This is a genomic window from Bradyrhizobium sp. ORS 278, from assembly GCF_000026145.1.
Classification (GTDB): Bacteria; Pseudomonadota; Alphaproteobacteria; order Rhizobiales; family Xanthobacteraceae; genus Bradyrhizobium.
In genome coordinates this window covers 4056846-4172188 of record NC_009445.1, presented here as the reverse complement: position 1 = coordinate 4172188, position 115343 = coordinate 4056846, and the positions used below count along the sequence as shown (strand labels likewise).

Here is a 115343-nt window from a genome sequence, read left to right as displayed (position 1 = left end):
TCGAGGGAAAGCCCCGCGCGGCCTGCCAGCGCTTCATCACGCCGCGGGTCTCGTCGTCGAACACACCGGTCATCTTGGTGTCGAAGCCGAGGCCGGTCAGGCGGCGCTGCACATCGCGGCGCTTGGTCTTGTCGAGGCCGATCTGGTCCTCGGTGACCTGGGTGCCTTCCTCGGTGTAGGTCGCGGGGTCGACGCCCTTGGCGACGTTGCGGGTCGCAGTGTTGACGGCGCCGGTCTCGATCGAGGCGATACGGGCCATTGCCAGCGACTTGAACTGGCCGTTCGGATAGGTCTTGAGATAGGCGTTGAGCTCTTCGGGCTTGTTGGAATCCTTCACCGAGCGCCAGAACTCGAGCTCGGCCTCGGCGGCGGTCGGGCTCGCGGTTGCGGCAGCCGGCGTCGCGCCGGCGGTTGCTGCCGTGGTCGCCGCGGGGGCGGCGGAGGGGTTGAGATAGACCGCGCCGATCAGGTTGGTGTGACCCCAGGGCAGCTGGCCCTTGTTGGTCTCCTCGTTGACCTGCGCGCGCACCGCGGTCATCGCCTGCTGGATCTCCACGCCGGGCTGGGCGATGTGCGAGATCAGCGCGCGGGTGAACGGGCTGTTGGCGCCGGCGTCGCCGTCGAGCGCCGTCTGGCCGGGACCGGTCGCGAACGCGATCAAGGTGCCTTCACCCGACTTCATTTCGGCCAGGCCGCTCTGCACAGCGACGCTGCGGGTCGGCGAGTTCGACTTGATCTTGGCGGCGAACGGGTTGTCGCGGCAGGCATCGAGGAACACCAGCTTGACCTTGGCGTCGCCCATGGTCTGGTCGAGCGTCACGTCGATATTGATCGCCGAGCCCAGCTTGACGTCCATCTCCGACTTCAGGTCGGCATCGACTGGCAGCAGATAGTTGGTGCCGGAGATCGCGATGCCGTGGCCGGCGTAATAGAACACCGCGATGTCGGCGCCCTGCGCCTTGCGCCCGAAGTCGAGCAGCTTCTCGGTCATCTTGTCGCGCGTGAGATTGGTGCCCTCGACGACGTCGAAGCCGACATTGCGCAAGGTCGCCGCCATGGCCTTGGCGTCCACGGGCGGGTTCGGCAGCGGCATCACGCTCTTGTAGGCGCCGTTGCCGACGACGAAGGCGACACGGCGGTCGGCCTTGGCCGCCTCGGCGGTCAGCACCATGCAGAGCAGGGACAGGGTGATGGTGAGAAAGCGCATCAGGAGATCCCCCAACGATCAAGCGAAGCGGTCACTGCCCCATTAGTCGCGGATCGCCCGGAAAAGTCTTGTTCCCAAACAAAAAATCTCGTTTTCGCCACAATGCAAATCGGGAGTGTTGCGCGAAGCCAACGCTCGCTGCACGTATACCAACGGTTGCGTGACGAGTGTCACATTCCGGGGGTAAGGGAGTCTCGCCGAGGACCGGCTCAGCCTTGCGATGACGCCTTGATAGCCACCGGTTGCGGCTGCGGGGGCCGGAGGTTCAACAGATTGCCGGCGAGAATCAGCGCGGCGCCCAGCACGGTGAAACTGTCGAGGCGCTCCGAATAGACCAGCCAGCCGACAGTCGCGGTCAAGGGCACGCGCAGGAAGTCCATCGGGATGACGATCGTGGCGTCGGCATAGAGCATCGCGCGCGCCATGCAGAAATGCGAGAAGGTGCCGCAGAGGGCGACCAGCAGGATCCAGCCCCAGGCCGCGGCCGACGGCGGCGTCCACAGCAGCAAGGTTGGAACCGCGCCGGCCACCGCTTGCACCGCCAGCATCCAGAAGATGATCGAGACGGTCGGCTCGGAGCGCGTCAGGAACTTGACCAGCGCGATCGAGATGCCGAAGCCGACGGCGGCCGCCAGCGCAATCAGCTGGCCCGGGTTGATCGCGCCCGTGTCCGGGCGCACGATCACCACGACGCCGACCAGGCCGAGAACGATCGCCGCGAGCTTGAACAAGGTGATGCGCTCGCCAAGGAACGTGGCAGCGAGCAGGGCGGTCCAGATCGGCATCGTGAACTCGATCGCGACCACCTGGCCGATCGGGATCAGGGTCAGCGCGAAGAACCAGCCGAGCTGCGCGCCGTAATGGATCAGGTTGCGGGCGGCGTGCTGCTTGAGCCGCGTCGTGCGCAGCGTGGCTATCCCGCCGCTGAGCGCGATCACCGGCGACAGCATCACCAGGCCGATGAGGCATCGCAGCTCCATCAGCTCGAAGACGTTGAGCTCGCGCATGGCCTCGCGACCGGCCACGGCCATCACCAGCATGAGGCTGAGCCAGCCGGTCATCCAGAGTGCGGCCATCAATTTTGAAGCGGGGCGATTCATGGGGCGGAAGATGCGGGGCAGGCGGAGCGGCTGTATCACCTCGCGTGCAGGGCATTGCAAATGAAATCAACGGTGCAGTGCATCAACGCGCGCTGCTTATTGGCATACGCGGGGCCTGTAAAACTGTCTGGAAAGACCTGCTTAGAAAAACATGGAGTGTGACGGCGTTTCGTCCTAAAGCGACCGCCGCGAAACAGCCAAGGGCAGCTTTGACACATGACCGAACGTGCCGCCTCAGCCGACTTCCTCACCGCCTTTGCCACGGGCTGGCCGGAGCGCGAGCCTCATCTCCTGGTGCTGTCGCTGACCACGCACAAGGGTGTGCAGGACTTCGCCATGACCCGCGAGCAGGCGCTGCTCGTTGCCAAGACCATCAAGCGGACCGCAGCCCAGCTGGCTCCGGCTCCGTCCGCAGGCCAGGGCGCCAAGCGCGCCTGAACGCCGTCACCGCGAGAGCGAGATGTTTGCTGCGCGGAACTGGCTGTCGGCTCGGATCGAGACCGACTGCTTATTGCCGCGGGTGGCCAGCGCGATGTTGGCATTGAAGCCGGCGGTGGTCGCGACCAGCTGGAAGTTGCCGCCACCGCCGCGTCCCTGCAGCACGCCACTGGCGCCGCGGCTGGTCTCGGTCCAGCTGCCCGAGATCGCCGAGCCCTCGGCAATCAGGTCGGCCTGCAGACCGAACTTGTAGGCGTCGCTGGCGCAGGTGAGGGCCAAGCTCATGCGCTGGCCCGATACGCCGTAGGTCGCGCGGCAACGGATTCGTTCAGTCGATCCGTCCTCGAGCGCCACCGTGCCGCTACCTCCCCATGTCCCGGCCATGCCGGTGAAGGGACCGGGATCGGCGCGTCCCGGCGACGCTGCCAGCAGCGTCGACATCAAAACGGCGGCTATCGAGAGCCGCCGTTTGAAGGGGTCCAGGTGAGATCTCTGGTTACAGGCGGGACGCCTGCCAGCGCCCGCTGCAGGGAATCCCCGCCGATGCGCCGTTCCATTTTCCAGAGCCGGAATTGCCGCTGAGCTGACCATTCGCATATGCGCCATTGATTGAGACCTTGACCAGGCCTTCGCGCCCAATGGATCCCGAGACGTTCGCGCCGGCCGCAGAAATCTTACCGTCTGCAACCGTCAGGGTCGAGCTGGCCGTGGGCTCGCAGCTACCGCTGCTGGTGACGATCGTAACCTGCCACTGGCCATCATAGGGCGACTGGGCGAATGCGGGGGCCGCCGAGCTGCCCACCAAAATCGACGCGGCGAATGCCATTCCAATGCGGTCGAGACGCATGAATCTTGTCCCTCGATATCTTTGATGGATCAGCTTATTTGGACAAATTGTGACGAAAATTTGCCGCATTGCCGAAATGCGATTTTATCAAGCAGTTTCAGCCTATTAACGATTAACGCGGAACCCGCTTGGCAGCCATTTGGGCGGTATTGTGAGCGAATTGCGCCTTCGCGCACAACATGAGCAGACCTGCGCCACATCCTGGCGTTGTTCGAACGGCAGTTCGTGATCGCGGCCTGGTCCGACGGTGGATCGCGGCTACGGGCGCGCAGGCTCCGGCGAGGTTTGCTCGGTCAGTGCGGCGTGAGGCTTGGGGCCTTGGTCGCGAACTGCTCGTCCTGCGGCTTGGCGGGGATCGTGCCGGTGGCCTTGGCTGATTCGACGACGTCGCCGAGCAGCTTGAGGCCAAGCGGCGCCAGCGCGCGCTCCCACAATTCGCGAGCGGTTTCGCCCTTCCTGACGAAGCACCAGTCCTGGGCGGCGATGGCGCCGGCGTCCATCCGCTCGGCCAGATGGTAGATGGTGCCGCCCGCGATCGCATCGCCCTCCTTGATGGTCCACTCCACGGCTGCGATGCCGCGGTGACGCGGCAGCAGCGACGGATGGTAGCCGATGCCGCCGAGCTTGGCGGCGGCCACCGCCTCCTGGCTGACACGGGCGTGGCTATGGGCGGTGACGATCAGGTCGGTCCCTGGCGCGATCTCGCTCGCGGGGACGACCTTGGGATCGGCCTGGACGACCACCTCGATCCCGGCCGATCGCGCTGCTGCGGCGAGCCGATCCTCGCCGTCATGCACGACCACGCGTGCGATCTCGATGCCTCTGTCGCGCAGCATATTCAGTGTGGCGACACCGAAATGTCGGGAGCCGACGAGGGTGATACGCATGGTTCGGGATCTTCCATGATGGGGGCGGGAGCGTCCAGTCGGGTCAAACCAAGCCTTGGCGCCGAGGTCAAGCGCCCGCTGCGCCTTCCTCACACCCCAGCCGTCTGGACGGTAACAGGTCAGTCGACCCGTCGGACCCGTGTTCCGAATGACGAGACCCCGTCAAGCCGGTCGATTCGTCCGGTCGCCGAGCGAGTTGGGTGAAGAGCAAGCCGGCGCGGCTCGCGGCCGGCCGTCCGTGCCGATCGCCGGTGCGGCCGGGTCCGGAATGACCTTGCGACGCGGCAAGACGTCTCGGGAACTTGAACTAATGAGCTGAACTATCAGCGTTTCGCCAGGAACGGACAATCCCGCGCTATGCGCTCGTTCAAACCGACACTGCCCGGTCTACGAACGTAGCTCGCGCAAGCCTGAGTTGAACCTAAAGAATACAGCCTTTGGTTGTGTAATTAGCTGCCTCTCTTGCGTAGTAAAATTGAGGCCTGTGCGTATGATGGAGATAATTTCTTAAACGCCCTCCCGCACACTGTCCCTGCCGCTCCGCCGCGCGGCCGGATAGCCGGGTGCCGCGCCTGTCACCGATCCCTGGGCAACAGCACCCGGTTATTTGCCGGCGGTCAGTCCGCTTCCGGCGGCGGAGGCGGGTAGGCGATGCCGAGCGCCTCGCACAGCGGTCCGAGATGCTTCTCGTAGCGGCGCCAGCTCCCGATCGAGCGCCGGTAGATCGGTTCGCGCACCTGCATCAGGCTCGCGGTCCGCACCATGCGCTCGGTCTGATGGAAATCGAGGCAGGCATCCTCCCAGTCGAGCCCGCAATGGGCGAGCACGCGGCGTGAGACGCCCTCGAGGTCGTCGACCAGATCCTCATATTGCACATCCATCAGGATGCCAGGCGGCAGCACCTTGTGCCAGTGCTCCATCACGCCCTCGTAGCCGCGGTAATAATGACCGAGCTCGGTCAGGTCGTAGGCGAAGGGCTGCGACCCCGTGAACAGCAGCTGATAGCATGACACGCAATTGTCGAGCGGGTCGCGTCGCGTATTGATGATCCGGGCGCGCGGGAATGCCGCGTGGATCAGTCCGACGAAGATGAAGTTCAGCGGCATCTTGTCAACGATCCGCTCGGCCCCGGGCGCGAGCACGCGCACGCGGGCGGTGTACTCCTGTCCGAGCCTCGTCATCTCCTCGGGCGGGAGCAGGGCGACCAGGTCGGGATAGGCTGGAATGACCTTCTGGCGACTGGCGCATTCGCCGACCAGATCCTTGAAGGTCTCGAGCTCGCCGGCACCGAACACCTTGGAATGGCTCGCCAGCACCTGCTCCATGAGCGTGGTCCCGGAGCGCGGCATGCCGACGATGAAGATGGGCGCCCAGGAGTCGTCGCCATGCCCCGCCACAGTGCGGAAGAACTCGGGCGTGAAGCGGGCGGCGACGTTTTTCATCATCGCGAGCCGCTGCTCGGAATCGTAGTCGAAGCTCTTGCGCTTGAGCGTATTGGCCTTGTGCAAGTGCGAAAAGGCGGCGTCGTAGTCCTTCAGGTCGGACAGCGCCTTGCCGAACGCGAAATGGGCCGCGATCTGCTTTTCCTGGTCGAGCTGGTCGACGCGCTCGATCAGCGCCTTCAGGGCCGGCAGCCGGCTGTCGTCCGGCTTGAACTTCGACATGTTCGCGAGATTGAGGTGGATCGGCGCGTCGTCCGGCGCCAGTTCCAAGGCCTTCTGGAACGCCGCGGTCGCCTCCTCGAAACGCCCGAGCGCCTGATAGGCGACACCCAGATTGTTGTAGGAGCCGAAGCGCTCCGGCTTGATCTTGATGGCCAGAAGGTTCTGCTCGATCGACTGCTCGAGCTGATTCAGCTCCAGGAACGCATTGCCGAGATTGCCATAGGCGTCGGCGTAGTCCGGCCTGCTTGCGATCGCGCGCTTGTAGTGCTCGATCGCGCGCTCGCGATGACCCTGGCGCAACAGGACGTTGGCGATGTTGTTGTGGGTCTCGGCATGCTCGGGACTGAAGTCGAGAACCTTGAGGTAGTGCTTCGCCGCCTCGATGTCTTTCCCCGCCGTGTAGAGCAGGTTGCCGAGCGCGAAATGCGCGTCGAGGTGCTGCGGCTTGTTGTCGATCGCCCGCCGCAGCAGCGCCGTCGACTCCTCGATCAGGCCCTGGTTCTGCCGAACCATCGCGAAGCCGTAGAGAATGCCGGGATGGCTCGGCGAGAGTGACAATGCGGTCTCATAGTGCTGGACCGCGGCCTCGTAGCGGCCTGCGGAGGCTTCGACGGCGCCGATGCTGCCATGGGCCTCGGCGGATTTGTCGTTCACCGCGACCGCGCGCTGGAAATAGTCCTTGGCCTCGTCGAGGCGGTTGGCGGTGGTGCGGATCATGCCGAGGCCGACGAGCGCATCGAAATTGGTCGGCTGGCCGGCCAGGATCAGCTTGAGGATCTGCTCGGCATCGCCGAGCTCGCCGCGCATCTGCAATTTCTTGGCGACCGCGACGACGCCGTCCGCCAGCGTCTGCAGCGATGCGAGGCGCGTCGCGTCGAACGGGCGCGAGTCCGTCGGCGGCGTGACCACCGGCGGCGCGACGTTGGCCGGCTGAGGCTGGGCCACACCGGCGATCGCCTCGGCGATGGTCGGCCTGATCGCCTCGGTGCCGAGCGCGTCGAGCAGGGGCTTCAGACGGTCGCCATACATGCGCCAGCGGCCGACGGATCCACTGAACAGCGGCTTGCGCACCTGCACAAGGCTTGCGGTGCTCACCGGCCGCTCGGTCTCGTGGAACGACAGGCAGGCATTGTCCCAGTCGAGACCGCAATGGGCGACGATCTTGCGGGCATTGGGCTCGAAGTCGCGCACCACGTCCTCGTAGGACACTTCCAGCATGACGTCCCGCGGCAGGACCGCCCGCCAGTGACTCATGAGGCTCTCATAGGCCCTGAAGTAGCGCCCGAGCTCCGCCAAGTCGTAGGCGAACGGCTGCGGCTCGGCAAACAGCTGGGTGTAGCAGGACAGGCAGGTATCGATCGGATTGCGTCGGACATGAATGATCCGGGCATTCGGCAGCGCGAGATGGATCAGACCGGCGAACAGGAAGTTCGACGGCATCTTGTCGACGATGCGCCTGGTGTCGTCCGGCAGGTCCGCGAAACGCTTGAGATAGGCGTTCGCCAACGTCCCGAAGTCCGCGTCGGACAGATTGGCGAGCATCTCAGGAAATTCGCCGCGAGCCCGATCGGTGAACAGCCCGGCCGCTGCCGCGAAATAGTTGACCTCGCCGGCGCCATGCACGGCGGGATGGCTGGCGATCATCTGCTCGACCAGGCTGGTGCCGGAGCGCGGCATGCCGATAATGAAGACCGGCGCTTGCGACGGATCTCCGTGGCCCGCCCGCGCCTGCAGCAGGTCCTTCGAGAACACCGCGCGGATGCGCTCGATCTGGCGCAACGTCTGGTTCTCATCGTAGTTGATGCGCCGCCGCTCGAGGCCGTTTCCGGCGTTGAGATGGAGCAGCGACCGCTCGCCGTCCTTAATGTCGGCATAGGCCCGGCCGAGCGTGAAGTGCAGCGCGATGCGGCCGTCCTCACTCAGCGTCTCCGGGCTCGCCGCCTGCTCGAGGAGCGGAGCCCAGCGCTGGTCGTCGACCGTGAACGGTTTGACGATGCCGTAGTTCAGGTGAACGCCGACGTTGCGGGGATTGACCGCCAGCGCCATCTGGTAGGCTTGTGCCGCCTCGTCGAGCCGGCCCAGGATCATCAGCACGCCGGCCAGATGGTTCATCGTGGTGACATCGCGCGGGTCATGGCTGAGGGCGGTGCGATAGCTCGCGATCGCCTCCTCGAAACGCTTCACGTCGCGCAGCGTGTCGCCGCGGTTGCGGTGGGCCGTCGCGTAGTCGGGACGCCTGCGCAGAGCTTCAGCGTAGTGAGCCAGCGCCTCGTCCGATCTGCCGCGCGATTGCAGCGCGTTGGCGAGATTGTTGTGCGCCTCGGGGAAGTCCGGGCGTTCGGCGATGGCGCGCTCGTAGTGGAAGATCGCGGCCGGCCAGCTGTTCATCTCCAGGTGGAGATTGCCGAGATTGTAGTGCGCCTCTGCCAGATGAGGACTCACGGCAAGCGCCTGCTGATAGGTGCGGATCGCCGCATCAGCCTGGCCGATCGCCTGCTGGCAGCCGCCGATGTTCAGCAGCACGACCGGCGCATTCGGCTGGATTGCCAGCGCCCGCTGGTAGTGGGCAATCGCCTCGGCATGCCGCCCGAGCATGCGGCAGGCGTCACCCAGGCTGCCGGCGGCGGCCGCGAAGTTTGGCCGTGCCGCGAGCGCGGCCTCGTGATGCGACAGCGCGCGCTCGAATTGGCCGAGCCGCTGCAGCGCGAAACCGAGGGCCTGATGCGCGTCGGCGTCGTTGGGGTGTGCGGCCAGCGCCAGCTCGAGATGTCGCACGGCGCCGACGGAATCACCGAGGCTCGTGAGCGCGCTGCCGAGCAGAAGCCGCGCTTCGCCGGATTGATCGTCGAGTTCGACGGCGCGTTGCAGATGCGTGCTCGCCTTGGCGAGATCGCCGAGACCTCCATAGGTCTTGCCGAGCGACAAATGCAGCTCCGCGGACTCGCCGGCTTCCTCCGCGGCCTGGTCCAGCAGCTTCCGCGCCTCATGCGTATCGCCGAGTTGCAGCCGGACCATTGCCAGGCTGCACAGCGTCCGGAAGTGCCGGGGCTGGAGCTCCAGCACCTTGCGATAAGCCTCTTCGGCGACGCGCAACGCGCGTTCGTTGATCGCGGCTGACGGCGCTTGTCCGTCATCGGCGGTCGCGGAGACGAGGCGAGGGCGGATGGCGACGGCGAGCTCGTTCATGTGCACAACTTACTGAATGTTCGACCGAAACCGTTGTCTGGGCGGAATGAAGCGAAACGGAGGCTAAGGCGAGGCCGAACGCGATCGATGGTCTAGAAACGTTCGACCGGCGCGGGTGACACGTTCGTGCTCTTCGGTCTGCTCGGGATCGCTTGCTCCCGAAAGCGACAACGCCGGCACAGATGCAATCTGTGCCGGCGGAAGCGAGAATGCGTCGCGGACGGGCTCAGCCCCACATGTGATGCATCGCGTGGTGGTGCGACATGTCCGCAGCGCCCGCCGCCGCACCCGCCGTGGCAGCCGCAGCTGCCGCCGCCGTATGATGGTCGTGGCTGTGATGGTGGTGGTGACAGTGATGCGTCGTGGTCGTCTGATTGTTGCCGGTGTTATTACCGGTGCCGGTATTGCCGCCGGTCGTACCTCCGCCGGCGGCACCGCCGCCCGTCGTGCCTCCGCCGGTGGTGCCACCGCCCGCGGCTCCGCCGCCTGCAGCACCGCCTCCTGCAGCGCCGCCGCCCGCAGCTCCGCCACCGGCCATCCCGCCGCCGCCCGGCGTGGTCGTGCTCGCAGGCGTGCCGCCGGTACCGTTGGCGATGTTCGGGTTGGCGCCTGCCGGCGCGCCCGTGCCCATCGCGATGCCGTTCACGGCGGTGGCGGTCAGGAATGACGTGGCCGAACCCACGTAGTCCACGCCGCCGATCGCGATGTTGTTGCCGCCGATGTCGCCGGCATTGCCGATGAAGTTGGCCGCTGCGGCCTTGAGCATGGCCTGGTCGGTCGCCAGCGCGGCGCCGGTATCACCGTTCATGATGCCCATCAGCGCCTTGGTCGCCATGGCGGAGTCGGACTGCAGCGCGCCCGCGGCGAGCTCGTTGTCGAAGCGGCCCTGGAACACGGCGCCTTGCGCATTGTTGAACTGCACGCCGAAGTTCTGGTAGTTCGCGATCTGTGTGATGATGTCCTGGGTCGCTGTCGCGGTGCCGTTCGCGACGGCGTTGAGCTTGGCGCCAAGAGTATTGGCTTCGGCGAGGAACGAGGCCCAGAAGTTGGTCTGAACCTGGTTGTCCTGGAAGCGGGTCACCGTGCCCGTCAGGCCGCCCGGCATTTCCGAGAAGCCGCCGCCATGCCCAGGCGTTCCCGTTCCGCCCGCGGCCTTGTTGAGGGTCGCGTCGTTCTGGAAAACGTCGATCATGTCCAGAATGTTGTCGGCGGTGCCGCGCAGGGCGGTCGGACTAGCCTGGGTCTCAGCACTGTCGTACTTGTTGAGCTGCAGGCCGATCTGGCCGGCCAGCGTCATCAGATGCAGCGTCGTGGTCTGAGCGTCGACGGCGGTCTGACCCGCCTCGAGCGCAGCGAGCTTCGCGGGATCGTTGATGATGGCCATCAGGCCCTGCTGGACCGCGGTGAAGTCGGCGGTGATCTGGCCAAGAGTGTTGGCGCTGATGCCACCGAGCGCGAGGTCGGCTGCCGCATTGAAGACCTGGCCGATGGCCGCGAGGTCACCGCCGGTGGCGGCCGCGAGATTGGCCGTGCCGTCATTGCCTGCGGGAAGCGATTGGAACGCGACGTCCATTGCGCCGGTATTGGCGAGGAACTGCACGTTGTTCAGCGCCGAGGACAGATGCGCATCGCCCTGGATCTGCTGCAGGATCATCTGCTGCACGTTGTGAATGGTCTGGTCGGCCTCGGCCAGCGTGTTGGGATTGGTCGTGTTCGGCGCAGCGTTGATCAGCGTCGTGATCTCGTTCTGCACCTGCGTCAACACGGCGGTGTCCGTGGCGTTGAGCGTGAACGCCTTGCCGCCCAGCGTCACCTGGCCCGGATTGGCCAGCATCGCGGCGATGTCGTTCTGCACGGCATGCAGATCGGTCGTGTAGCTGCCGAGGAAAGGATTGGAGTTGCCGCTGTTCTGCGGTGTGGAGAACAGGCCCGTCGAAATGCGAACGGCGTCGTTGAACACGACACCGGCCTGGACGAGGTCGGTCGAAAGGTTCAACGCCGAGGCGCGAACCAGCAGATTGGACGTGCCATTCGCCAGCGCCGTCGGGTTGAAGGTATTGGCTGCCATCACATTATCTCCCCAAGTTTCAACCCGGCGTCAGCTGCTTGGCGGATTGGGCAGCACGCGGGCGTTGATCGGGCTGCGACGCCTCGTTCACTCCTCTCGGAGCGGGCGAAATGTCGCGGCCTCAGAGCACTTGGGAATTATTTGCTCCAATGGGGCCAAAAGAAGCGTCGCCGAGTCCTCAAACGTGATGATGTTCGGGCATGCGCCTGGTGTCGCAGCCGGGGCACGGAAACCCATAGAAATGTTCTAACTCGTTGATTTCAGTCGTGGCATCCTTGCAACATATGCTGTGGGTGGAATTTCGGTACACGGTCCCGACAAGAAGTTGCCCCGATCTTGCGACCGGTTCCCGGTCTCACCCTGGAATCCCTCCAACGCGTGGCGACTCGGTTTGTGGGGTAGGGGTCGTGCATCTTTCCTGATCGCTGTGGCTCTCCCTTAACCTGCGGGCCGGCGCTCTCGGTCCGGTCCTTCCCTTTGTTCTCTTATGAGAGCGCCAGGAGGAGGACTCCTTCTGGCGCTCTCGCAACGTGACTGTCGTGAGCAGAATGACTGCCTGGACCTCAGGCCCACATGTGATGCAGCGCGTGATGTTGCGACATGTCGGGTGCGGCGGCAGCGGCAGCAGCCTGGCTCGCATGCGTGCCGTGCGTGCTGTGGTCGTGATGATGGTGGTGGCTGTGATGCGTGTTGTTGGCGGTGCCGCTCGACGTGCCGCCGGTCGATGTCCCTCCCGCACCCGTGCTGCCGCCGTTCGCGCCTCCGGCCCCGCCTGCGGTCGACGTTCCGGCAGCCGCAGTGCCGCCCGTGCCGTTGGCGATGTTCGGCGTCGCCGTGACGGGAATGGTGCCCTGCGCGGTGCCCTTGATCGACGTGGCCGTCGAAACCGTCGTGGCCGTGCCGACATAGGTGCCGCCATTGACCGGGATGTTGTTGCCCGACACGTCCATTGCGTCGGCCGCAAAACCCTGGCCGGCGGCAGCGATCATCGCCTTGTCGGCAGCGAGTGCAGCACCCGTATCTCCGTTCAGGATGCCCTGCAGGCCCTTCACGGCGGCGGCCGTATCGGCCTCGAGCGTGCCGCTGAGCAGCTCGTTGTCAAAGCGGCCCTGGAAGACGGCGCCCTGTGCGGCGTCGAAATTGGCGCCGAACTGCTGGTAGTTCTGGATCTGCGTGATCAGCGCAGCGCTCGCCTGGGCACCACCGGTCGCGATGTGCTGCAACGTCGTGTTGATGGTGTTGGCTTCGGCGAGGAAAGCCGCCCAGAAGTTCGTCTGCGCCTGGTTGTCCTGGAACTTGGTGACCGTCCCCTTGAGCCCGCCCGGATCCTCGGCGAAACCGCCGGCGTGACCCGCATTGCCGTTGCCGCCCGCCGCGATGTTCAGGTTGGTGTCACCCTGAACAATGTCGATAATGTCGAGCAGGTTGTCGGCCGTGCCGCGCAGAGCAGCCTGGTTGCCGGTGGTCGCGGCCTGATCATACTTGTTCAGTTGCAGGTTGATCTGGCCGAGCGCCGTCTGCAGATGGATGGTGGTCAGCGCAGCGGCATTGGCCGTCTCGCCAGCCTCGATCTGCGCGAGCTGGGTCTTGTTGTTGAGGATGGCCGTCAGACCGTGTGACACGGCCGTGAGGTCCGCGGTGACCTCGGCGAGATTGCCGGTGTTGATGCCGCCCGAGGCGACCTCGACAGCCTTGTTGAAGACGAGACCGACGTCCTTCAGGCTGTTGCCCGCGGTGGCCGCAGCGAGGCTCGCAGGATCGTCCGCGCCCGCGGGCGACGTCTGGAACGCAACGTCCTGCCCGCCGGTGTTGGCGAGGAAGGGGACGTTGTTCAGCGCGTTGGCGAGATGCGCGTCGTTGTGGATCTCGCCGAGGATCTCCTGCTGCAGCGCGTGGATGGTCTGGCTCGCCGTGGCCGCCGTGCTGGCGTTGGCGAACTGTCCCGCGGCCTGCAGCAGCGTACCGAGCTGCCCTTCGACATTGGTCAGCACCGCCGTGTCGGTGGCGTTCAAGGTGAAGGTCTTGCCGCCGAGCGTGACCTGACCCGGGTTGGCCAGCATCGCCGCGATATCGGTCTGCACCGCCGTAATGTCGGCCTGGTAGCTGGAGAGGAAGGTCGGCGAGTTGCCGCTGTTGGCGAGGCTGAACAGGCCGAGCGAGGCGCGAACCGCGTCGTTGAAGACGACGCCGGCCTGCACCAGGTCGGTCGAGTGCTGGATCGCGGTGGCGCGGGTCAGCAGGTTCGACGTGCCGTTGGCGAGCGCCGTCGGGTTGAAATTGACGGCAACCGGCGCCGGCGTGGTGGTGGACGAAGTCGTCCCGCCGGTGCCATTGGCGATGTTCGGCGTCGCTGTCACCGGAATGGTGCCTTGGGCGAGGCCGTGCACGGAGGTGGCGCCCGACACCGTGGTCGCCGTGCCGACATAGGTCGCGCCGCCGATCGCGATGTTGTTGCCGGACACGTCCATGGCGTCGGCCGCAAAACCCTGGCCGGCCGCTGCGAGCATCGCCTTGTCGGCCGCGAGCGCGGCACCCGTATCACCGTTGAGAATGCCCTGGAGGCCCTTCACCGCCGCCGCCGAGTCCGCCTCGAGCGTGCCGCTCAAGAGTTCGTTGTCGAAACGGCCGCGGAAGACGTTGCCCTGCGCGGCGTCGAAATTGGCGCCGAAGGCCTGGTAGTTCTGGATCTGCGTGACCAGGGCCGCACTAGCTTGCGCGCCGCCGGTGGCGATCTTCTGCAAGGTCGCGTTGATGGTGTTGGCTTCGGCCAGGAACGCGGCCCAGAAGTTGGTCTGCGCCTGATTGTCCTGGAACTTGGTGACGGTGCCGGTCAATCCGCCCGGATCTTCCGCAAAGCCGCCCGCATGGCCAGGCATGCCATTGCCGCCGGCTGCCGTGTTGAGGTTGGCGTCGCCCTGGATGATGTCGATGCTGTCGAGCAGGTTGTCCGCCGTGCCGCGCAACGCTGCCTGATTGCCGGTGGTCTCCGCCTTGGCGTACTGATTGAGCTCGAGGTTGATCTGTCCGAGCACCGTCTGCAGATGGATCGTGGTCAGCGCAGCGGCGTTGGCCGTTTCGCCGGCCTCGATCTGCGCGAGCTGGGTCTTGTTGTTGAGGATGTTGGTCAGGCCCTGCGAGATCGCAGTCAGGTCGGTCGTGACCTCCTGGAGATTGCCGGTGTGGATGCCGCCGGAGGCGAGATCGACCACCTTGTTGAAGACGAGACCGACGTCCTTCAGCGTGTTACCCGCGGTTGCCGCCGCCAGCGTCGCGGCGTCATCGGCGCCGGCCGGCGTATTCTGGAAGGCAACGTCCTGGCCGCCGGTGTTGGCGAGGAAGTTGACCTTGTTGAGCGCGCCCGACAGATGCGCATCGCCGTTGATCTCCTGCAGGATCTCCTGCTGGACGGCATGCAGCGTCTGGTCAGCCGCTGCCATGGTCGCCGCGTTGGTGGTCTGGCCCGCGGCGGTGATCAGGGTCGAGATCTGCGCCTGCACGTTGGTGAGGACGGCGGTGTCGGTGGCGTTCAGCGTGAACGTCTGGCCACCCAGCGTCACCTGGCCGGGATTGGCGAGCATGGCAGCGATATCGTTCTGCACGGCGTGCAGATCGGTGGTGTAGCTGCCGAGGAATGGATTCGAGTTGCCGCTGCCTGCCTGCGAGAACAGGCCGAGCGAGGCGCGGACCGCGTCGTTGAACACGACGCCGGCCTGGACAAGGTCCGTCGACAGATTGAGCGCGGACGCACGCACCAGCAGGTTCGACGTTCCGTTGGCCAGAGCCGTCGGGTTGAAGGTGTTATTCGCCATGGATCATCTCTCCCCAAGTTCATCCGACGCCCGGCAGGGCCTCGTACCGACACTGGCCAGTCGATGCGGAACTGCATCGGCCCTGCCGCAGGACACGCCGCGCGCGAGATGCGCCTTGCGTCCGTGCGCCGCTGTGTCGCGCGGTCCCTCGCCGCGCGCTACTTTGTCGCACGCGGCTATATGGTCGAAGCAATCGGGCCAAAAGAGGCGTCGGGGAGTCCGCAAATATGTTGTTGTTCGGGCATCGCGGAGCTGTGATCGATTTGCCGAACGCCCCGCCAAGTGATTGATTTTCAGTGGCAAGCAACGAATGCGGGTAATGGTCGTCCGAGTCGATGCACATTTTCTCGTCAAGATGCTGCCAGCATCTCGCCGATGACCGGACGCTATTGCGAATGGCTCGCAAAGTTTGTCAAGACTCGGCGGACGAATCTGCGAGTGACAATCAGTCACGTAACGCGGCTGGTGCGCCGGAGAGCGGTCATCGTGCTGACAGATTGAGTTGTCTGCGGTGATTTGCCGAGCTGCAGGCCACGTTCAGGCCGATGGCGCGACTTGGCGCTGCGCGAGCAGGGCAGCCCGGATCTTCTGGAGCAGGCTGGTGTAGAGCGCGTTCCAGCCCGGATCCTGCCCGTTCGCATCGAGCTCGCGCTTGGTCAGGCCGAGGCTGATCCGGTAGACGGTCAGGGCGCCATCGATATTGCCGAGAGGAAGGAAGGCGTCGCCAAGATTTTGGTAGGACGTTGCCAGCGCCTGCTGCAACGGCGAATCGTCGGGTGCGGCGTTGGCGAGCTGCGTGACGACGGCTGCGTTGTTGCGACGCTGCTCGAAGGCTTCGGCGTGGCGGCCCTGGGCCCCGAGCACGTCGGCCAGCAGCGCGTGGCACCAGGCGAGATCGCGGCGGAAGCTGAGATGGGCGGGATGAGCAGCCGTCAGTTTCTCGATGACAGCCAGGCTGGCGGAATAGGCCGCGTGTGCGCCCTGGAGATTGCGCTGAACGAACAGCACGGCGCCGATCCGGTTCAAGGCGACGGACAGGTTGCGCTGGAAGCCGGCATTGTCCGGATCGGCCTGCGTCAGCCGCCGGACGATATCGATGCTCTGCTTGTAGTTCTGCAGGGCACCGGGGAGATCGCTGGCCCTTGCGTTGCGGTCGCCTTCTGAAATCTGTGCGGCGGCCTGATCCAGCAAAATGCCGGCGGCCACGGTCACGCCTGAAGCGAGGCCGCCATGCGGAACCTCTCCGCGCGGCTGCGCCAGCACGGCAGCGAGTGCAATCGGCTGATCCTTGCCGGCTGCGCCCGGAAAACCCGCGGCGAGCGGCGGAGCGTTCGTCGGCTGGGTCAACTGCTGCGCCGCCGGCGGCCCGGGCGGCTTGGGGAGCAATCCCTGCCCGAAGCCCGGCACTCTGCGCAACATGCCTTCGACCTGCTTAGCCTTGATCAGGCGCGTGCATTCGAACTGCCGCGGCGTGTCCTTCCAACGCGGACACCACAGCGCGTCGGTGTGGTCGAAGCGGTGACGCGCATCATTCCAGCAGCTGTTGCAGGCGTGCCGATTGATAACGCGGTAAGGCGTCGCAAACTCGTTGATCGGATCAGTGAAGCCGCTGATCAGCACCACGGGCGTGCCCACGGCCCAGGCGAGCCAGGACAGGCCCGAGGACAGCCCGATGAAGACGTCGGCGTGCCGCAGCCAGCGCGCGCGCTCCCGCAGCGGTCGTTCGCCGGTCTGGTCCTCGGCGTCAGCGGGAATCCGGGTGCGGAAATCGCCGCGGCTGCTCTCCGCTTTCTGATCGATGCAGATCACGCGATAGCCGGTGGCCTTGAGGAAGTCCACGAGGCTGTGCCAGCCTTCAGGATTGTTCCAATGCTTGCATTGGGTCGTGGCCTGCACGGCGATGCAGACATACGGCTCCGCGATCGGTCGGCTGTTGTCATCGAGCGCAACGCGCGGCGGGCGTTCCGCCGGATCGACGCCGAGAATATGGGCTGCAGTGCGATGCAGGCCGACCTGCCGGAAGTCGCAAGGCTGATACACCTGGGCGGCGTCGTCGAAGAACAGGGCGACGGAGTAGGTGGCGTAATAGCGCTCAGCCTGAATCTGATCGTGTGTGACGAAGGCGACGTCGGGATAGGCGGCCTGGAACAGCGCGATCAGCGGCTCGCCCAGCGCGCAGGTCAGTCGGCACTTGTGCATCTCCTTGAACTTCATCGCGTAGCCGAGCCAGCCGATGATGTCGCCGATGGTGCCGATCGGAAACTGGATCAGGATGTCGCGCCCGCTGGCGTCGTAGTCGTGGCGCAGCAACAGAGTCTGCGCGGACCAGACCTCGAGCCTGAAGGGCACGAAATATCGTTTGTTGCTGTTGACGTGCCCCGAGCGAAGCTCGATGTCGAACAGGACATTCGCGGTCTCGAGATCGCTCAGCCGGACGCGCCACGCCTGTCCGGTGTCGGGCAGCATCACCCGGCAACCGTCGTTGAAATCGAACCGAAGCCCCTGGGGGCCTTCCTGAGTCGGAACGGCCGCTGGTGGCGGCAGTCGCGGCTTCGCAAGCCGCTCCGCCGTACCGGCCGAGACCATCTGTCGGCCATCCGCTGGCGGGATCGCAACTGGCGGCACCATCGTCGCGCCCGAGGCGCGGGGAAAATTTGCAATCGTCATGCTGATCGGCCGAGCCGGTCTGCGTCCCTTGCGGACGCAGCCCGTGACATGTCAGATCTTGTTACTCCACGAAGGCACGGCGCCACTGATCGAGAACGGGCTTCATCAGGTAGCTGAGCATCGTCCGGCTGCCGGTCTGGACATAGACCTCCGCCTGCATGCCCGGCTTCAGATTGACGTCGCCGAGCCGCTTCCGCTCCTCATCCGGCAGCGTGATCCTGACCGTGTAGAAGGTGGAGCCCGTGCGCTGGTCGTTGGTAATATCCGGCGAGACGAACGAGACCTGGCCGCTCAACTTCGGCGTCGTGTGCGAGTTGAAGGCATTGAAGTGCACCATCGCGTCCTGTCCGGTGTGGACGTGATCGATGTCCTTGGGCTGAACGTGCCCTTCGACCTGCAGCTCGTCCGAATCGGGCACCAGCTCCATGATGGTCTCGCCCGGCTTGATGACGCCGCCGATGGTGTGAACCGCGAGCTGGTGGATGGTGCCCGAATTCGGCGCGCGCATCTCGATGCGGTCCAGCTGGTCGCGTGCGGCCACGCCCTTTTCCACCAGGTCGCCTTCCTTGGCCTGCGACTCGCTGAGGTCCTTGACGACCTCGCTGCGGAAGTCCTGATCGATCTTGACCGTCTGCAGCTCTGCCTCGCTGATCTTGGATCGCGTTTCCGCGACGCTCGACACCAGCTGTCCGCGCTCGCCGTCGATCCGCGCGGCTTCCCGCTGCAGCGTTGTGAGCCGGGTCAGCGGGACGAGGCGCTTGTCGTAGAGATCCTGCACGCCGGCAAGCTCGCCCTTGATGAGGTCGATCTGCTTGGTCTTCGAATCGAGCTGCGCCTCCATGCCGCTGATCTCGTTGTTGAGCTGGACGATGCGTCCCTGCAGCAGCTCCTTCTGGCTCTTGCGCGTGACCGCGCGGGCCTTGAACAGCGCGTTTTCCGATGCGATGACGGCGCGAATGTTCGGATCGTCGGTATGTGAGGTCAGCGTGGCCGGGTATTCCGGCTGCTCCAGACCATCGCGCTCAGCCGACAGGCGCGCGATCTTGGCGCGCTGCTCGTTGAGCTGCTTGGTGATCGATTGCAGCTGCGCCTGGCTCTGCGTCGCATCGAGCCGGACGAGCAGGTCGCCGGCGGCGACGCGCTTGCCGTTGTCGACCTTGATCTCGGCGATGATGCCGCCGGTCGGATGCTGGATGGCCTTCACGTTGGACTGCACGACGAGATTGCCGGGAACGACGACTGCGCCGGCCAGCGGCACCAGCGTCAGCCAGCCGCCGCCGAACACGGCCGCGACCAGCAGGACGCGCAGGCCGAGACGCAATTCGTTTTCGAACATCCGGCCGACGCGCGGAACGAGCTGCTCGTCCGAATCATCGTCGAGATCGGCCGCGGTTCCCTGCGCCGCAATGAACGTCATGCCGGTCGTCAACGCGGTGCTGGCGGTTCCAACGAGGCGGCGCACGCCGGTCTGCGGCACGGCCGGCGCCTGACCAAGGCGGGCAGGGAGGTTCTGCTGCCCCAGTCGCGGCGCGTCACCGAAGCCGGCGTCGCGACGTGCCTCTCGGACGTCGAGCACAGGCATATTGTTGTTGTTCGGCATGTGCGCAGGCGCATGGCGCGGTGGCGGTGTCAGCTCCGGCTCGCGTCCGCGCGCCGGCGCGGGCCTCTGCCAGTCCATCTCGCGGATGCCCTCGCGATGACGCTCCCGCTGAGCCTGGCCGCCGAGTCCGAACAGCGAGAGCGCGCGGCCCATGGTGCTGCCCTTCTTCTTGCGCGGCTTGACGCGCGTCTGCGCCGGCGGTGGACGCCGCCGCTTCTTGCCGCCGTCGCGGCCGCCACGACGTGCCCGCGGGTCCTCGTCCGAGCCCTCGTCGAAGGCGCCCTGCAATCGCTGCAACTCGAGTATCAGCGCATCGCCCTGGGGACCGACAGCACGGGTCTTCGGTCGCACATAGTCGTCGTCATCGAAGGGCCTGAAGTCGTTGATGTGTTTCATTGATCAAGCGCTTTCTGCTGGGGCGGCGCGACGAAGCATTCTGGCGTTCGGATTTGGGGCCGCTGCCGGAGCGGCGACCCGGGGCGCAGCGGCCGCGGCATGCGTCACGGCTGGGCCAGCGGGTGGCTTGGCGCCGGCGACGCGGGCGAAGATCTCCTGGCACGGCCCGAAGGCGATCGCCTTGCCCTCATAGAGCACCAGCGCCATGTTCAATGCGTTCAGCGCGCTCGGCCGATGCGAGATGACGATGACGATGCTCTGGTTCTGCTGCCGCATGATCTGGATGGCGCGGCTGAGCGCGTTCTCGCCGTCGGTGTCCAGGTTCGCATTCGGCTCGTCGAGCACGATCAGGAACGGATCGCCATACACCGCGCGTGCAAGTCCGACGCGCTGGCGCTGGCCAGCCGACAGCGACGTGCCGCCCTGACCGATTCGCGTCGAATAACCGTCGGGCAGGCGCAGGATGATGTCGTGGACGCCGGCGATCTGCGCCGCTTTGAGGATCGCATCGGAGGTCGCATTCTCGTCGAAGCGGCAGATGTTGTCGGCGATGCTGCCGTCGAACAGCGCTACGTCCTGCGGCAGATAGCCGATATGGCGGCCGAGCTCCTCATTGCTCCACTGGTCGAGCGCAGCACCATCGAGGCGGACGCTGCCGTTCAAGGCGGGCCAGACGCCAACCAACGCCTTGGAAAGCGAGGTCTTGCCGGATGCGCTGGCGCCGAGCAGCGCGAGACCCGTGCCGGCCTGGATCGAGAACGACACGTTGTGAACGATTGGACGATCGGTTCCGGGCGCCGCGACCGTGAGCTCCTGAACCGACAGCTCGCGGCACGGACGCGGCAGCGCGACCGGAGGCGCTTCGGGCTTGGCGGTCGCCCTGCACACATCGCGGAGACGCGCAATGCCCTGGCGGGCGGCGACCAACTGCTTCCAGCTTCCCAGCGCGATCTCGATCGGGGCGAGCGCGCGCCCCATCAGGATCGACGAGGCCATCATCACGCCGCCCGAAGCTTGCTCGGAGACGACCAGCGCCGCGCCGATTCCCAGCATCCCGGACTGCAGAATGTAGCGCAGCACTTTCGCCGCCGCGCCAAGGTTGGAATAGACGTCGCTCGCGCGGATATTGTCCTTCAGATACTTCTCGTTGACCGCGTTCCAGCGCGCCGAGAAGCGGTCGAGCATGCCGAGCGCGCGAATCACTTCCGCATTTCGCTGCGTGGCATCCGCGAGCACCTGGCGGGCCGCGCTGGTGTCACTGGCAGATTTGCTCGCCTGTTTCGACAGGCGGTCGGTGATCAGCGTCATCGAGATGATGGCCGCGGTGCCGATGATGGCCGTGATGCCGATCAGCGGATGGAACAGGAACATCCCGATCAGGAAGATCGGAATCCAGGGCATGTCGAGAAAGGCGGTCGGGCCCATGCTCGACATGAAGGCGCGCAACTGATCGAGATCGCGCAGTGGCTGCTGCATCAGCATCGGCTTGGTGCCGCGCAGCGGAAGTGTGGCCAAAGCGTGATGGATCGCGTCCTGCAAGCTGGCATCGAAAACGGTGGCGACCCGGCACAGCATTCGCGAGCGTAGCGCGTCGAAATAGCCCTGAATCAAGTAGGCCGCGAGAATCATCACCGACAGGCCGATGAGTGTCGCCAGATTCTTGCTCGGAACGACGCGGTCGTTGACCTGCATCATGTAGACCGAGCCCGAGAGCATCAGGATGTTGATCACGCCACTGAATACGCCGATCCCCGCCATGCGCCGGACCGCTTGACGCAATCCACGCGTGACAGGATCGTCGCTTCCCGAGAGAAGGTCGGTTAAGGCAGCCGCGGCTTTGTTTCGGGGCCGGTCTTGAGCCAGACTCATCCAGGCGCGTCTCCCAAGGGCTAGTGCTTCAATCAGCGCTCTTGACAGTCGATGCCGACGATTTTCCGGCAACAATGAGACACGCGGCCCTTTCTGTCACACGCTGCGGGAGAAAATCTCCGGGAGGCCGCAGAGCGCGAGACTGGTTGCTGGAAAATGCGGCACACGCCGTCACTGTCGGCGTAGTTCGAAATCCATTTGTGATCTTCGATGGTTGCGGCGCGATGAGGGCTCTGGCGCACAACGCGCGTCACACATTCGTCCGCCTATCACCTTGGTTCTGCGCTCATTGGCCGTGGTCCGGGCCGAATGACGCCACGAAGGCGAATAAATCTTCCTGCGGTGCAACGCACAGGCGTTGTCATCACGAGCGTGCGGTATTCGACGGCGGTGCGGAGAGCGACCATGGCGACGGCGGCAACACATGGACACCCAGCTTTGCGCACGCACTCTCGCAACGCGGGCACAATGAGTGGCCGACAGCGTCACGGTGGTTTCGCGGTAGTGGCGCTTCGCCGCTGTGCCGCGTGCTCGCTCTGACAGCGATGATGAAACAAATCAGAGGAGGAAAGAGCGGTCAGTTTTCATGCGATCCGGGCAACCCGTCACCGGCCCGGACAGCAACGACTGACCAATTGCAGGCGTGATCCAAGGGGTCGCGTTCAATCGTAGCGTGGCAACGATCGGAATGGAGGACGGCGCGGTCGACGCCGAAGGCAGACTAAAAGTTGCCGCTTGAGAGTATCCGGGGGACGAAGAGTTGTTGGACGACATCACCATCATCGGGGCGCGTGATGCAGGAATGCATTCAGAGCGGGGGGCGCAGTTCAGGGGTGCGTGTTCGACGAGCCGAAACGGGCTCGGGCCGCTGAAACAAGAGTCGATCACCGGTTCAGCGGTGCGTCGCGCCGATTGCGTGTGCGCAAGGCGGGAGGCGCACGCATGAAAATTCGAAAGACCGACTACGGCACGATCCTGCTCCATTGGACGCTGGTCGGCGCAACCGTCATCGCGTTCCTCACGGGGCTGCGCATGGCGACGGAAGCGCCGGGCCACGCTTGGATCGCCAACAATCTCGATTGGATGCTGCCGCGGCATCGCACCTGGACATGGCACATGCCCGCAGGCGTCGTGCTCGCGAGCGTCGCGGTCGCCTACATGATCTACATCGCAAAGTCGGGGCTTGGCCGCCGCGTCGCCATCGACAAGATGCGCTTCAAGGGGCTGCTCGGCCGCCGACCGGCGCGGCTCGGCTCGATCAGCGTCATGCTGCATTGGGTGCTCTTCATCGCGATGGGCACGCTGATCATCACGGGCGGCCTGCTGTTCTTCGGCGTTGCCTCCGGCTACTCGACGATGATGATCCATTGGTACGCCACGTGGGTCATCCCTGTCTTCGTCGTGCTCCACGTCCTGGTTCATTTCAGCATCGGTGGAAAGATGCAGTTGTATCGCGTGTTCCGTCCCGCACCCCTGCCGCCGCCGCCGCCGAAGCTCGATCCGGTCGAACTTCTCACCATGCTCGTCGAGCAGTCCGAGAAGCTCGAGGAGGCCGAAGCCCCGCCCAAAAAGCCTGCGCCTGCCGCCGCACGTCAGGCGGTGCGTGAGCCGATGCCGGCGCCGCGGCGCATGGAGGAGCCGATGCGGGGACGTCCCGAGCCACGCATGCCGGCAGGCCGCATGCGTCCCCCGGCGCCCGCGAAGGGCAATTCCCGTCGCCGCAACCCGACGTTCCAGGCCAATCCGTTCATGGTCGCGACGGCCGCAGCCATCGTGATCGGTTCCGCGATGTTCGCGGCCGACTACTACGCCGAGGATACGGTGACGGTGTATCGGATTGCCACGTCAGATGCTCCGACCCTCGACGGTGATTCGTCCGATCGCGTCTGGCGCAACATCCAGCCGCACATGGTGACGACCAACCAGGGCGACAATTTCGACGGCACCGGCGAGTCGAAGGTGTGGATCAAGGCGGCGCATGACGGCACGTGGGTGTACTTCCTCGTCATCTGGGAGGATCCGACGCGCTCGCTGAAGCAATTGCCGCTGATCAAGAAGGCTGACGGCTGGCATCTGCTGCAGAACGGCTTCGACAAGGGCGATGAGAACGACTTCAACGAGGACAAGTTCTCGCTGCTGTTCACCACCCTGCCGATCACCTTGGCGGCGGACCGTACGTTCCACATGAGCTCGCAGCCGATGCCGGACAAGCCGGCGACGCTGTCGGGCCGCGGCATTCACTACACGCCGGCGCCGAATCTCTACGCCGATGCATGGCTGTGGAAGGCCACGAGCGGCGGTCCGACGGGCTGGATGGACGACGATCATTTCGGGCCTCCTGCCGAACCGACGCCGGATCAGGTGAAAGGACTGACGCCCTACAAGGGAGGGTTTGCGCCGGATCCGGGAACTGCCAACTACACGGACAACTTCGTGATCGACAGGGAGGCCGCCAGGCTGGGCAATCGGGGCGTGAGACCGAAGCGCCTGCCGAAGGACGTCGCTGCGATGACGGCGGCGATGGGCGAGATCAATCTCGATCCGAACATCGGCGAGAGCGAGGGGGCGCGCTGGTTCATGACGGAAGCGGAATCCGTGCCCTACTCCGCGGAGGCGGATGCGCAGACGCCGATCGGCACGGTCGTGCCCGGAGTCTTGATCAGCGGCGAGTTCACCGGCGACCGCGCCGACATTCGCTGTGCGGCGCGTTGGGCGGCGGGCCACTGGACGCTCGAAATTGCCCGCAAATTGGACACGAAAAGCAAGTACGACGTACCGATCAAGAACGGTGTCTTCATGCGAGTCGCGGCGTTCGACCACACCCAGATCCGACATACGAGGCAGATCCGGCCGATGCGACTTGAGGTGCAGTGATGGGTAAGATTTGCAAAATCCAGTACAACAGGGAAACGTTCTACGCGAATGTGGGCGATATCCTGCTCGACGGCGCCATCAACAGTGGCGTGGATCTGCCCCATGACTGCCGCAGTGGTATTTGTGGCTCCTGCAAGGTGACGGTTGTCGACGGCAAGCTGTTCGGCGGCATGGAAGGCGACATGGCACATGCCTGCCAGGCGCGCGTGGTGTCGGATCTGAAGATCATCACCGAGCCGGTGCCGGAGACGGTGACGATGAACTGCGAGGTCGGTGATCTCGTTCGTCTGGCGCCCGACGTGGTCGGGGTCACGATCGAGATGCCGAAGCCGCTGCGCTTCTTCCCCGGCCAGTATGCGAAGGTGCAGTATCGCGGTTTTCCGACGCGCTGCTACAGCCCGACCTATCCGATGGTTGGCGCGCCCGACAGCCATCTTCTCTATCTCCACATCCGCATCCTCAAGGACGGCCTGGTGTCGTCGGCGCTCGGCCGGGACATTCAGGTCGGCCACCGTGTCAAGCTGACCGCGCCGCTCGGCACCGCCTTCTTCCGGCAGAAGCATCGCGGCCGAATCATCCTGGTCGCGAGCGGCACGGGCTTTGCGCCGATGTGGGCGATCGCGGTCGCCGCGATCACCGAAAATCCGAAGCGCGAGATCGTCTTCATCGTCGTGTCGCGGACGCTGCAATCGTTCTACATGCACCAGGCGCTTTGCCGCCTGGCGCGCTTCCCGAATGTGAAGATCATCCCGATCGTGTCGGAGCCGCAGAACGTCTCGCCGGCGATTCGCAGCGGCCGTCCGACCGAGCACATGCCCGAGCTTACGCCGAACGACGTGGTCTACACCTGCGGTGCGCCGGCGATGACTGAAGCGGTGGCGAAGATGGCGCGCTCGGCTGGCGCGAAGTGCCATTGCGATCCGTTCGTCTCGTCGGCCCAGCCGTCGGAGTCGAGCGGCGGCGGCTTGATGGATCGGCTCGCAGGCTGGCTCGACAGCCAGCGCGGTCGTCCGGCGATGTTCCAGCCGGCAGAATGAGAACGCCGCGGCCGCGGAGCTCGCGGCCGCAACAACTTCCCGGCTAACCGGCGACGAAGGCGAGCAGGTTGCCCGTGGCCGAGGCCGGCGGCACGACGAGGCTCGATCCGCTGCGCACAGCCGCTCTATCCAAAGCCTTTTCGGTCTTGGCCAGATCATGTGAGGCCAGCACGAGGCCGGCGCCACCGCGCTCTGGCAGACCGGCAAGTGAAACGCCGGGATAGCGCGCGGCCAGTTGATCCCGGGTCAGGAAGACGAAATCGGCGCGGTCGCCGCCGGATGCGACCGCCACTGCGCCATCGGCTTCGCGAAGTCCCTCGCGATCGATCAGGCGCGACAGATGCGCCGCATCCTTGGCCGTATCCGGCGTGACGATCAGCGCCTGTTTCAATTGCTTTGCCGCGTTGGCGTGGCTCATCAGTTCCGGGATCCAGACCGTCTCACGCGTCTTGTGCTGGCAGGCAAAGATGCGCAATCCGCCGGGCGCCTCCACGACGGGCCATTGGAACACACGGAATTTTGCCGCTGACAGCGTGCCGTCCGGCAACGGTACCGGGCGCTCGAAGTCGATCGGTCCGATCGGCTCGAATCCCTTCGCGCGAATCTCCTCGGCACCTGCGGCGGAATCGATCGCCGTGAACGCGATGCGCTCGATGCCTTCGCCGCGCTGGGCGAGGAAGTTGCGGGTCGGGACATTGTGGTCCGTCTCGGCGAGAATGCCGAGCAGCTCGATGTAGTCCGGATCGAGCATGATGGTGTAATTGCCCGATCCCATCTTGGCGCTGTGCGTGCCGCGCGGCGACAGCGTGAAGCCGAGCCGCTTCCAGGTCTCGGCGGCCGCGTCGAGCTCCTTCACCACGACCACGGCGTGATCGATACCGATGACATTCTTGAGGGCCACGCGTTTGTCTCCTTGCAGCGAACTTGGCATATTGGCGGCCGAACTATGCCCAATCGACCCATGCGCCGCAACCGGCGTGGCCGGGCGAGGGATGCAAGGCAAGATCGATCTCCGTGAGGGCGATCGATCAGCAGAAACGAGCTGCCGCGATGAGCACGACCACCGATCACGTTCAATGGCCTCCGTCCCTGTGGGCGGCCCAGACCCCACCCGGACCGGCGTTGCCGGAGCTGCAGGGCAGCCGGCAGGCGGATGTCGTCATCATCGGGGGCGGCTTCACGGGCCTGTCGACGGCGCTTAATTTGCGCGAGGCTGGGATCGATGTGGCGATCGTCGAGGCGATGGAGCCGGGCTGGGGCGCCTCGGGCCGCAACAACGGTCAGGTGATCCCGACGCTGTCGCGCCCCGATCCCGAGGATCTCGTTGCCCGCCATGGCGCGGCCGGCGAGCGCTTCGTCGCCATGCTGCGCGACAGTGCGCAAACGCTGTTCGACACCGTGAGGCGCTACAGCATCGAGGCCGAACACGAGCAGGCTGGTTGGGTGCAGCCGGTCCATACGCCCGGGCGTATCAAGATCGCCGAGCGCCGGGTCAGGCAGTGGTCGAAGTTCGGCGCTCCGGTCGAGCTGTTGTCGCGCGATCAGGCGCGCGACATGCTCGGCTCCGACGCCTGGCACGGCGGTTTCTGGAACAAGACCGGCGGGCACATCAATCCGCTGGCGCTGGCGCGCGGGCTTGCGCGCACCGTGCTCGCTCTGGGCGGCCGGATCTATGCGCGCTCTCCGGTGATCGACTACGCGAGGCGTGGCGATCGCTGGGTCGTCCGCACCGCACGAGGGGAGCTGTCGGCGCGTGCGTTGGTGCTGGCGAGCAATGCCTATAGCGGCGAGTTCTCCAAGGCGCTCGCCCCCGACATCGCGCATGAGGTGATGCCGGTATTGTCGTGGCAGATGGCGACGCAGCCGCTGTCGGACAATGTGCGCAAGACCATCATCCCGTCGCGCCAGGCGATGTCGGACACCCATGGCGAGCTGTATTTCGCACGCTATGACGCGCGCAACCGGCTGGTGACCGGCGGCGCCGTGATCGGTCCCGGCAACAAGGCCGAGCGGCTGAAGGCGCGCGTCTCCGAACGCCTGCAGCGGTTGTGGCCGCAGATCGGTGACGTCAAGTTCGACTATGTCTGGAACGGCTATGTCGGCATGACCACGGACTACATGCCACGCATTCATCGGCTCGGTCCGGATGCCTATGGCTGGACCGGATGCAACGGGCGCGCGGTCGCGCTGACGATCCCGCTCGGCGCAGAACTCGCGAAGGCCGTGCAGGGTGTGCCGGCTGACGAGCTGGCGCTGCCGTTCACCGAGCCGGTCACGATCCCCGCGCACGCGCTGCTGCGGCCGTTCGCGCCGCTGATGCTGCTGCTGTATCGCTATCGCGATGCGCGCGAGATCGCCTAGTCGTCAGCCTTTGGCCTCAGCGATGGAGGTCCGGGCGAAGTCGCCGCCCGGAATGGCCGCGAGCAGGGCCTGCGTGTAGGAATGCCTGGGGCTGCCGAACACGTCGCTCGTCGCGCCGTGCTCCACGACAGCGCCGTCCTTCATCACGGCGACGAGATCGCAGATCTGCGCGGCCACACGCAGGTCATGGGTGATGAAGATGATGGACAGGCCTAGCCGGGCGCGCAGGTCGGTGAGCAGGCGTAGAACCTGCGCCTGCACGGAGACGTCGAGCGCCGAGACCGGCTCGTCCGCGACCAGCACCGTAGGTTTCAGCGCGAGTGCGCGCGCAAGGCCAATGCGCTGGCGCTGACCCCCGGAGAATTCGTGCGGGAAGCGCTCGGCGGCGGCGGGATCGAGGCCCACCAGGCCGAACAGCTCACGGGCCTCGGCGAGCGCCTGATCGCGCGGCGTGCCGTGGACGATCGGCCCCTGCGCGACGAGCTCGACGGCCTTGCGGCGAGGATTGAGCGAGGCGAACGGGTCCTGGAACACCATCTGCATCTGTTGGGTACGGCCGCGGATCTCGCTGCGCGACAGACGCGCCCAGTCCTGGCCTTCGAGCACGATCGATCCGGCATCGGGATCGAGCAGGCGGATGATGCAGCGGGCGAGCGTCGACTTGCCGGAGCCGGATTCGCCGACGATGCCGAGCGTCGCGCCCTTGGGCAGCGTCAGCGAGACATCCTTGACGGCGTGAGTGACGCGCTCGCCGCGACCGAGGAAACCCCCGGTGCGGTAGGTCTTGGTCACGCCGGACAGCGCGAGGATGGTCTCGCCGGATAGTTGCCGGGGAGGCGGCGCTGCGACGGGAGGGACAGCAGCGATCAGTTGCCGCGTATACGGGTGCTGCGGGTTGCGCAGCACGTCGCGTGCCGGGCCGTGCTCGACAACGACACCGTGCTGCATCACAACGACGCGGTCGGCCATCTCGGCCACGACACCGAAATCGTGAGTGATGAACAGCACCGCAGTCCCGCGCCGCTGCTGCAACTCGCGGATCAGCTTGAGGATCTGCGCCTGCGTGGTCACGTCGAGCGCCGTGGTCGGCTCGTCCGCGATCAACAGCTTCGGATCGAGCGCGAGCGCCATGGCGATCATCGCGCGCTGGCGCTGGCCGCCGGAGAGCTCGTGCGGATAGGCCTTGGCCGCGCGCGACGGATCGGGAATGTTGACGTCCGACAGGAGCGATGCGACGCGCGATCTGATCTCGGCCTTGGCCAGCCCGGTGTGGATCTCCAGCATCTCGCCGATCTGATCGCCGATCGTCCGCAGCGGGTTGAGCGCTGTCATCGGCTCCTGGAACACCATTGCGATCTCGGCGCCGCGAATGCCGCGCATGTCGGCGGCGGAGGCGGTGCACAGGTCGCGGCCGGCGAACAGCAGGCGTCCGCCGTCGGTGGTCACGCCGTCGGGCAGCAGCCGCATGATGGCGTTCGCCATCATCGACTTGCCGGAGCCGGATTCACCGACGATGCAGACGATCTCGTTTTCGGCAATCGACAGCGAGACCTCGGAGATCGCATGGACGCGGTCCGCGCCCTTGGGCAGGCGGACGCTCAGACGGTCGACGGTGAGAATGGGATCGGGCGAACTCATCGCTGCTTCAGCCGCGGGTTCAGCGCATCGTTGAGGCCCTGGCCGACCAGCGACACCGCGAGTACGGTGACCAGGATGGCGACGCCGGGAATGGCCGAGACGTACCATTGGACCCGCAGCACGTCGCGCCCGAGACCGATCAGGTTGCCCCAGGAGGCGACGTTGGCATCGGACAGCCGCAGGAAGGCGAGCGCGCTTTCCAACAGGATCGCGACCGCCATCACCACACCCGCATAGACGATGACGGGCGGCAAGGCATTGGGCAGGATCTCGCGCAGGATCAGTTGCGCATCGCGCATGCCGAGCGTGCGGCCGGCCTGGACGAATTCGCGGCTGCGCAGCGACAGGAACTCCGCCCGCGTCAGCCGCGCCGGCGCCGGCCAGGACACGATGCCGACGGCGATCGTCACCGTCGTCAAGGTCGAGCCGAACACGGCGACCAGCACCAGCAGCAGCACGAAGTTCGGCAAGGTCTGAAACGCCTCGGTGATGCGCATCAGGATGTTGTCGATCCAGCCGCCGTAATAGCCCGCGAGCGCCCCGACCAAGACGCCGATCGTCACCGCGATCAGCGTGGCCACGCCGCCGATCAGGAGCGAGATGCGGGCGCCGTGAAAGATCTGGGCGGCAATGTCGCGGCCCGAATTGTCGGTGCCGAGCAGGAACCGCGGATTGGCGAACGGCCAGACCAGCGGACGGCCGGCCAGCGCAAGCGGGTCGCGCGGATAGAAATAGCCCGCGCTGAGCGCCATGCCGATGACGATCAGCAGCAGCACGAGGCCGAGCACCGCGGCGGGGCTGCGGAAATAGCGCTTCACCGCATCCATGCTAGCTCTCCGCCGCGATGCGCGGATCGAGCCGCGCGTAGAGCAGGTCCGTGACGAAATTGACCGCGATCACCAGAAGCGCCGAGACGAAGACGATGCCGAGCAGCGTGTTGAGGTCGCGCTGGATCACGGACTCGTAGGCGAGGCGCCCGAGCCCGGGCAGCGAAAACACGGTCTCGACCACGACGGAGCCGCCGAGCATGGTGCCGGCCTGCAGGCCGATCAGCGTCACCATCGGCAGCAGCGCGTTACGCAGCACGTGGCGGGTGATGATGCGGGTCTCGTCCAGGCCCTTGGCGCGCGCCGTGCGGACGAAGTCGAGGTTCAGGACCTCGAGCATCGATGCGCGCATGATGCGCAGATAGATCGCAAGGAAGATCAAACCCAGCGTCAGCGACGGCAGCACCAGATGGCTCGCAATGTCGAGCATGCGCCACACGCCGCGGCCGACGGTGCCGACGTCCTCGAAGCCGCCGGCCGGCAGCCATTGCAGATAGATCGAGAAGACGACGATCGCCATCAGTCCGAACCAGAACGACGGCGTGGCGTAGAAGATCAATCCGACCGTCGAGATCAGCGTGTCCGGCCAGCGGTTGACGCCGCGCGCGGCGATGACGCCGAAGACGAGGCCGAAGAAGAACGCGAATGACAGCGCCGACGTCATCAGCAGCAAGGTCGGCGGCAGCCGCTCCAGGATGACGGTCGCGACCGGCTTGCCGTAGATCGCGGAGAAGCCAAGGTCGAGCCGCACCAGGCGCCAGAGATAGTTGGCGAGCTGCATCGGGACCGAAAGGTCGAGCCCATAGAAGCGGCGCAGTTCGCGCGCGGTCGCCGCATCGCCGCCGCCCATCTGCGCCATCATCGCGTCGACAGTATCGCCCGGTGCGAGCTGCAGCAGCAGAAACACGCCGATCAGGATCAGGAACAGGGTAGGAATCGAGGCGGCGAGCCGCCGCCCCGCAAGGCTCAAGATGCGCATGGCCTCATCCTGACGGCGTTCGGCTCAGGCGGACAGCCAGAGATCGTGCCAGCTCGACGATCCCCAGCGCGGCGTGTTGGAATGGTTGCGCGCCTTCGCGGTGATCACGGTGACGAAGATCTGCTCGATCGGCATCCATACCGGCAGCTCGGTATTGGCCTCGCGGACGAAGTCGGCATAAAGCGCCTTGCGCTTGGCCGGATCGACCTCGGTCGCGGCATCATCGATGATCTTGTCGATCTTGGCGTCGTCCCAGCCCCATTGGTTGGTCCACGGCGCGCCCTTCGGCTGGCCGGAGCGGTACCACACGGTCGTCGAGACCGCAGGATCGTTGCGGTACTGGTGCCAGCCGGTGGCGAGATCGAAGGCGTGCTCGTCATAGACCTGCTTCAGGAAGCCGCCGCCATCGTTGCGCACGATCTCGACCGCAATGCCGACCTCTCCGAGCGACTGCTGGATGAAGGTCGACCACAGCGAGATGTCCTCGCCCCATGGCGCGGGCAGGAGCTTCAGCGAGAAGCGCGCGCCGCCGGCACCCGGCTTGTAGCCGGCCTCGTCGAGCAGCGCGGCGGCCTTGGCCTTATCGTAGGGATATTGCGGCGTGTTGGCGCCGGGATAGAAGTCGGTCGACGTCGACGGGATCGGCCCGGTGCCGAGCTTGGCGAAGTCACCGAGGAAATTCTCGATGAAGAACGGCACGTTGATCGCATGCGCGATGGCGCGCCGGACCTTCACGTCCGACAGCTCCTTGCGGCGGACGTTGAATTCCAGCGTATTGGTGCGCGCGTTGCCTTCATTGCCCTTGGTCGAGACGATGAAGCGCTTGTCCTTGCCGAGACGCGCCATGTCGGAGATGGTCAGTCCGGAGAACGGGCTGTAGTGCAGCTCACCGGCCTCCATCTGGGCGGCCGCGGCCGCACGGTCGGTGATCACCTTCCAGACGATGCGATCGAGATATGGCGCGTTCGGACGCCAGTAGTCGGCGTTGCGCTCGGCGATGATGTATTGCCCGCGCTCGTACTTGACGAACTTGAAGGGACCGGTGCCGACCGGTGCGAGATTGGCCGGATTCTGCCTGATGTCCCCGGACTCGTAGATGTGCTTGGCCGAGACGTAGCCGAGATCGGGCAAAGCACGCAGCAGCAGGTTGAGCGGCATCGGGCGTTCGTAGCGGAAGATCGCGGTCTGCGGATCCGGCGTATCGACCGCCGTGAGGAACAGCTGCAGCGTCGATCCATAGTTCAGGATCTTCTTCCACATGTTCATGGCAGTGAAGGCGACGTCTTCGGACGTGAACGGCTTGCCGTCGTGCCAGCTGATCCCCTTGCGCAGCTTGAAGGTGACGGTCTTGCCGTCGGGCGTCGCCTCCCAGCTCTCGGCGAGTACGCCGACCGGCTGTCCCTGGGCATCGAGGTCGACGAGGTTCTCCTGGATCTTGCCGCCGATGATGTAGACGCCGGTCGAGGCCTGCAGGCTCGGATTCAGCTGCCGCTGCTCGGCGCCGTAATGCACATTGAACACGCCGCCCTTGCGCGGCGTCTCTTGCGCGAAAGCGCGCAGCGGATTGGCGACATTGGCGGCGATCGCGGCCGAGGTCAGAAGGGCGGTGCGGCGCGTGATCTCGAAACGGCTGGAATTCATCAAGGTCTCCCGAAGGCCGAGGCAACAGCCGGCCGATGGTGCAATGGGCGTCAAGCTTACGCGGATCGAGCCGTCGAGTCATTCCCGATTGCGCGCCGGACGTCCGGGCTGCCGCAGCCGACACCGGGGGCAGCCGGGACAAGATTGCTTGTACACGAACGATCGCCGGAATGCGCGCTTTAACGGTGGCAGGGTCGCGGAGCAGATGATCGCCGCGCCCGGGGCAGCGGCCTGGGCTAGGCCCTTGCGGCGGCATGTCGCGGCATCCACAGCCGGACGTCGCGCGATCTGCAACTTTGGCTGAATTCGCCGCTCCAGATTCTATTTGAGGTATATTTGATCCAGCGTTCAGCGTTCAGCGGCCGGCAGCCGCAGCTCGAAGCTGACCTCCGGCGCATCGGGCAGGAGGTCGATGGCTCCGCCATGGCTTGTCATGACGGCGCGCACGATCGAAAGCCCCATCCCGGTGCCGCCGCTGTCGCGGCGCGTGGTGAAGAAGGCATCGAAGATCCGCGCGCGGTTCTCCGGCGAGATCGGATGGCCGTCATTGCTGACGCTCAGGGCCAGTTGATTGCTGCGGTTGGCCGCCTCCAGCCAGATCGTGCGCGCCCCGTGGCGCATGGCGTTGTCGGCAAGATGCGTGAGCACGATCAGGAGCGTCTCGCCGGACAGAATGACGCGGTGGTTCAGGTCGCCGCGCAGCTCGATCTGGATCGCCGGAAATCGCTCGCGCAGCGCGGGGATCACATCGGCCGGACTGCTGGTCTCGCTCTGCTGCAGGGCTTCGGCGCGCGCCAGCTCACGCAGGCGTTGCGCCATCCGCTCGAGACGATCCGCGTCGCCGAGAATGTTTCCGAGAAACCGTTCCTGCTCGGCGCGCGTCAACTGCCCCGACGTGGCGTGGAGAGAATCCATGAGCAGCTCCGCGGCGCCCTTGATCGAGGTCAGCGGCGATTTCAGCTCATGGGTCAGATGGGCGGAGAAGTTCCTGACATAGCTGGAGCGCTGCGCGAGCTGCTCGGCCATGGCGAAGAAGTGCTCTGCCAGTTCGGCAAAGTCGCGCGTGCCGTAATGGGCGAGCGGCCGGAAGCCCGCGGGATCGTTGCGGCCGATCTGTCCGGCGCGGTCGACCAGCTCGCGCATCGGCCTGGTGATCGTGCGCGCCACGATGAGGCCGACCAGCAGCGTCGTGAGAATGATGGCGGATGCGGCCGCGATGAACTTGCCGCGCTCGACATAAAGGTGCTCGAAGATGTTGCGCGGCGTCCGCGACGTATAGATCACGCCGGCGACGTGGTCGTTGACGATCACCGGCATTGCGGAGAACACATGGACGCCGACGCCGCGGCTGAACGAGTAGATCGGCGGTGGCGCCTTGTCCGGAATGCGGATGCGCAGCGCGGCGCTGTATTTTCCTTTCAACGCGGCCGCGACCTCCTCGATATGCGCCAGCGATTTACCCATCTCGTCGCGTCCGGCGATCACGACGCCCTGCGGATCGAGCACGCGGAAGCCGGCCAGCGTCACCTTTTGGGTTTCGCGGATCACCGGGGTCAGCCGGGCGCCGATCGCGACATAAGCAGGGTCGGCGGGCTGGGCCGCATCGCGAGCGTCGGGACGGCGAACGAAGAGATCATTGGCCAGCAGGTCGAGCAGCGGACGGATCGGCGTCACTTCGTCGGAGCTGTCCGGGCGGGCGTCCGGTGGGATCTCGGCTCCCAGCGGAATTCCGGCGGCGAGCCGTGCGGTGACCTCCTCGGCATAGACGGCGGCCAGCACGCGGCTCTGCGCGATCAGCTCGGCCTGGGTCTGGCGGATCAGCTGATTGTCGTAGATGCGGAAGAAGAAAAGCCCGACCAGCGGCAGGGTGGCGACGAGCGCCAGCACGCCGAACACGATCTGTCCGAGCGAAGGCCGCCATTTCTTCTTCGGCTTGGGTGCGATCATGGCGCGCCGCAGCGCCCCAGCCGGAAGCCGACGCCATGCACGGTCTCGATCGCGTCGTCGCAGCCGGCCGTCGCGAGCTTGGCGCGGATGTTGCGGATGTGGCTGTCGATGGTCCGGTCGGAGACCTGGATATTGAGCTGATAAGCGGCGCTCATGATCTGCTCGCGGCTGAACACGACGGCGGGGCGCGTCAGCAGCGTGCGAACGATGCTGAACTCCAGCGCGGTGAGCGTGAGCGGCGTGTCGCCGAACCGCGCCAGATGCTGCTGCGGATCGAGCCGAAGCCGGCCGTGAACCAGCTCCTCCGCCTCGTCGGAGCGATGGCCCGTTGCGACACGGCGTAGAATGACGTTGACGCGGGCAACGAGCTCTCGGGGACTGAACGGCTTGGTGACGTAGTCGTCACCGCCGATCTCCAGACCGAGGATGCGGTCGATCTCCTCGTCACGCGCCGACAAAAACAGGATCGGCACCTGCGACGTCCTGCGGATGCGCCGGCAGACTTCGAGCCCATCGAACTCGGGCATGCCGACGTCCAGCACGATCAGGTCTGGCCGATCGTCGGCGAACCTGGCCAACGCGGCCCGTCCGTCGGCGGCCTCCGTCACGGCCATGCCGGCCTTGCTCAAGGCGACGCGCACCACCTCCCGGATATGCGGGTCGTCGTCGACAATGAGGATTCGGGGGGACACGATTTGGGCTCCGCGGCGAGACATCAGCTGGGGTTCGACGACAGAGGATGTGTATCGAGATAGCGCTGCAAGCGCCAGCCACGAAAGCTCCATGAGCGCCAGGCTTCCATCTGAATGTCCTGTTGTCGCAGGAGAAGGTCACGGCTGCTCCCCAGCCGCCGATCCGTGGGGATCAACCGCATTGCCCGATCGAGCGCCGGCAGCGCCTGTGGCCCAAGCCAGACCAGGTAATCGCTGTCGATCGACGGTCCGCTCCGGCCTGCCTCGCGGCTATGGGCGACGTTGTAGTCGGCAATCGCGGCGTCGAGATTGACGAACGTACAAGCGTAAAGTGTCACCGACAGCATCAGCAGGTTCATGCGGATCAGCCATGACACCGGCTTGGCGAGCACGATCCTGAACACGATGAGCACGAGCCCGATGGCAACAAGGACCATCCAGACCAGAGCCGCGACCCGCCAGTAAGTCAGAGCATAGGTCTCCACATACATGTGCAGCCGCTGGATCGAGGAGAGGACCAGCATCACGTTCTGCGCCAGCCAAAGATAGATCAGCGGGCGGACGAGCGGCGATCCGCTTTCGATGTTTTCGCTGCGACTTGCAACGATGACGAAAGCGGCAGCGAGCAGGGCTGTGACGATCAGGAGGTAGGCTCCCCGGTGCGCATAGGTCGCGTACGTCACGCCGCCCGGAAGCGCCGCATGTCCCCACAAATACGCGCCGTCGAGCACGGTCTGAAGCGCAAACAGCAAGTTGAACAGCACCAACGATCGGATCACGGTCGCAGGTCCGAGCACGATCGCGAGCAGGGATAGCGGCTGACCGGGCGAGGGTTCGACCGCCGGTTGCGGAGGCTCGATGCGCTGGCGCCAGCGCAGGTGAACGAAGGGCCATATCATGGTCAGCGCCAAGAGCCAGAAGATCGCGCGCATCATTGTCAGCTCCGATGCCGAGTCATCGGCGCTGAGGATCGCGAGCCACTGCGCGATGACCGGGTTCGCTGCGGCGAACAACGCCGCAAACACGGCGCCGAATGTTAGCGGGAGGCCCCATATCAGCAGTGCGCGCGTCAGCGAGTGCTCGCGCAGTATCATGATCATGTCCGGGACGAGCCGGAATGGTCCAAACAGGAGCAACTGCCGAGCCGCGCTCAGCGGCAGCCAAAATCCGCGCGCATATGAGTCGGTTGCGAACGCAACGGCCGAAAGGATCATCACAAGCATGACGGCAAACGACAGCAGGCTGAGATCCTCGATGACAGGCGCGAGGCCTGCGACGACAAGGACGCCAGCTCCGATCAGCCGGGCGCGCGACGTCATGACGACATTGACGAAGATGCTCGTCGCGGCGAGGACGCCGAGGAACAGCGGCAAGGCCAGACCGATGGGGCGGCCGTTGTAGAGCAACGCGTCGGCCAGTCCGACGAGGCCGACAGCGATCGCGAATTTAAACCATCTGGAATCAGATGCGGCTGGAGCGGCCGTCAGCTCGGCGGAGGCAGTCATGCGGTGGTCCCTTGTGGCAGCGAAGCGGCCGGCACGTGCCGGCCGATGACCACCATGGCGCGGCCACGTGCAGCCGCTGCCCACCAGCCCTGCAGCATTTCAGGATTTGTTTGCAGAATTCGTGCAGGCGCGAGCCCGCCGCTGGCGCAGGCGGATCGGCATTGTTACGCAGAGGCCGTTGTTTCCTCCGGACTCATCGGCTGCACACATGCTCGGGCGTATCAGGACGGTCGTCCTCTGGATTCTTGCTCTGCTCTTCATCGTCATCACGGTCAACAGCAACGAGCCGTATCTCGTTCGCCTGCGCGGGGGTGGTCACGCCGCCTTGTTGATCATCGCTCTGGCCGCTCCGCTTCTGCTCCTGCTCGGCGGGCGATGGCGGCACGGTCTCCCCGGGAAGATGCTTGTCCTCGCCTGGTGCATCCCGCTGATCGCGCTGACGTCGACGCAGTTCATGTTCGCCTGGCGGAAGTATGAAACGTTCCGAACGGCTCCCGACGTCGCGCAATTGCTCGGGCGGCACTTCATGGTCGGCTATACGTCGTTGGAGGACGCTGCTGCGCTCGCGCGGCAGGGTTTGATCGTCGGCGTCTATGTGACCCACCACAATGTGCGAGGGCGAACGGCGGCCCAGCTGCAGGCCGACATTGCGCGGCTACAGGCCGAGCGGATCAGCGCCGGCCTGCCGCCCTTGCTGGTCTCGGCCGACCAGGAGGGGGGCTCGGTTGCGCATTTGTCGCCGGCCGTGCCGAACATGCCCGGCCTTGCGACGCTGGCCGATCTGCCGTCAGCGCGGCGCATGCAAGAGGCGTTCGAGATGGGGAAGAGCCAGGGTCGGTCCTTGGCAGCCGCCGGCATCACCCTCAACTTGGCGCCGGTCGTCGATCTCCGCCCGCGCTGGACACACAACAGGTTTGATTTCCATACGTTGATCAATCGCCGGGCGATCTCCAGCGATCCGGCCGTCGTGGCGGACATTGCGCTCGGTTATGTCCGCGGACTCGAAGCGAGCGGCGTCCGTGCCGCCGTCAAGCACTTCCCCGGTCTCGGGCGCGTTGCGGCCGACACGCATCATTTCTCTGCCGAGCTCGATACCTCAGCGGAAATTCTGGAACAGTCGGATTGGCTGGCGTTCCGCGGTGTGCTCGACAAGTCGGATGCAGCGATGATGGTGGGGCACGTGGTGGTCGATGCGATCGATCGCGAGCGCCCGGCGTCGCATTCGAAGGCCGTGCTCGACGGCCTGATCCGCGGGCGCTGGAACTACCAGGGCATCATCATCACCGACGATCTCGTGATGGGCGCGATCTACGGCCGGAACCTCTGCGAGGCCGTGGTCGAGTCCCTCAGCGGCGGTGCCGACATCCTGCTGGTGGCTTATGACGGCACGCAAATCCATCGTGTGTTGGCTTGCGCCAAAAGGGCGTTGGTGGACGGACGCATCGATCTGGAAGCCCTGCGCAGGAGCGACGAGCGCCTGGGGCGGTGGATGCCGCGGGAGGACGGGACTGTCGCGGCGGATGCATCGAGTCCGCGCGCGCCGGCGCCAAGCAAGTAGTGCGTATGGATCGATCGGTCGATCAGAATCCGGTCACATTCGTCAGCGCGGGCCGTTGCCGGTCCAGTTGCGCCAGGCGACGTTTGAGAGGCTGCGCAAGTCGGTGGCGAGCGGACGTCGTACCTGTTTGTCGTGCTGCCCGATCACCTGTTCCGACTCCCGGATCTTGAGCTGAAGTTCAGCGACCTGTCGCTTGGTCCGCTCGATCGACCTGCAATCCGCGCTCTCGCCGACCGTGAACCGCGCCGTCTCGATCTGCTTCAATGCTGCGCGGTTCTTCTTCAGCTGAGCGCGATGCCAGGCAACCCTGCTGTCACTATCCGCAACCATCCTGCACTCCCTAGAAAGGGCGCAAAGATTAACCGAGCGGCTCTTGATTCGCGACACGCCCGTCTTCGACATGGCAGGATTCGGATACCGGTCAACGACCGATAGCTTTCCCTTAGTTCAGCCCGGCGGCGCGTCTGAACTCATCGATCAGTACGGATGCTTCGGCCTTGGTCCGCACGTCCGTCGTCGGATCTGGTCGCCCGGCCTGCTCGCTCAGGGTCTTCAAATATGACGCTTGCGCATCCGTCATCGGGTCGTCGCCTGAAGCCCAGTCTCTGGGATCCTTCTCGAGTTTTTCGGTCATGGAAGTCTCCGTTCACGTGCCGAGAACAACCCGGCGGACGGCTATTGGTTCATTATATGTTCTACGTCAGGTGTCGGTTCGCAACTCTCACCGCCACGACGGATGGTGATCATCTGATTAGCTCGAAGAGGGCGTGGTTTTCTTGGGAGTGGCCTGCGACGTCGTTCGCAACGGGCTTGTCCCGCCTGCGGCATCGTCTCTCGCAGCCGGCAACACGATATCCGGCCCAGCGGCCGCGAGTTCGTCGGCCGTGGCTTCGCACGGCTTGATCTCAAAATTGTTGTCGAGCACCTTCTCGCCGTGGGTATCGAGGGTGACCAGATCGGCCTGCTCGGCAGCCTCCCACACCTCCCGTTCGGTTCGAAACGGACGCGTCAGCCTTTCGTCATTCTCAAACAGAGCGTAGGGCACGGAACACTCCAGATCGTCAACAGAGCACGCCCGGCTTGTCCTCGGTCGGGCACCAGAAGCTGCTCGCGACGGGAAAACGGGATCGGAGCGCTGGGGTTCCATCTGCAGTCCGACTCGGTCGATCGACCAGTTGTGACAATCGGCCATCGATCGCTGCGGAACGATGGGCGCATGCGCAATGTTGCCCGCCGTCATCGACCCAAAACGAGAGCATCTGTCATGGACATCAAGGGAAAAAGGATTGCGATCCTCGCGACCAACGGTTTCGAGCAATCCGAGTTGGAAGTGCCGCGCGATCGCCTGTCGCAGGCTGGAGCGACGGTGGAGATCGTTTCGCTTGCGCCGGGCGAGATCAAAGGATGGGACCAGAAGGACTGGGGCAGGCCGGTCAAGGTCGACAAGACGCTCGACCAGGCGCAAGCGTCCGATTATGACGCCATCGTGCTCCCGGGCGGCCAGATCAATCCGGATCTGCTGCGCCTCGAGCCGAAGGCGCTGCAGTTCATCAAGGACATCTTCAATGCCAAGAAGATCGTGGCTGCGGTCTGCCATGCGCCGTGGCTGCTGATTGAGACCGGCATCGCGAAGGGGCGTAAAATGACGTCCTATAAATCCATCAAGACGGACGTCGCCAATGCCGGCGCCCAGTGGCAGGACGCGGAAGTCGTCGTCGACCAAGGCGTCATCACGTCGCGCAATCCCGGCGATCTCGAAGCGTTCAGTGCCAAGATCATCGAAGAGGTGAAGGAAGGCCGGCATCTGCAACGGAGCGCCGCTTAAGGCGATGTCTTGGACGAGGCCGGAGCCTGCCTGGCCTCGTCCAAGGACAGGCCCAGCGCCCGAGGGGTCGAACGCTGGGCCGCAGTCCACACGGAGTGTCTCCAGCGAGATGGGGGAACGCCGCCGGAGACAGATAAAAGACGCTCGCCACGGCTCGTCGTTCCTAATTTGCCGATGATCCTGCTCTCTGCCGCTTCCTTGCGGCCACTGCGCAATCTCCCGTGAGGGTCGGAACTTGCATCTCGGTCACGGGTTGGCCGGGCTTTCAGGCCGCGGAGATGGATCGTGAGTGAAAAGGCGAAGATTCAGGACTACAACGCACCTGCCGGCGGCTGGGGATCGGTGCGCGCCGTCGCGAGTATCCTCACTCAGGAGGAAGTCACGCTGCTTGGCAGCGAAATCCTCTTGAAGCAGAACAAGCCTGGCGGCTTCATGTGCGTGAGCTGCTCATGGGCGAAGCCGGCACAACCGCATCCGTTCGAATTCTGTGAGAACGGCGCGAAAGCCACCGCCTGGGAAATCACCGGCAAGACCGTCGGGCCCGAGTTTTTCGCCCGGCATACCCTGACCGAGCTGCGAACGTGGTCGGACCATCAGCTCGAGGAGCAGGGCCGGCTGACCCATCCGATGCGCTACGATGCCGCGAGCGATCGCTACCTTCCGGTGGGCTGGGACGAGGCGTTCGGCGCGATCGGAGCTGAGTTGAAGGCGCTCGATCCTCGCAAGGTGGTGATGTACACGTCGGGTCGCGCCTCGCTCGAGACGAGCTACATGTACCAGCTGTTCGGCCGAATGTATGGCACCAACAATTTCCCCGACAGCTCCAACATGTGCCATGAATCGACCTCGGTCGCCCTTCCGGAGGTGATCGGCGTCCCTGTGGGCACCGTGCTGCTGGACGATTACGACAAGGCCGACTGCATCCTCTTCTTTGGTCAGAACACCACGACCAACTCGCCTCGCATGCTGCATCCGCTGCAGCGGGCGGCGCAACGTGGTGTCCCCATCATCACGTTCAATCCGCTGCGTGAGCGTGGCTTGGAGCGGTTCACAAATCCGCAAAATCCGATCCAGATGGTGCTGACCGGCGGCACGCGCATCAGCACGCAATACCATCAGCTCAGGGTCGGCGGCGACGGCGCGGCGCTGCTCGGGCTGTGCAAGGCGGTCATCGAGGCCGATGACGCTGCGATCGCTACGAAGGGGCCGCGGGTTCTCGACGTTGCCTTCATCGAACAGCACACGTCCGGCTTCGATGACTTCGCGAGCTACTGCCGGCAGGCGGCTTGGCACGACATCGAACACGCCTCCGGGCTTGGCCGGACTGATATTCTCGAAGCTGCCAAGGTCTACGCGTCCGCGCATGCGGTGATCGCCAATTACGGCATGGGGATCACGCAGCATCGCCACGGCGTCGAGACTGCGAAGATGATCGTGAATCTCCTGCTGCTGCGCGGTAATATCGGCAGGCCTGGGGCCGGCATCTCGCCGGTCCGCGGGCATTCCAACGTGCAGGGGCAGCGCACGGTCGGGATTTCCGAGAAGACCAAGCTGGTGCCGCTCGACCGGCTGGCCGAGCTCTACAATTTCGAGCCGCCGCGCTGGGATGGTCTCAGCACGGTCGACGCCTGCGAGGCGATCATCAAAGGCGACGTGAAGGGCTTCGTCGGTCTTGGAGGAAATTTCCTGCGCGCGGTGCCGGAGACCTCGCTGATGGAGCCTGCCTGGTCGAGGCTCCGCTTGTCGGTCCAGATCGCAACCAAACTCAACCGCACGCATCTCGTCCCCGGCGAGCACACCTATCTGCTGCCGTGCCTCGGCCGGATCGAGATCGATCGGCAGGCGAGCGGGCCGCAGGCCGTGGCGATGGAAGATTCCACGACCTGCATTCACGGCTCGCGCGGCCAGCGCCAGCCGGTCGCCGAAGGATTGTTGTCCGAGCCTGCCATCGTCGCAGGACTGGCCAAGGCAACCCTGGCCCCCAATCCGAACGTGGACTGGGACAGATGGGTTGGCGACTACGCGCTGATCAGGGATGCAATCGAGCAGACCTATCCGGATCAATTCAAGGACTTCAATGTACGGCTCTTCGAGCCTGGCGGCTTTCCACGTCCACTCGGCGCACGTGAGCGCAAGTGGAAGACAAAGACCGGCAAGGCGAACTTCACGGTGCCAAAGGCTGCCTTGAATCCGCCTGAGCAGGGCAACGGCGTGTTCCAGTTGATGACCTTGCGTGCCGACGGGCAGTTCAACACCACGATCTACAATGAGGACGACCGCTTTCGCGGTGTCAGCGGCGGCCGTATGGTTGTGTTCATGAACGTGCAAGACATCGGCGAGCTCGGCTTGGCGCAAGGCGACATGATCCGCCTTTCGACCGTGGCCGACGACGGTGTGGAGCGGTCGCTCGGCGGCCTCCAGGTGGTCGCGTTCGACATTCCGCGCTACAGCGTTGCCGCCTACTATCCGGAGTGCAACGGACTGATTCCGCTATGGCACTACGCCGAGGGCAGCAAGGTGCCAGCGGCCAAATCAGTTCCGGTCAGGATCAGGCGGGACGCGGCGGGCTAGGCGGCGGCGGGGTCAACTCGCAGCGCGCCGACGGTTCTGGTCAGGCGTGGCCTTCACGAAAGCGCTGGTCATCTCCGGCGGAGATGCGCCGGGGCGAAGCGGAACGATAAGGCGGCAGATCAATCCTTCCGGACGCCAATCAAACAGCGCGCGGCCGCCGAGCTGGCTCTCGACGCTGGCCATCAGGCTGCGGGTGCCGAACCCGCGAGACGTCGGCACGTGAACCAGCGGTCCGCCGGTCTCGATCCATACAAGGTCGAGGCGATCCTCTTCGATGGTCCATTTCACCGACAGCTGGCCGGAGCGGACCGAAAGCGCACCGTATTTGGCGGAGTTGGTCACCAGCTCGTGCAGCGCCAGTGCAAGCGTCTGTGCCGTCGCAGGTTCGAGTTGCAATTCGGCGCCACTGAAGGCGACCTGTCCGCCGGTGGCATAGGGCGCCAGCTCCTCGGACACCAGCCGGCCGATCTCCGCGCCCTGCCAGCTCGACAGCGACAGAATGGTGTGAACCCGCGCGAGCGCGCTGATGCGGCCCTCGACCGCGCTGACATAGGTCCGCACGCTATCGGCCTTGGTCAGCCTCACGATCGATTGCGCCAGCGTGAGCGCATTCTTGGCGCGGTGGTCGACTTCGCGCGTCAACAGGTTCTGGCGCTCCTCGGCGCGCTTGCGCTCGGTGATGTCGACGGTGACTCCGCTGACGCGGATCACGCGGCCGGCCTTGTCCGTCGTGGCAGCCGCCGTTCCGACGCACCATCGCTCCTCTCCGCTGGGCCTGAGGATCCGGAATTCGGCCTCGTACGATGTCGCGCCCCGGCTGAATTCAGCGACGACCTGCCGCGCACGCTCGGCGTCCTCCGGATGCAGCAGGCCCATGATGTTCACGCTGTTGAGCTCGAAGCTCTGCGGCGTCACGCCGAAGATCCGGTACTGGCCCTCGTCCCACATCCAATCGCCATTTACGCCGTCCCAATCCCAGGAGCCCATCCGGCCGGCGGCGATCGCCATGCTGCGGCGCTGCTCGCTTTCGAGCAGCTGAGCCGTGGACTTCTCCAGCTCGGCAGTGCGCGCGCGCACGCGATTCTCCAGCTCGAGGTTGAGATGCTCCAGCTCGCGGGTCTTGCGATAGAGCTCGGCAAAGACCTTGATCTTCGCCCGCAGCACTTCGGGCACGACAGGCACGGGCACGTAGTCGACGGCCCCCATCTCATAGCCGCGCAGCCGGTCGAAATCGCTGACCTGAACCGCGGAGATGAAGATGATTGCGATCTTCTGGAAGCGCGGATGCTCCCGGATCATCTGCGCCAGCTCGAAGCCGTCGAGCTCCGGCATGCAGACGTCCACCAGGATGACGGCGATCTCGTTCTTGAGCAGGATCTCGAGCGCTTCGCGTCCCGAGGTGGCGACGACGAGGTTCTCTCCGAGCTCCTTCAGGATGACTTCATAGGCGAGCAGCTTTGCGGGCTGGTCGTCGACCAGGAGAATGTTGACCTTGGGATGTTCCATGGTGATCAGCCGTTCAGCGGTGCAGCCACATGCGGATGGCAAGAAGCAGCTGCTCGGTGTTGACGGGTTTGGCCAGATAGTCGGAGGCGCCGGCCTCGAGACACTTTTCGCGGTCTCCCTTCATGGCCTTCGCGGTCAACGCGATGATGGGGAGGCGGGCGAAGATCGGGGACTGCCTGATGACGCCGATCGTCTGATAGCCATCCATCTGGGGCATCATGATGTCCATCAGCACGATCGCAATCTCCGGGTTTCCCTGCACGAGGTCGATGGCCTCGCTTCCGGTCGTTGCCGTCAGCACCTTCATGCCACGTCGTTCCAGCACGCTCGACAGCGCGAAGATGTTGCGTGCGTCGTCGTCGACCAGCAGCACGGTCTTGCCGATGAGGTCCTCGTCGGAGCTGTTCAGCTTTTCCAGCATGCGCTGCTTCTCGATCGGCAGTTCCGTGATGACGCGGTGCAGGAACAGCGATGTCTCATCGAGCAGACGCTCGGGCGATTCGACGCCCTTGACCACGATGCTGCGCGCCATGGTGTGCAGCTCGGCATCTTCCTCGGCCGACAGTTCCCGGCCGGTGAAGACCACCACCGGAACGCCGGCCAGTGTCTCGTCGGTGCGCAACTGCTCGAGCACGTCGAAGCCGCTCATGTCGGGCAGCCGAAGATCGAGGACGACACAGTCACAGGGACCACTGCGGAGCGTATCGAGCGCGGCCGCACCCGTGTCCGCTCCGACGATCTCGATGTCGTCGTGCTCAAGCAGTTGGCGAATGCTCATCCGCTCGGCGTCGTTATCCTCCACGATCAGCAACCGCTTGCGTCTGGGCTTGGCATACTCCTTGATCTGCGTCAGCGCCGCACTGACGCCTTCGGTGGTGGTCGGCTTGCTGACGAAGGAGAACGCGCCGCGTGCCAGCGCGTGCTGGCGGTCCTCGTCGAGCGTGATGATCTGCACAGGGATGTGCCGGGTCAGCGGGTTGTGCTTCAGCTGACTAAGAACGGTCCAGCCGAGCATGTCCGGCAAGAACACGTCGAGGGAGATCGCCGCAGGCTGATACTGCTTGGCAAGCTCGAGCGCCTCGGCGCCCCGGCTTGCGATCAGAACCTTGAACCCCTTGTCGCGCGCAAGATCGATCAGGACGCGGGCGTAATGAGGATCATCCTCGACGACAAGAAGAATGGTGTCTCCGGGCGCGAGATCGAGCCGGTCGTCCGGGAGCGGTTCCATCACGCGCTCTGGCGCCGTGATCTGCTGCAGAGCGGGAGTTTGGAGGTAAGAGGCGGAAGCGGGCGGGCTGACGCGCGGCGCCGTGGCAGGTCCGGAATATTTCAGCGGCAGATACAGCGTGAAGGTGCTGCCCTTGCCGGGCGCGCTGCGCAGGTGGATCTCGCCGCCCAAGAGGTTGGCGAGCTCGCGGCTGATCGCCAGGCCAAGACCGGTGCCGCCATATTTGCGGCTGGTGCCGGCATCAGCCTGCTGAAAGGCCTCGAAGATCAGCTTCTGCTTGTCTTGCGGGATGCCGATGCCGGTGTCGGTGACTTCGAAGGCAATCACGGCCGGCGTGCTGTTGAGCACCGGGTGATCGGCGCTCCAGCCACCGAGCGCGGCTGATACTTTCAAGCGGACCCCGCCGTCGGCGGTGAACTTGAAGGCGTTCGAAAGCAGGTTCTTCAGAACCTGCTGCAATCGCTTGGAGTCCGTGACGATGCTGCGGGCAAGGTTCGGATCGACGTCGATGTTGAAGGAGAGCAGGCGATTCTCCGCCTCATGCCGGAACGGACGTCCAACGGTTTCCAGCAGGTTGGCGGTCAGGATCTCCTCCGCATCGACCGTAACGGTGCCGGATTCGATCTTGGAGAGATCAAGAATGTCGCTGATGAGGTTGAGCAGGTCCGTGCCGGCGCCATGGATGGTACGAGCGAACTCGACCTGCTTGACGGTGAGATTGCCGTCCGGATTTTCGGTCAACTGCTGACCGAGGATCAGGATGCTGTTCAACGGCGTGCGCAGCTCGTGCGACATGTTGGCGAGGAATTCGGACTTGTACTTCGAGGTCAGCGCGAGCTCGGTTGCCTTCTCCTCGAGCGCGCGGCGAGCCTGCTCGATCTCCTGGTTCTTGCGCTCGACCTCGACGTTGCGCTCCGCGAGTTGCTGCGCTTTCTGCTCGAGCTGCTCGTTGGTCTGCTGCAGCTCGCGCTGCTGCGCCTGCAGCTCCGCGGCGAGCTGCTGCGACTGCTTCAGCAGGCCTTCGGTCTGCATCGTGGCCTCGATCGAGTTGAGAACGATGCCGATGGAGTCCGTCAGCTGCTCGAGGAAGGTCATCTGCGACGTCGTGAACGGGCTCAGCGACGCCAGCTCGATCACGGCCTTGACCTGATTTTCGAACAGCACCGGCAGCACCACGAGGTTTTTCGGAACGGCGCGGAGCAGGGCGGAGCCTACCGGAATGACATCGGCCGGGATTTCGGCGATCAGCCGCTGCCGCTTGTCGATGGCGCACTGGCCGATCAGTCCCTCGCCGAACTGGACGAGCTGGCGATGCGGATAGACGCCGTCATTGGCGTAGGAGGCGAGCAGGCGCAGTTGCGGGGTATACTCGGTTTCGACCTGGTAGATCACGCCGCGATGCGCGTTCACCAGCGGCGTCAGCTCGGTCAGCAGCAGCCGACCCACAGTGGTGAGGTCGCGCTGACCCTGCAGCATGTTGGTGAACTTGGCGAGGTTCGTCTTGAGCCAGTCCTGCTCGGTGTTGAGGTCGGTCGTCAGCCTCAGATTGGTAATCATCGTGTTGATGTTGTCTTTGAGCTCGGCCACCTCGCCGCGCGCATCGACCTGAATGGTGCGGGTGAGGTCGCCCTTGGTCACGGCGGTCGCCACCTCGGCGATCGCGCGCACCTGCGAGGTCAGGTTGGCCGCCAGCAGGTTGACGTTGCCGGTCAGGTCCTTCCAGGTGCCGGCCGCGCCGGGCACGTTGGCTTGGCCGCCCAAACGGCCTTCAACGCCGACCTCGCGCGCAACGCTGGTGACCTGATCCGCGAAGGTCGCGAGCGTCTCGGTCATGTTGTTGATGGTTTCGGCGAGCGCGGCAACCTCACCCTTCGACTTCACGGTGAGGTTCTGCTTGAGGTCGCCATTCGCCACGGCCGTCACGACCTTGACGATGCCGCGGACCTGCTCGGTCAGGTTGGCCGCCATGAAGTTCACGGTGTCGGTGAGGTCCTTCCAGGTACCGGCGACGCCGGGCACTTGCGCCTGGCCACCGAGCTTGCCCTCGGTGCCGACCTCGCGCGCGACGCGCGTGACCTCGCCTGCGAAGGCGTTGAGCTGATCGACCATCGTGTTGATGGTGTTCTTCAGCTCGAGGATCTCGCCCTTCACGTCGACCGTGATCTTGCGCGAGAGGTCGCCGCGCGCGACGGCCGTCGTGACTTCGGCGATGTTGCGGACCTGCGTGGTCAGGTTGGCCGCGAGCAGGTTGACGTTGTCGGTGAGGTCCTTCCATGTGCCTCCGACTCCGGGCACCACGGCCTGGCCGCCGAGGCGGCCTTCGGTTCCGACCTCGCGCGCGACGCGGGTCACCTCGGCCGCAAACGAGCGCAGCTGCTCGACCATCGTGTTCAAGGTGTCCTTGAGCAGCAGGATCTCGCCGCGCACGTCGACCGTGATTTTCTTCGACAGATCGCCGCCGGCGATCGCTGTCGCCACCTCGGCGATGTTGCGCACCTGTGCCGTCAGGTTCGAGGCCATGAAGTTGACGCTGTCGGTGAGGTCCTTCCAGGTGCCCGCGACTTCCGGCACTTCGGCCTGGCCGCCGAGCTTGCCTTCGGTTCCAACCTCGCGCGCGACACGCGTCACCTCTGAGGCGAAGGCATTGAGCTGATCGACCATGGTGTTGATGGTGTTCTTGAGTTCCAGAATCTCGCCCTTCACGTCGACCGTGATCTTGCGCGACAGGTCGCCGCGCGCCACGGCCGTCGTCACCTCGGCGATGTTGCGGACCTGCGCAGTCAGATTGCCGGCCATCGAGTTGACGCTGTCGGTGAGATCCTTCCACGTGCCGGCGACGCCAGGCACGTTTGCCTGTCCGCCAAGCCGCCCCTCGGTGCCGACCTCGCGCGCGACGCGCGTCACCTCGCCCGCGAAGCGGTTGAGCTGGTCGACCATCGTGTTCAGCGTTTCCTTCAGGCTCAGGATTTCGCCGCGTACGTCGACGGTGATCTTGCGCGACAGATCGCCGCCGGCGATGGCGGTCGCGACCTCGGCGATGTTGCGCACCTGGGCCGTGAGATTGCCGGCCATCGAGTTCACGCTGTCGGTCAGGTCCTTCCACGTGCCGGCGACACCGGGCACCTCGGCCTGGCCGCCGAGCTTGCCGTCGGTGCCGACCTCGCGCGCGACGCGCGTGACCTCTCCGGCGAAGGCGTTGAGCTGATCGACCATCGTGTTCAAGGTTTCCTTCAGCTGCAGGATCTCACCCGACACGTTCACGGTGATCTTCTTCGACAGGTCGCCCTTGGCCACGGCCGTCGCCACTTCGGCGATATTGCGTACCTGGCCCGTGAGGTTCGAGGCCATCGAGTTGACACTGTCGGTGAGATCCTTCCACGTGCCGGCGACGCCGCGGACCATCGCCTGGCCGCCAAGCTTACCCTCGGTGCCGACCTCGCGCGCGACGCGTGTGACCTCGCCGGCGAAGGCGTTGAGCTGATCGACCATCGTGTTGATGGTGTCTTTCAGCTCCAGGATCTCGCCGCGCACGTCCACCGTGATTTTCTTCGACAGGTCGCCATTGGCGACCGCCGTCGTCACCTCCGCGATGTTGCGGACCTGTGCCGTCAGGTTCGAGGCCATCGAGTTGACGCTCTCAGTGAGATCCTTCCAGGTGCCGGCGACGCCGAGCACGTTGGCCTGACCGCCGAGCCGGCCGTCGGTGCCGACCTCGCGCGCCACGCGCGTCACCTCGCCGGCGAAGGCGTTGAGCTGATCGACCATCGTGTTCAGCGTCTCCTTGAGTTGAAGGATTTCGCCGGAGACGTTCACGGTGATCTTCTTCGAGAGGTCGCCGCTCGCGATTGCGGTCGCGACATCGGCGATGTTGCGGACCTGTGCTGTCAGGTTGGACGCCATGAAGTTGACGTTGTCAGTCAAGTCCTTCCACGTGCCGGCCACACCGGGCACCTGCGCCTGACCGCCGAGCTTGCCCTCGGTGCCGACCTCGCGGGCGACGCGCGTCACCTCGGAGGCGAAGGCATTGAGCTGGTCCACCATCGTATTGATGGTGTCCTTCAACTCGAGAATCTCGCCGCGCACGTCGACCGTGATCTTGCGCGACAGGTCGCCACGCGCGACGGCGGTGGTTACGTTAGCGATGTTACGGACTTGTGCGGTGAGGTTGCCGCACATGGCGTTGACGGAGTCCGTCAGGTCCTTCCAGGTGCCGGCGACGCCCGGGACGATGGCCTGGCCACCGAGCTTGCCGTCCGTGCCGACCTCGCGCGCGACGCGCGTTACCTCGGAGGCGAAAGAACGCAACTGATCGACCATCGTATTGATGGCTTCCTTCAGCTGCAGGATCTCGCCGCGGACGTCCACGGTGATCTTCTTGGACAGGTCGCCATTGGCGACAGCGATGGTCACCTCAGCGATGTTGCGAACCTGGCCAGTCAGATTGTTGGCCATGGAGTTGACGCTCTCGGTCAGGTCTTTCCAGACGCCGGTCACTTCGGGCACCTGAGCCTGACCACCGAGTTTGCCCTCGGTGCCGACCTCGCGCGCGACCCGCGTCACTTCTGAGGTGAACACGCTGAGCTGCTTGATCATCGTGTTGACGATCGTGGCTGACTGCAGGAATTCACCACCCAGCGGCCGGCCGTCGACGTCGAGCTTGACGGTCTGCAGGAGGTCGCCTTGCGCCACCGCAGCCACGGCCCGGGTGACCTCCCGCGTCGGCCACAGCAGGTCATCGATCAACGTATTGATGGAACCTTCCATGTCCGCCCAGGAGCCACTGGCAATGCCGAACCTGACACGCTGCCGCGTCTTGCCTTCGCGACCGACGACCTGCCCGACGCGCTCCAACTGCTGAGCCATGCGCTGATTGGCGGCGATGATCTCGTTGAAGGTATCGGCAATCTTCCCGTCGATGCCCAGGTAGTCGCCGCTCATGCGGACGGAGAAGTCGCCAGAGCGCATCGCCTGAAGAGCACGAAGCAGGTCCTGGCTGGCGTCCACCGCTCCCGCGCCATTGCCGTGACGGTGGGAGCCCTGCTGCATCGGCAGCGGGCTCTTTGCAGTGTCGAGATCGCTCATCAAGTTCCCCCGAGTCAGGACGACTACAAGAATCCGAGTCTCAAAAGGTCGCGGCATAGAAGCTGTGGCAACCTATCAAATCAAGCCGTGTGCACGATCTCAAAGCGAATGGAACCGCATGGAACTGGCACAAGCGGCTCAACTCCACTCGCCCGTTTTCGTTCCAAATGAGTTTTGCGTTGTCGTTGGGTGCATGAGGCGTGGAACTCAAGGGTCAAGCTGACAGCTATACGCTCGCGCCATGGAGGAATGCTCGAAGCAACAACGGCTATCAGAGTTCCAGCCCGGCAAGACCAGAGCTACGCTGAGCAGCCGCCTGGGCATGCTGATGCGACCAGTTCCGGCTGCTCGCTGCCTGCGCCATGCGGTGTGGTCGTGCAAATGGAGGGGACATTAATATCGCGTAACCCGGTTGCGGGTGCTTGGAGTGGCTCCCAACTCATCTCCATGAAACAGTCAGACATCTTCAGAGAACACGCCGACAATTGCCTCCAACTCGCAGAGCGAGCCGAGAGTGATCCGGCAAGTCGCCGCTACACGCGCATGGCTCAGGGCTGGCGTGCGCTGGCGCTCGAACAAGACTGGCTCGATGGCGAGATGACGCCGCTGTCGGGTCGGAAAGCAAGTTTGTCTCAGGACTAAGCGTCGACCAGGGAGGACGCGCGATGACTCCTCGTACTATAATGCTTGCGCTGCTGACCGCATTCAGCGTTGCCTCGGCGGCGGCGGCTTTCACCACCATCCGCCAGGTTCACACCGAGGCTTACGCTTTGCCGCAACCCGTGACGCACATCTAGTTCGCGCGACCGGTCATGGCTGCCCGGACCCTCCTGCCGCGCCGTAGACCTGGCCATTGGCATAGCTTGCATCCGCTGCGGCCAACTGGACATAGATCGACGCAAGCTCAGCCGGCTGTCCGGGACGACCGAGCGGCGTCTGACCGCCGAATTTCTGCAGCTTCTCCATCGTGGCTCCGCCCGACACCTGCAGCGGCGTCCAGATCGGACCGGGCGCGACAGCGTTGACGCGGATGCCCTTCGGACCGAGCTGCTTGGCCAGCGACTTGACATAGTTCATCGTCGCGGCTTTCGTCTGCGCGTAGTCGTAGAGATCGGGTGACGGGTCATAGGCCTGCTCGGACGAGGTGCCGATGATGGCCGAGCCGGGCTTGAGATGGGGCAGGGCAGCCTTGATGATCCAGAACGGCGCGTAGATGTTTGTCTTCATCGTCGCATCGAAATCCTCGGACGACACGTCGAGGATCGACTGGCGAGCCTGCTGGCGTCCTGCATTATTGACGATGATGTCGAGGCCTCCGAGCGCCTCGAGCGCCTGCTGTACCAGCTGCTGGCAGAAGCGCTCGTCGCGCAGGTCGCCGGGAATGGCGATCCCCCTGCGTCCTTCGTCCTTGATCAGCGCGATCACCTCCTGCGCGTCAGGCTCTTCGGTCGGATAATAGTTGATCGCGACGTCGGCGCCCTCGCGGGCGTAGGCGATCGCGGCGGCGCGACCCATGCCGGAATCGCCGCCGGTGATCAGCGCCTTTCGCCCCGCGAGGCGTCCGGAGCCCTTGTAGCTGGTCTCGCCATGATCGGGCCGGGGCGACATCTTGCCGGCCAGGCCCGGCCAGGGTTGCGATTGCTGCTCGAACGGCGGTTTCGGATATTTCTGAGTGGGGTCGACCAGCTGTTCCGGCGTCGTGGAAGCTGCGGCCATGGCGTCACGTCCTTTCGCTGCAACCGAGGTGAGGGATGCCGCTGCGAGTGTCGCCGTGCCTCCGACCATTCGGCGGCGGGAGATCGAAGCGTTGTGGTCGTCGGCCATGCGGTATCTCCTGTGAGGGTCGCAACCAACCAGCCACCGCTGTGAACGTTTCGTCAGCATTACGCGAATTCGGACTTTCTCGACCTCCTCGGCGCCAAGTCGTTGCGGCGGTTTGGCTCATGGGCCCGCCGTGGGGAACGAAAGCTACGGGCATGCGTCGTCTTCATCATGCGACGGCCGCTTGCGCCGCGCAGCGGCGTGAAGCCGCCCTGGTGACGGGCGGAGCAGAGCTGAGACAGGACAGATGCCGTTTTATCACTTTGATTTGACGAACAGCGAGACGCTGGCGGGCGAGCGCTACGTCGAGCTTCCGGGCGACGTCGAGGCGATGGACTCGGCCGACGTGATCGCACGTCAGCTGATCATGGACCATCCCGAGCTGCGGCATCAGGACTATGCGGTCCTGGTGACCAACGAAGAAGGCGACGAGATCTGTCGCGTGCCGCTCGACCTGCTGCATTGAGATCAACCGAAGGAGCGTCCGATGGATCGTGAGAGCCAGGGTATCGTGAGAACCGAGCGCGGCGAGGAACAGCCGGCTGACAAGGAACGCGCGCAGCGGGCGCACCAGACGACGGCCACCACGTCGCCGTCGCATGAGGCCACGCGGCATCCGGAGACGCCTGCGGAGAAGACATGAAGTCGCGACAAACAAGGGAGAGTTGAAATGGCCATCACGGATACGGCGATGCTCGAACAGAGCGAATATGGCAATCTGATCGGCAGCGACAAGGTCGAGGGCACGGCGGTCTATGGTGCCGACGGCGACAGGATCGGCACGATCGAGCGCGTGATGATCGACAAGCTGAGCGGCCGCGTCTCCTACGCCGTGCTTGCCTTCGGCGGCTTCCTTGGCCTCGGCAACGACCACTATCCGTTGCCCTGGCCGTCGCTGAAATACGACACGCAGCTCGGCGGCTATGTCACCGCCGTGACCCAGGACCAGCTGCGCGGCGCCCCGAAATATTCCGACGAGCGCGAATGGGACTGGGGCGATCTCGCGACCGGTCGCAAGGTTGACGACTACTATGGAGTCCAGCTGTCCTGACGCGCGGCCGACCGGTCTCGCGCCAACGATCCATGGCCGTCAGGCCGCCGGCGTCTGCACCGCGTTGTCGGTCGATGCCGCGGCCGTCATGCTGCGGCGGCTCGACAGCCAGATCGGGATCTCCCGATAGCAGATGCCTTTCTCGTTCATCTCGGCGATGGTCCACCGGCTCGGATGGCGTTCCTTGCCGACGAAGACCCAGTCGTCGGCCGCGGGCGGCGGCTCGTTCGGCCGCGTCCTCAGCCATGCCGAACGGGCTCCCTTCGGCAGACGGTCCTGCTTCATCTGATAGAGATCATACACTGGCGAACGCATGACGCTACTCGTCCTCAAGCTACCGCACGTCTCGACGTCCGGACGTCTCGACACCCCAAGCGTGTCGCGTGGTCGCGGCGAAATTGTGGGAGCCGCGCGTCCGGCCTATGTAATTTAGACTTGCGAGCCCAAGCAGGGGCGGCTGCCAGACCCGTTGCGTGACACGCACGGCGCTTCAGAGAGAGGCGACGCGCGGGGTGATGACAATGATCCCCGCGAGCCGGGAGGACGACGAGCGCGTCCGGCAATGAACAGCCTGCCGCCCTGCATCGGCAGGCGGGTTCAATCAAAAGAAGGCGTAGCTGAGATCGAGACCGTAAGTGGCATGAAGGATGAAGCCGAACGCCGTGGCGCCGGCCAGCATCAGAACGGTCCGGAGCTTCTCGGAGTCGAAGCGGGTCTCCTCGATATGGGTCGGGAGAGCCTTGGTGAGCGTTGTCATTTTGGACCTCTGTACGCGAAACGAAGACGGAGAGTGAGAGACGAAAATATACTTGACGTTGTTAGAGCCCGTTCCGGGGATGTCGTTTTCAAGTCTCCCCAGAGGAGTTCTAATTGTGAAAGAGGAACCCAGCATCGTGCAGTTTTTGGGGCGAAGATAAGGAAAGTAAATGATGAGTAAATTAAATCTGAGGTTGATATCAGTTGTGCGAAGTATTGTTGCACGTCTCGGCTGCTGATTGAAGTTACGAGCTCACCGCCAAGATGATCCTCGTAATATTAGGCTTAATTCGAGCATGAAAGCATTTCGCGACGTCGAGCGCTGCAGGCCCAGTCGTCGTGAGCACGGTCCGCTTCGACAGGCCGGCCCGGTTGCAAAAGCAACTCGAAGTATACAGCCAGTTCGCCGCGACGTCGGCCAACTTGTGGCGAGGCGTTAATGTCTGTGGCCGGTTGGCCACAAGGTCGCCGGTATCATTAGAATGATTGGTATCATGGGATTGACGGCGACGGAAGCCGGTTGCGGAAATCTCCGCGTGGATGTGGTTATCAAACAACAGCCGCATAATCCTCCAGGTTGCATCCCGCACGCGTCGCATGATGAGCCCAGCTACGGCCGAGGCACGGCACGATCGGCCGGCACGTCAGAACAAGGACAGTCGTCGGCGTTCCCGCGGCACGCTATGCCCGAGTGCTGATGACAGCGTCGCCCTCGCTCGGATACGAGGGGCAGGGAATGCCGGGTGAAGGCCTCACCCATGGCCCGCCTGCAACAAGATAAGCAGGCGGCAGTCACCACAGGCGCAGCCGGTTCGACCCGGCATCCCCTGCATGCTGGTTGGAACGGCTGCTTCGCGTTCTCCCTGGTGCGCCGGCTTTCTGGCCACCATCGGTCGGAGCGCTCGTCGAGCTCTCGACCTTGATCTCAGCGTCGGGAGATCAGGACCGCGCGACTTGACCGTGCGCGCCGGGTCGTTCGTCCGCATGACCAGCATGCTGCAACCCGCCGCGCCCACCATGTCCCGCACCCAGCGCTCGTGACGATCGCGATGCGCCCCTCTGCTGCGGGGCGGGACGACGCATTATGACCATAATTTCCGAAAAAGAGAAAGGAATTTATTTTTCGCCGGATGACTGGACAGGCCAAATCATGTTGCGCGCATTCGCGAAAACACCGTCGACGCGCACACGGGTTTCGCGCGTGACGAACCGCGTCATGGTTGCCGCAGGCGAGCATCAAGAGAGTGAGTCGCCCACTTGCGGCATAGCCTCGGCAGGCGTGGACAACGGCAACGGTGACGCGATATGCGCCCCCGTGTTGAGCCCACATGGCGCAGCGCGGGCGGCGCCTTGAACCTTCGGCGAGGCCGCGCGTTTCGTGCGGCGACACTGCGCCATGCCTTCGCAGGGCCGCGAAGCCTGGCTAGCCTGATTGCCCTCGCAAGCCGTTTGGAACGACAGACATGACCTCGATCATCAAGGCCCTTGCCGTGCTCGCCGGCGCCATGTGTTGCGCCGCAGCCGTGCAAGCGGAGCCGGTGCGCTGGACGACCTACCGCATTCCGGAGACCGGGACCTCCGTCGACATTCCCGCCTCGCTGTTCAGCGAGACGGCGGGACGTCCGGACGGCTATGGCCAGCGCTTCCAGACCGTCGACGGCCGCGCCAATCTCACGGTGCAGTCGGCGCCCAACGAGGCCGGAGAGTCGCCGGCCACGTTCCTCGCCAGGAAGAACCCGCCGCCGAACATCCAGTACAAGCGCGTCACCTCGCGGTTCTTCGCGGTGTCGAGCTACAAGGGCGACTATGTCTGGTACAACCGCTGCAATTTCGGCGGCGGCTACGTGCACTGCGTGCTGATCAACTATCCCAGGGCCTGGGAACGCGACTGGGATGGCCTCGTCACCCGCATCAGCCTGTCGCTGAACCGGAGCTGATCCGGGCGGGGCGGCAGCGGGTGCGCGATCAGCCACCCGGCGGCCAATCCCCGCGGTGCCAAGCGGCTATTGCATCGCAGTCTGGCGCTCGTCTGTGTCTACGTCGTCCTGGCCCGGGCATGACGGAGTCCATCGGCGATAGCCGTGCCGGGCCGTTTGATCCAGCTCAATGAGATCAGCGCGTCCCCTTGCATAAGCTCCGGCTCCCTTCAGCCGCCGCTTTGCAAACGGGCTCGTCTTCATGACTGCCGCGTCGTTCACCGTCCGGGCCGAAAGCGTCAGCGCGATCGCCACCATCAGGTGCCGCAGCGCGCAGGACGCGTTGCTGACCGCCAACACCTATCTGCGCCTGGGCGCCGACTCCGTCAGCATCGAGACGCCGAGCGGCCAGCACGTCAGCCCGGACCGGCTGGATGCACTGCTCAGCGATTCCGGCGGCCATGTGAGCCTGTGACGGCGGTCTAAGCCCCGTGACGGCATGAGGCAGCCGTCGGAGCCGGATCTCAGGTTGACGACGTCTCGACGCCGTCCTCGTTCAGCACCGGGCCCCACGCGGGATCGCTGATGTAGGGTCCATACAGCACGTCCTGCCGCCGCTGATAGATGGTCCCGAGAGCAATCGCGGCGATGAAAACGACCGCGGTCAATAAAGCCAATTCGAACATTTCAAAAAACTCCATCGCGCACTGAGGTGGCGAATGAAGGCGCGGGCGTCAATTGCAAGCCGTCGTTAAGCTGAAGAGGAAAGCTTAACGGGGCAGGGCGGGTCCCTGGTTGCGAGGAGCGCGGCGGCCTCGGCCGCGCTGCGGCAGGATCACTCGGCGGCCGGACGACCGGCCTCGAGCTCGGGAAACATTGCCCGGCAGCTCATGCAATAGGATTCGAAGATGAAGGTCAGCAGCGCGGTCATGGCCAACTCCCAGCGGTCAATGTGATGGGCTGAGGATGCCGCTGGTCTGTTTCAGGACGTTTTCGTCGCGGGAGGGAAATGGTTTCAGCCGGTGGGCCGAAGCGTTTCGTTCTGGAAGGTGCCGACCGTCCGCCAACGTTGTCGCGCATGGACGTCGCCGGCCGGTTTCGTCTCCCGTTACGGCAGATGATCGCAACGGCCCGACGCATCCGCCGGCGTCACGACGCCCGCGGCTCCGGGCTCCGGAACAGGAAGTTGTTGCAATAATCCTTGCGCTTCCAGAACCAATCGCCGTCGGCGCGCTGGTGGATCTCGGGATCGAAAGCCGACAGCGGCAGCAGCCGGCCCCGAGACAAAAACTCGCCGCGATAGCCGAGGCCGAGCAGAAGCGCGAAGGTCTGCTTCATCCGCTCCAGCGTCGCCAGGCGGCGGTCGCATTCCACGACGATCAGCGGCCGGAACCGCTCCAGCGTCCGCTCGGCGCCGCGCAGCACGTCGAGCTCGGCCCCCTCGACGTCGATCTTCATCGCCGACACCTGCCCGGTCGCCGGCAGATAATCGTCCAGCGCGACGGTCTGCACCGTGATCGTCCTCGACCGCTCGGCGGGTCGCAGCAGCGACGCGCCGGGCTGATGACCATCAGGCACGAACAAGGTCTTGCGGCTGGTGCAGGAATAGGCGGCACGCGGCTCGATCACCACGTTGTCGAGCGCGAACTGGCTGCACATCCGCGTCAGACCCGCAGCCAGATCGGGCTGCGGCTCGAACGCGATGACCCGCCCGGGCGCCGACCACCGCGCCAGCCAATACAGAAAGCTGCCTTTGTTGGCGCCGACGTCGCAGACGATGTCGCCCGGCCGGATGTGGCGACGCAGCTCCGCCAGCTCGGTGCGGTGGTCGCGCAGCCGCGACCGCAGGAGCCGGACCACAGACCGGGATGCTTCATGGTTGAACAAGATTGCTCCTGAAATCGCATTTGCCATGTCGTTCCACGACGGCGCGAGGCGGCTGCATGCTCATCTCATCGTTCGTGGACATATTCAGACATGAACGTGGCGCGCGGCGGCACCATGGCGCAACCATGGCAAGGTGGGGCGTCTTGGGCGACCCGGTACAAGAATGGTATGGCCGGGAGAGCTAAGGCAGCGGGTCCGGCCGCCTTCACCCTTCGTTAGCGTGGGTCGATGTTGTTAGGTCTGAGGTGTCGAACAAGCGATGGTCAGCCGACCAAAGCGACATCACGCTGGAGATCGGAGTGCGGGAGCGTTCGAAGCTCGGATTCCGCTATCGCGGTGCAGAGGACGATCCGGATTATGAGATCCGCCTTGCAGCGAAGCGGGTGAAGGGCGCGGCAAGTTCGCGCAAATACCGCGCGACTCGCAGCTCAGGCAAAAGGCGCGGCCGTCCCAGTTTGAACCTATCGCCCGAGGAGAAGCAGGCTCGCAGCAATGCTCAAGCCGCTGCTAGAATGTACGCTCTTCGGTTACGCAAAAATGCGTTACGTCACCTAATCCATATAGTGAGCGTGACGGATTTTAGCGCACCGCATGAGCCGGTTCGGAAGGCGATCAGCACCGTCAACGGCATAAGCATGAAGCTCCTGCCAGTATGGATGATGTTGGACCTGTCCGGCCGTACCGTTTCAGCAGCGGAATGATCGGAGGGCGGGACACCCGAGGCGCACCAAGCGCCGGAGGGAGGTCCCGACTGGGCGGTTGGCGGGCCAAGGCTTGCAATCCTTCGGACACTGTCCCCAATTTTCTCGAACGTTTCAGAGGAAATGGCGGTACTGAGGTCTCGCCGACTTAGGAGCGGGACGCTAAACTTGCGCTTGTAGTTCGACGCAAGCAGAGGTTTCCACCGCGTACGCTCGGCGAGAGGATCGGAAAATGGAATTGATCCGGTTTTTCCTGAAAACATTCCTATTCTTTTTTGCTGTGATTTTAGCTGGCTGGACCACAATCAAGCTCGACCTCTTCCCAGCTCCTCCAGAGGCCTGGGTCAAAGTTGTCAAGGATGCTAAAGAGACATCGCATGACCTTGAAGGTACAGCGAAGAGTCTCGAGAGGACGGCTGACGGTCTGGCTCGAACGGCTAATGCTTTGCTTGGGCCGCTCAACAGCTCTTTGGATCTAGCCAAGGCAATCATAGGAAAGATGCCCAATCTGCCTCAACCGCCCGTACCTACTCAGCTGCCCTTTCCCAATTTCACTCCCTCGATGCCGGGTCCGGGCGCGGGCGGTGGTGCTGGTCCGAACCTTCCGTTCCCGATCCCAACTCCGCCAGGGCCGATGCCTCATATTCAACTCCCGCCGATTCGCTAAGGTGGAAAGGGCAATGCTTCGCGCAGACAGGCGGAGCCACTCTTCTTTCGGAACAAATGTCCCATTTGTCCCGGATGTCCCAGGAGCGATGTCCCGGTCGATTACCTTTCCGGCGCGTTTTGCATCCGCGGATTGGTGCGGCTATCTTGGTTCATCCTAGCGAATCGGTTGAAGTGACCCGTGGATACGATCTTGGCCAACGTCGACATTTCGACTCGCGAATACCTCGAAAGCCGTAGAGCTGTGTTGGCGCGCCTTGAGGGCGCGTCGATTCCGACTCCTCGCATGAGGCATCAAATGGAAGTTGTCCGCGAGAACATAGCGGCTACGCAAAGTCACCGGGCGGCCTTTGGACTTGATGCCGCCTAGCCCCAGCATAGTTTAGCCGCACGGCCGGAGCTTGCCAGATGAGCATACTTCGCGAAATCCAGGCGGCGATCCTTCAGGAAAATCCAGACCTCGGCACAATACTTCTCAAATTGCGGTTTTTGGCGTCCCGCCTCGGCAGTGAGCCGCTTGAGGATTGGGTTAGGTTTGAAGCTGAGGGATATTCGAAGGAGGCCGTGACAGTTCCTAGTTATCGAGTAGTGCCGCTGTCGTTCTCCGGCAGTTGGTCCGGTCCTTTTGGTTCTGGCATCCGAAACGCGCCTATTCCGACGTATTTAGTGGAAATGCACGCTGGAAAAGGCTCGGCCGAGAGTAAGATCAGGGAAAGCATTGCGACCGTGCAGGAGATGGCTTCCCGCGAGAGCGGGATAGGGGTCAATGCGTCCAATCTGATCCTGTTGCTGCAAGGCAAGGTTTATGAAGACTACGCTTGTAACGAAATCACTGCCGAAATATCGCAGGTTGCCTTGCGAGAGATCGTGCAGACCGTTAGGGCAAGGATACTTGAGCTCACCATAGAGCTCGAAAAGCGCGTGCCGGCAGCTGTCGAGGTCACCTTGCATCAGGTGGTAGGCCAGCCAGCCGACAGCGCGGCGACGGTCACTCAGATCTTCAATCAGACGGTCTACGGTAACGTGACGCATGTAACAGCCACCGAGGGCGCTCAAGTAAGCCTCGCGATAGTCGCGGGTGATGCTGTCTCGATGGTGAGTGAGCTTGCTAAAGCTGGATTGCCGGCGGACGCAGCCAAAGAGATCACGGACATAGTTGCTGAGGAAAACCCTCAGAGCGCGGACAAGCCTTTAGGTCCGAAGGCCCTGGCTTGGCTGAAGAAGAATGCGCCGAAGGTCGCGTCGGGAGCTTGGAAGATCGGCTCGGCAGTGGCTACCGATCTGCTCAAAGAGGCGGCTCTGAAGTACTACGGGCTGAAGTGAGCCTTTCCACAGACGCAGCTCGGTGCGTTGCAGAGTTATCGGCAACTGCTTGACTCCGGCACAGGCAATCACTCCCTGATTCGGAGCAAAGCAATGATCAACACGATGCAATGTCCGGCCTGTAACTGTACGGGCCAAGAGGTCACAATGACGCCTGTCCGGCTAGGCGCGCCGCTGCCGCCGTATAGGCCTTGTCCTCGTTGCCAAGGGGCAGGGGAGGTGCCGTATCCGAAGCCGGCCCGGGTCTGGCAAAAGCGGTGCAGTCTTAGGCGGGTGCAGTAGGCGATGCCGCAGCGGAGGGCGGCAGGTCATGAGTCCGCCGCTCTCACGCACATGCGTCCGCGATTATTTCTTCGAAGAAGCGAAGCTGCCGGCAAGAGCAGCACCAGAACGATGGCTGAGACCAGCGAGGGCCAGTCGTGGACGGCCGCGGCGATCGCGGCAATGCCGTCGAGATAGGTAACGCGCATGGGACGGATTCCCTGATCGCGATCTCGCGCGATCATTCAAAGTGGGGCCGTCCCTGCGCCGACGATGTCGACACGGGTGCCCAGCGCGGGCACCAGGATGATCGTTACGGAAGCCGTCCGCCGCTCGAGTCGCAGTATAGCTGAACCGGGTCCCGGTCTCAACGAAAGCGGAACTCCCGCACGATCGCACACCTGTGAATTGAGCTGGAGGCCGTGCCGTTTCCCCGCGTTTCCATGGCATTAGCCTCAGTTTGTACTGATTTCAGAGGAAATTGGTACAGATAAAGCGAAAACCAGCGATCGGCTACACGCGCACGAGCAGCGCGGCGAACGTCGGGGAGGGGAAGGACTCGGTCATCCGTCAGCGCAAGGCGATCCAGGCCTATGCGAACAAGGCCGGCCTTCAGATCGTGGCCTGGTTCGACGATCCTGCTGTTGCTGGTGCCGATGCCATCGATGAGCGTCCGGGCTTTGCCGCGGCGCTGGAGCAGATCGCCGGCAAGGTGTCCGAACGATCATCGTCGAGACCGCAAACTGGTTTGCCCGTGATCTCATCGTGCAGGAAACCGGGCTTCGTCGCTTGCATGCCGACGGCATCACCCTAATCGCCGCTGACAAGCCGGACTCCTTCGACGACACGCCAACTGCCGTTCTGGTGCGCCAGATCCTTGGCGCCGTCGCACAATTCGACAGGGCTATGACCGTGGCGAAGCTGCGAGGCGCACGGGAGCGCAAACGCCGCACGACGGGCAGGAAGGTCGAGGGCCGCAAAAGTCTCTCAGAGAGCCGCCCTGAGGCCGTGGCGATGGCACGTGAATTGGTTCAGCGCCGTCCGCGGCTGTCGTTGCGCGAAATCTCTGCCGAACTCGCCGAGCAGGGTCCTACGACGCCGAAGGGTAGGCCTTACAGCGCCTCTGCGATCGCGTCGATGCTGGCTTCGTGAGCCGCTTGAGGGAGGAGGCCGGCAATCAGGGCACTGCGGAAGCTCCGTAATATCGGTCGTTCCATGCACCGGGTCTGCCTGCCCGAGCGTCCGGCAGCAAGCAGCGCGGCAAGCAAAAATTCTTGCTTCGGGCGGGCAATCTGGCAGATGCCGACGCATAAATAACAAATACCAATAACAACAAAAGGAATTTTTAGATGATCCGCGCCACCAAAACCATTATCATCACGATCATTGCTGGCGCCCTAGTTTTCGGCCCCGGTATCCACCCTGTGTTTCCGGGCTCTATCGAGTTGTCCGTATCCGCTGCGGCCTCGGCCTCGGCCAATTCGTCCCCATAAATTTCGACCTTCAACACCATCACCGATGAGCAAATCGAGATCGTGCAGCCGGTCCGAGATAAGCAGACTGAATCTGACCAGAGTCGTAGCAATTCTATTTTGCCGGGCCGCTCCACCGAACAGCGTTCACCCCGCGGTTCACTTGGGTCGCCGATACTTCGAATCATCGCGACCTAATTAGTAGCCTTCACAGCATGTTGTGCGGTGCGGGGAGGCTACGGTGCCGGGGTATTGCGGATGTAGCAAAGCAGAGACAATAGGGTACAAATGGAAGGGATTGGCGCGCTTCTGCCGATCTATTGAGCAAAGTGCACGTTGATAGGACTTCTCTGCAGGCACTTTGCGTTGCGGACGGGGAAGAAAATCGGCCATCTTAGGCGTGCGCGGCACATCGCCCGCGCACTATCGTAACGGAGAGACTGATGGAATCAACTATCGGACTTAACGTCGGACCCATCGACATCACCGGCACCGGTTTACCCGGTACCGGTGCCGCCGTGGTGATCGTAATCGCGATCATCGTCTACCTGATCAAGGCAAGACCCAGCATCAGTCTGATTTGACCTGATGTCTGGCCTTGGCGCCGACGGCTTCCACCCGCCGGCGTCGAGGTCATTGTGCATGACCGCGGGGTCATCGCAAGGCCGATGAAATACGAGACCGAAGAACCGATGCAGCCCGGCAACAACGCTGTCGGTGACGCTGTCGTGCGTTCGCACCCGCTTGCTTCAGTGCAAACTACTTCGCGAGCGTCGCAAAGCAAGCGCGAGTGGCTCGTCAGCGCGAGCTTTGCTTGAGGCGCAGCGTTAGGTCATGATGGTCCTGAACGGCGCCTTCCAGTCGAGCGAAGCCGTTGAGACCGATGCCACCGCCTGCGCCCTGATCAAGCGTTGAGGTGCATGCTCTGGCGCCGGCTCGTCCGGCAGGTAGGCGGCGTCCGATACCGGACAGAGTTCGATCCGAGTATCGCAGTCTCGCGCCTCGCTGTGGTGCAGCATCGAGCCGCAGATTACGAGACCTCCAGCCGCGATTGCAGCACCTGCGAAGAGCCTTGATCCGTAGTGCATTCGATCATCTCCAAACTGGTCCCGGGCGAGCATACCACGTGCCCGTTGGTGCCGCCTATCTCGGACATGGCCTGATTACCAGGGCGATCTCAGCCGCTCGCGCCAAATTGGTACGCAATTCAGATACTTGCGGAAGGGCTGTTGCATGAGAACAAAAAAAGAACAAAATGTAATGTCTCGTGGTAGCCATGACAGCATCAAGCCGCCATCGGCTAACCGTTGCCGAACGCTCCCGCGGCCGCCGCCGAATGAAGGAAATCGTCGCTGAAACGGAAGCAGCGCGCCAGCACGTCGAGGCTGATCTGCTCGCGTCCTTGGGACGTGCACCGACACCACCGCTCGACCGGATTGCGGCTGAGCAGATCAGCGCCGCGGTGGTGCGCGTGAGGCGTTTGCGTGCGAGCGGCCGTGATGACACTGGTCTTACAGAGCGGCTCACCCAGAGCCGTATCAATTAATGAGCCGTGGCTAGACAAGGACGTGGCGATCCCAGCAGGACTCGAACCTGCAACCCGCGGAGTAGAAATCCGCTACTCTATCCAGTTGAGCTATGGGACCGTCGTCGCGAGGCGAACGGCGAACACGTGAACGGACGCGACGCGAACGGACACGATGTGAACCAACACGACGTGAACACGCATGGCGGCCGGTTCACGGGATCGGCGCCGGCGGGCGGGGCCGGCCGGCGCGGAATCCTTAGCACGGGTCATATGAAAAATCTTTGGTTTCGCCAAGAGTGAGCGAACCGGATCCACGGGCGCTGCGACCAAGCGGAGGCGGGGGAGGGCTTTTGCGCCGTTTTCCGCATCGGTGGCGCCGGATGAACGGCGGCCGCGGGCCTTGCCGGGTTGCCATGGGCTGTGAATTGCGGTTGATGAACAGAATTTTACGGCCGCGCCCGGCCGCCGACGGCCGCGACCCGCTATTCTGGTCGCCACAACCATCGCCATCAGTCCGTCACCATTTCGCGTCCATTCTGACCACGAATCGGCCAAACACGGGCGTCCCCGCCGGGCGATCCGTCCCCGAGATCGTTTCCAAATTCATATCGAGAACCGTCCAAGGAGCTGTCCCATGATCGGTCTGGTTCGCGCCGCCGCCGTCTGCGCCGTCATGGCGCTTGGCCTCGTCTCGGCCGGCTCCGCGGCTCTGGCCGCCGACAAGGCGTTCAAGCGCGATGACCTCGCGGATGCCGCGATCAAGCTGGAGGCGCAGATCAAGAGCGAGGCGGGGACGGTGAACAAGCCGCTCGCGACCTTGCGCACCGATGCCGACGCGGCGCTGCGGCGCAACGATCTGCGCACCGGCCTGCAGATCCTCGGGCAGATCGCAACCGTGGCGCCGGAGGATTCCGGCAACTGGCTGCGTCTGGCGCGGACGGTGCTGACCCAGATCTGGCCCGCCAATGCATCGGAGAAAACGTTCCTGCTGGAGCGGGCTTCGACCGCGGCCTACATCGCCTATCAGCGCGCCGGCAATGCCGGCGAGGAGGCCGATGCGCTCGCCGTGCTCGGCAAGTCCATGGCCGAGCGCAAGCTCTGGCGGCCGGCGCTGGATACGCTGCGGATGTCGCTGGAACTGCGCGAGGTCGCGGATGTCCGTGGACAATATGAGCGGATGCGCGATGAGCACGGCTTCAAGCTGCTCGACTACACCGTGGATTCGGACTCGGCGAGCCCGCGCGCCTGCTTCCAGTTTTCCGAGGACCTCGCCAAGCGCACCGATTTCTCGCCGTTCGTGGCGCAGGCCGGCAATGACAAGCCGGCGCTGACCTCGGAGGACAAGCAGCTCTGCGTCGAGGGCCTCAGGCATGGCGAGCGCTACAACATCAATCTGCGCGCCGGGCTGCCCTCGGGCGTCAAGGAGAGTCTGCCGAAATCGGCCGAGTTCAACATCTATGTCCGCGACCGCAAGCCGTTCGTGCGTTTCACCGGCAAGGCCTATGTGCTGCCGCGGACGGGGCAGAAGGGCATTCCGCTGGTCAGCGTGAATACGCCTGCGGTCAACATCAACGTGTTCCGGATCGGCGACCGTAATCTGATCAACACCGTCATCGACAGCGACTTCCAGAAGCCGCTGTCGAGCTATCAGCTCGGTGACCTCGGCAATGAGCGCGGCATGAAGGTGTGGAACGGCGAGCTCTCGACCGCCATGACGCTCAACCAGGACGTCACCACCGCCTTCCCGGTCGACCAGGCGCTCAGCGACATGCAGCCGGGCGTCTATGTCATGACCGCGGCGCCGAAGGGCCCGACCAGCGGCAACGACGAGGACAGCGGCGGCCAGCTCGCCACGCAATGGTTCATCGTCTCCGATCTCGGCGTCGCCGCGTTCTCCGGCAATGACGGCATCCACGTGTTCGTCAACTCGCTGGCCTCGACCGATCCGGTGGCGTGGGCCGAGGTCCGGCTGGTGGCGCGCAACAACGAGATCCTGGCGACGCGCAAGACCGACGAGGCCGGCCATGTGCTTTTCGAGACGGGGCTGGCGAAGGGAGAGGGCGGGTTGTCGCCGGCGATGCTGACGGTGTCGGGCGAGAAGGCGGACTACGCCTTCCTCAGCCTGAAGACATCGGCGTTCGACCTGTCGGATCGCGGCGTCGCCGGGCGCGAGGCGCCGGCGGGACCGGATGCCTTCGTCTATTCCGAGCGCGGCGTGTACCGCTCCAACGAGACCGTCTACCTCACCGCCTTGCTGCGCGACGCCCGGGGCAACGCGATGACCGGCACGCCGCTGACCTTGGTGGTCGAGCGTCCCGACGGCGTCGAGTTCCGCCGCGCCGTGCTGCCCGACCAGGGCGCCGGTGGCCGCTCGTTGAGCGTGGCGCTGAACGCGGCGGTTCCGACCGGGACCTATCGCGTGCGCGCCTTCACCGATCCCAAAGGCGCGGCGGTCGGCGAGACCACTTTCCTGGTCGAGGACTACGTGCCCGAGCGGCTGGAATTCGATCTCGCGTCCAAGGACAAGCAGATCAAGCCTGATGCTCCGGCGGATATCAAGGTCGACGGCCATTTCCTCTACGGCGCGCCGGCATCAGGCCTCCAGCTCGAGGGCGACCTGCTGGTGACCACGGCATCCGAGCGGCCAGGTTTCCCGGGCTATCAGTTCGGCGTCGCCGACGAGGAGAGCGCCTCCAACGAGCGCACGCCGATCGAGGGTCTGCCCGAGACCGACGACAAGGGCGCGGCGACCTTCCCGGTCAGCCTGCCGAAGCCGCCGTCGTCGAGCCGGCCGCAGGAGGCGCAGATCTTCGTGCGAATGGCCGAGACCGGCGGCCGCGCCGTCGAGCGCAAGCTGACCTTGCCGGTGGCGCCGAAGGCGGCGCAGATCGGCATCAAGCCGTCATTCTCCGGCAAGAGCGTCGGCGAGGGCGACAAGGCCGAGTTCGACGTCGTGTTCGTCTCGCCTGACGGCAAGACGCTGGCGCGCAACGGCTTGCGCTACGAGCTGCTGAAGATCGAGTCGCGCTATCAATGGTACAGGCAGAACGCCTATTGGGAGTACGAGCCGGTCAAGTCGACGACACGCGTCGGCGATGGCGACATCACGATATCGGCGAATAAGCCGGCGCGGCTGAGCTTTCAGCCGGAGGCCGGGCGCTACCGGCTCGACGTCAAGTCGGCCGAGGCCGATGGGCCGGTGACGTCGCTGCAGTTCGATGTCGGCTGGTACACCGACGGCAGCGCCGATACGCCGGATCTCCTCGAGACCTCGCTCGACAAGCCGCAATACCAGTCGGGCGACACGATGGTCGTCACGGTGAATGCGCGCACCGCCGGCAAGCTCACGGTCAACGTGCTCGGCGACCGGCTGCTGACGACGCAGACCACCGAGGTCAAGGAAGGCACCAACCAGGTCAAGCTTCCCGTCGGCAAGGACTGGGGCACGGGGGCTTACGTGGTGACGACGCTCCGGCGTCCGCTCGATGCGGCCGCGCAGCGCATGCCGGGCCGCGCGCTCGGCGTTGCCTGGTTCGGCATCGACAAGCAGGCGCGCACGCTCAATGTCGCGCTGACGCCGCCGGCGCTGGTGCGGCCGGGCTCCAGCTTGAAGATCCCGGTCAAGATCGGCGGGCTCAATCCCGGCGAGGACGCCAAGATCGTGATCGCGGCGGTCGACGTCGGCATTCTCAACCTCACCAACTACAAGCCGCCGGCGCCGGACGACTACTATCTCGGCCAGCGCCAGCTCTCGGCCGAGATCCGCGATCTCTATGGGCAGCTGATCGACGGCATGCAGGGCACGCGCGGCCAGATCCGCTCCGGCGGTGACGGCGGCGGCGCCGAGCTGCAGGGCTCGCCGCCGACGCAAAAGCCGCTGGCGCTGTATTCGGGGCTCGTCACGGTCGGCCCTGACGGCAACGCGGAGGTGTCGTTCGACATTCCGGAGTTCGCCGGCACGGCGCGCGTCATGGCGGTGGCCTGGAGCGCGACCAAGGTCGGCCGCGCCACCATCGACGTCACCGTGCGCGATCCCGTGGTGCTGACGGCGACCTTGCCGCGCTTCTTGCTGAGCGGCGATCGCGGCACGCTGTCGTTCGACGTCGACAATGTCGAGGGCGCGCCGGGCGACTACGTCGTGGCCGTCAAGGCGAGCGGGCCGGTAAAGGTCTCGGGCAATGCTAATGTGACGATCAAGCTCGCGGCCAAGCAGCGGGGGTCGTCGACCTTGCCGCTGGACGCCTCGGGCACCGGCGCGGCCCAGCTCGACGTCGACATCAAGGGCCCGAACGGGCTGGCGCTGGCGCGGCACTATCAGCTGGACGTCAAGCCCGCGACGCAAGTGCTGGCGCGGCGTTCGATCAGGACCTTGGCCAAGGGCGAGAGCCTGACGCTGACGTCGGACATGTTCAGCGATCTCGTGGCGGGCACCGGCACGGTGTCGCTGTCGGCGGGGCTGTCGACCGCGCTCGACGCGGCGACCATCCTGAAGGCGCTCGACCGCTATCCGCATGGCTGCTCCGAGCAGATCACCAGCCGGGCGATGCCGCTGCTCTATGTCAACGAGCTCGCGGCCGGCGCGCATCTAGCCATGGACACCGAGGTCGACCAGCGGATCCGCGATTCCATCGATCGGCTCCTTGCTCGTCAGGGATCCAATGGCTCGTTCGGCCTGTGGTCGGCGGGCGGCGACGATCCCTGGCTGGATGCCTATGTCACGGACTTCCTGACCCGCGCCCGCGAAAAGGGCTTTGCGGTGCCGGACGTGCTGTTCAAGAGCGCGCTCGACCGCGTCAGGAACTCGGTGGTCAATGCCGAGGAGCCGGAGAAGACCGGCGGCCGCGACCTCGCCTACGGCCTCTACGTGCTGGCGCGCAATGGCGCGGCGCCGATCGGCGACCTGCGCTATCTCGCCGACACCAAGCTCGGCAATCTGGCAACTCCAATTGCCAAGGCGCAGCTCGCCGCGGCGCTCGCGCTGGTCGGCGACCGCGCCCGCGCCGAGCGGGTCTATGGTGCCGCCGCCGACAGCCTCGCGCCAAAGCCGGTGCTGGTGTTCGGCCGCACCGACTACGGCTCGGACCTGCGCGACGCCGCCGCGCTGGTGTCACTGGCGGGCGAGGGCAACGCGCCGCGCGCGACGCTCACGCAGGCGGTGGCCCGCGTCGAGGCCGCGCGCGGGCTGACGCCGTACACCTCGACGCAGGAGAATGCGTGGATGGTGCTGGCGGCGCGCGCGCTTGCCAAGGAGACGCTGACGCTCGATGTCAACGGCCAGGCGGTGAAGCAGGCGATGTACCGCAGCTACAAGGCGGCGGAGCTGTCGGGCCAGCCGCTGAAGATCACCAACACCGGCGAGGCGCCGGTGCAGGCGGTGGTCTCGGTGTCAGGCTCGCCGCTGACGCCGGAGCCGGCGGCGTCGAACGGCTTCAAGATCGAGCGCGGCTACTACACGCTCGACGGCAAGCCGGCCGACATCAAGACTGTGAAGCAGAACGACCGTTTCGCCGTTGTGCTGAAGGTCACCGAGGCCAAGCCGGAATACGGGCACATCATGGTGTCGGACTATCTGCCGGCGGGGCTCGAGATCGACAATCCGCATCTTGTGTCGTCGGGCGACACCGGCACGCTCGACTGGATCGAGGACGGCCAGGAACCCGTCAATACCGAGTTCCGCGACGACCGCTTCACGGCAGCCCTCGACCGCGCCGCGAATTCCAAGGCGGTGTTCACGGTGGCCTATGTCGTGCGCGCGGTGTCGCCGGGCAAATACGTGCTGCCGCAGGCCTATGTCGAGGACATGTACAATCCCTCGCGCTATGGTCGGACCGGGACAGGCGCCGTGGAGGTCCGCGCAGCGAAATGAGCGAGGGTGGAACGAGCGGTGATGGACTGATGACGGAGCCGCACACTCCCTCATCGCAATTGGATGGCACGCCGGAGCCACACACTCAGCCGTCATGCCCGGGCTTGTCCCGGGCATCCACGTCGGATGTCGCATACGCCGAACGACGTGGATGGCCGGGACAAGCCCGGCCATGACGGGAGGAGAGGGCGGGGCGTCAAACGGCTGCTTGCAGCTGCGCTCTCGGTTGTCGCGTTGGCGGCCGTTGCCCTCACGACCTACACCGTCTCCCTCGGCCCGCTGCCGCTCCAAGAGGCCAAGGCGCTGTCGACCACCGTGGTCGACCGCCACGGCAAGCTGCTGCGCGCCTATGCGATGGCGGATGGGCGGTGGCGGCTGCCGGTCAGTGCGAGGAAGGACGTCGATCCGACCTATCTGAAGCTGCTGTTCGCCTACGAGGACCAGCGCTTCTCCGACCATCACGGCGTCGACCCGCGGGCGCTGGCGCGCGCCGCGATCCAGTTCGGCTCGAACGGCCACATCGTCTCGGGCGGCTCGACCATCACGATGCAGCTGGCGCGGCTGCTCGAGCCCAGGCGTCAGCGATCGCTGCATGCCAAGCTGAGGCAGATCGTGCGCGCGCTCGAGCTCGAGCGGAAGCTCAGCAAGGACGAGATTCTCGATCTCTATCTGACGCTCGCGCCTTACGGCGGCAATCTCGAAGGCATCCGCGCCGCCTCCATCGCCTATTTCGGCAAGGAGCCGAAGCGGCTGTCGCTGGCGGAAGCCGCGCTGCTGGTGGCGCTGCCGCAGTCGCCGGAGACGCGCCGGCTCGACCGCCATCTCGAGGCCGCGCGGCGCGGGCGCGATCGCGTGCTCGACCGCATGGTCTCGGAGAACGTGATCTCCGCCGAGGAGGCCGCGCAGGCCAAGGCGCAGCCTGTACCGGCCTTCCGCAATCCAATGCCCATCCTGGCGCCGCATGCCGCCGACCAGGCCATGGCGCTCGTGAAGGACCAGCCGATCATCCGCCTGACGCTCGATTCGACCTTGCAGAAGGTGCTGGAGCCGCTGGCGCGCGATCGCGCGGTGGCGCTGGGGCCGAACGTCTCGGTCGGCATCATCGTCATCGATAATGACAGCGGCGATGTGCTCGCCCATGTCGGCTCCGCGGACTACTTCGATGAAAAGCGGGCGGGGCAGGTCGACATGACCCGCGCGGTGCGTTCGCCGGGCTCGACGCTCAAGCCCTTCATCTATGGGCTCGCCTTCGAGGATGGTTTCGTGCATCCGGAGAGCCTGATCGAGGACCGTCCGGTGCGCTTCGGTTCCTATGCGCCCGAGAATTTCGACATGACGTTCCAGGGCACCGTGCCCGTGCGCAAGGCGCTGCAGCTGTCCCTGAACGTCCCCGCGATCGTGCTGCTCGATCGCGTCGGCGCCAGCCGGCTGTCGTCGCGGCTGAAGCAGGCCGGCGGCAATCTCGTGTTGCCGAAGGACGAGGCACCGGGTCTCGCCATGGGTCTTGGCGGCGTCGGCGTGAGCCTGCAGGATCTCGCGCAGCTCTATGCGGGGTTCCCGCGGCTCGGCACGACCAAGCCGCTGCGCGAGATCATGACGGCTGATGAGAAGGACGATGCGCGCGAGCCGATGCGGCTGATGGATCCGGCCGCCGCGTGGCAGGTGGGCAACGTGCTGCTCGGCACGCCGCCGCCGGAGAACGCTGCGCGCAACCGCATCGCGTTCAAGACCGGCACAAGCTATGGCTATCGCGACGCTTGGTCGGTCGGCTTCGACGGCCGCGTCACGATCGGCGTCTGGGTCGGCCGTCCCGACGGCGCGCCAGTGCCCGGACTGATCGGTCGCGTCGCCGCGGCGCCGATCCTGTTCGATGCCTTCGCGCGCTCAGGCAAGCTGCCGGTCGCCTTGCCCAAGCCGCCCAAGGGTGCGCTGGTCGCCAGCAATTCGAAGTTGCCGTTGCCGCTGCGCCGGTTCCGCCCGATCGGCGAACTCGTGCGCAGCGGCGCGGAGCAGGCGCCGCACATCCAGTTTCCGCTGAACGGCTCGCGCATCGATGTCGACCGCTCGGCCGGCCCTGAAGCGTCGGTGATGCCGGTGAAAGTCTCGGGCGGCGTGCTGCCGCTGACGATGATGGTCAACGGCCTGCGGGTCGGCGAGATCGACAGCCGGCGCCAGCGCCTGATCGATCCGCCCGGGCCGGGCTTTGCGCGCCTCACCGTGATCGACGCCACGGGCGCTGCGGACACAGTTGTGGTCAGAATCCAGTGACCGTTCGCTAAGCGGTTGTCGGCATGGTGGTTTCAGCGTATTCGGAACCCCATGGTCGAGACCTATGCCCGCCCCCGTTTTGGAGAGCCGCGCGAGCCGAAGAACCTGGTGAATCCGGGCAATCGGCTGGTGCGGATGATCGATGCCGTCACCGTGAGCCATGCCAGGGCGGTCGCGTTCCTGCTCGTCTGCGGCTTGCTGCTGTTCCTGCCCGGCTTTTTCACGATTCCGCCGGTCGATCGCGACGAGGCGCGTTTCGCGCAGGCGACCAAGCAGATGGTCGAGAGCGGCGATTACGTCGACATCCGGTTCCAGGACGACGTGCGTTACAAGAAGCCGGTCGGCATCTACTGGCTGCAGTCGGCTGCCGTTGAGACCGCCTCGGCCATCGGATTGCCGCGCGCGCAATTGCGCATCTGGGTCTATCGCATTCCCTCTCTGATCGGCGCCATCGGCGCAGTCCTGCTGACATACTGGACGGCGCTCGCCTTCGTCACGCGGCGCGGCGCGGTGTTCGCGGCGCTCCTGATGTGCTGCTCGGTGCTGCTCGGCGTCGAGGCGCGGCTCGCCAAGACCGATGCGATGCTGCTGTTCACCGTTGTCGCCGCGATGGGCGCGCTGGCGCGTATCTATTTGTCCTGGCAGCGCGGCGAGGACCCCGAGCATCCGCCATGGGGGCCGCCCGCGATCTTCTGGACCGCGCTCGCCGCCGGCATCCTGATCAAGGGCCCGCTGATCCTGATGTTCGCCGGGCTCACGATCATCGCGCTCGCGATCATGGATCGCGGCGCCGGCTGGTTGTGGCGCCTGCGGCCCGTCTGGGGCCTGATGTGGATGCTGGTGCTGGTGCTGCCCTGGTTCGTGCTGATCTTCCTGCGCGCCGGCGATACCTTCTTCACCGACTCGGTCGGCGGCGACATGCTGAGCAAAATCAGCGCCCAGGAATCCCATGGGGCGCCGCCGGGTCTCTATTTGCTGCTGCTCTTCATCACGTTCTGGCCCGGTGCCCCGCTCGCTGCGATGGCCGCGCCGGCCGTGTGGCGTGCGCGGCGCGAGCCGGGAGCGCAATTCCTGCTGGCGTGGCTGCTGCCGTCCTGGATCGTGTTCGAGGCGGTGCTGACCAAGCTGCCACATTACGTGCTGCCGCTGTATCCGGCGATTGCGATCCTCACGGTGGGCGCGCTCGAGCGACGCGTGCTGTCGCGCTCCTGGCTGCGGAGGGGGGCAGCCTGGTGGTTCGCCATTCCGGCCATCACCTCGGTGGTCGCGGTAATCGGCGCCATCATCGTGACGCACCAGCCGGTGTTCCTGGCCTGGCCGTTCGTCGCTGTATCGCTCATCTTCGGCCTGTTCGCCTGGTGGCTTTATGACGATGGCCGCGCCGAGCGCTCGCTGCTGAATGCCGCCGTCGCTGCGATGTTTCTCGCGTTCGTCGTTTATGGCGCGGTCCTGCCGGCGCTGACGCCGCTGTTCCCCAGCGCCGAGATTGCCCGCGCGCTGCGCAATGTCGTCTGCGTCGGGCCGAAGGCGGCAGCCGCCGGCTTCCACGAGCCCAGCCTGGTGTTCATGACGGGCACGTCGACGCAACTGACGGACGGCTCGGGAGCCGCCGACTTCCTCAGCCAGGGCACCTGCCGCTTCGCGCTGGTCGAGCAGCGTACCGAGCGCGCCTTCGTGCAGCGCGCCGAGGCGATCGGGCTGCGCTACAACGTCGCCCGCCGCATCGACGGCTACAATATCTCCCAGGGCCGCCCGGTCTCGATTGCGATCTATCGCTCGGAAGGGACCGAGTAGATGTCTGCGCCCGACAGTTCTTCGCGGTCGTCAGGCTATTTCGCGCAGCTCGCGCTGGTCGGAAAATTCTCCCTGGGCCGTCTTGTGCGCCGTCCGCAGGCGGCGCCTGACGCCGCGAGCCGGCCAAATGTCCTGCGCCAGTTCCTGCTGCTCGGCGCCATCGGCCTTGGCACGATCCTGGTGCTGATGGTCGCCTTCGACGTCTACGAGATCGGCCTGATGCCCGCGCGCGGCACCCCAAGCCTGTGGCCATGGCGCATCGTCACCGAGTTCGGCCAGGATGAATATGTGCTGGCGCTGCTGGCCGCTGGCGTCGTGGTGACGATCCTGATCGCGCCTTTATGGCCCGAGGCCACGCGCAGCCGGCTGCTGAACTTCGCGACCCATGTGCAGTATCTCTTCTTCGCGGTGCTGACCTCGGTGCTCGCCGCGCAGGCGCTGAAATACATCATCGGACGCGGTCGACCGTTCGTGGGCGGCAAGGCGAACGCCTTCAACTTCGATCCCTTCAACGGCACGCCAGCCTATTTCAGCATGCCCTCGGCCCACGCCGTGACCGCCTTCGCGCTGGCGTTCGCCGTCGGCGCGGTCTGGCCGCGGCTGCGAATTCCGATGTTCGTCTACGCCGTCATCATCGCCCTGAGCCGGCTGGTGCTGCTGGCCCATCATCCGAGCGACGTTGTCGGCGGCGCCGTCGTCGGACTCGCCGGCGCCATGCTGGTCCGCTACTGGTTCGCGGCACGCCGGCTCGGTTTCCGTCTGTCCAAGGACGGTCGGATCGTACCGCGCTAGGGGGTTGCGAGCGGGGCCCAAGCCCCATAATAAGCCCCCGCCGCCGCAGCGCCGGGCAGGAACCGGTCCGATCACGTCATCACGAGTCCCCATCTTGTCGACCGAAACCCCCGTTGCCGTCTCCATCGTCGTTCCCGTGCGCAACGAGGCCGGCAACATCACGCCGCTGATTACCGAGATCGCGGCTGCGCTCGACGGCCTGTGGGCTTACGAGATCATCTACGTCAATGACGGCTCGACCGACGACACCGCGCAACGGCTCGCCGAGGAGATGGCGCGGCGGCCGAACCTGCGCGTCCTGCGGCATGAGAAATCGACGGGTCAATCCGCCGCGGTCCGAAGCGGCATCCGCGCCGCCCATGGCGCCATCGTCGCCACGCTGGATGGCGATGGCCAGAACAATCCCGCGTTTCTGCCCGACCTGATTGCCGCGCTCGAAAAGGGCGGCGCGGGTGTCGGCCTCGTTGCGGGCCAGCGCGTCGGCCGCAAGGACACCGGTTTCAAGAAGCTACAGTCGCGGCTTGCCAACAAGATCCGCAACGCGGTGCTGCATGACGGCACGCGCGACACCGGCTGCGGCCTCAAGGCGGTGCGCCGCGATGTGTTCCTGATGATGCCGTATTTCGATGGTCTGCACCGCTTCCTGCCGGCGCTGGTGCGGCGCGAGGGCTATGACATCGCCTATATCGACGTGATCGATCGTCCGCGGCATTCGGGCGTGTCGAATTACGGCTTCTTCGACCGGCTGTGGATCGGGATCATGGATCTCGCCGGCGTGTGGTGGCTGATCCGCCGCAAGAAGCCGACGCCGGTCGCGATCGAGGTGACATGATGCTGATTCAATTCGGGCAGGCGTTCAGCAACTATCTCTACGACATCTTCATCGCCAAGTTCGATTTCTGGCTGGTGTTCGGCCTCGCCGCGCAGCTCGCCTTCGCCGCGCGCTTCCTGGTGCAGTGGATCGCCAGCGAGCGCGCCGGCAAGAGCGTCGTGCCGCTCGCCTTCTGGTTCTTCTCGATCGGCGGCGGCCTGATGACGCTGATCTACGGTCTCGTGAAGCGCGAGCCGGTGATCATCTTCGGCCAGCTGCTGTCGAACGTCATCTACGTCCGCAACGTGATGCTGATCTTCAAGAACCGCCAACGGGAATCGCAGACGCTGAGCAATTGAGCGGGCGGCGACGTGGGCCTGCCGGCTGCGCCCTGGCGCAGGCAGGGCGATCGCATATGGAAGTCTGGAACTATCGCGGCGAACGATCCTGCCGGTGAGTTACTCAGTTCTGCCCGGGCTTGTCCCGGGCATCCACGTCGAGCCGAGCATGCCGGACAACGTGGATGCCAGGACAAGCCCGGCCATGACGGAGCGAACTAATTCGCAGCCCGCAAGGCGCTCAGCGCGGCAGCGGCTGGGCTTGCGATGGGGACAGGGGGCTGATGGGTGCCACGCCGTCCGCCACGTCACTCCGGCGCGTCGCCACTTCACCCGCCGCATCAAGCACCGGATAAGCGACCGAGCAGATGTGCGAGTGGATGCGCCGGAGATCGCGCAGCACGTCGAGATGCAGCGACGTGGTTTCCAGCGTCTCGGAACGGCCTTCGCGCAGGCGCTCCAGGTGCCGCTCGGTGGCGGCGAGCTCGGCATTGCGGAGCTCGGCCTTCTGGTCGAGCAGGCGATGCGCCCGCTGCGCGTCGCCCGACATGAAGATACCGAAGGCAATGCGCAGCGATTCCATGATCTGGCGGTGGAACGACTGCAGCTCGTCGGCGCCTTCGATCGAGAACTGGAAGCGCCGCTTGATCTTCTTGGTGGCGAGCTCGCTCAGGTTCTTGTCGATGATGTCGCCGATATGCTCGAGGTTGATCGCGAAGGAGATGATTTCCATCGCGCGCTTGCCCTCGCGCTCGTCGAGGCTGCCGCGGGTGAGCTTGGTGATGTAGAGCTTGATCGCCTCGTCGAGCCGGTCGACGATGTTGTCGGTGCGCGAGACCTGATCGACCAGACCGCGATCGTTGGTCATCATCGCCGTCATCACGTTGCGCAGCATGGTCTCGACCAGGTCGCCCATGCGCAGCGCTTCGCGCGCGGCATCGGCGAGGGCGAGCGACGGAGTCTCCAGCGCGGCTTCATCGAGATAGCGCGGCTTTGCCGGATCGACCTCGGCCGGGCGGTCCGGAAACAGCCGTACGAGAATCTTCTCCATCCCGCCGAGCAGGCCGATGAACGCCGCCGCTGTGCCGAGATTGAAGGCCATGTGGAACTGGGCCGTCAGCTTCGACAGATCCGGCTGCCACAGCTGCAGCTGCGCGGCGAGCGGATGCAGGAAGGGCACGATCAGGGCAATGCCGATGATGCGGTTGAGAAGGTTGCCGACCGGCAGACGATAGCTCGCCGGATTGTCACGCTTCGCCCCTTCGAACACGGGATTCACGGCACTGCCGAGATTGGCTCCGAGCACCAGCGCGAGCGCCGCATCGGCGGTGATGAAATGCGCATAGGCGAGCGACATCACCAGCAGCACGCTGGCGACGCTGGAATGCACGATCCAGGTGACGACGGCGCCGAAGATCACGCACAGTGTCACGTCCGCTGTGATGGCCTGCATGAAGACGCGCATGGCCGGCGCCTGTTCCGCGGGCGCCAGCGTGTCGATCAGGATATGCAGCGACAGCAGCATCAGGCCGAGGCCGATGCACACGCGCCCAAGGTCCTTGATCCGAGATCGCGGTCCGCTGCGGAACGCCACCAGCCCGAGCACGAACAGCACCGGCGCGACAGCGGCGACGTTGAACGACAGCACCTGAACGATCAGCGTGGTGCCGATATTGGCGCCGAGCATGATCGCGAGCGCCGGGATCAGGCCGACGAGGCCTTCGGCGGCGAAGGATGTGGTGATGAGCGCGGTCGCCGTGCTGCTCTGGAGCAGGGCCGTGAGGCCCACTCCGGCGAGCAGCGCGCTGAAGCGATTGCGCAGCGCGCGCGACAGCAACAGCCGAAGATCCGGTCCAAACGCGCGCAGAATGCCGCTGTGGACCATGTGAAGGCCCCACAGCAGCAACGCGACGCCGCCCATCAGATCGAGCAGAACCATGATTCCCGTTCGTGTCCGTAGCCCTGCCGCGAAGGCTACGCCCAATCCGCCGGGGATCAACGCTATTTTGTCGGCCCCGGCTGCCTGATCGCCGGGCGTTTCGCCGCCGGCGAAGCCGACTTACGCGGCGTTGAAGGCCGCGAAGCCGCGGTCGAGATCGGCCTTGAGATCCTCGGTGTTCTCCAGCCCGATGTGCAGCCGCAGCGTGGGTCCGCCGGGCGCCCATGAGGTTGCGGTGCGATAGCTCGAGCAGTCGAACGGGATCGCGAGACTCTCGAAGCCGCCCCAGGAATAACCCATGCCGAACAAGGTCAGCGTGTCGAGCATGGCGTCGACGGCGGCTTGCGGCTTTGGTTGCAGCACGATGCTGAACAGACCGGAGGCGCCGGTGAAGTCGCGCTTCCAGATCGCGTGGCCCGGATGGCTCTCGAGCGCGGGATGCAGCACCTCGATCACCTCGGGGCGCGCCGCGAGCCAACGCGCCATCTCCAGTCCCGAGCGATGATGCTGCGCGAGCCGCACGCCGAGCGTCCGCACGCCGCGCAGGGCGAGGAACACGTCGTCGGGGCCGGCGCAGACGCCAAGCAGGCGGATGCCTTCGGAGATCAGCGGCCACGCCTTCGCGTTGGCCGAAATCGTGCCGAACATGATGTCGGAGTGGCCGCCGATATATTTGGTGGCCGCCTGCATGCTGATGTCGACGCCCTGGTCGAGGGAGCGGTGGTACAGCGGCGTGGCCCAGGTGTTGTCGTCGATGACCAGCGCGCCATGCGCATGCGCCACCGCTGCAATCGCCGGAATGTCCGGCATTTCGAAGGACTGCGAGCCGGGCGCCTCGACAACCACCGCGCGTGTATTCGGTTTGAGCAGTTGCTCAATTCCTGTGCCGATCAATGGATCGAAATAGGTCGTTTCGACGCCGTAGCGCGCCAGCATACCGTTGCAGAAATTTCGGGTGGGACGATAAATGCTGTCGCAGACCAGAACATGGTCCCCGGCCTTCAGCACCGACAGCAGGGTCGTGGAGATGGCTCCGAGACCGGACGGCGCGATTCCGACGCCTGCGCATTGCGGACCTTCGAGGGCCATCAAGGCCTGCTGCAGCGCTTTCGTCGTCGGTGTGCCGTGGCGGCCATACTGGAATTCGCCGCGGTGTGCATGCAGATCCTCCGCGGTGGGATACAGCACGGTCGAGCCATGCACGACCGGCGGATTCACGAATCCGTGCTGCGCCTTGGTGTCCCGTCCCACCGTGACCAGCCGTGTTTCGACGTTTTGTCGCACCGCCGAAGCGGGGTCGTTCGAGGATGCCATCAGTGTGTCTTTTCTCTTGTATTGCCGCCGGGATAGCGCAAATCGGGCAGGACTACGGTCGTTAATAACAGAATGCAGAACAGGGCCGTCAACCCCTTGACCCGGAACGCCAGTCGTTCTGTGATGCCGGCGGAATTCGATCGCTGCACGTTGAGGGGCCTGCCGCGATGTCCGCTTCCTTGATGCATGCACGGCGTCGCTGTGCATGGCGCACGTCATATTCTTGGTATGGCGTTTGCAAAGGCGGTTTCAGGTCGGCCCCAACCACGCGCTGAGATTTCATCGCTCCCCAAGGACGACCGCGAAAGGCTGTATTTATGAAACGCGTCACTCTGGCTCTCACTCTTGCTCTCGCCCCTGTGCTGGCGAGCGTCGGCGCCCAGGCCGAAACGCTCAAGACCGTGAAGGATCGCGGCATGCTCGCCTGCGGCGTCAGTCAGGGCCTGCCCGGTTTCTCGAATCCGGACGACAAGGGCAACTGGACCGGGCTCGACGTCGACGTCTGCCGCGCCATCGCCGCTGCGATCTTCAACGACCCGACCAAGGTCAAGTATGTTCCGCTGTCGGCCAAGGACCGCTTTACTGCACTGCAGTCTGGCGAGGTGGACGTGCTGTCCCGCAACACCACCTGGACCCTGTCGCGCGACACGTCGCTCGGCGCCAACTTCGCCGGTATCACCTATTATGACGGCCAGGGCTTCATGGTGAAGAAGGCGCTCAAGGTCAATTCGGCGCTCGAGCTCAACAGCGCCTCGGTTTGCGTGCAGACCGGCACGACCACCGAGCAGAACCTCGCCGACTACTTCAAGGCCAACAAGATGAAGTACGAGGTGATCGCGTTCGCCGGCGCCGACGAGACCGTGAAGGCCTATGAGTCCGGCCGGTGCGACGTGTTCACGACCGACGTCTCCGGCCTCTACGCCGAGCGCCTGAAGCTCGCCAATCCGGCTGACCACGTCGTGCTGCCCGAGGTGATCTCGAAGGAGCCGCTCGGTCCGATGGTGCGCCACGGTGACGACCAGTGGTTCGACATCGTGAAGTGGACGCTGTTCGGGCTGATCACGGCCGAGGAAATGGGCGTCACCCAGGCCAACGTCGACGAGATGGCCAAGTCCGACAAGCCCGACTTCAAGCGCGCCTTCGGCACCGACGGCAATCTCGGCGAGCAGCTCGGTCTCACCAAGGACTGGTTCTCGCGGATCGTCAAAGCTGTCGGCAATTACGGCGAAATGTATGACCGCAATGTCGGTTCCGGCTCCAAGCTGCAGATCGCGCGCGGTCTGAACCAGCTCTGGAACAAGGGCGGCCTGCAGTACGCGCCGCCGATCCGCTAACAGCTGCACGATATCGGGGCTGCGGCGAATGAGTATCGAAGCGAGGCTACCGCCTCCGCAATATGGGCTTCGTTTGAAGCGCATGCTGGGGGGCAAGGCAGGATGGAACGGCATCATCCTGCAGATCCTGTTCGTCGCAGTCCTGGTGTGGGTTGGCTACGAGATCGTCGCCAACGCCCGCAGCAACCTGGCCGCCCAGCGCATCACGTCGGGCTTCGGGTTCCTCAACAACACGGCCGGGTTCGACGTGAACCAGGCCCTGATCAGCTACTCCGGCTCGGACAGCTACAGCCGCGTGCTGATGGTCGGCATTCTCAACACGCTGCTGGTCTCGGTGATCGGCATCGTGCTGGCGACCATCCTCGGCCTGATCGTGGCGCTCGGCCGTCTGTCTCCGAACGGCCTGCTGTCGCGGGTTGCCGGCGCCTATGTCGAGCTGATCCGTAATCTGCCGCTGCTGTTTCAGATCACGTTCTGGTATCTCGCCGTGCTCGCCGCCTTGCCCGGACCGCGCCAGAGCATCTCGGTGTTTTCGACCTTCTTCCTCAATAACCGCGGCTTCATCGTTCCGCGCCCGATCGAGGAGCCGGGCCTGATGCCGTTCCTGATCGCGCTCGGCGTCGCGATCGCAGGCTCGATCGGCCTGCGGTTCTATGCGCGACGCGAATTGTTCGTCCGCGGACATGCGATGCGGATCTGGCCCTATGTGCTAGGAATGCTGATCGGCCTGCCGCTGCTGGCCTTGGTTGTGTTCGGCGCTCCCGTGGCGTTCGAAGTGCCGGTGCTGAAGGGCTTCAACTTCGCCGGCGGCTCGCGCATCATCCCTGAATTCGTGGCGCTGACGCTGGCCTTGACCATGTACACAGCCTCCTTCATCGCGGAGGTGGTGCGTGGCGGCATCCTGTCGGTCCACAAGGGACAGATGGAGGCCGGCCTGTCGCTCGGTCTCAGCCGCGGCACGGTGTTGCGCCTGATCGTCGTGCCGCAGGCGCTCCGGGTGATCCTGCCGCCGCTGACCAACCAATATCTCAACCTGACCAAGAACTCGTCGCTCGCGGTCGCGATCGGCTATCCCGACCTGGTCTCGGTGTTTGCCGGCACGACGATGAGCCAGACCGGACAGGCCATCGAGATCATCGGCATCACGATGGGCGTCTATCTCGCGATGTCGCTGATCACGAGCGCGATCATGAGCTTCTACAGCTGGCGGCTGGGCAAGAGGCTTGGAGCATGACCAGGCTCGGGGACGAAGACCTCTGGCGCATGAAGAGATTTCGCGCATGACCGACATCACAGCCTCGAACTTCATCCGCCAGGACATGGCTGGCGAGCGTCCCGCGCCGATCAAGACCACCGGCGTCATCGGCTTCGTTCGCACGCAGCTGCTGAACTCGCCGACCAACATCCTGCTCACTCTGGTGAGCGCGTTGCTGATCTGGTTCACCGTGATTCCAGCGCTGCAGTTCCTGCTTGTCGACGCCGTCTGGGTCGGCAAGGATCGCGAGGCCTGTCTGGCGCAGAACGCCGGTCACCCGGTCGGCGCGTGCTGGCCGTACATCACGGCGAAGTTCAGCCAGTTCATGTACGGCTTCTACCCCGAGGCCCAGCGCTGGCGTGTGAACCTGACCTATGTGCTGTTCGTTGCGCTGCTGGCGCCGCTGATGATCAGAAGCGTGCCGGCGAAGACTCTCAATGCCGGTCTGTTCCTGGTCGCATTGCCAGTGGTCGCCTTCTTCCTGCTGTACGGCGGCGGCCTCTCGGGCTTCGGCGTGAGCTGGACGGCGAGCGTCCTGTCCCTGTTCGCGGAGAGCGTCGATAGCGCCGGCAATGCTTTGGTCCGCAGCGGAGCCGGCGTTCCCGTGATCGGCATGCTGTTCTGGCTCATGGGCAAGCTCGTGGTCCTGATCGGGACGGTGGCCTCGCTGGTGATCTGGCCGTTGCTCTGGCTGCGTGATCAACTGCAGGCCTCGCAGCAGCCGGTGTGGACCGATCTCGTCATTACGGCGGTCGCTGTCTCGGCGCTGGTGTTCGTCATCGGCGGCGGGAGCAGGGCGCTGCGCAGCGTGATCGGCACCATCGCGACTTTCGTCGGGATCGCGGTCGTGATCGCCGTCATGGGCCTGGATCGCGGCGGCCTGCCGGTCGTCGATACGAGGCTGTGGGGCGGCATGCTGGTGACGCTGGTCGTCACCGTCATCGGCATCGTCGCGTCGATGCCGATCGGCATCGCGCTGGCGCTCGGCCGGCGTTCGACCATTCCGCTGATCAGGATCTTCTCGATCGCCTTCATCGAGCTGGTGCGCGGCGTGCCGCTGATCACCGTGCTGTTCTTCGCGACCTACATGCTGCCGCTGTTCCTGCCCGGCAACCTCAGGATCGACGGCCTGGTGCGGGCGCTGATCGGCGTCGCGCTGTTCTCCGGCGCCTACATGGCCGAGGTGATCCGCGGCGGACTGCAGGCGATCCCGCGCGGCCAGGCGGAGGCGGCGAGCGCGCTCGGCCTGTCCTGGTGGAAGACCACGAGCTTCATCGTGCTGCCGCAGGCGCTCCGCCACGTCATTCCCGGCATCGTCAACAGCTTCATCTCGCTGTTCAAGGATACGTCGCTGGTGTCGATCGTGGCGCTGTTTGACCTGCTCGGCAGCCTCAAGGCCTCGTTCGCGGATCCGGTCTGGGCGACGCCGACCACGGCCTTCACCGGCTTCGCCTTCACCGGCCTGATCTACTTCGCCTTCTGCTTCGGCATGTCACGCTATTCCCTGCTGGTCGAGCGCCGCCTGAACGCGCACCGGCGTAACTGAACAGAGATCATCGAGTCATCGAACCATGGCTGCAAACTCCATCGTCAGCATCTCCGCGCTCAACAAATGGTACGGCGAATTCCACGTGCTGCGGGACGTGAACCTGTCCGTCGCCAAGGGCGAGCGCATCGTGATCTGCGGGCCTTCGGGCTCCGGCAAGTCGACCCTGATCCGCTGCATCAATGCACTGGAGGAGTTCCAGGAGGGCGAGATCAATGTCGACGGCATCGACCTCGGCCCGAACCTCAAGCGCGTCGACGAGGTGCGCCGCGAGGTCGGCATGGTTTTTCAGAGCTTCAATCTGTTCCCGCATCTGACCGTGCTGGAGAACTGCACCTTGGCGCCGATCTGGGTGCGCAACATTCCGCAGAAGGAAGCCGAGGCGACCGCGATGAAATTCCTGGAGCGGGTCAAGATCCCGCACCAGGCGCAGAAATACCCGGGCCAGATGTCGGGCGGTCAGCAGCAGCGCGTCGCGATCGCCCGGGCGCTGACGATGAATCCCAAGGTGATGCTGTTCGACGAGCCGACCTCGGCGCTGGATCCCGAGATGGTCAAGGAGGTGCTCGACACCATGGTCGACCTCGCCAAGGAGGGCATGACCATGCTGGTGGTGACCCACGAGATGGGCTTCGCCCGCGAGGTCGCCAACCGCGTCGTGTTCATGGACGCCGGGCAGATCATCGAGTCGAACACGCCGGAAGAGTTTTTTGCCAACCCGCAGCACGCGCGCAGCAAGCTGTTCCTCAGCCAGATCCTGCGGCATTGAGAACAGGGCGAATGGCAATGGGGCGTAGCGAATAGGGGTTGATGCCCCGTCAGCGAGCAGTATCTGCTCGCTACTCGCTACTCGCTACTCGCTACTCGCTACTCGCTACTCGCTATTCGCTATTCGCTCTCACACGAATGGCGGCTTGATGCCGCTGCGCCGCTCCAGCCATTCCGGCACGGGCAGGTTCTTCGACCGCATGAACTCCGGATTGTACAGCTTCGACTGATAGCGGTTGCCCGGGTCGCACAGGATGGTCACGATGGTGTGGCCGGGCCCAAGCTGCTTGGCGAGCTGCACCGCGCCGGCGATATTGACGCCGCTCGAGCCGCCCAGGCACAGGCCTTCGTGCTGCAGCAGATCGTAGATGGTGTTGACCGCGTCCTCATCGGAGATCAGGAACGCGGTATCGACCTTGGCGGTCTCGATCACCGGCGTGACCCGGCCGATGCCGATGCCCTCGGTGATGGAATCGCCCGGCGTGGACTTGACCTCGCGGTTCTTGAACCAGTTGTACATCGCAAAGCCGTGCGGATCGGCGCAGGCTGTGACGATGCCGGCGTTTTTCTCCTTCAGATAGCGGCTGGTGCCGGCCAGCGTGCCGCCGGTGCCGACCGCGCAGACGAAGCCGTCGACCTTGCCGCCGGTCTGCTCCCAGATCTCCGGACCGGTCGACTCGTAATGCGCCTTGGCGTTGTCGAGGTTGTTCCACTGGTCGGCGAACAGCACGCCGTTCGGCTCGCTCTTGCGCAACTCGTCGGCAAGCCGGCGGCCGACATGGGCGTAATTGTTCGGGTTGTTGAACGGCAGAGCCGGGACCTCGACGAGATCGGCACCGCACATCCGCAGCATGTCCTTCTTTTCCTGGCTCTGCGTCTCCGGAATCACGATCAGCGTGCGATAGCCACGGGCATTGGCGACCACGGCAAGACCGATGCCGGTGTTGCCGGCCGTTGACTCCACGACGAGGCCGCCCGGCTTGAGATCGCCGCGCTTCTCGGCCTCCAGGATCATCCATTTGCCGGCGCGATCCTTGACCGACTGGCCGGGGTTCATGAACTCGGCCTTGCCGAGGATGGTGCAGCCGGTCGCCTCCGAGGCGCGCGTGAGCTTGATCAGGGGCGTGTTGCCGATCGCCGCGACGACGTCGTTTCTAATGGTCATATTGCAAATACCTTGGGCAGCTTCCTTAAGAGCAGATCTAGGAAGACCCTAGCCTAGTCTCCAGTGCTGCGTAAGCCAGCGGCACTATGCCCCGGATTTGGCAAACACCACCTGGCGCACGTCGATGTTCCCTGACAGGAAACCTGCTTCGCAGTACGACAGATAGTACTCCCACAGCCGGCGGAAGCGCTCGTCGAATCCCGCCGGCGTCAGATCCGGCCAGGCCGCGCGAAAATTGTTGCGCCAGATCGCCAGCGTCTTGGCATAATCTTCCCCAAAAATTCGCTCGCGAATGACGGGGATGCCAAACCGTTCGCCAAGCGACTTCAGGATCTGCGGCGTCGGCAGCATGCCGCCGGGAAAAACGTAGCGCTGGATGAAGTCGACCTCGCGCCGGTAGTGGTGAAACAGGCTGTCCTGAATGGTAATGGCCTGGACACCGGCAAGGCCGCCCGGGAGCAGACGGTCTCGCAGCTGCGAAAAATATTTTGGCCAGAACTCTTCGCCGACGGCCTCGATCATCTCGATCGAGGCGATGCGATCGTAGCGGTCGCGCTCGTCGCGATAATCCTGCAGCCGGATCTCGACCTTCTCGGCAAGGCCGGCCTCGTGGATGCGGCGCTGCGCGAAATCGCGCTGCTGCTCGCTGATCGTCAAACCCACGACCTTCGCGTTGAACGTCTTCGCCACATACTCCGCGAAGCCGCCCCAGCCGCAGCCGATCTCCAGGAGCTTCTGGCCGGGCTTCAGGTCGATCGCCTCCGCCAGCCGCTTGTACTTGTTGGCCTGGGCAGCCGTCAGATCCGTGGTGTGCTCCTCGAACAGGGCCGAGGAATAGGTCATGCTGGGGTCGAGCCACGCCGAGTAGAACGAATTGCCGATGTCGTAATGGGCGTAGATGTTGCGCTTGGCCTGCCGCTTGGTGTTGCGGTTGAACCAGTGCCGCACCAACTGGGCAAGCCGGATCAACGGCTTGTCCGCCAGCATCGACTGCAGCAAATGCTGGTTGACGCAGAACAGATAGAGAAACTGCGTCAGGTCCGGCGTATCCCAGTCGCCATTGAGATACGCTTCGGCGATGCCGATGTCGCCGCCGTTGATGATGCCGGAGGCGAAGCCGTAATTGGCGAGGATCATGGCCGCTGCCGGCCCCGGCTCGACACCGCCGAGCCGGACGATGCGGCCATCGGGCAGCGTCACGTCGAGCGTGCCCTTTCGCAGCCGCGAGCCGAAGCCGAGGGCGAGACGGGGCAGACGAGGCAGATCGGCAAGCACCTTGTCGATGCTGTCAGGGGTGACGGGGATGACGTCCGGCATGGCAGGTCCATTTACGCAATCGGCTCTACCCCCGCGCCGCCCGCACGGCTGCCGATGAGGCGCCTTCTGGACGGGTGGCCCGGGCAGAGCGCGCCGCCGTTTCCGGTCAGCGCTGCGATATATAAGCGTGGCTGTCGTTTCTCGCCAAGCCGGTATCGGTTCCCGGACCGACCATGTCGCCGCGCGGAACGAGGCGGACGCCCTTGATCCAGAGCCGCAGCGCCTCCCAATGGATGGCGCCGAAGATCTTCAGGGTCACCAGGGGCAGGGAGCCGAAGGCCGCGAGAAGAGAGCGCGAGGTCAGGCTGCGGCGGCGGCCGAAGAAGGTGGCAGCTAGCAGCGGACCATCGGCCCCGGTCTCCAGAATCCGCAACTTCACATTGTCGCCCGGTGGCATGACCCGGAAATGATACCGCATCGCCATGTCGATGAAGGGCGAGACGTAGAAGGTCTTGTCCTGCTCCTGGCGCAGACCGGCCTCGGTGAGCTCGCCTGGCGCGACCGGCAGCACGTAGGGATTGATCTCGCCGAACGTGTTGCGGACTTCGTAGATCATCAGGGCCAGGCTGCCGTCGTGGCGATAGCAGAAATACACGGAGAGCGGATTGAAGACGTAGCCGAGCAGCCGCGGATAGCATAGCAAGAGAACGCGTCCGCCGGTGAGGTCGACGCCGTGATCCGCCGCGCAGGCCTGCGCATAGGCCAGCAGCGAGGAGCCGTCGCGGCGGCCATGATCGCTTTCGTGAAAACTGTACAGCGCGCGACGGTTGACCCCGAACAGAGCTGACTGCCGGTTCGCCTCGTCAAGTCGGCCGAGATCGATCAGCAGGCTCATGACGCGGTACTGGAAGCGATGCGTCGTCGGCCGCATCCGGGCATGCATCACCTCGCCGACGTAGAGTGTGGCCGCCGCGCCTCGATCTCCCGGTTGGTCGATATCCATTTCGTGCCTATTCCGCGGCTTCGGCAAGCTCGGCGGGAAGTCCGCGCCACGGGACGGTCGCGCCGAGTGCCTCCGCCACCGCGAGCCCCGAGCGCAGCCCGTCCTCGTGGAAACCATAACCCGTCCAGGCCCCGCAGAACCAGGTGTGGCGCTGCCCCTGAATCGCCGCCAGACGCTTCTGCGCCGCAAAGGCGGCAGCGGTGTATTGCGGATGCTCGCAGACATATTTGCCGAAAGTCAGTTCCGGCTCCGGAGCGAAGGGAGGGTTGAGGCTGACAAACAGCGGCTTATCGTGGTCGATGCCCTGCAGATTGTTCATCCAATAGGTCACAGCGACGTCGTTCAGCGGAACGCCCTCGCGCTGCCAGCGCAGGAAATTCCACGACGCCCAGGCGCGCCGCCGCTTTGGCATCAGCCTGGCATCGCGGTGGAGGTAGATCGTGTTGGGCGAGTACTTGATCGCACCGAGCACGCCGCGCTCGTGCTCGTCGGCGTCGGCAAGCATGGCGAGCGCCTGGTCGCTATGAGCCGCGATGACGACGTGATCATAGCTGTCGCGATGACCACTGCTATCCTCGACGACGACACCATGAGATGTGCGCTCGATGCGCGTGACGGCGCTGCCAAGCCTGACATGGTTGCGGAAGCTCGCCGTCAGCTTGTCGACATAGCTGCGGCTGCCGCCCTTCACCGTACGCCAGACCGGACGGTCATATTGCAGCAAGCGATGGTTGCTGAAGAAGGCCACGAAGTTTTCAGCCGGAAAATCCAGCATTTCGGAGGCCGGCGCCGACCAGATCGCGGCGCCCATCGGCGCCAAATAATCGGTCAGCAGGCGCGGGGCGAAATGGTTGCGGCGAAAATAATCGCCGAGCGTGAGCCCCGCCAGGCGGCCGGCCTTGAAGTCGGCGGTGCTCTGCTCGTTGAAGGTGAGGATGTCCCTCAGCATCCAGAGATATGACGTCGACAGCAGGTTGCTTGGCTGCGCGAACAGCCCTTTGGCGGTGTCGAGCCAGGTATTGCCGCCGCCCTTCCATTCGAACCGGCCGGCATCCGCCGTGACGGCGAAGCTCATGCTGCTATCGACGGTCTCGACGCCGAGATGATCGAACAGCGCCGTCAACTCGGGATAATTCAGCTCATTGTAGACGATGAAGCCGATATCGACCGAAACAGGGGTGCCGCCATAGTCGATCGTGACGGTGTGGCTGTGGCCGCCTGGACGGATGTCGCGCTCGTACACGGTGATCGGATAACGCTTCGCCAAGGACCAGGCCGCGGCATTCCCCGCAATTCCTGTTCCAACCACCGCAACTCGCATGAATGCCCCCCTGAAGTTCACGTGCAAGTTACGGAGCCGCCAGCAATGGGTTTCAGAGCGCGCTCCCCGCGTCACACCCTGCTCAAAATGGCCCGTAACAGATGAAATCTTGGTAAGGCAGTCGCTACCGATTCGTGACCTCGCGCGCACGCATCCCCGCTGAATTACGGGCGATTCGTCGATTCCGGCGTTCGCATCTGAGCCGTCGCTGCCGGGGGACGGGGCGGGTGCAGGGCTGTCCGCCGCCTTGGCGGCCGGCTAGAATGATTCCCAAGCTACAGGGAAGCATCACGCCAGTGTCCACAGTGGGAATTGCCGTCGACGAGCCTTGCCGCGCGTCCGCTGACACGCGGACCGTCGCCGGCAAGCGGGCGCCTCATGCGCAGCTCAGCCTGCGACATTTCGCCCGCTGGATCGCGGCCATCGGTCTGGCCGCGAGCTCCGCCGGCTGCCTCTTGACGCAGGATATTCCCGATCCGGCCCTCGATCTGCCCAGGCGCTACAAGTCCGCCTCCGGCGCCGACACGACGGCGCCGCCGACGCTGGACTGGTGGCGAGGCTTCGGCTCGCGTGAGCTGACCCAGCTGATGGAGGAGGCGCAGAGCGTCAACCTCGACATCGCTGCGGCCGTGGCAAGGTTCAGGCAGGCCGACGCGCTGGCGCGTCAGGCGGGAGCCGCGTTGCTGCCGAGCCTGTCGGGGACGGGGCAGGAGACCTACTCGCGCACGTCAGGCTCGAGCGCGAGCGGGCTCACCAATGGGGGCCGAGAGACCGTCAATTATCAGGCGTCGCTCTCGGCAAGCTATCAGCTCGACTTCTTCGGCCAGAACCGCGATGCGCTGCAGGCCGCCGAGGAGACTGCGGTCGCCAACCGTTTCGACCGCGACGTCACCCAGCTGACGACGCTCGCAACCGTCGCCAATGCCTACTTCCAGGTGCTTGCGGCGCAGGACCGGATTCGCACCGCCGAGCGCAACATCGCCAGCGCCTCGCGCGTGCTCGACGCCATCCGCGAGCGGCAGAAGGCCGGCACCGGCAATGATCTCGACGTCGCCCAGCAGGAGAGCGTGCTCGCCAACCAGAAGGCCGCGGTGCCGCCGTTGCGCCAGACGCTCGATCAGAACGTCAATGCGCTCGCCGTGCTGGTCTCCCGGTCGCCCGAGGGCATTCGTATCAGCGGTGGCTCGCTCGATCAGATCAGGACCCCGCGCGTCACGCCCGGGCTGCCGTCGGAGCTGTTGACGCAGCGGCCGGACATCCGTCGCCAGGAGGCGCAGCTGGCCTCCGCCACGGCCAATGTCGGCAGCGCCCGGGCGCAGTTCTTCCCGAGCATCCAGCTGACCGGCAATGGCGGCTACCAGAGCGCCGCGCTCGTCTCGCTGTTTCAGCCGCATGCAGCCTTCTTCAGCCTGGCCGGCAGCCTGACGCAGCCGATCTTCGACGGCGGCAAGATCCTCGGCAATTTCGAGAATGCCAAGGCACGCCAGGATGAACTGCTGCAGACCTATCGCAAGACGGTCATTCAGGCGTTCACCGACGTCAACAACGCGCTGTTCTCGATCAAGCAGACCACGATCCGCCTGCAATTGCAGCGCGAGGTCGTCGCCGCGTCTCGCCGGGCCTTCCAGCTCTCCGAGCAGCAATTGCGCGCGGGAACTGCCGATATCGTGACTGTCTTGAATACCCAATTGACGCTGTTTCAGGCCGAGGACGCGCTATGGCAGGCGCAGCTGGCACGTCTGCAGGCGTTCGTGAGCCTGTACCAGGCGCTCGGCGGCGGCTGGGAGCCGCGCATGGAGAAGTCGGCCGATGCTCTTTAAACCGGACGAGAAGGGAGCAGGGGCCGTGAAGCGGGCGCGCTCGAGCGTCGCCCGGCGGCTAGTGTCGATCACGATCACGCTGCTGATCCTCGGAGGCCTCGGCTATATCGGCTGGTCGGCGATGCAGCAGAAGCAGCAGGCCAATAACCGCTTTGCGCGGCCCGACCTGCCGGTCCCCGTTCTCGCAGCATCGCCCGTCATCAAGGACGTGCCGGTCTATCTCGACGGCGTCGGCTCGGTGCGTGCGCTGAACACGGTGACGGTGCGGTCGCAGGTCGACGGCAAGCTGATCGCGGTCAATTTCGTCGAGGGGCAGGACGTCAAGAAAGGCGATGTGCTCGCCGAGATCGATCCGGCGATCTATCAGGCGCAATACGACCAGGCGGTTGCCAAGAAGGCGCAGGACGAGGCGCAGCTCGCCAACCAGAAGCTCGATCTCGCCCGCTATGAGCAGCTCGCCGCAAGCAGTGCTGGCTCCAAGCAACAGGCCGATACGCAGCGCGCGGTCGTCGCGCAGCAACAGGCGCTGATCAAGGCCGACCAGGCCGCCATCGACAATGCCGCGGCGACCTTGAGCTACACCAAGATCGTGGCGCCGATCGCGGGGCGCGCCGGCCTGCGTCAGGTCGATCAGGGCAACATCATCCACTCCGCCGACACGACCGGCCTCGTCGTCATCACCCAGTTGCAGCCGATCGCGGTCCAGTTCAGCCTGCCGCAGCAGCAGATCATGCGGGTCAATGCCGCCGCCGCCAAGGGACCGCTCGCGGTCGACGTGTTCGGCAATGACGGTGTCACGGTGATCGATACCGGCACGTTGCGCGGCATCGACAACCAGGTCGACCAGACCACCGGTACGTTGAAGCTGAAGGCGGAGTTTCCCAACACCAAGTTCCAGCTCTGGCCCGGCCAGTTCGTCAATGTCCGCCTCAAGGTCGAGACGCTGAGGCAGGCGCTGACGGTGCCGACCTCGGCCGTGCAGCGGGGACCTGCGGGCACTTTCAGCTACGTGATCGGCGAGGGCGATATCGCGTCGGCGCATCCGGTGACGGTGGTGCAGCAGAACGAAAGCGAGGCGGTGATCGCGAGCGGCTTGAGCCCGTCCGATCGCGTCATCACGACCGGCTTCGCCAATCTCGCCGATGGCGCCAAGGTCGTGGTCGGCCGCGCCGACCAGGCGCCGCAGGCCGATCTCGCGCCGCGCAAGCGCGGCCGCAACCCGCAAGGCAAGGATCAAACAAAGGACCAGGCGAAGGAAGGCGGTGCACCGGCTGAAGGTGCGCCGAAGGACGGCGAGCGTCGCCGGCGACCGGCCGCCGATGGCCAGGGCGATGCCGGCAACCCGCCTCAGGGAAGTGGCGAGCAGGGGCGTGGCGCGAGGCCGCAGCCATGACGCGATCGACAGAGTGAGGGGCTTGTCGCGATGAGCGTCTCCGAACCCTTCATCCGCCGCCCGATCGCAACCTCGCTGCTCGGCGTCGCGCTCTTGATCGGCGGGCTGCTCGGCTATCTCGCGCTGCCGGTCTCGGCGCTGCCGCAGGTCGATTTTCCGACGGTGCAGGTCACGACCCAGCTGCCCGGCGCGAGCCCCGACGTGATCGCCTCGCTGATCACCGCGCCGCTGGAGCGGCAGCTCGGCCAGATTCCATCGCTGTCGGTCATGAACTCGACCAGCTCGTTCGGCGTCAGCCAGATCTCGCTGCAGTTCGATCTCGGCCGTGACATCGACGGCGCGACGCAGGACGTCCAGGCCGCGATCAATGCCGCGGCCGGCGTGCTGCCGAAGTCGCTGCCCTATCCACCGACCTACGCCAAGGTCAATCCCGCCGACGCGCCGGTGATGACGCTCGCCCTCACGTCGGAGACGATCTCGTTGCGCGCCATGAGCGACATGGCCGACACCATCCTGGCGCAGCGGCTGAGCCAGGTCTCCGGCGTCGGCCGCGTGTCGGTGCTCGGCGGATTGAAGCCCGCCGTACGGGTGCAGGCCGATCTGGCCCGGCTCGCCGCCTACGGCATCTCGATGGAGGATCTGCGAGCGGCCATTGCCGGCGCCAATGTCTCCGGTCCGAAAGGCTCGCTGGACGGCGCGCAGCAGGCCTATCTGATCACGGCGAACGATCAGATCGCCGCCGCCGACGCCTACAAGCCGATCATCATCGCCTATCGCAACGGCTCGCCGGTCACGATCGGCGATGTCGCGACGATCGTGGACGGGCTGGAGAACGATCGCACCGGCGGCTGGTACCAGGGCGTCCCGTCCGTGATCCTGGACATCCAGCGACAGCCCGGCGCCAATGTCATCGAGGTGGTCCGGCAGATCAGGGCGGAAATTCCCAAGCTGCAGCGAACGATCCCGGCTGGCGTGAAGCTCGCCATCGTCAGTGACCGCACGGTGACCATCCGGGCCTCGGTGCATCACGTGCAGTTCACCCTGGTGCTCAGCGTGGTGCTGGTGACGCTGGTGGTGCTGCTGTTCCTGCGATCCATGCGCGCCACGATCATTGCCGGCGTGGCGCTGCCGCTGTCGCTGATCACGAGCTTCGGCGTGATGTATTTCGCCGGCTTCAGCCTCGACAATCTCTCGCTGATGGCGCTCACGATCGGCACGGGTTTCGTCGTCGACGACGCCATCGTGATGATCGAGAACATCGTGCGTCACATGGAGGATGGCGAGAGCGCGATGAACGCCTCGCTGCGCGGAGCGCGCGAGATCGGCTTCACGGTGATCTCGCTGACGGTGTCGCTGATCGCGGTGTTCATCCCGCTCTTGTTCATGTCGGGCCTGGTCGGCCGCATGTTCCGCGAGTTCGCGCTGACACTCACGATTGCAGTCGTGACATCGGCGGTGGTGTCGCTGACCCTGACGCCGATGATGTGCTCGCGGCTGCTGAAGCATGCAAGCGATGAATGGGTGCTGCCGGGGCTGAACGCGATCAGCCGCTTCATCGACCGCACCGTGGCCGTGTATCACCGCAGCCTGCTGTGGGTGCTGGAGCGCCAGACCGAGACGCTGGTCGTGACCTTCGCGACGCTGGCAGCCACGCTCGCGCTCTACATCCTCGCGCCCAAAGGCTTCCTGCCAATGCAGGACACCGGCTCGATCACCGCCGTGACCGAAGCCGGGCCGGACGTGTCGTTCACGGAAATGAGCCGACGGCAGGCGGAGATTTCGGCGGCGATCCAGGCCGATCCCGACGTCATCGGCGTCGTCTCGGTGATCGGCGCCGGATCGGTCAACCCGACCACCAATGTCGGCCGCCTCGTCATGACCTTGAAGCCGCTTGGCGAACGCAAGGACGGCGTGGCCACGGTCATCGACCGGCTGAAGCAGAAGGTCTCGGGCGTCCCCGGCATGACCGTGTACTTCCAGCCGGTCCAGGACGTCCAGATCTCGACGCAGGCGAGCCGCTCGCAATATCAGTACACGCTGACCGGTGCTGATGCCGGCGAGGTGTCGAAGTGGGCAGGGCGGCTGGTTGCCGAGATGCGGCGCGATCCGCTGTTCCGCGACGTTTCCTCCGAAGCGCAAGAGGGCGGCCTGCGGGCCGAACTGACGATCGATCGCCAGCGCGCGGGCCAGCTCGGCGTCAGCCTGCAGGCCGTGACCGACACGCTCAACGACGCGTTCGCCCAACGCCAGATTTCGACGATCTACGGCCAGGCCAACCAGTACCGTGTAGTGCTGGAGGCATTGCCGATGTATCAGCGCGATCCTTCGATCCTGTCGAAACTCTATCTGCCGGGTGCAGGCGGCCAGGTGCCGCTGTCGGCCGTGGCCACCCTCAAGCGCACCACGACGCCGCTCGCGATCTCGCACCAGGCGCAATTCCCGGCGGTCTCGCTCAGCTTCAACCTCGCGCCCGGCGCCGCGCTGAGCGAGGCGGTCGACGCGCTCCACGCCACCGAGGCCCGCATCGGCATGCCCGGCAGCATCATCGGCGTGTACTCGGGCGACGCCGCCGAGTTCGCCAAGTCGCTCGCCGGACAGCCCTGGCTGCTGCTCGCCGCCGTCATCACGATCTACATCGTGCTCGGCGTGCTCTACGAGAGCTACATCCATCCGATCACGATCCTCTCGACACTGCCGTCCGCCGGCGTCGGCGCCATCCTGGCGCTGCTGCTGTTCGGCCAGGATCTCTCGGTGATCGGCCTGATCGGCATCATCCTCTTGATGGGCATCGTCAAGAAGAACGCGATCATGATGATCGACTTCGCGCTGGAGGCCGAGCGGCACGAGAGCCGTACGCCCACCGACGCCATCGTGCAGGCGTGCCTGCTGCGCTTCCGTCCGATCATGATGACGACGCTGGCCGCGCTGTTCGGCGCGCTGCCGCTGGCGATCGAGAGCGGCACCGGCTCGGAGCTGCGCTTCCCGCTCGGCATCTCCATCATCGGCGGCCTGCTGCTCAGCCAGCTGTTGACGCTGTATACGACGCCCGTGATCTACCTCGCGCTCGACCGCATCAACCGCCGCTTCGAGCGCGCGCTGCCGCCCGCGCCCGATTTGCCGTCGCCGCCGATCGCGGGCGCCACCGAAGGCATCCAGTGATGGCCTCGATCTCCGAACCCTTCATTCGCCGGCCGGTCGGCACGACCTTGCTGTCGATCGGCCTGTTCCTGGTCGGATTCGTTGCCTACATCTTTCTCCCGGTGGCGCCGGTCCCGAATGTCGATTTCCCGTCGATCTTCGTCAGCGCATCGCGGCCCGGCGCCGATCCCTCGGTGATGGCGGCGACGGTGGCGGCGCCCTTGGAGCGGCGACTTGGCGAGATCGCGGGCGTCGACCAGATCACCTCGACCAGCTCGCTGGGGCAGACCAACATCCAGATCCAGTTCGCGATCGGCCGCGACATCGATAAGGCGGCGCGCGATGTCCAGGCGGCGATCAACGCCGCGTTGTCGGACCTGCCGAGCGACCTGCCGGCGCTGCCGCGCTTCCGGAAAGCGAACACGGCTGCCGCGCCCGTATTCGTGCTCGCGCTGACCTCGAAGACGATGACGCCGAGTGCGATGTACGACGTTGCCGACACCGTGCTGGCGCAGCGCCTGTTCCAGGTGCCGGGGGTCGGCAACGTCACCGTCAGCGGCGCCGATCAGCCGGCCGTGCGCATCGCGCTCAATCCGGTTTCGCTCGCCAATGCCGGCATCGCGACCGACGATGTCAGGACCGCCATCATTAATGCCAACCCCATCGGCCCGGTCGGCATCTTCGAGGGCGGACGGCAGAGCGAGACCATCGCGGTCAACAGGCAGATGCGCACCGCGGCCGAATTCCGCGACATCCTGATCAAGAGCAGCAATGGCAGCTTCGTGCGGCTGGCCGATGTCGCCGACGTCGAGGATTCCGTCCGCAACGTGCGCTCGATCGCGTGGTTCAACAAGCAGCCGGCGGTGCTGATCCAGATCGCCAAGCAGGGCGACGCCAACGTCATCGAGACCGTCGACCGGGTCAAGGCGCTGATCCCCGAGCTCAAGCAGTGGATCCCGGCGGGAATCGAGATCTCGACCCTGATCGACCGCACCGGCACCATCCGCGCCTCGGTCGAGGACATGCAGTGGACGCTGCTCGCGACTGCGGTGCTGGTCATGGTGGTCGTGTTCGTCTTCCTGCGGCGTCTGGTGCCGACGGTGGCGGCCGGGGTCTCGGTGCCGCTGGCGCTGGCCGGCACCTGCGCCGCGATGTGGCTCGCGGGCTTCTCGATCGACAATCTCTCGCTGATGGCGCTGGCGATCTCCGTCGGCTTCGTCGTCGACGATGCCATCGTCATGATCGAGAACATGTACCGCAATCTCGAACACGGCCTGTCGCCGATGCGCGCGGCGCTCGACGGCGCCCGGCAGATCGGCTTCACGGTGTTGTCGATCAGCCTGTCGCTGGTCGCGGCCTTCGTGCCGCTGATCTTCATGGACGGCGTCGTCGGCCGGCTGCTGCGCGAGTTCTCGCTGACGCTGACCTTTGCGATCGTGGTCTCGACGCTGGTGTCGCTGACGGTCACGCCGATGATCTGCGCGCATTACATCAAGGAGACCTTGTCCGATCGCGCGACCTTGTTCGACCGCATCGTCGAGGGCACGTTGTCCGGCATGGTGCGGTTCTATACCTGGACCCTGCGCGGCGTGCTGCTCTACCCGTTTCTGACCCTGCTGGTGTTCTTCGCCACCATCGCGCTCACGGTCACGCTCTACATCAAGGTACCCAAGGGCTATTTCCCGACCGACGATTCCGGCTTCATCATCGGCGCGACGCGCGCATCCGCGGACATCTCGTTTCAGTCGATGCTGGCGCTGCAGCAGCGGCTCGCGGACATCGTGATGGCCGACCCCGCGGTCGCCGGCCTCGGCTCGACGATCGGCGGCGGCGGCGGGCCGGGTGGAGCGACGTCGAATCGCGGAACCATGTTCATCAATCTCAAGCCGCCGGCGGAGCGCGAGGGCGTCTCGACCGAACTCGTGATCAACCGGCTCCGGCGCAGCCTTGCGATGGTGCCAGGCATCCGTCTCTTCATGTTCGCCGCGCAGGACGTCCGCGCCGGCGGCCGGCAGAGCGATTCCGACTATCAGTACACGCTGAGCAGTCCGGACCTCGATCTCCTGCAGAAATGGGCGCCGATCGTCGCCAAGCGGCTGGAGACGGTGGAGGGCATCACCGACATCTCCAGCGACCGCGATCCCGGCGGCTTGCAGCTCGCGCTCAAGATCGATCGGCAGAAGGCGGCGAGCCTCGGCGTCCGCGTGCAGGACATCGACAACGCGCTGAACAATGCGTTCGCGCAGCGCCAGATCTCGATCGTCTACAGCCAGCGCAACCAGTACATGGTGGTGCTGGAGATCGATCCGAAATTCCAGACCGATCCATCCAATCTCGCCCGCATCTATGTTGCGGGGGCAGGGGACGCGCAGATCCCGCTGTCTGCGCTGGTCAAGGCCGAGCGTGGGCTGTCGCCGCTCGCCGTCTTCCATTCGCAAGCGTTCCCATCGACCACCGTGTCGTTCAACCTGCTGCCCGACGTGCCGCTGCAGGCGGCCACGGCCAATATCCAGCGCGCGGTGGACGAGCTGCATATGCCCGAAGGCATCCGCGGCGGCTTCGACGGCAATGCCGGCGACTTCAACAAGGGCAACGGCCGCCAGCCGCTCCTGATCCTGTCGGCCCTGGTCGCGATGTATATCGTGCTCGGCGTGCTCTATGAGAGCCTGGCGCATCCGCTGACCATCATCTCGACCTTGCCGTCGGCGGGGCTCGGCGCGCTTTTGGCGCTCCAGGTCACGGGTACGCCGCTGACGGTCATCGCCTTCGTCGGCATCATCCTCTTGATCGGCATCGTCAAGAAGAACGGCATCATGCTGGTCGACTTCGCGCTCGAGGCGGAGCGCCAGCGCGGCATGTCCTCGGCGGATGCGATCTTCGAGGCCTGCCGGGTGCGCTTCCGCCCGATCCTGATGACGACGCTCGCGGCGCTGTTCGCCGGCCTGCCGCTGGTGATCGCGACCGGCCCCGGCACCGAGCTGCGCCGTCCGCTCGGCATCACCATCATCGGCGGCCTGCTGGTGTCGCAGATCCTGACGCTCTACACCACGCCGGTGATCTACCTCTTGATCGACCGGCTGCGCCGCCGCTCGGCACCCGAGCCGCTCGCCGCGCCTGCGGAATGAGGCGTTGTGGTGGTCGCCACGGGCGCGTATAGGCGCGCCATGTCCGATCCATGCCAAGACCACCCGCCGCTCGCCGCCGAGCCGCCGCCAGATTGCCCGCGCTGCCAGAAGCCGTTGCCGCTGTGCATCTGCGACAGCGTCACGCCGATGGAGAGCAGGCTCGGTCTCCTGATCCTGCAGCATCCGCAGGAGCAGGACCGTGCGCTCGGCACGGCGCGGCTGGCCGCGCAGCATTTCAACAACGCCATCGTGAAGGTCGGGCTGTCCTGGCCGAGCCTCGCCAAGGCGCTGGGCCGGCCGGTCGACGATCCCGCGCGCTGGGCCATCCTCTATCTCGGCTCCGCCAAGGCGGCTGATCTCGACCCCGAGAGCGAGGTCGTGGCGCTGACCCGCAAGGGCGAGGTCGCCGACAACCAGCGCGCCATCCTCAAATTGATCGAAGGCGTGATCCTGCTCGACGGCACCTGGAGCCAGGCCAAGGCGCTGTGGTGGCGCAATCCCTGGATGCTGAAATGCCAGCGCGTCATCCTCGGCCCGCGCCGGCCCTCGCACTACGGGCAGTTACGCCGCGAGCCCCGCCGCGACGGACTGTCGACCATCGAGGCGGCCGGCATGCTGATGGCGGCCCTGGAACGGCGGCCGGAGATCGCGGCCGCGCTCGATTCCAGCTTCGAGCGCATGCTGGAGCGGTATCGCGAGGTGGAAAAGTCGCATCCCGAGCTTACGCCGCGACCGAAGCCGCGCAAGCCCAACTGGCGCGGCCGTAAACGCCGGGTTTAGGAACCCAGGGTACGCTTCTTGCATTGCAGCATAGCATGAAGGAAGCGAGCTATGCCGGATCTTGAGAAATCGAACGTGGTGCAGTTGCGGGATTACGCCCCCCGGCGGACCAGCCGGGGCGCCGCCGAACCATCGGCGAATGGCGCTGCCACGGAGCGCGGCGCGATTTTGGCGTGGCCGCGCGGACAGGCCCTATACCCCGGCGGGATCGACGATCTTCCGATCTAGCCGGCTTGTGTGCAGCGCCGACGAGAGTGGTTGCCTCGGCGGCGAATTGCCTATAATGCTCCGCGCGTTGGGGCCACGTGGCGGAGTGGTTACGCAGCGGTCTGCAAAACCGTTTACACCAGTTCAATTCTGGTCGTGGCCTCCACTTCAATCAAAGCAAGAGTTTAGCTGTCTTTATTGCGCTGCCGGTTGAACGGCGCCTGCGCGATTGGCCATCGGCCGTGCGGCGCGGGGCTTCGCCGGCTGCGGCCTCGGGCCAAGCGCGATGGTCGGGCCGCTGAGCAGGTAGATCTCGACCCGCCGGTTCTTTTCGAACTCGTCGCCGCCGTTGTCGCGGACCGGAACCTCGTCGCAATAGCCGCGGGTATCGACGTTGCTGACCCCAAGACTTGCCAAGCTCTGCTTGACCGATTCGGCCCGCTGCAGCGAGAGACGGCAATTCGCTTGATAATTGCCGCGGCGGTCGGCGAATCCCGCCAGCAGAAGACGGGCCTGCGGCGTCTCCCGCAGCGCCTGCATCACCCGGAAGAGGTTGGGCGCGGCGAGGTTGTCGAGTTCGACCGAGTTGGTCTGGAAACGAAAGCTGACATCAAGCGCACGCGCTTGGGTGCGCAATCGGCAGAACTCCTGCGGGTTCCCAGTCCATTTGGCGCTGAGGGTGCATGGGCGGGTATCGACCTCCGCCGCGGGACGCGGCGTCGGTGACAGGCCAACCACGGTCCGCTGGGCCACTTCCTGGCCCTCCTTACTCAGCGCGAATTTGATGAAGCGACCGACCTCTGGACGCGGCTGATCCGCGGTGTAGAGGAATAGCCGCCGCGACAATGGATAGTTCTCGGTGCGGACCGTGAACTCCGTAGGCGCGAGCGCAATCGCGCTGCCGTCGCTGATCGCGAGCGCCTTGGCCGCGCCAACATAGGCCATACCGACGAAGCCGATGCCATTCGGGTCCGACGCCACGTCGTCGGACAGCCGCTCACTGTCTTCATAGCCGTTCGGCTGCTTCGCTGTCAGGGGCGCCATCCGCGCGCCGGGTCCGAGAACCAGCTCCTCGAAGGTCTTGCGCGTTCCGGATTCCTTGTCGCGGGCGTACAGGTTGATTGGACCGGGCGGCAGCCCGAGGGCACTCCAGTTGCTGACTCGTCCGGTGAAGATGTCGCTGACCTGCGCCTTGGTGAGCGTGCCGAGGCGCGAGGACGGACTTACGATCACGGCGATGCCATCGAGACCGACGATGTGCTCGGACCGCGCGCTCCGCATGTCGCCGACAGCGGCGAGCGCCGCCGCCTGCTCGTCAGTGACGGACGCCGATGCCATCCAGATGTCGGCATCCAGGCTGCGCAGCGCCCTGGCGCCCGTTCCGGTGCCGTGGGCCTTGACCTCCAGGGCCACCAGCTTGCCGCTCAGCTCTCCGCTGATCACGAACTCCGGCAGCTTGCCGCCTTGCGGATCGGACCGCTGGACCTTCCGGACCTCCGACGCTCCCAGACTGCGCAGCCAAGCTTCAGCCAACTCCGGTGCCAGTTTCGCGCCGATCGTATTCGAGCCGCTCATCCGGACGAGGTAGTCGCCCGATACGTCCCGTCTCGGCGCGACGCGGTCGTCGGGCGCCAGCGTGCCTGGCGAGGATTGGCCTGGCTGAACAGGCGGGCCTGGTACCAACGCCTCGATGGACTGCGAGGCCTGCGCGGCGCTCGCCTCCGGGCGCGGCACCGAATCCAACGCTTGCGTGACGGGTGCAAGGGCGGTCTCCATTCCGCCAGTGGCGATCACGGAATAACTGAGGCACAGCACGAACAGGGCTGCAATTGCTGCCGCCGCGATCATCCACGATGAGCCGAAGCGGCGTCCGGTTCGGGTCATGACCAGCAGACTGTCGCCGCACTCGCTGCAGGTCGAGTCGGCAAAAGCCATGTATTGCAAGGTGCCTGTGGTCGCCAGCGAACATCTCGCGTTGGTGCAGCACCCCCGTCTCATCAAGCTGCTCATGGTCTAAGCATCACCTCATCATGCCTGCGCCGGCGGCAACAAGACGGCAAGACCGGCGCGGTCCGAAATACGAGGAGCGACCTTGACTCGCGCAAAGCCGCCGCGCGCGAGTCTCGTGTCCGGCTGCTGCCGACGAGGCGCCCCTGACTGGGTCACCAGGATTGACCTAATGGGCGCGGTCTTTGGCGGAACTTTGAGGCAATTGCGGCACTCATTCTCCTCGAAAGACGGCCGTCACGCCGGCTGCAGGATGCCGGCGTCACATGATGCGCGCTCGAGTTCTGCTGAGCTTTTCGATGATTGTCGAGATCTCGGCAGGATTTGCTTGGAGAGGGCAGGTGGCCTCCACGCCAAGCAAACTGTCGGTGCGAGCGGCGCATCGTCCGAGCGCGGCCATCGATTCCGTCTATTAGTTGTCCGGCCGAAGGCAAGTTGACGCGATGAACCCGCAGCGGGCGCCTTGATTTGGACAGGTTGTGTTGATCCAATATATCTATGTAAGGATGCAATGCAGCAGAAGCTGATTGCGGAGCAGCACAACTCTCGACATCGCGAAATTTCCCGTATGGATGATCATCCGACACGCCGCTCGGTTGTTCTCGGCACGCTTGCCGCTTGCGCGTCTGTCACCCGCGCCATGGCGGAGGACGACGACCCGCGCAAGGAGAAGCGGCCGCAAAAGGGCGATCTGCTCGTGTTCTCGGAAGGCGAGCGCGAAGGGCAGACGATCACGCGCGACGACTTGAAGGTTGGCGAACCGCCGATCCATGCATGGCCGAAGGATGCGGCAAACGCGATCGTGCGCGACGCGTCGCGATTGAACGAGGTGCTGATCGTCAGGCTCGATCCGGCCGAGCTCGACGACGATACGCGCCAGCGCGCAGCCGACGGCATCGTCGCCTATTCGGCGATCTGCTCACATGCGGGATGCCCTGTCACGGCCTGGATCAAGGCCAGCGAGGGTAACGACGATGTCTTCAAATGCATGTGCCACAACTCCGAATACGACCCACGGCGCGGAGCGCAGGTCGTATTCGGCCCTGCGCCGCGCCGGCTCGCCGCGCTGCCTCTCATCATCCGGGACGGCGCGCTGGTTGTCGCCGCACCCTTCATCGGAAAGGTAGGTGGCCAGCAGGGCTGATGAGATCTCGTATGCCTATCGGAACTCGCGTCGTCACGACCCAAACGTCGTGAACATCGTCACGACGAGCAAAGAAGCGAACAACGAAGCAGGGGAGGTTTGTCCATGTCCATCACGTCCCGCACGATCAAGCAATGTCTTCTGTCGAGCACCGTCGCATTCACCTGTCTCGCCGCGCCCGCGGCAATGGCGGGCCCGATAGAGAACTACAGTCCGGTTACACCTGCGCGGCTCGAGAATCCCGAGCCCGGCAACTGGATGCTCTATCGCCGCACCTATGATGGCCAGGGCTACAGCCCGCTTGACCAGATCAACACCACCAACGTCAAGAGCATGGTGCCGGTCTGGACCTTCGCGACCGGCGTGATCGAGGGCCACGAGTCACCGCCGCTGGTCAACAACGGGGTCATGTTTATCACCACGCCGATGGGGCAGGTCATTGCGCTGAATGCCAAGACCGGCGATCAGTACTGGCGCTACAAGCGCGAGCTGCCCGAGGATCTTTTCCAGCTGCATCCGACCAACCGCGGCGTCGGACTTTGGCAGGACAAGCTATATCTCGCCACGACCGACGATCATCTGGTCGCGCTCGACGCCAAGACCGGCAAGGTGCTGTGGGACAAGAAGGTCCAGGACTACAAGAAAGGCCAGTATCTCACGCTGATGCCGCTGATCGTCGACGGCAAGGTGATGGTCGGCGGCTCGGGCGGAGAGTTCGGCGTCCGCGGCTATGTCGCCGCCTACGATGCCGAGGACGGCAAGGAGCTGTGGCGCACCTTCACCATTCCGGCCGAGGGCGAGCCAGGGCATGACACCTGGAGCGGCGACGACTGGAAGAATGGCGGCGGCTCCGCATGGATGACCGGTACCTATGACAAGGACACCAAGACGGTTTATTGGGGTGTCGGTAACGCCGCCCCGTGGCCGGGTGGAATGCATCCCGGCGACAATCTCTACACCAGTTCGGTGATCGCGCTGGATCCAGCGACGGGCAAGATCAAGACGCACTTCCAGTACCACCAGAACGATTCATGGGACTGGGACGAGGTCGATGCGCCGATGCTGGTCGACCTGCAGCGCGACGGCCGCAGCTTCAAGAGCCTGATCCATCCCGGCCGCGATGCCATTTTCTGGGTGCTGGAGCGCACGCCGGAGCGCATCAACTACGTCAACGGCTGGAATTTCGTTCACACCGACGTCTGGAAGGGGATCGAGCCCGAGACCGGTCGACCGATCGTCGATCCCGCGCACAAGCCGACGCTCGGCAAGCGGGTCGACTTCTGTCCCTCGCTGTGGGGCGGCAAGGACTGGCCGTCGGCCGCGTATAGCCAGAAGACCCGCTTCGTTTACGTGCCGGCCAATGAGAACTTCTGCGGCGGCTTCACCGGCGAGAAGCTGCCGCTGGTTCCGGGACAGCTCTGGCTCGGCACCAAGGCAGAGGACATCGGGCTGACGGTGCGGCCCGGTGCAGACCATTTCGGCGAGCTGCAGGCATGGGATCCGGCCTCCGGCAAGAAAGTCTGGTCGCACAACTTCCCGAAGTCGCAGCTGTTCGGCTCGGTGACGGCGACCGCCGGCGATCTCGTCCTGGTCGGCGGGACCAACGACCGGATGTTCCGGGCCTTCCATGCCAAGACCGGCGAGCTGCTGTGGGAGCAGAAGACCAACTCGGGCATCATGGGCATGCCCGTTTCCTACGAGGTCGACGGCACGCAGTATATCGCCGTGCAGTCAGGCTGGGGCGTCGACGCGCAACGCATCCAGGATGCGCTTGCCAAGGGCAACGTTGGACTCGAGGACAACGTCCCCCAGGGCGGTGTAGTCTGGGTTTTCGCCGTCAAGAAATAGCTGAAGAAGCCGACGTGGCGGCGGCCGCGTGCCGCCGCTATGTCGGCGCCGGAGGTGTATCAACCGGTACGATTGTGCTCCGACCTTGGAGGTCACGCGCGAGGGGAAAGAGAACGCCGCGCCCATCATCGACGCGCGGCGAGCGGTGCTGTCCCGGTGGTGCCCACGCGATGTTGATTCGGGAACGCACCTCTCCTAGTGCCGCGAACGAATCGCGTCAGCAGGCGGCGAACCAGCCGTCGGGAAACGGAATCAGCGGCCAAGCGCCGTGATTGTCGTTGGCTGCCTTCGGCAGCGGTAAAACTGAAAACAAGCGGGCCATGGAATCGATCTCGAGTTCCGGCGCAATAGCCGTTCTGACGACATCCATCAACAATTCGTATTCGGCTTCGTTCATCGTGGCCTCGCGCAAACTGCACGCACGATGCCAAAGCTCCACTGTGTTCAAATTGAGCGGATCGTTCAAATTCTAACGAATGGAGGCCGATGACCGCATTGGTTACCGCCGCCTTTCGTTGCGGAGAAGGTACCTCGGTCTGCGCCGATACGATGTGAACGAGGTCACATCCGCGGAACTTTTAACGGCTTTGGAAAGCCTGCTCCAGCGTTGCACAGAGACGTGCCGGCAAGCATGCGGCGCCAGTCGTTCAACGCTCGTGCGTTGCAGCACAACAGGAATCTCGATGCCGCAGCATCGACCGACTCACTGTCTCGCCATGACTGCGCGGCCGAGAGACTCGGTATCCGTTGCGAGAATGTCGCGCATCAGCTGCGACAGATCGCGCGGCTTGAACGGCTTTGCCAGACGGTGCAGGCCAAGGATCCGGGACGAGAGGTCGAGCACGTCGGCAGGTCCATGGCCGGACTCCAGCACCATGCCGGACATCATCACGATCGGCATGTTCGGCCGCGCCGCGCGCGCGGCCCGGATCACGTCGTTACCGTCCATGTCGGCGAGGTTGAGGTCGATCAGCGCCGCGGCGAAATCGTCTCGTGCCATGACATCCATCGCCTGGCGGCCGTCGGTGACGGCTGTGACGGCGTAGCCCTCGCGCACCAGAAGATGCTGAATCACGCAGCACACACCGACTTCATCATCAACGACCAGAATGTTCGTCATGAGGCTTTCCTGACGGATGTGGAAGCAGAGCCGGGCTGGCGCGCTTGGCTCAGCAATCGCTGCCGGACTTCGATTGCGCTATCGACGGCTTCGAGCAGATCGAGAACGTCAAACGGTTTCTGCAGGGCTGCCGTAGCCCCGAGCTTGATCGCCATGCCAAGGAAATCGGGAGCTCCCTGCTTCTTGTCGGTAAATGCGTATCCGGAAATCGCGATGAACGGCACAGTCGGATCGATCTTGATCAGTTCGCGGATGGTGGCGATCCCATCCATGCCCGGCATGAACATGTCGATCACGACGGCATCGAACGATACGCTGCCGATCAGACGGATGCCGGTCGGTCCGTCAGGCGCCAGAAACACGCAGAACCGCTTCTTCTTCAACAGAGTTTCCAGCGCGGCGCGCGTGGCAGAATCATCATCAATAATGAGAACGGTAGGCATGGGCCACCTCAGTATCAGCGGGACTGAAGGACGCTCACGCTACAGGGACAATCGCCTGAGACTCGAAAATGACAAAGTAATTAACACTGAATGAGTTGTTTCAAATTTGCAACCAGGAGTTTTACGGGGGTTCCGGTTCGACGCATTCATATACGACACTTGTGCACAATGACATGAATATGGAGCCACAATCACCAGATCAGGCCGGCCTCAATACGGCAATCGTGGTCAGGCCGATCGCGATGAGCGTCGCGCAAACCAGTCGCCGTGCGGTCGCAGGCTCCCTCAGGACCACGACCCCAAGCAGCGTCGCGAACAGAACGCCGCTTTCACGAAAAGCAACCACGTTGGCGATCTCGTTCCGGCTCAACGCCCACAGGAACACGGCGAACGACGTCAGGCCGAGAGCGCCCGCGACGAGCACGGCCAGCTTCGCGTGACGAAGATCCGCGACAATCCCCGGGCCGCGGTAGAGGGCTGCCACGATGAAGAAGACGACACTGTCGAGGACCACGATCCACGCGGTGAATGAGGCCCAGCCCTCCGGCTGACGCGTGCCCCAGGCGTCGACGACCGAGTAGCCGGCGACCATGGCGGCGGCGCAGATCGCGGCCATCAGCGCGCGCCGGTCGATGGAGCCATGCAGGCGATCGCGGGCGAGACCGAGAACTCCGAGTACGATCACCAAGATACCGATGAACTGCCCTGGTCCGGGCAGTTGATGCAATCCCGCAAAGGCGAACAGCGTCGCGAACAAGGGAACGACGCCGCGGGCGACCGGGTAGGCGCGGCCGAACTCCGCGGAGCCATAGGCTGTTGCGAGGCTCGCTTTGTAGCCGGCGTGCAGGACGAGCGATGTCACGATGATCGGCCACGTCGAAGATGATGGCGCAGGGACAAAGAGCAAGACGGGCAGGGCGACGATGCTGCTCACAAGTCCCATGCCCGCGAGGATGGACAGGCCGCTTCCGGTTTTGACGATGGCGTGCCAGGTCGCGTGCAGCAGGCCGGCGAGCAGCATCAGGATCGCGGCAAGAGGGTCCAATGTCGCAAGCCTTGGTTCGCGGCCTTCAGCTTTCGGGCCGCCAGACCGCTGCGGCGAAGTAGGAGATCGGGTCGCGTGCGAAGGCCTGCCGCGAAATGATTCGGCTCGACGGCGACACCGGGAGGCGCTCCCATTCCTGCCAATCGACGAAGCGCAGGCTCGCGATCTCGTCGCCGTCGGGGATGAGTGCTCCTCCGACGATGACGGCCTCGAATGCGATCACGGTGTAATAGGTCAAGTCGCCGTTGGGATAGCGGATGAGGAACTCCGGACCGCCGAAGACACCTAGCAGGCGCTGCGGTCGGACGACCAGCCCGGTCTCCTCGAAGCATTCACGGCTAGCGGCATCGGCCGGATGCTCGTTGGGATCGATGGCGCCTCCAGGCAGGGTCCAAAGATCCGTTTCCGCGTCGCGCCCGAGCAGGATGCGGCCGGCGCCATCGAATACCGAGATCGAGACTGCTGTCGTCGCCAGCAGATCGTGGCCGATTTTGCTGCGGACGGCCCTGAGGTGATCGGAAATCGGCATGGCGGCTCGTCGCTGGCAAGAGGTCGCCTTCGCTTGCCTGAGTGCTCACGGACCGTCAAGACAGCGCGCCGGGACAGCGACGAACGTCGGTCGATCCGACACCCGAGTTCTCGATGAGCCGCTCATGGGTCATCGCGCCGTCTGACAATGATTGTAGGGACTTATGGTGGCATTGTGAACCAAATCGGTATGGGTCGGAATGGGCAGGGGTTCAAACCATATCTCAGACCTCTGAGTTTCATCGGGGCCCGGAACAACCTTCGTCAGAATCGAACGACCTGAGTGTCGATGACAACTTGAGTGACGATGCCGTGTTCGAGACTGCAATTTCGGAAAATCTGAATGCATCGCACTGGGAACGCTGCAGTGCAGATCACGTTGGGACATGGTTGCCTTACTGAGGCAGTGTTGGAATGGATCGGTCACCTTGAAGCCGATCGTGTCAGTCACTGCTTCTCTCGTGCTCCGGCGCTGCTCTCAGTGATTCCGGCGGGAAAGTCGGTCGAACGCCGTAAAGCTCCTCAACCACGTCGGCGACGCACTTCTGCATAAGCTCAATGAACTCGGTCTTGCGCTGTCGATTGGCAACGAGCGCAAGCTTGATAGTCCCAAGATAGAGCGCGTGATCCATGGTATTGGACATCGCGTAGTAGGCATTCCAGTTGCTTCCCTCCTCCCGAAACGCGACTCGTCCGACTTCTGACATCCGCCTCGACTTAGCATCCGACATTCTCGATGAACCTTCCCCATGAGCGCTCGGTTCGAGTCCCTTGTACGAGTCCGACAGGGCATGGACCACGTCGCCGGGACGGACTTTGTTATCTGCCGCGCGCCTTTTGCTTGCGAACGTGCTTGCGCCAGCCGTTGGCTCTCCGGCGCCGCCTGTGCGCGCCAGTGAGCAGCCCATCGCTCTGCGCACACGCTTCACGCGCCTGCACCACTGCTGCCGCGTGCCCACGCTCGGCGTCCTCCCAGGTGCGATAGGGTCGCCGCTGGTGATGCAGCGGCCCGCCAAGCACCATCGTCTCGAACAGAATCGGCTCCTTGCCGCCCAGGACGCTATGATCGAGCCCCAAGAAGAGCGTGCTGACGGCACACTTGGAGTTCACCCTGGTATATGCAACCTGAAGACTTTCAACTGCCTCGAACCAATCGATCCACGTCAGCAGGTCATCGACGGCCTTCGGGACCCTGCCGACGAGAATGTAATGACGCGGCTGATAGCCCTTGCCGAACAGATCAGCCATCGGAGCGCGCTTTCGCTGTCGCCCATTTCTCGGCAGCATCTTTCCACCGTGCGGACGGAGCGACGCCGTAGCCCTGAGAGGCCAATTCCACCGCCATCGATTTGATTTGTTCAGGCACGTCATAGCGGAATATCGCGTAGCTCTGATCGAACTCATCATCATCGTCGCGCTTGAAGCCGCTCAACGCACGGAGCTGACGATTCTCCTGGACGAAATCCGACCGGCTGCCGCCGCCGGTGCGCGTGTAGATGATGATCTCGGTTCCATCGAGGTTTAAGAAGCAGTCACAAAACCGCGGCACCTCGCTGCTTGACGACCCCAGAGCGCGAAGCAGCATCGCCGCCAAAGGGTTCTCGCCGAACAGTCGCGAGTACAGACCGCTCATGCCTCAGCCCCCATGATCTCGGTGAAACAGTCGTCGCGCATAGGGGACTTCAGCTCCTGGTGGATCGTTGCAGTCGCAGCCGCCTCGGCTGCAACGTGCGGTGAATGACTTCACGAAAGCTCTCGCAGTGTGCATGTGCGTACGATCGAATGGGCTGCGCAATTTCTGTCGCGCGCTTGATAGCTGCCCGGGCGCGCACACGCTTGGAGACCTAGTGCGCGCCCGGTGCTTCACGTCGAATTTTCAGGCTTCGACGGAATGCAAGCGCGGCTGTCGCCGCGCGATATATCGACCATGAATTGATGCTGCTCGTCGTTCAGATCTCAGTCGGCGTTGCATAGAGGGCAGCCGTTCTCGTTAGCGGTGATCGTGATGTTCAACATCATGCTTGCGAGGGATACAGCTGCGGTTGAAGTGCGCGACATGCATATCGAGATCCGAGCGAAGGTGTTTGTTTCTGATAGTTGCTATCGCTGCGGACTCGGGACAACGTTGTCAATTGCGCGGAAATGCGAGTTGGTGGACAGTCAGTTTCCGCTTATGGACGCTCTGATCTAATCAGATGACAATAGTCATACAAAATTCTCGAAGGAGTTGAACTAATACGGCACCCACTTTGGAATAGTTGCGCTAAATCGTGCAATGCTCGAACAAGGTTGGCAGGGCGCGTGCTGAAGAGAAGCCGATCGGTCGAAAGTTCGACTGTGGCACCGCTCGATTCTGCCCAGGCGCTCCCGGGCTTTGGCAACGCTCTCGCTGCGCTCAGTCGACGGGACGGCTGAACAGAGCAACTGACGCGCGCGAGGGTCCGTCTACGAGTCTGCGCTCTCGGTTCTGCAAGGTGAGTTCGCGCTCGGAGTTGGTCTCGGACGTGCCGACCTTGCGGCCGGCTAAGCATTCGTCGTCCAGGGTACCGACCAGCCAGAGCCACGTCAGCTTCGGTCGGCGTCGCTGCCTCGGTCAACACCGCGGACATGGCTTGCTTCTTCTGCTGTGGCGGATTGGTCGGGTGCCTGCCGCCCGAACGCGTCGACCGCAGCCCCATGCAGCTTGCGGGCTCCGGGTGAGCGACAACTGGCTGCGGCCGTCGCCTTACGCGCCGAGCGTCAGGAGTTGAAAGGATCGCTGGAATGCCCTGCAGTCGGAGCAGTATCGTGGAGGACGATCCTGCAAAGTTCCCCGGTTGGAGATGGACGGTGCCCATCGATCCTGAACGGCTGCGCACATCTGCCTGAGACGGACAACGCTAGGTCAAGTGTTTGATGAGGCGTTTTGAGGGAGAAAGGGGAGGTCTGAGGCTCGCTGACCACTTTGAAAAGCGGCAAATGGAGCCTTTTGGCTCCCCGGGCTGGATTCGAACCAGCGACCATTCGATTAACAGTCGAATGCTCTACCGCTGAGCTACCGAGGAACAAGCGAAGCAAACTTCGCGAACGGCGCTGCGTATAACAAAGCCTTTTCGCCTTGCATAGAACGAAATCGCGTCTTGATGACAAATGCCGACGTTTTAACAAAACAAAGGTATTTCAAATATTTACGTGATTTTTGAACACTTGCTGGGCAGCCGCCGCCCACAGCTGGATGACAGGAATTTCACTTGGAGGGGAGCAATCGGCCATCGATAGTCGATGGAACGTGCCAACGCCGGGGTCAGGGAGTGTTGCCAGATGCCGAACACGATCATCCAGTTCACCCAAGCCGTCGCCGCCCCTTCGTTGATTCCTGATCCGCTCGAGCGACTCACCGACGATGAGTGCCTGACCCGTTTGGCCGATGCGGTGACGCGCGGCGATTCGGATCATCTCGATGAGATCGTGCAGCTGATCGGCCGGCTCGCCGTGGTGATCGAGTAACCGCGACGTCGAATCCGAGACGACCGGCGTCGAACTTCGAGCCTGGAGTGTCTCCGATAGAGCCCCGTGTTGCCTTTTCGAAAGCCTTGTACCAAAAGACTGCGCAGATCGTTCGCGGTTCCCACCGCCTTGCTTGCAGGCCTGCTCATGTCTTCATTCGCCACGGCGCGTCAGAAAATGGTCGATGGTCAGGTTCGGACCAACGACGTCACCGACCACCGCGTGCTGGATGCGTTGTTGACCGTGCCGCGGGAAGCCTATGTGCCCGCGGATCGGCAGGCGCTCGCCTATCTCGATATGGATCTCGACGTCGCCGAAGCTGGCGCTGCAAAGCGCTTTCTGATCAAGCCGATGCTGACCGGGAAGCTGTTGCAGGCGGCAGAAATCAAGCCGACGGATGATGTGCTCGTCGTCGGCTGTGCGACCGGCTATCTCGCGGCGCTCGCCGCCAGGCTGGCCGGCAGCGTGACTGGGACAGAAGTTGAGCCCGCTCTCGAAGGACGTGCCAAGCAATTGCTAGCCGGCGCTGCTGGCTGCCCGATCACGATTCGCGTCGCACCGGCCGTGCAGGGTGATCCGGCGGACGGCCGCTTCGACGTGATTCTCCTGAACGGGGCCACCGAGATCGCCGTCGACGGGCTTTGCCACCAGCTCAAGGAGGGTGGCCGTCTGGTCGGCGTGTTTGCCAAGAACCGGCCCGCCCGTGCCATGATCTTTACGCGATCGCATGGTGACGTCGGCAGCAGGGTCCTGTTCGATGCCGCGGCGCCGGTGGTTCCCGGCCTCGAGCGCGTTTCCGAGTTCGTGTTCTAAGCCAAGGCTTTCCTGGGTCCCCTGCGGTTTGGGGCGCACGCGATGATCGCGTTGCGCAATCGGACGGTGCTGAGTCGTCTTCGCGGCTTTGGGTCGTCGAAATTCTGTTTCAAATCAGGAGTGTGGCCCGGATGCTGCACGTGGAGAGATTTCGGCATGAGTTCCAGGTGAGGGTGGTTCCGTTGCGCTTGCATGGGGCATAAGGTGCGAGGTGCGCGGGAGTCTCTTCAACAGGTTGCGGCCCGGCTCTGGCGTTCGAGCCGGTAACGAAAGAATGGAACAGGGATGTTTGGGGTGAAGCTCGTTACCGCGGCGGCGGCTGCGGTTCTCGTGATGGCATATGCAGGCCCGACGCCTGCACTTGCCGACACGATCGAGGCTGCGCTTGTGCGCGCTTATCAGAACAACCCGCAACTCAATGCAACGCGGGCGCAGGTCCGGTCGGTCGACGAAGGTGTTCCTCAGGCGCTGTCCGGATATCGGCCCAAGGTGAACCTGACCGCGTCGGCGGGCTATTCGTATACCGACGCCCAGACCGCGCCTGCCACACCTGCTCTTCACGGCGCTCAGCGACCACGCAGCGTCGGCCTGACCGTCAATCAGACGCTCTATAACGGACAGCAGACTGCCAACGGCGTGCGCAAGGCGGAGGCCAACGTCTCGGGACAGCGCGAAGCGCTGCGCGTTCTTGAGCAGCAGGTGCTGCTGCAGGCCGCGACGATCTATATGGACTATCTGCGCGACGCAGCGATCGTCGAGGTCCAGCGCAGCAACACCCGGGTTCTCGAACAGACACTCAAGCAGACACGTGATCGTTTCAACGTCGGCGAAGTGACCCGGACCGACGTCGCGCAATCGGAGGCGCAGCTCGCAGCCGGCCGCACGCAGCAGCTGACGGCCGAAGCGAACCTGACGGCAACGCGCTCGAACTTCCGCCGCATCATCGGCAACGACCCAGAAAATTTGGCGCCGGGTTCACCGGTGGACCGTTATTTGCCGCCGACGTTGCAGCAGTCGATCGAGACCGCGCTCACCGAAAGCCCGAGTGTAACGGCGGCGATGTTCGGCATTGACGTGCAGTATCTGGACGTCAAGATCAAGGAAGGCGCTCTGCTGCCGACCGTGACGGTTCAGGCCTCTGCGACCCAGTCCTATGAAACGGCCCTGACCTCCTATCGCGCGTTCAATGCGGCCGCGACGGCACAGCTCAACGTGCCGATCTATCAGGGTGGCGCCGAATACTCCCTAATCCGGCAGTCCAAGGAGACGCTGGCGCAGCAACGCCTCGCCCTGGAGCAGACGCGAGACCAGGCCCGCTCGGATGTGGTGTCGGCATGGGGCCGGCTGCTCGCCGGCAAGGCCCAGGTACAATCGGCGCAGGCCCAGGTTGCCGCCTCCGAGATCGCTCTGAACGGCGTCCGCGAGGAGGCCAAAGCCGGCCAGCGCACTACGCTCGATGTCCTCAACGCTCAGCAGGCGCTGGTCAATGCGCGAAATTCGCTGGTGACTGCTCAGCACGATCGCGTGGTAGCGTCATACTCAGTGCTGCAGACGGTCGGACGTCTCTCGCCGCAGGTGCTCAACCTGCCGACAACCACGTACGATCCCAGCGTGCATTACCAGCAGATCCGGGACAGCTGGGCGGGTGTACGGACGCCTGATGGTCGTTAGGATTTCCTTAAACTATCGAAGCAGATCCCTCGGTCCTTGGCCGGGGGATTTTTTTATGGCACATGCTGTAGTTGTGATGAAAGCGCGACGCTTGGGCGGCGATCACCGTGCTCCACCGGTTCGCGGCGGGCGTTGCTTGCATTCATTTGTTGCCATGACATAGCCTCAAAATGGCCGCCGAACGATTCGGACTACGTCGGATGTTCATCCAAGAATAGACTTCGATCTGGCCAGTATCGTTCTGTTGTTCTGCATCGATTAAGGCCTTGTCCGGAGACAAGTCGGAATGTCCGTTGAGAAGTCCGAGCCAGTTGGATCCGGCGCCCGTGACGGTTGCGCCGGGCCGATCCGTTCGGCGCTGTCGCTGATTTGGAGTCGGAAATGACGCAGCCTGCAAAGGTCCAAGAACCCTCCATGGAGGAGATTCTGGCGTCAATCCGGCGCATCATCGCCGATGACGAGGGTAAGCCGCCGGCCGCAGAGAAGGCTGCCGCGCCCGAGCCGGCCAAGGCCGAGAAGCCGGCTGCTGCAGCGCCGGCGCCGAAGCCCGTCATGAACGACATTCCGCCGTCGAAGATCGCTGCGGCCGCCCCGAAGCCGGCGCCAGCGCCTCCGCCGCCTGCGGCCGCGGCGAGCAACAGCCAAGACGACATTGACGCATTGCTGGCGGGTTTGGATGAAACGACTGCGCCGGCAGCGGTTCAGCCGGCGCAACCCGAGCCCGAACCAGAAGTACTCGAGTTGACGGACGACATGGCCGTGGCACCACCGACACCCGCTCCAGCCCCATCTCCCGCGCCGGCGGCCGCATCCTTCCGCAAGGTGGATCCGCAGGACGACATCGAGTTCATCGAGTCCGGGCGGGTGAACCAGAAGAGCGCCAGCTTCGAAACCTCGTTCGAGACCGCCTCGCCAAGGCAGCCGATCATGGCGCCATCGACGGTCAACGCGGTCGAATCGGCGTTCAACGCGCTCGCCAATACGGTGCTGAGCAACAACGCCCGGACGCTGGAGGATCTCGTCAAGGAGATGCTGCGGCCGATGCTCAAATCCTGGCTTGACGACAATCTGCCGGCTCTGGTCGAGCGGATCGTCAAGGCGGAAATCGAGCGGGTCTCGCGCGGCCGCTGAGGCCAGTGACCGCGATTGGCCGATCCAGAGGTCGCAGGGGCTGCGGCCTCCCGCTGGGATCGCTATCTTTGCCGCTGCTGTTGACTTGGCAGCCTGTCGCGGCTTTCTAGCCCTTCCAGCTGATACCAGCCGGAGAGATCGGCCCGCGCTTCGTCCGAGCGCGGCTGCCGGCCGGAGATCAGCGTAAGAAAAGCCCGAGCCCCAACAGCTTGCGGGAGCTTCTTCAGGTCGCGACCAAAAGACCTGAACAGGTTCCGCCATCGACCAATTGGACGGCAGCCCTGCGCCTGCCGGGAAATGTCATGATCGAGAAGAATTACCAGCCCGCCGACCTCGAAGGCCGCATGTCCCTGGTCTGGGAGGATGCCCGCGCGTTCTCCGCCGGCCGTCCCGATCGCCGCAACGCCGATCCCTTCACGATCGTGATTCCGCCACCGAACGTGACCGGCTCGCTGCACATGGGGCACGCGCTCAACAACACA

At 64.5% G+C, this 115343-nt stretch carries 84 protein-coding genes, 3 tRNA genes and 1 pseudogene (2 of these 88 cut by a window edge); 42 read left to right on the top strand and 46 right to left on the bottom strand.

Features of this window, described 5'->3' with window-relative positions:
• Both BRADO_RS18540 and BRADO_RS18535 read right to left on the bottom strand, forming a co-directional pair.
• Positions 1-1207, bottom strand: partial view of a caspase family protein gene (locus BRADO_RS18540; protein ID WP_011926868.1) — the 5' portion only. 260 nt of this gene lie to the left of the window's left edge; the window shows 1207 of its 1467 coding nt (coding positions 1-1207); the start codon lies at positions 1205-1207; the stop codon falls past the left edge of the window.
• Positions 1208-1416: 209 nt separating this feature from the next.
• Positions 1417-2307: a DMT family transporter gene (locus BRADO_RS18535; RefSeq protein WP_011926867.1), complete on the bottom strand. Its 891-nt coding sequence runs from the start codon at positions 2305-2307 to the stop codon at positions 1417-1419.
• Between the two features lie 216 nt (positions 2308-2523).
• Between BRADO_RS18535 and BRADO_RS18530 the strand changes: the two genes are divergently transcribed.
• Complete coding sequence (locus BRADO_RS18530) at positions 2524-2745, top strand: hypothetical protein (RefSeq protein ID WP_011926866.1); 222 nt, start codon at positions 2524-2526, stop codon at positions 2743-2745.
• A 6-nt stretch (positions 2746-2751) separates the two neighbouring features.
• Here BRADO_RS18530 and BRADO_RS18525 read toward each other — a convergent pair whose 3' ends face one another.
• The 9 genes from BRADO_RS18525 to BRADO_RS18485 all read right to left on the bottom strand — a co-directional run bounded on the left by BRADO_RS18525 (position 2752) and on the right by BRADO_RS18485 (position 21627).
• Complete coding sequence (locus BRADO_RS18525) at positions 2752-3186, bottom strand: hypothetical protein (RefSeq protein ID WP_011926865.1); 435 nt, start codon at positions 3184-3186, stop codon at positions 2752-2754.
• Positions 3187-3241: 55 nt separating this feature from the next.
• Positions 3242-3592 carry a hypothetical protein gene (locus tag BRADO_RS18520; RefSeq protein WP_009027414.1) on the bottom strand — a complete coding sequence of 117 codons (351 nt, stop codon included), beginning with the start codon at positions 3590-3592 and terminating at the stop codon, positions 3242-3244.
• Positions 3593-3885: 293 nt separating this feature from the next.
• A complete protein-coding gene (locus tag BRADO_RS18515; protein WP_011926864.1) occupies positions 3886-4479 on the bottom strand; it encodes a formyltransferase family protein in 594 nt (197 codons plus the stop codon).
• 617 nt (positions 4480-5096) lie between these two features.
• Positions 5097-9329: a tetratricopeptide repeat-containing sulfotransferase family protein gene (locus BRADO_RS18510; RefSeq protein ID WP_011926863.1), complete on the bottom strand. Its 4233-nt coding sequence runs from the start codon at positions 9327-9329 to the stop codon at positions 5097-5099.
• Between the two features lie 226 nt (positions 9330-9555).
• Positions 9556-11397, bottom strand: a complete 1842-nt coding sequence (locus tag BRADO_RS18505) for a hypothetical protein (RefSeq protein ID WP_011926862.1) — start codon at positions 11395-11397, stop codon at positions 9556-9558.
• A gap of 563 nt (positions 11398-11960) precedes the next feature.
• Positions 11961-15206 (bottom strand): hypothetical protein, encoded by a 3246-nt coding sequence (locus BRADO_RS18500; protein ID WP_011926861.1) that lies wholly within the window; start codon positions 15204-15206, stop codon positions 11961-11963.
• Positions 15207-15743: 537 nt separating this feature from the next.
• Positions 15744-17873, bottom strand: a complete 2130-nt coding sequence (locus BRADO_RS18495) for an autotransporter strand-loop-strand O-heptosyltransferase (RefSeq protein ID WP_011926860.1) — start codon at positions 17871-17873, stop codon at positions 15744-15746.
• A gap of 61 nt (positions 17874-17934) precedes the next feature.
• Entirely contained in the window at positions 17935-19869 is a 1935-nt protein-coding gene (locus tag BRADO_RS18490) for an HlyD family type I secretion periplasmic adaptor subunit (RefSeq protein ID WP_011926859.1), read from the bottom strand.
• Positions 19870-19872: 3 nt separating this feature from the next.
• Complete coding sequence (locus BRADO_RS18485; RefSeq protein ID WP_011926858.1) at positions 19873-21627, bottom strand: type I secretion system permease/ATPase; 1755 nt, start codon at positions 21625-21627, stop codon at positions 19873-19875.
• A 1053-nt stretch (positions 21628-22680) separates the two neighbouring features.
• Here BRADO_RS18485 and BRADO_RS18480 point away from each other — a divergent pair.
• Together BRADO_RS18480 and BRADO_RS18475 are read left to right on the top strand one after the other, a co-directional pair.
• Entirely contained in the window at positions 22681-24612 is a 1932-nt protein-coding gene (locus BRADO_RS18480; RefSeq protein WP_041756696.1) for an ethylbenzene dehydrogenase-related protein, read from the top strand.
• Positions 24612-25649 (top strand): 2Fe-2S iron-sulfur cluster-binding protein, encoded by a 1038-nt coding sequence (locus BRADO_RS18475; RefSeq protein WP_011926856.1) that lies wholly within the window; start codon positions 24612-24614, stop codon positions 25647-25649. Before BRADO_RS18480 ends, BRADO_RS18475 begins: the two co-directional genes overlap by 1 nt.
• Before the next feature lie 43 nt (positions 25650-25692).
• Here the strand turns inward: BRADO_RS18475 and BRADO_RS18470 are convergent, their stop codons facing one another.
• Positions 25693-26550 carry a VOC family protein gene (locus tag BRADO_RS18470; protein WP_011926855.1) on the bottom strand — a complete coding sequence of 286 codons (858 nt, stop codon included), beginning with the start codon at positions 26548-26550 and terminating at the stop codon, positions 25693-25695.
• Positions 26551-26699: 149 nt separating this feature from the next.
• Here BRADO_RS18470 and BRADO_RS18465 point away from each other — a divergent pair, with 149 nt between their 5' ends.
• Positions 26700-28010, top strand: a complete 1311-nt coding sequence (locus tag BRADO_RS18465; RefSeq protein ID WP_011926854.1) for an FAD-binding oxidoreductase — start codon at positions 26700-26702, stop codon at positions 28008-28010.
• Positions 28011-28013: 3 nt separating this feature from the next.
• Here the strand turns inward: BRADO_RS18465 and BRADO_RS18460 are convergent, their stop codons facing one another.
• The 7 genes from BRADO_RS18460 to BRADO_RS18430 form a co-directional block, all read right to left on the bottom strand.
• Entirely contained in the window at positions 28014-29648 is a 1635-nt protein-coding gene (locus tag BRADO_RS18460) for an ABC transporter ATP-binding protein (protein WP_011926853.1), read from the bottom strand.
• Positions 29645-30475 carry an ABC transporter permease gene (locus tag BRADO_RS18455; protein ID WP_011926852.1) on the bottom strand — a complete coding sequence of 277 codons (831 nt, stop codon included), beginning with the start codon at positions 30473-30475 and terminating at the stop codon, positions 29645-29647. The genes BRADO_RS18460 and BRADO_RS18455 overlap by 4 nt, the downstream gene beginning before the upstream one ends.
• 1 nt (position 30476) lies before the next feature.
• Positions 30477-31454: an ABC transporter permease gene (locus BRADO_RS18450; RefSeq protein ID WP_011926851.1), complete on the bottom strand. Its 978-nt coding sequence runs from the start codon at positions 31452-31454 to the stop codon at positions 30477-30479.
• Positions 31455-31478: 24 nt separating this feature from the next.
• A complete protein-coding gene (locus BRADO_RS18445; protein ID WP_011926850.1) occupies positions 31479-33095 on the bottom strand; it encodes an ABC transporter substrate-binding protein in 1617 nt (538 codons plus the stop codon).
• 348 nt (positions 33096-33443) lie between these two features.
• A complete protein-coding gene (locus tag BRADO_RS18440; protein WP_011926849.1) occupies positions 33444-35042 on the bottom strand; it encodes an ATP-binding protein in 1599 nt (532 codons plus the stop codon).
• Entirely contained in the window at positions 35039-35734 is a 696-nt protein-coding gene (locus tag BRADO_RS18435; protein WP_011926848.1) for a response regulator transcription factor, read from the bottom strand. The genes BRADO_RS18440 and BRADO_RS18435 overlap by 4 nt, the downstream gene beginning before the upstream one ends.
• Positions 35735-35757: 23 nt before the next feature.
• The gene (locus BRADO_RS18430) at positions 35758-37239 is read right to left on the bottom strand and encodes a DUF4173 domain-containing protein (RefSeq protein WP_011926847.1); all 1482 of its coding nucleotides are present in this window, start codon (positions 37237-37239) and stop codon (positions 35758-35760) included.
• A gap of 208 nt (positions 37240-37447) precedes the next feature.
• Here BRADO_RS18430 and BRADO_RS18425 point away from each other — a divergent pair, with 208 nt between their 5' ends.
• Complete coding sequence (locus tag BRADO_RS18425; RefSeq protein WP_011926846.1) at positions 37448-38797, top strand: glycoside hydrolase family 3 N-terminal domain-containing protein; 1350 nt, start codon at positions 37448-37450, stop codon at positions 38795-38797.
• Positions 38798-38839: 42 nt separating this feature from the next.
• Here the strand turns inward: BRADO_RS18425 and BRADO_RS18420 are convergent, their stop codons facing one another.
• From BRADO_RS18420 to BRADO_RS18410, 3 genes are all read right to left on the bottom strand, one after another.
• Positions 38840-39127 (bottom strand): hypothetical protein, encoded by a 288-nt coding sequence (locus BRADO_RS18420; protein WP_011926845.1) that lies wholly within the window; start codon positions 39125-39127, stop codon positions 38840-38842.
• A gap of 112 nt (positions 39128-39239) precedes the next feature.
• Positions 39240-39431: a DUF3072 domain-containing protein gene (locus BRADO_RS18415; RefSeq protein ID WP_011926844.1), complete on the bottom strand. Its 192-nt coding sequence runs from the start codon at positions 39429-39431 to the stop codon at positions 39240-39242.
• A gap of 117 nt (positions 39432-39548) precedes the next feature.
• Positions 39549-39842 (bottom strand): hypothetical protein, encoded by a 294-nt coding sequence (locus BRADO_RS18410; RefSeq protein ID WP_041756695.1) that lies wholly within the window; start codon positions 39840-39842, stop codon positions 39549-39551.
• Between the two features lie 219 nt (positions 39843-40061).
• Here BRADO_RS18410 and BRADO_RS18405 point away from each other — a divergent pair, with 219 nt between their 5' ends.
• Together BRADO_RS18405 and BRADO_RS18400 are read left to right on the top strand one after the other, a co-directional pair.
• Positions 40062-40622 carry a type 1 glutamine amidotransferase domain-containing protein gene (locus BRADO_RS18405; RefSeq protein ID WP_011926842.1) on the top strand — a complete coding sequence of 187 codons (561 nt, stop codon included), beginning with the start codon at positions 40062-40064 and terminating at the stop codon, positions 40620-40622.
• A gap of 285 nt (positions 40623-40907) precedes the next feature.
• Positions 40908-43193 (top strand): FdhF/YdeP family oxidoreductase, encoded by a 2286-nt coding sequence (locus tag BRADO_RS18400; RefSeq protein WP_011926841.1) that lies wholly within the window; start codon positions 40908-40910, stop codon positions 43191-43193.
• Between the two features lie 12 nt (positions 43194-43205).
• Here the strand turns inward: BRADO_RS18400 and BRADO_RS18395 are convergent, their stop codons facing one another.
• Together BRADO_RS18395 and BRADO_RS18390 are read right to left on the bottom strand one after the other, a co-directional pair.
• Entirely contained in the window at positions 43206-44699 is a 1494-nt protein-coding gene (locus BRADO_RS18395) for an HWE histidine kinase domain-containing protein (protein ID WP_041756693.1), read from the bottom strand.
• 13 nt (positions 44700-44712) lie between these two features.
• Positions 44713-50973: a HAMP domain-containing protein gene (locus BRADO_RS18390; protein WP_085972887.1), complete on the bottom strand. Its 6261-nt coding sequence runs from the start codon at positions 50971-50973 to the stop codon at positions 44713-44715.
• A gap of 483 nt (positions 50974-51456) precedes the next feature.
• On the opposite strand from BRADO_RS18390, the gene BRADO_RS35790 reads away from it, so the two are divergent.
• The gene (locus BRADO_RS35790; protein WP_011926838.1) at positions 51457-51651 is read left to right on the top strand and encodes a hypothetical protein; all 195 of its coding nucleotides are present in this window, start codon (positions 51457-51459) and stop codon (positions 51649-51651) included.
• Between the two features lie 168 nt (positions 51652-51819).
• Here BRADO_RS35790 and BRADO_RS18380 read toward each other — a convergent pair whose 3' ends face one another.
• Positions 51820-52833, bottom strand: coding sequence for an SDR family oxidoreductase (locus BRADO_RS18380; protein ID WP_011926837.1), 1014 nt, complete (start codon positions 52831-52833; stop codon positions 51820-51822).
• 244 nt (positions 52834-53077) lie between these two features.
• On the opposite strand from BRADO_RS18380, the gene BRADO_RS18375 reads away from it, so the two are divergent.
• The 3 genes from BRADO_RS18375 to BRADO_RS18370 are packed head-to-tail and all read left to right on the top strand — an operon-like array spanning position 53078 to position 53881.
• Positions 53078-53296, top strand: a complete 219-nt coding sequence (locus BRADO_RS18375) for a hypothetical protein (RefSeq protein ID WP_011926836.1) — start codon at positions 53078-53080, stop codon at positions 53294-53296.
• A 21-nt stretch (positions 53297-53317) separates the two neighbouring features.
• Complete coding sequence (locus BRADO_RS35465) at positions 53318-53473, top strand: hypothetical protein (RefSeq protein WP_173363507.1); 156 nt, start codon at positions 53318-53320, stop codon at positions 53471-53473.
• Between the two features lie 27 nt (positions 53474-53500).
• Entirely contained in the window at positions 53501-53881 is a 381-nt protein-coding gene (locus BRADO_RS18370; RefSeq protein WP_011926835.1) for a PRC-barrel domain-containing protein, read from the top strand.
• Between the two features lie 39 nt (positions 53882-53920).
• On the opposite strand, the gene BRADO_RS18365 is transcribed toward BRADO_RS18370, so the two are convergent.
• Positions 53921-54196: a hypothetical protein gene (locus BRADO_RS18365; protein WP_011926834.1), complete on the bottom strand. Its 276-nt coding sequence runs from the start codon at positions 54194-54196 to the stop codon at positions 53921-53923.
• Positions 54197-54482: 286 nt separating this feature from the next.
• Positions 54483-54638, bottom strand: a complete 156-nt coding sequence (locus tag BRADO_RS35460) for a hypothetical protein (RefSeq protein ID WP_011926833.1) — start codon at positions 54636-54638, stop codon at positions 54483-54485.
• Positions 54639-56100: 1462 nt separating this feature from the next.
• Between BRADO_RS35460 and BRADO_RS18360 the strand changes: the two genes are divergently transcribed.
• Positions 56101-56574, top strand: a complete 474-nt coding sequence (locus BRADO_RS18360) for a hypothetical protein (RefSeq protein WP_011926831.1) — start codon at positions 56101-56103, stop codon at positions 56572-56574.
• A 241-nt stretch (positions 56575-56815) separates the two neighbouring features.
• Positions 56816-57028 carry a hypothetical protein gene (locus BRADO_RS18355; RefSeq protein ID WP_011926830.1) on the top strand — a complete coding sequence of 71 codons (213 nt, stop codon included), beginning with the start codon at positions 56816-56818 and terminating at the stop codon, positions 57026-57028.
• A 49-nt stretch (positions 57029-57077) separates the two neighbouring features.
• Here the strand turns inward: BRADO_RS18355 and BRADO_RS35455 are convergent, their stop codons facing one another.
• Positions 57078-57239, bottom strand: a complete 162-nt coding sequence (locus BRADO_RS35455) for a hypothetical protein (RefSeq protein ID WP_011926829.1) — start codon at positions 57237-57239, stop codon at positions 57078-57080.
• Positions 57240-57702: 463 nt separating this feature from the next.
• Complete coding sequence (locus BRADO_RS18350) at positions 57703-58440, bottom strand: FkbM family methyltransferase (RefSeq protein ID WP_011926827.1); 738 nt, start codon at positions 58438-58440, stop codon at positions 57703-57705.
• A gap of 299 nt (positions 58441-58739) precedes the next feature.
• On the opposite strand from BRADO_RS18350, the gene BRADO_RS35075 reads away from it, so the two are divergent.
• The 6 genes and pseudogenes from BRADO_RS35075 (at position 58740) to BRADO_RS35065 (ending at position 64409) form a co-directional block, all read left to right on the top strand.
• Complete coding sequence (locus BRADO_RS35075; RefSeq protein ID WP_011926826.1) at positions 58740-59141, top strand: hypothetical protein; 402 nt, start codon at positions 58740-58742, stop codon at positions 59139-59141.
• Between the two features lie 232 nt (positions 59142-59373).
• Positions 59374-59808: a hypothetical protein gene (locus BRADO_RS35070; RefSeq protein WP_011926825.1), complete on the top strand. Its 435-nt coding sequence runs from the start codon at positions 59374-59376 to the stop codon at positions 59806-59808.
• A 407-nt stretch (positions 59809-60215) separates the two neighbouring features.
• The gene (locus tag BRADO_RS18345; protein WP_011926824.1) at positions 60216-61130 is read left to right on the top strand and encodes a hypothetical protein; all 915 of its coding nucleotides are present in this window, start codon (positions 60216-60218) and stop codon (positions 61128-61130) included.
• Positions 61131-61872: 742 nt separating this feature from the next.
• A pseudogene (locus tag BRADO_RS18335) lies at positions 61873-62543 on the top strand (recombinase family protein).
• Between the two features lie 763 nt (positions 62544-63306).
• Positions 63307-63447, top strand: a complete 141-nt coding sequence (locus BRADO_RS35450) for a hypothetical protein (protein WP_011926821.1) — start codon at positions 63307-63309, stop codon at positions 63445-63447.
• A gap of 752 nt (positions 63448-64199) precedes the next feature.
• The gene (locus BRADO_RS35065) at positions 64200-64409 is read left to right on the top strand and encodes a hypothetical protein (RefSeq protein WP_157872586.1); all 210 of its coding nucleotides are present in this window, start codon (positions 64200-64202) and stop codon (positions 64407-64409) included.
• A gap of 23 nt (positions 64410-64432) precedes the next feature.
• Here the strand turns inward: BRADO_RS35065 and BRADO_RS18330 are convergent.
• Positions 64433-64509, bottom strand: a tRNA-Arg gene (locus tag BRADO_RS18330).
• A gap of 516 nt (positions 64510-65025) precedes the next feature.
• Between BRADO_RS18330 and BRADO_RS18325 the strand changes: the two genes are divergently transcribed.
• From BRADO_RS18325 to BRADO_RS18300, 6 genes are all read left to right on the top strand, one after another.
• Complete coding sequence (locus BRADO_RS18325; RefSeq protein ID WP_011926817.1) at positions 65026-70257, top strand: alpha-2-macroglobulin; 5232 nt, start codon at positions 65026-65028, stop codon at positions 70255-70257.
• A gap of 147 nt (positions 70258-70404) precedes the next feature.
• Complete coding sequence (gene pbpC, locus BRADO_RS18320) at positions 70405-72525, top strand: penicillin-binding protein 1C (RefSeq protein WP_041757595.1); 2121 nt, start codon at positions 70405-70407, stop codon at positions 72523-72525.
• A gap of 51 nt (positions 72526-72576) precedes the next feature.
• Complete coding sequence (locus BRADO_RS18315) at positions 72577-74319, top strand: glycosyltransferase family 39 protein (RefSeq protein WP_011926815.1); 1743 nt, start codon at positions 72577-72579, stop codon at positions 74317-74319.
• Positions 74320-75111: a phosphatase PAP2 family protein gene (locus tag BRADO_RS18310; protein ID WP_011926814.1), complete on the top strand. Its 792-nt coding sequence runs from the start codon at positions 74320-74322 to the stop codon at positions 75109-75111. It begins immediately after the preceding gene.
• Between the two features lie 94 nt (positions 75112-75205).
• Complete coding sequence (locus BRADO_RS18305) at positions 75206-75943, top strand: glycosyltransferase family 2 protein (protein ID WP_011926813.1); 738 nt, start codon at positions 75206-75208, stop codon at positions 75941-75943.
• A complete protein-coding gene (locus BRADO_RS18300; RefSeq protein ID WP_041757593.1) occupies positions 75943-76281 on the top strand; it encodes a lipid-A-disaccharide synthase N-terminal domain-containing protein in 339 nt (112 codons plus the stop codon). Before BRADO_RS18305 ends, BRADO_RS18300 begins: the two co-directional genes overlap by 1 nt.
• Positions 76282-76501: 220 nt before the next feature.
• Here BRADO_RS18300 and BRADO_RS18295 read toward each other — a convergent pair whose 3' ends face one another.
• Both BRADO_RS18295 and metC read right to left on the bottom strand, forming a co-directional pair.
• On the bottom strand, positions 76502-78199 hold the full coding sequence (locus BRADO_RS18295) for a Na/Pi cotransporter family protein (RefSeq protein WP_011926811.1): 1698 nt from the start codon (positions 78197-78199) through the stop codon (positions 76502-76504).
• Positions 78200-78319: 120 nt separating this feature from the next.
• Positions 78320-79513 carry a cystathionine beta-lyase gene (metC, locus tag BRADO_RS18290; protein ID WP_011926810.1) on the bottom strand — a complete coding sequence of 398 codons (1194 nt, stop codon included), beginning with the start codon at positions 79511-79513 and terminating at the stop codon, positions 78320-78322.
• Between the two features lie 317 nt (positions 79514-79830).
• Between metC and BRADO_RS18285 the strand changes: the two genes are divergently transcribed.
• From BRADO_RS18285 to BRADO_RS18270, 4 genes are read left to right on the top strand one after another with little or no spacing between them, the layout of a single operon-like run.
• Entirely contained in the window at positions 79831-80847 is a 1017-nt protein-coding gene (locus BRADO_RS18285) for an amino acid ABC transporter substrate-binding protein (RefSeq protein WP_011926809.1), read from the top strand.
• Positions 80848-80875: 28 nt separating this feature from the next.
• Positions 80876-82081: an amino acid ABC transporter permease gene (locus BRADO_RS18280; protein WP_011926808.1), complete on the top strand. Its 1206-nt coding sequence runs from the start codon at positions 80876-80878 to the stop codon at positions 82079-82081.
• Between the two features lie 46 nt (positions 82082-82127).
• Positions 82128-83648, top strand: a complete 1521-nt coding sequence (locus BRADO_RS18275) for an amino acid ABC transporter permease (RefSeq protein ID WP_011926807.1) — start codon at positions 82128-82130, stop codon at positions 83646-83648.
• A gap of 25 nt (positions 83649-83673) precedes the next feature.
• Positions 83674-84417, top strand: coding sequence for an amino acid ABC transporter ATP-binding protein (locus tag BRADO_RS18270; RefSeq protein ID WP_011926806.1), 744 nt, complete (start codon positions 83674-83676; stop codon positions 84415-84417).
• 129 nt (positions 84418-84546) lie between these two features.
• Here BRADO_RS18270 and BRADO_RS18265 read toward each other — a convergent pair whose 3' ends face one another.
• From BRADO_RS18265 to BRADO_RS18250, 4 genes are all read right to left on the bottom strand, one after another.
• A complete protein-coding gene (locus BRADO_RS18265) occupies positions 84547-85581 on the bottom strand; it encodes a cysteine synthase A (protein ID WP_011926805.1) in 1035 nt (344 codons plus the stop codon).
• 84 nt (positions 85582-85665) lie between these two features.
• Complete coding sequence (locus tag BRADO_RS18260; protein WP_011926804.1) at positions 85666-86898, bottom strand: cyclopropane-fatty-acyl-phospholipid synthase family protein; 1233 nt, start codon at positions 86896-86898, stop codon at positions 85666-85668.
• Between the two features lie 106 nt (positions 86899-87004).
• Complete coding sequence (locus tag BRADO_RS18255; protein WP_011926803.1) at positions 87005-87841, bottom strand: DUF1365 domain-containing protein; 837 nt, start codon at positions 87839-87841, stop codon at positions 87005-87007.
• Between the two features lie 7 nt (positions 87842-87848).
• Positions 87849-89162: an NAD(P)/FAD-dependent oxidoreductase gene (locus tag BRADO_RS18250; protein WP_011926802.1), complete on the bottom strand. Its 1314-nt coding sequence runs from the start codon at positions 89160-89162 to the stop codon at positions 87849-87851.
• 296 nt (positions 89163-89458) lie between these two features.
• On the opposite strand from BRADO_RS18250, the gene BRADO_RS18245 reads away from it, so the two are divergent.
• The 6 genes from BRADO_RS18245 (at position 89459) to BRADO_RS18220 (ending at position 99791) form a co-directional block, all read left to right on the top strand.
• Positions 89459-90982, top strand: a complete 1524-nt coding sequence (locus BRADO_RS18245; protein ID WP_011926801.1) for an efflux transporter outer membrane subunit — start codon at positions 89459-89461, stop codon at positions 90980-90982.
• Positions 90972-92375: an efflux RND transporter periplasmic adaptor subunit gene (locus tag BRADO_RS18240; RefSeq protein ID WP_011926800.1), complete on the top strand. Its 1404-nt coding sequence runs from the start codon at positions 90972-90974 to the stop codon at positions 92373-92375. Before BRADO_RS18245 ends, BRADO_RS18240 begins: the two co-directional genes overlap by 11 nt.
• A gap of 30 nt (positions 92376-92405) precedes the next feature.
• Complete coding sequence (locus BRADO_RS18235; RefSeq protein WP_011926799.1) at positions 92406-95534, top strand: efflux RND transporter permease subunit; 3129 nt, start codon at positions 92406-92408, stop codon at positions 95532-95534.
• A complete protein-coding gene (locus BRADO_RS18230; protein WP_011926798.1) occupies positions 95534-98638 on the top strand; it encodes an efflux RND transporter permease subunit in 3105 nt (1034 codons plus the stop codon). The genes BRADO_RS18235 and BRADO_RS18230 overlap by 1 nt, the downstream gene beginning before the upstream one ends.
• A gap of 39 nt (positions 98639-98677) precedes the next feature.
• On the top strand, positions 98678-99418 hold the full coding sequence (locus tag BRADO_RS18225) for a tRNA-uridine aminocarboxypropyltransferase (protein WP_011926797.1): 741 nt from the start codon (positions 98678-98680) through the stop codon (positions 99416-99418).
• A gap of 299 nt (positions 99419-99717) precedes the next feature.
• A tRNA-Cys gene (locus BRADO_RS18220) sits at positions 99718-99791 on the top strand.
• Positions 99792-99820: 29 nt separating this feature from the next.
• Here BRADO_RS18220 and BRADO_RS18215 read toward each other — a convergent pair.
• The gene (locus tag BRADO_RS18215) at positions 99821-101635 is read right to left on the bottom strand and encodes a substrate-binding domain-containing protein (RefSeq protein ID WP_083794912.1); all 1815 of its coding nucleotides are present in this window, start codon (positions 101633-101635) and stop codon (positions 99821-99823) included.
• 565 nt (positions 101636-102200) lie between these two features.
• Between BRADO_RS18215 and BRADO_RS18210 the strand changes: the two genes are divergently transcribed.
• Complete coding sequence (locus BRADO_RS18210) at positions 102201-102776, top strand: ubiquinol-cytochrome c reductase iron-sulfur subunit (protein WP_041756687.1); 576 nt, start codon at positions 102201-102203, stop codon at positions 102774-102776.
• Between the two features lie 105 nt (positions 102777-102881).
• Positions 102882-104624, top strand: a complete 1743-nt coding sequence (locus BRADO_RS18205) for a methanol/ethanol family PQQ-dependent dehydrogenase (protein ID WP_011926793.1) — start codon at positions 102882-102884, stop codon at positions 104622-104624.
• A 217-nt stretch (positions 104625-104841) separates the two neighbouring features.
• Here the strand turns inward: BRADO_RS18205 and BRADO_RS18200 are convergent, their stop codons facing one another.
• The 9 genes from BRADO_RS18200 to BRADO_RS18155 form a co-directional block, all read right to left on the bottom strand.
• Entirely contained in the window at positions 104842-105021 is a 180-nt protein-coding gene (locus tag BRADO_RS18200) for a hypothetical protein (protein ID WP_011926792.1), read from the bottom strand.
• A gap of 306 nt (positions 105022-105327) precedes the next feature.
• On the bottom strand, positions 105328-105744 hold the full coding sequence (locus BRADO_RS18195; RefSeq protein ID WP_011926791.1) for a response regulator: 417 nt from the start codon (positions 105742-105744) through the stop codon (positions 105328-105330).
• A complete protein-coding gene (locus tag BRADO_RS18190) occupies positions 105741-106187 on the bottom strand; it encodes a response regulator (protein ID WP_011926790.1) in 447 nt (148 codons plus the stop codon). Before BRADO_RS18190 ends, BRADO_RS18195 begins: the two co-directional genes overlap by 4 nt.
• Positions 106188-106386: 199 nt before the next feature.
• On the bottom strand, positions 106387-107232 hold the full coding sequence (locus BRADO_RS18185) for an EamA family transporter (protein ID WP_011926789.1): 846 nt from the start codon (positions 107230-107232) through the stop codon (positions 106387-106389).
• A gap of 25 nt (positions 107233-107257) precedes the next feature.
• On the bottom strand, positions 107258-107761 hold the full coding sequence (locus BRADO_RS18180; protein ID WP_011926788.1) for an NUDIX domain-containing protein: 504 nt from the start codon (positions 107759-107761) through the stop codon (positions 107258-107260).
• A gap of 442 nt (positions 107762-108203) precedes the next feature.
• Complete coding sequence (locus tag BRADO_RS18175; protein ID WP_011926787.1) at positions 108204-108467, bottom strand: hypothetical protein; 264 nt, start codon at positions 108465-108467, stop codon at positions 108204-108206.
• A gap of 112 nt (positions 108468-108579) precedes the next feature.
• The gene (locus BRADO_RS34760; protein ID WP_011926786.1) at positions 108580-109008 is read right to left on the bottom strand and encodes a hypothetical protein; all 429 of its coding nucleotides are present in this window, start codon (positions 109006-109008) and stop codon (positions 108580-108582) included.
• Positions 109001-109393: a hypothetical protein gene (locus BRADO_RS18165; protein ID WP_041756685.1), complete on the bottom strand. Its 393-nt coding sequence runs from the start codon at positions 109391-109393 to the stop codon at positions 109001-109003. Before BRADO_RS18165 ends, BRADO_RS34760 begins: the two co-directional genes overlap by 8 nt.
• Positions 109394-110729: 1336 nt before the next feature.
• Positions 110730-110804, bottom strand: a tRNA-Asn gene (locus BRADO_RS18155).
• Positions 110805-111060: 256 nt separating this feature from the next.
• Here BRADO_RS18155 and BRADO_RS18150 point away from each other — a divergent pair.
• From BRADO_RS18150 to BRADO_RS18130, 5 genes are all read left to right on the top strand, one after another.
• Positions 111061-111246, top strand: a complete 186-nt coding sequence (locus BRADO_RS18150; RefSeq protein WP_011926783.1) for a hypothetical protein — start codon at positions 111061-111063, stop codon at positions 111244-111246.
• Positions 111247-111393: 147 nt separating this feature from the next.
• Positions 111394-112059, top strand: a complete 666-nt coding sequence (locus BRADO_RS18145; protein ID WP_011926782.1) for a protein-L-isoaspartate O-methyltransferase — start codon at positions 111394-111396, stop codon at positions 112057-112059.
• Positions 112060-112344: 285 nt separating this feature from the next.
• A complete protein-coding gene (locus BRADO_RS18140; protein WP_011926781.1) occupies positions 112345-113730 on the top strand; it encodes a TolC family outer membrane protein in 1386 nt (461 codons plus the stop codon).
• A 381-nt stretch (positions 113731-114111) separates the two neighbouring features.
• A complete protein-coding gene (locus BRADO_RS18135; RefSeq protein ID WP_011926780.1) occupies positions 114112-114861 on the top strand; it encodes a PopZ family protein in 750 nt (249 codons plus the stop codon).
• A 302-nt stretch (positions 114862-115163) separates the two neighbouring features.
• Positions 115164-115343, top strand: partial view of a valine--tRNA ligase gene (locus tag BRADO_RS18130; protein ID WP_041756683.1) — the 5' portion only. Its footprint extends 2685 nt past the window's final position; the window shows 180 of its 2865 coding nt (coding positions 1-180); it begins with the start codon at positions 115164-115166; its stop codon lies beyond the right edge, outside the window.

What these genes read in the sequence shown, in the direction of transcription:
- BRADO_RS18235 (WP_011926799.1), top strand. Translation starts at nt 92,406, where the DNA reads ATGAGCGTCTCCGAACCCTTCATCCGCCGCCCGATCGCAACCTCGCTG.
- BRADO_RS18360 (WP_011926831.1), top strand. Translation starts at nt 56,101, where the DNA reads ATGACCTCGATCATCAAGGCCCTTGCCGTGCTCGCCGGCGCCATGTGT.
- BRADO_RS18475 (WP_011926856.1), top strand. Translation starts at nt 24,612, where the DNA reads ATGGGTAAGATTTGCAAAATCCAGTACAACAGGGAAACGTTCTACGCG.
- BRADO_RS18380 (WP_011926837.1), bottom strand. Translation starts at nt 52,833, where the DNA reads ATGGCCGACGACCACAACGCTTCGATCTCCCGCCGCCGAATGGTCGGA.
- BRADO_RS18180 (WP_011926788.1), bottom strand. Translation starts at nt 107,761, where the DNA reads ATGCCGATTTCCGATCACCTCAGGGCCGTCCGCAGCAAAATCGGCCAC.
- BRADO_RS18445 (WP_011926850.1), bottom strand. Translation starts at nt 33,095, where the DNA reads ATGAATTCCAGCCGTTTCGAGATCACGCGCCGCACCGCCCTTCTGACC.
- BRADO_RS18175 (WP_011926787.1), bottom strand. Translation starts at nt 108,467, where the DNA reads ATGTCAGAAGTCGGACGAGTCGCGTTTCGGGAGGAGGGAAGCAACTGG.
- BRADO_RS18450 (WP_011926851.1), bottom strand. Translation starts at nt 31,454, where the DNA reads ATGCGCATCTTGAGCCTTGCGGGGCGGCGGCTCGCCGCCTCGATTCCT.
- BRADO_RS18440 (WP_011926849.1), bottom strand. Translation starts at nt 35,042, where the DNA reads ATGATCGCACCCAAGCCGAAGAAGAAATGGCGGCCTTCGCTCGGACAG.
- BRADO_RS18230 (WP_011926798.1), top strand. Translation starts at nt 95,534, where the DNA reads ATGGCCTCGATCTCCGAACCCTTCATTCGCCGGCCGGTCGGCACGACC.
- BRADO_RS18250 (WP_011926802.1), bottom strand. Translation starts at nt 89,162, where the DNA reads ATGCGAGTTGCGGTGGTTGGAACAGGAATTGCGGGGAATGCCGCGGCC.
- BRADO_RS18525 (WP_011926865.1), bottom strand. Translation starts at nt 3,186, where the DNA reads ATGTCGACGCTGCTGGCAGCGTCGCCGGGACGCGCCGATCCCGGTCCC.
- BRADO_RS18430 (WP_011926847.1), bottom strand. Translation starts at nt 37,239, where the DNA reads ATGACTGCCTCCGCCGAGCTGACGGCCGCTCCAGCCGCATCTGATTCC.
- BRADO_RS18455 (WP_011926852.1), bottom strand. Translation starts at nt 30,475, where the DNA reads ATGGATGCGGTGAAGCGCTATTTCCGCAGCCCCGCCGCGGTGCTCGGC.
- BRADO_RS18215 (WP_083794912.1), bottom strand. Translation starts at nt 101,635, where the DNA reads ATGAGCAGCTTGATGAGACGGGGGTGCTGCACCAACGCGAGATGTTCG.
- BRADO_RS18425 (WP_011926846.1), top strand. Translation starts at nt 37,448, where the DNA reads ATGCTCGGGCGTATCAGGACGGTCGTCCTCTGGATTCTTGCTCTGCTC.
- BRADO_RS18260 (WP_011926804.1), bottom strand. Translation starts at nt 86,898, where the DNA reads ATGCCGGACGTCATCCCCGTCACCCCTGACAGCATCGACAAGGTGCTT.
- BRADO_RS18140 (WP_011926781.1), top strand. Translation starts at nt 112,345, where the DNA reads ATGTTTGGGGTGAAGCTCGTTACCGCGGCGGCGGCTGCGGTTCTCGTG.
- BRADO_RS18145 (WP_011926782.1), top strand. Translation starts at nt 111,394, where the DNA reads ATGTCTTCATTCGCCACGGCGCGTCAGAAAATGGTCGATGGTCAGGTT.
- BRADO_RS18460 (WP_011926853.1), bottom strand. Translation starts at nt 29,648, where the DNA reads ATGAGTTCGCCCGATCCCATTCTCACCGTCGACCGTCTGAGCGTCCGC.
- BRADO_RS18300 (WP_041757593.1), top strand. Translation starts at nt 75,943, where the DNA reads ATGCTGATTCAATTCGGGCAGGCGTTCAGCAACTATCTCTACGACATC.
- BRADO_RS35065 (WP_157872586.1), top strand. Translation starts at nt 64,200, where the DNA reads ATGAAGGAAATCGTCGCTGAAACGGAAGCAGCGCGCCAGCACGTCGAG.
- BRADO_RS18415 (WP_011926844.1), bottom strand. Translation starts at nt 39,431, where the DNA reads ATGACCGAAAAACTCGAGAAGGATCCCAGAGACTGGGCTTCAGGCGAC.
- BRADO_RS18370 (WP_011926835.1), top strand. Translation starts at nt 53,501, where the DNA reads ATGGCCATCACGGATACGGCGATGCTCGAACAGAGCGAATATGGCAAT.
- BRADO_RS18515 (WP_011926864.1), bottom strand. Translation starts at nt 4,479, where the DNA reads ATGCGTATCACCCTCGTCGGCTCCCGACATTTCGGTGTCGCCACACTG.
- BRADO_RS18530 (WP_011926866.1), top strand. Translation starts at nt 2,524, where the DNA reads ATGACCGAACGTGCCGCCTCAGCCGACTTCCTCACCGCCTTTGCCACG.
- BRADO_RS18255 (WP_011926803.1), bottom strand. Translation starts at nt 87,841, where the DNA reads ATGGATATCGACCAACCGGGAGATCGAGGCGCGGCGGCCACACTCTAC.
- BRADO_RS18325 (WP_011926817.1), top strand. Translation starts at nt 65,026, where the DNA reads ATGATCGGTCTGGTTCGCGCCGCCGCCGTCTGCGCCGTCATGGCGCTT.
- BRADO_RS18520 (WP_009027414.1), bottom strand. Translation starts at nt 3,592, where the DNA reads ATGCGTCTCGACCGCATTGGAATGGCATTCGCCGCGTCGATTTTGGTG.
- BRADO_RS35465 (WP_173363507.1), top strand. Translation starts at nt 53,318, where the DNA reads ATGGATCGTGAGAGCCAGGGTATCGTGAGAACCGAGCGCGGCGAGGAA.
- BRADO_RS18355 (WP_011926830.1), top strand. Translation starts at nt 56,816, where the DNA reads ATGACTGCCGCGTCGTTCACCGTCCGGGCCGAAAGCGTCAGCGCGATC.
- BRADO_RS18270 (WP_011926806.1), top strand. Translation starts at nt 83,674, where the DNA reads ATGGCTGCAAACTCCATCGTCAGCATCTCCGCGCTCAACAAATGGTAC.
- BRADO_RS18375 (WP_011926836.1), top strand. Translation starts at nt 53,078, where the DNA reads ATGCCGTTTTATCACTTTGATTTGACGAACAGCGAGACGCTGGCGGGC.
- BRADO_RS18365 (WP_011926834.1), bottom strand. Translation starts at nt 54,196, where the DNA reads ATGCGTTCGCCAGTGTATGATCTCTATCAGATGAAGCAGGACCGTCTG.
- BRADO_RS18135 (WP_011926780.1), top strand. Translation starts at nt 114,112, where the DNA reads ATGACGCAGCCTGCAAAGGTCCAAGAACCCTCCATGGAGGAGATTCTG.
- BRADO_RS35450 (WP_011926821.1), top strand. Translation starts at nt 63,307, where the DNA reads ATGGAATCAACTATCGGACTTAACGTCGGACCCATCGACATCACCGGC.
- BRADO_RS18420 (WP_011926845.1), bottom strand. Translation starts at nt 39,127, where the DNA reads ATGGTTGCGGATAGTGACAGCAGGGTTGCCTGGCATCGCGCTCAGCTG.
- BRADO_RS35460 (WP_011926833.1), bottom strand. Translation starts at nt 54,638, where the DNA reads ATGACAACGCTCACCAAGGCTCTCCCGACCCATATCGAGGAGACCCGC.
- BRADO_RS18535 (WP_011926867.1), bottom strand. Translation starts at nt 2,307, where the DNA reads ATGAATCGCCCCGCTTCAAAATTGATGGCCGCACTCTGGATGACCGGC.
- BRADO_RS18240 (WP_011926800.1), top strand. Translation starts at nt 90,972, where the DNA reads ATGCTCTTTAAACCGGACGAGAAGGGAGCAGGGGCCGTGAAGCGGGCG.
- BRADO_RS18505 (WP_011926862.1), bottom strand. Translation starts at nt 11,397, where the DNA reads ATGGCAGCCAATACCTTCAACCCGACGGCGCTGGCGAATGGCACGTCC.
- BRADO_RS18345 (WP_011926824.1), top strand. Translation starts at nt 60,216, where the DNA reads ATGAGCATACTTCGCGAAATCCAGGCGGCGATCCTTCAGGAAAATCCA.
- BRADO_RS18315 (WP_011926815.1), top strand. Translation starts at nt 72,577, where the DNA reads ATGGTCGAGACCTATGCCCGCCCCCGTTTTGGAGAGCCGCGCGAGCCG.
- BRADO_RS18485 (WP_011926858.1), bottom strand. Translation starts at nt 21,627, where the DNA reads ATGGCGGGGATCGGCGTATTCAGTGGCGTGATCAACATCCTGATGCTC.
- BRADO_RS18265 (WP_011926805.1), bottom strand. Translation starts at nt 85,581, where the DNA reads ATGACCATTAGAAACGACGTCGTCGCGGCGATCGGCAACACGCCCCTG.
- BRADO_RS18205 (WP_011926793.1), top strand. Translation starts at nt 102,882, where the DNA reads ATGTCCATCACGTCCCGCACGATCAAGCAATGTCTTCTGTCGAGCACC.
- BRADO_RS18310 (WP_011926814.1), top strand. Translation starts at nt 74,320, where the DNA reads ATGTCTGCGCCCGACAGTTCTTCGCGGTCGTCAGGCTATTTCGCGCAG.
- BRADO_RS34760 (WP_011926786.1), bottom strand. Translation starts at nt 109,008, where the DNA reads ATGGCTGATCTGTTCGGCAAGGGCTATCAGCCGCGTCATTACATTCTC.
- BRADO_RS18195 (WP_011926791.1), bottom strand. Translation starts at nt 105,744, where the DNA reads ATGACGAACATTCTGGTCGTTGATGATGAAGTCGGTGTGTGCTGCGTG.
- BRADO_RS18150 (WP_011926783.1), top strand. Translation starts at nt 111,061, where the DNA reads ATGCCGAACACGATCATCCAGTTCACCCAAGCCGTCGCCGCCCCTTCG.
- BRADO_RS18495 (WP_011926860.1), bottom strand. Translation starts at nt 17,873, where the DNA reads ATGACGATTGCAAATTTTCCCCGCGCCTCGGGCGCGACGATGGTGCCG.
- BRADO_RS18190 (WP_011926790.1), bottom strand. Translation starts at nt 106,187, where the DNA reads ATGCCTACCGTTCTCATTATTGATGATGATTCTGCCACGCGCGCCGCG.
- BRADO_RS18465 (WP_011926854.1), top strand. Translation starts at nt 26,700, where the DNA reads ATGAGCACGACCACCGATCACGTTCAATGGCCTCCGTCCCTGTGGGCG.
- BRADO_RS18390 (WP_085972887.1), bottom strand. Translation starts at nt 50,973, where the DNA reads ATGCAGCAGGGCTCCCACCGTCACGGCAATGGCGCGGGAGCGGTGGAC.
- BRADO_RS18500 (WP_011926861.1), bottom strand. Translation starts at nt 15,206, where the DNA reads ATGGCGAATAACACCTTCAACCCGACGGCTCTGGCCAACGGAACGTCG.
- BRADO_RS35790 (WP_011926838.1), top strand. Translation starts at nt 51,457, where the DNA reads ATGAAACAGTCAGACATCTTCAGAGAACACGCCGACAATTGCCTCCAA.
- BRADO_RS35455 (WP_011926829.1), bottom strand. Translation starts at nt 57,239, where the DNA reads ATGTTCGAATTGGCTTTATTGACCGCGGTCGTTTTCATCGCCGCGATT.
- metC (WP_011926810.1), bottom strand. Translation starts at nt 79,513, where the DNA reads ATGGCATCCTCGAACGACCCCGCTTCGGCGGTGCGACAAAACGTCGAA.
- BRADO_RS18280 (WP_011926808.1), top strand. Translation starts at nt 80,876, where the DNA reads ATGAGTATCGAAGCGAGGCTACCGCCTCCGCAATATGGGCTTCGTTTG.
- BRADO_RS35070 (WP_011926825.1), top strand. Translation starts at nt 59,374, where the DNA reads ATGGAATTGATCCGGTTTTTCCTGAAAACATTCCTATTCTTTTTTGCT.
- BRADO_RS18285 (WP_011926809.1), top strand. Translation starts at nt 79,831, where the DNA reads ATGAAACGCGTCACTCTGGCTCTCACTCTTGCTCTCGCCCCTGTGCTG.
- BRADO_RS18225 (WP_011926797.1), top strand. Translation starts at nt 98,678, where the DNA reads ATGTCCGATCCATGCCAAGACCACCCGCCGCTCGCCGCCGAGCCGCCG.
- BRADO_RS18395 (WP_041756693.1), bottom strand. Translation starts at nt 44,699, where the DNA reads ATGGAACATCCCAAGGTCAACATTCTCCTGGTCGACGACCAGCCCGCA.
- BRADO_RS18480 (WP_041756696.1), top strand. Translation starts at nt 22,681, where the DNA reads ATGAAAATTCGAAAGACCGACTACGGCACGATCCTGCTCCATTGGACG.
- BRADO_RS18405 (WP_011926842.1), top strand. Translation starts at nt 40,062, where the DNA reads ATGGACATCAAGGGAAAAAGGATTGCGATCCTCGCGACCAACGGTTTC.
- BRADO_RS18275 (WP_011926807.1), top strand. Translation starts at nt 82,128, where the DNA reads ATGACCGACATCACAGCCTCGAACTTCATCCGCCAGGACATGGCTGGC.
- BRADO_RS18490 (WP_011926859.1), bottom strand. Translation starts at nt 19,869, where the DNA reads ATGAAACACATCAACGACTTCAGGCCCTTCGATGACGACGACTATGTG.
- BRADO_RS18165 (WP_041756685.1), bottom strand. Translation starts at nt 109,393, where the DNA reads ATGAGCGGTCTGTACTCGCGACTGTTCGGCGAGAACCCTTTGGCGGCG.
- BRADO_RS18295 (WP_011926811.1), bottom strand. Translation starts at nt 78,199, where the DNA reads ATGGTTCTGCTCGATCTGATGGGCGGCGTCGCGTTGCTGCTGTGGGGC.
- BRADO_RS18210 (WP_041756687.1), top strand. Translation starts at nt 102,201, where the DNA reads ATGGATGATCATCCGACACGCCGCTCGGTTGTTCTCGGCACGCTTGCC.
- BRADO_RS18200 (WP_011926792.1), bottom strand. Translation starts at nt 105,021, where the DNA reads ATGAACGAAGCCGAATACGAATTGTTGATGGATGTCGTCAGAACGGCT.
- BRADO_RS18510 (WP_011926863.1), bottom strand. Translation starts at nt 9,329, where the DNA reads ATGAACGAGCTCGCCGTCGCCATCCGCCCTCGCCTCGTCTCCGCGACC.